This window comes from Herbaspirillum sp. C7C8 (assembly GCF_022627875.1).
Classification (GTDB): Bacteria; Pseudomonadota; Gammaproteobacteria; order Burkholderiales; family Burkholderiaceae_D; genus Herbaspirillum.
On the sequence record NZ_JABXGG010000005.1, the window covers coordinates 171,095 to 285,608 of the forward strand.

At 62.5% G+C, this 114,514-nt stretch carries 94 protein-coding genes and 1 tRNA gene (1 of these 95 only partly in view); 53 read left to right on the forward strand and 42 right to left on the reverse strand.

Features of this window, described 5'->3' with window-relative positions:
* Together HWE01_RS08705 and sodC are read left to right on the forward strand one after the other, a co-directional pair.
* On the forward strand, positions 1–1,241 hold the 3' portion of the coding sequence (locus tag HWE01_RS08705; RefSeq protein WP_034350580.1) for a putative bifunctional diguanylate cyclase/phosphodiesterase. 832 nt of this gene lie to the left of the window's left edge; the window shows 1,241 of its 2,073 coding nt (coding positions 833–2,073); its start codon lies beyond the left edge, outside the window; the stop codon is at positions 1,239–1,241.
* A 250-nt stretch (positions 1,242–1,491) separates the two neighbouring features.
* Positions 1,492–2,028, forward strand: coding sequence for a superoxide dismutase family protein (gene sodC / locus HWE01_RS08710; protein WP_008328317.1), 537 nt, complete (start codon positions 1,492–1,494; stop codon positions 2,026–2,028).
* 337 nt (positions 2,029–2,365) lie between these two features.
* On the opposite strand, the gene HWE01_RS08715 is transcribed toward sodC, so the two are convergent.
* The 3 genes from HWE01_RS08715 to HWE01_RS08725 all read right to left on the reverse strand — a co-directional run bounded on the left by HWE01_RS08715 (position 2,366) and on the right by HWE01_RS08725 (position 4,662).
* Positions 2,366–2,459 (reverse strand) — tRNA-Ser (locus HWE01_RS08715).
* A gap of 143 nt (positions 2,460–2,602) precedes the next feature.
* Positions 2,603–3,856, reverse strand: a complete 1,254-nt coding sequence (locus HWE01_RS08720; protein ID WP_034350259.1) for an aspartate kinase — start codon at positions 3,854–3,856, stop codon at positions 2,603–2,605.
* Between the two features lie 527 nt (positions 3,857–4,383).
* On the reverse strand, positions 4,384–4,662 hold the full coding sequence (locus HWE01_RS08725; RefSeq protein WP_008328319.1) for a DUF4148 domain-containing protein: 279 nt from the start codon (positions 4,660–4,662) through the stop codon (positions 4,384–4,386).
* A gap of 251 nt (positions 4,663–4,913) precedes the next feature.
* Between HWE01_RS08725 and HWE01_RS08730 the strand changes: the two genes are divergently transcribed.
* Positions 4,914–5,825: a LysR family transcriptional regulator gene (locus tag HWE01_RS08730; protein WP_034350261.1), complete on the forward strand. Its 912-nt coding sequence runs from the start codon at positions 4,914–4,916 to the stop codon at positions 5,823–5,825.
* 36 nt (positions 5,826–5,861) lie between these two features.
* Here HWE01_RS08730 and HWE01_RS08735 read toward each other — a convergent pair whose 3' ends face one another.
* Positions 5,862–6,290: a thioredoxin family protein gene (locus tag HWE01_RS08735; protein WP_008328321.1), complete on the reverse strand. Its 429-nt coding sequence runs from the start codon at positions 6,288–6,290 to the stop codon at positions 5,862–5,864.
* Between the two features lie 111 nt (positions 6,291–6,401).
* On the opposite strand from HWE01_RS08735, the gene tsaB reads away from it, so the two are divergent.
* Genes tsaB through HWE01_RS08755 form a run of 4 tightly spaced genes read left to right on the forward strand, consistent with a single transcriptional unit; the run spans position 6,402 to position 9,634 of the window.
* Complete coding sequence (gene tsaB / locus HWE01_RS08740; protein WP_241821552.1) at positions 6,402–7,121, forward strand: tRNA (adenosine(37)-N6)-threonylcarbamoyltransferase complex dimerization subunit type 1 TsaB; 720 nt, start codon at positions 6,402–6,404, stop codon at positions 7,119–7,121.
* Entirely contained in the window at positions 7,118–7,618 is a 501-nt protein-coding gene (rimI, locus tag HWE01_RS08745; protein WP_299539719.1) for a ribosomal protein S18-alanine N-acetyltransferase, read from the forward strand. Before tsaB ends, rimI begins: the two co-directional genes overlap by 4 nt.
* Positions 7,615–8,610 carry a uracil-DNA glycosylase gene (locus HWE01_RS08750; protein WP_241821553.1) on the forward strand — a complete coding sequence of 332 codons (996 nt, stop codon included), beginning with the start codon at positions 7,615–7,617 and terminating at the stop codon, positions 8,608–8,610. The genes rimI and HWE01_RS08750 overlap by 4 nt, the downstream gene beginning before the upstream one ends.
* 13 nt (positions 8,611–8,623) lie before the next feature.
* Positions 8,624–9,634: a DUF1853 family protein gene (locus HWE01_RS08755; RefSeq protein ID WP_241821554.1), complete on the forward strand. Its 1,011-nt coding sequence runs from the start codon at positions 8,624–8,626 to the stop codon at positions 9,632–9,634.
* Positions 9,635–9,668: 34 nt separating this feature from the next.
* Here the strand turns inward: HWE01_RS08755 and lplT are convergent, their stop codons facing one another.
* Positions 9,669–10,940, reverse strand: coding sequence for a lysophospholipid transporter LplT (lplT, locus tag HWE01_RS08760; RefSeq protein WP_241821555.1), 1,272 nt, complete (start codon positions 10,938–10,940; stop codon positions 9,669–9,671).
* Between the two features lie 249 nt (positions 10,941–11,189).
* Between lplT and alr the strand changes: the two genes are divergently transcribed.
* Positions 11,190–12,269, forward strand: a complete 1,080-nt coding sequence (gene alr, locus HWE01_RS08765; RefSeq protein WP_008328349.1) for an alanine racemase — start codon at positions 11,190–11,192, stop codon at positions 12,267–12,269.
* 83 nt (positions 12,270–12,352) lie between these two features.
* Positions 12,353–13,735: a DNA repair protein RadA gene (radA, locus tag HWE01_RS08770; protein WP_175342492.1), complete on the forward strand. Its 1,383-nt coding sequence runs from the start codon at positions 12,353–12,355 to the stop codon at positions 13,733–13,735.
* Positions 13,736–13,758: 23 nt separating this feature from the next.
* On the opposite strand, the gene HWE01_RS08775 is transcribed toward radA, so the two are convergent.
* Genes HWE01_RS08775 through ompR form a run of 3 tightly spaced genes read right to left on the reverse strand, consistent with a single transcriptional unit; the run spans position 13,759 to position 16,481 of the window.
* Entirely contained in the window at positions 13,759–14,328 is a 570-nt protein-coding gene (locus HWE01_RS08775; protein ID WP_008328351.1) for a flagellar protein FlhE, read from the reverse strand.
* The gene (locus tag HWE01_RS08780) at positions 14,321–15,682 is read right to left on the reverse strand and encodes a sensor histidine kinase family protein (protein ID WP_008328353.1); all 1,362 of its coding nucleotides are present in this window, start codon (positions 15,680–15,682) and stop codon (positions 14,321–14,323) included. The genes HWE01_RS08775 and HWE01_RS08780 overlap by 8 nt, the downstream gene beginning before the upstream one ends.
* A 37-nt stretch (positions 15,683–15,719) precedes the next feature.
* Complete coding sequence (gene ompR / locus HWE01_RS08785) at positions 15,720–16,481, reverse strand: osmolarity response regulator transcription factor OmpR (RefSeq protein ID WP_008328356.1); 762 nt, start codon at positions 16,479–16,481, stop codon at positions 15,720–15,722.
* A 187-nt stretch (positions 16,482–16,668) separates the two neighbouring features.
* On the opposite strand from ompR, the gene HWE01_RS08790 reads away from it, so the two are divergent.
* Complete coding sequence (locus HWE01_RS08790) at positions 16,669–16,950, forward strand: hypothetical protein (RefSeq protein ID WP_008328358.1); 282 nt, start codon at positions 16,669–16,671, stop codon at positions 16,948–16,950.
* An 87-nt stretch (positions 16,951–17,037) separates the two neighbouring features.
* Here the strand turns inward: HWE01_RS08790 and HWE01_RS08795 are convergent, their stop codons facing one another.
* The 8 genes from HWE01_RS08795 to dapC form a co-directional block, all read right to left on the reverse strand.
* A complete protein-coding gene (locus tag HWE01_RS08795) occupies positions 17,038–17,697 on the reverse strand; it encodes an amino acid ABC transporter permease (protein WP_008328360.1) in 660 nt (219 codons plus the stop codon).
* 95 nt (positions 17,698–17,792) lie between these two features.
* Entirely contained in the window at positions 17,793–18,596 is an 804-nt protein-coding gene (locus HWE01_RS08800; protein WP_241821556.1) for a cystine ABC transporter substrate-binding protein, read from the reverse strand.
* A gap of 135 nt (positions 18,597–18,731) precedes the next feature.
* Entirely contained in the window at positions 18,732–20,714 is a 1,983-nt protein-coding gene (locus HWE01_RS08805) for an ATP-binding cassette domain-containing protein (RefSeq protein ID WP_241821557.1), read from the reverse strand.
* Between the two features lie 31 nt (positions 20,715–20,745).
* On the reverse strand, positions 20,746–21,636 hold the full coding sequence (prmB, locus tag HWE01_RS08810; RefSeq protein ID WP_175342496.1) for a 50S ribosomal protein L3 N(5)-glutamine methyltransferase: 891 nt from the start codon (positions 21,634–21,636) through the stop codon (positions 20,746–20,748).
* A gap of 25 nt (positions 21,637–21,661) precedes the next feature.
* Positions 21,662–22,789, reverse strand: coding sequence for a succinyl-diaminopimelate desuccinylase (gene dapE / locus HWE01_RS08815; protein WP_241821558.1), 1,128 nt, complete (start codon positions 22,787–22,789; stop codon positions 21,662–21,664).
* A 2-nt stretch (positions 22,790–22,791) separates the two neighbouring features.
* Complete coding sequence (locus tag HWE01_RS08820; protein WP_241821559.1) at positions 22,792–23,151, reverse strand: ArsC family reductase; 360 nt, start codon at positions 23,149–23,151, stop codon at positions 22,792–22,794.
* A 105-nt stretch (positions 23,152–23,256) separates the two neighbouring features.
* The gene (gene dapD / locus HWE01_RS08825) at positions 23,257–24,090 is read right to left on the reverse strand and encodes a 2,3,4,5-tetrahydropyridine-2,6-dicarboxylate N-succinyltransferase (protein WP_006462557.1); all 834 of its coding nucleotides are present in this window, start codon (positions 24,088–24,090) and stop codon (positions 23,257–23,259) included.
* Positions 24,091–24,147: 57 nt separating this feature from the next.
* Entirely contained in the window at positions 24,148–25,359 is a 1,212-nt protein-coding gene (gene dapC / locus HWE01_RS08830; protein WP_008328375.1) for a succinyldiaminopimelate transaminase, read from the reverse strand.
* A 245-nt stretch (positions 25,360–25,604) separates the two neighbouring features.
* Here dapC and HWE01_RS08835 point away from each other — a divergent pair, with 245 nt between their 5' ends.
* The 6 genes from HWE01_RS08835 to def all read left to right on the forward strand — a co-directional run bounded on the left by HWE01_RS08835 (position 25,605) and on the right by def (position 34,838).
* A complete protein-coding gene (locus HWE01_RS08835) occupies positions 25,605–25,817 on the forward strand; it encodes a hypothetical protein (RefSeq protein ID WP_157174205.1) in 213 nt (70 codons plus the stop codon).
* A 17-nt stretch (positions 25,818–25,834) separates the two neighbouring features.
* On the forward strand, positions 25,835–29,365 hold the full coding sequence (smc, locus tag HWE01_RS08840; RefSeq protein WP_241821560.1) for a chromosome segregation protein SMC: 3,531 nt from the start codon (positions 25,835–25,837) through the stop codon (positions 29,363–29,365).
* Between the two features lie 407 nt (positions 29,366–29,772).
* Complete coding sequence (locus HWE01_RS08845) at positions 29,773–31,104, forward strand: cell division protein ZipA C-terminal FtsZ-binding domain-containing protein (protein ID WP_241821561.1); 1,332 nt, start codon at positions 29,773–29,775, stop codon at positions 31,102–31,104.
* A 24-nt stretch (positions 31,105–31,128) separates the two neighbouring features.
* Positions 31,129–33,201 (forward strand): NAD-dependent DNA ligase LigA, encoded by a 2,073-nt coding sequence (gene ligA, locus HWE01_RS08850; RefSeq protein WP_034350266.1) that lies wholly within the window; start codon positions 31,129–31,131, stop codon positions 33,199–33,201.
* 127 nt (positions 33,202–33,328) lie between these two features.
* Positions 33,329–34,219: a UTP--glucose-1-phosphate uridylyltransferase GalU gene (gene galU / locus HWE01_RS08855; RefSeq protein WP_008328393.1), complete on the forward strand. Its 891-nt coding sequence runs from the start codon at positions 33,329–33,331 to the stop codon at positions 34,217–34,219.
* A gap of 82 nt (positions 34,220–34,301) precedes the next feature.
* Positions 34,302–34,838, forward strand: coding sequence for a peptide deformylase (def, locus tag HWE01_RS08860; RefSeq protein WP_008328395.1), 537 nt, complete (start codon positions 34,302–34,304; stop codon positions 34,836–34,838).
* A 95-nt stretch (positions 34,839–34,933) separates the two neighbouring features.
* On the opposite strand, the gene cphA is transcribed toward def, so the two are convergent.
* Together cphA and HWE01_RS08870 are read right to left on the reverse strand one after the other, a co-directional pair.
* Positions 34,934–37,507: a cyanophycin synthetase gene (gene cphA, locus HWE01_RS08865; RefSeq protein ID WP_008328397.1), complete on the reverse strand. Its 2,574-nt coding sequence runs from the start codon at positions 37,505–37,507 to the stop codon at positions 34,934–34,936.
* Between the two features lie 53 nt (positions 37,508–37,560).
* Positions 37,561–39,759, reverse strand: coding sequence for a cyanophycin synthetase (locus HWE01_RS08870; RefSeq protein ID WP_241821562.1), 2,199 nt, complete (start codon positions 39,757–39,759; stop codon positions 37,561–37,563).
* A gap of 674 nt (positions 39,760–40,433) precedes the next feature.
* Here HWE01_RS08870 and HWE01_RS08875 point away from each other — a divergent pair.
* Complete coding sequence (locus tag HWE01_RS08875) at positions 40,434–42,710, forward strand: cyanophycin metabolism-associated ABC transporter (RefSeq protein ID WP_008328410.1); 2,277 nt, start codon at positions 40,434–40,436, stop codon at positions 42,708–42,710.
* Between the two features lie 4 nt (positions 42,711–42,714).
* The gene (locus HWE01_RS08880) at positions 42,715–43,200 is read left to right on the forward strand and encodes a cyanophycin metabolism-associated DUF1854 family protein (RefSeq protein WP_175342507.1); all 486 of its coding nucleotides are present in this window, start codon (positions 42,715–42,717) and stop codon (positions 43,198–43,200) included.
* Between the two features lie 74 nt (positions 43,201–43,274).
* On the opposite strand, the gene HWE01_RS08885 is transcribed toward HWE01_RS08880, so the two are convergent.
* The 3 genes from HWE01_RS08885 to map all read right to left on the reverse strand — a co-directional run bounded on the left by HWE01_RS08885 (position 43,275) and on the right by map (position 47,663).
* A complete protein-coding gene (locus HWE01_RS08885) occupies positions 43,275–44,021 on the reverse strand; it encodes a pseudouridine synthase (protein ID WP_175342508.1) in 747 nt (248 codons plus the stop codon).
* A 110-nt stretch (positions 44,022–44,131) separates the two neighbouring features.
* The gene (locus HWE01_RS08890) at positions 44,132–46,684 is read right to left on the reverse strand and encodes a [protein-PII] uridylyltransferase (RefSeq protein WP_241821563.1); all 2,553 of its coding nucleotides are present in this window, start codon (positions 46,682–46,684) and stop codon (positions 44,132–44,134) included.
* A gap of 154 nt (positions 46,685–46,838) precedes the next feature.
* Positions 46,839–47,663, reverse strand: a complete 825-nt coding sequence (gene map / locus HWE01_RS08895) for a type I methionyl aminopeptidase (protein ID WP_241821564.1) — start codon at positions 47,661–47,663, stop codon at positions 46,839–46,841.
* A 322-nt stretch (positions 47,664–47,985) separates the two neighbouring features.
* On the opposite strand from map, the gene rpsB reads away from it, so the two are divergent.
* The 17 genes from rpsB to HWE01_RS08980 all read left to right on the forward strand — a co-directional run bounded on the left by rpsB (position 47,986) and on the right by HWE01_RS08980 (position 64,724).
* Positions 47,986–48,726 (forward strand): 30S ribosomal protein S2, encoded by a 741-nt coding sequence (gene rpsB / locus HWE01_RS08900; RefSeq protein ID WP_034350269.1) that lies wholly within the window; start codon positions 47,986–47,988, stop codon positions 48,724–48,726.
* A 136-nt stretch (positions 48,727–48,862) separates the two neighbouring features.
* Entirely contained in the window at positions 48,863–49,750 is an 888-nt protein-coding gene (tsf, locus tag HWE01_RS08905) for a translation elongation factor Ts (protein WP_008328423.1), read from the forward strand.
* Positions 49,751–50,065: 315 nt separating this feature from the next.
* Positions 50,066–50,782 carry a UMP kinase gene (gene pyrH, locus HWE01_RS08910; RefSeq protein ID WP_008328425.1) on the forward strand — a complete coding sequence of 239 codons (717 nt, stop codon included), beginning with the start codon at positions 50,066–50,068 and terminating at the stop codon, positions 50,780–50,782.
* A gap of 126 nt (positions 50,783–50,908) precedes the next feature.
* Positions 50,909–51,469 (forward strand): ribosome recycling factor, encoded by a 561-nt coding sequence (gene frr / locus HWE01_RS08915; RefSeq protein WP_008328427.1) that lies wholly within the window; start codon positions 50,909–50,911, stop codon positions 51,467–51,469.
* Between the two features lie 189 nt (positions 51,470–51,658).
* Complete coding sequence (gene uppS, locus HWE01_RS08920; protein ID WP_008328429.1) at positions 51,659–52,417, forward strand: polyprenyl diphosphate synthase; 759 nt, start codon at positions 51,659–51,661, stop codon at positions 52,415–52,417.
* Positions 52,417–53,244 carry a phosphatidate cytidylyltransferase gene (locus tag HWE01_RS08925; protein ID WP_008328431.1) on the forward strand — a complete coding sequence of 276 codons (828 nt, stop codon included), beginning with the start codon at positions 52,417–52,419 and terminating at the stop codon, positions 53,242–53,244. Before uppS ends, HWE01_RS08925 begins: the two co-directional genes overlap by 1 nt.
* Before the next feature lie 26 nt (positions 53,245–53,270).
* Entirely contained in the window at positions 53,271–54,443 is a 1,173-nt protein-coding gene (gene ispC, locus HWE01_RS08930; protein ID WP_008328433.1) for a 1-deoxy-D-xylulose-5-phosphate reductoisomerase, read from the forward strand.
* The gene (gene rseP, locus HWE01_RS08935) at positions 54,440–55,813 is read left to right on the forward strand and encodes an RIP metalloprotease RseP (RefSeq protein WP_241821565.1); all 1,374 of its coding nucleotides are present in this window, start codon (positions 54,440–54,442) and stop codon (positions 55,811–55,813) included. The genes ispC and rseP overlap by 4 nt, the downstream gene beginning before the upstream one ends.
* A gap of 202 nt (positions 55,814–56,015) precedes the next feature.
* A complete protein-coding gene (gene bamA, locus HWE01_RS08940; protein ID WP_008328437.1) occupies positions 56,016–58,397 on the forward strand; it encodes an outer membrane protein assembly factor BamA in 2,382 nt (793 codons plus the stop codon).
* A 45-nt stretch (positions 58,398–58,442) separates the two neighbouring features.
* Positions 58,443–58,952, forward strand: coding sequence for an OmpH/Skp family outer membrane protein (locus HWE01_RS08945; protein ID WP_237713536.1), 510 nt, complete (start codon positions 58,443–58,445; stop codon positions 58,950–58,952).
* 129 nt (positions 58,953–59,081) lie between these two features.
* Positions 59,082–60,170 carry a UDP-3-O-(3-hydroxymyristoyl)glucosamine N-acyltransferase gene (gene lpxD / locus HWE01_RS08950; RefSeq protein WP_241821566.1) on the forward strand — a complete coding sequence of 363 codons (1,089 nt, stop codon included), beginning with the start codon at positions 59,082–59,084 and terminating at the stop codon, positions 60,168–60,170.
* Positions 60,163–60,627, forward strand: coding sequence for a 3-hydroxyacyl-ACP dehydratase FabZ (gene fabZ / locus HWE01_RS08955; RefSeq protein ID WP_006462531.1), 465 nt, complete (start codon positions 60,163–60,165; stop codon positions 60,625–60,627). The genes lpxD and fabZ overlap by 8 nt, the downstream gene beginning before the upstream one ends.
* A gap of 136 nt (positions 60,628–60,763) precedes the next feature.
* Positions 60,764–61,552, forward strand: a complete 789-nt coding sequence (gene lpxA, locus HWE01_RS08960) for an acyl-ACP--UDP-N-acetylglucosamine O-acyltransferase (RefSeq protein ID WP_034350272.1) — start codon at positions 60,764–60,766, stop codon at positions 61,550–61,552.
* On the forward strand, positions 61,536–62,711 hold the full coding sequence (gene lpxB / locus HWE01_RS08965; RefSeq protein ID WP_175342519.1) for a lipid-A-disaccharide synthase: 1,176 nt from the start codon (positions 61,536–61,538) through the stop codon (positions 62,709–62,711). Before lpxA ends, lpxB begins: the two co-directional genes overlap by 17 nt.
* Positions 62,712–62,779: 68 nt before the next feature.
* Complete coding sequence (gene rnhB, locus HWE01_RS08970; RefSeq protein WP_008328460.1) at positions 62,780–63,412, forward strand: ribonuclease HII; 633 nt, start codon at positions 62,780–62,782, stop codon at positions 63,410–63,412.
* A 5-nt stretch (positions 63,413–63,417) separates the two neighbouring features.
* Positions 63,418–64,215, forward strand: coding sequence for a TrmH family RNA methyltransferase (locus tag HWE01_RS08975; protein WP_241821567.1), 798 nt, complete (start codon positions 63,418–63,420; stop codon positions 64,213–64,215).
* A 14-nt stretch (positions 64,216–64,229) separates the two neighbouring features.
* On the forward strand, positions 64,230–64,724 hold the full coding sequence (locus HWE01_RS08980; RefSeq protein WP_008328462.1) for a DUF6314 family protein: 495 nt from the start codon (positions 64,230–64,232) through the stop codon (positions 64,722–64,724).
* Here HWE01_RS08980 and ppsR read toward each other — a convergent pair.
* Positions 64,705–65,559 carry a posphoenolpyruvate synthetase regulatory kinase/phosphorylase PpsR gene (gene ppsR, locus HWE01_RS08985; RefSeq protein ID WP_034350275.1) on the reverse strand — a complete coding sequence of 285 codons (855 nt, stop codon included), beginning with the start codon at positions 65,557–65,559 and terminating at the stop codon, positions 64,705–64,707. The two genes, HWE01_RS08980 and ppsR, sit on opposite strands and share 20 nt — an antisense overlap.
* A gap of 100 nt (positions 65,560–65,659) precedes the next feature.
* On the opposite strand from ppsR, the gene HWE01_RS08990 reads away from it, so the two are divergent.
* The 5 genes from HWE01_RS08990 to HWE01_RS09010 all read left to right on the forward strand — a co-directional run bounded on the left by HWE01_RS08990 (position 65,660) and on the right by HWE01_RS09010 (position 71,235).
* Positions 65,660–65,914 carry a hypothetical protein gene (locus HWE01_RS08990; RefSeq protein ID WP_241821592.1) on the forward strand — a complete coding sequence of 85 codons (255 nt, stop codon included), beginning with the start codon at positions 65,660–65,662 and terminating at the stop codon, positions 65,912–65,914.
* Between the two features lie 10 nt (positions 65,915–65,924).
* A complete protein-coding gene (gene ppsA / locus HWE01_RS08995; RefSeq protein ID WP_008328473.1) occupies positions 65,925–68,279 on the forward strand; it encodes a phosphoenolpyruvate synthase in 2,355 nt (784 codons plus the stop codon).
* Between the two features lie 300 nt (positions 68,280–68,579).
* Positions 68,580–69,014, forward strand: coding sequence for an NfeD family protein (locus HWE01_RS09000; protein WP_008328497.1), 435 nt, complete (start codon positions 68,580–68,582; stop codon positions 69,012–69,014).
* A gap of 49 nt (positions 69,015–69,063) precedes the next feature.
* Positions 69,064–69,975 (forward strand): SPFH domain-containing protein, encoded by a 912-nt coding sequence (locus tag HWE01_RS09005; protein ID WP_175342525.1) that lies wholly within the window; start codon positions 69,064–69,066, stop codon positions 69,973–69,975.
* A 3-nt stretch (positions 69,976–69,978) separates the two neighbouring features.
* Positions 69,979–71,235: a serine hydrolase domain-containing protein gene (locus HWE01_RS09010; protein WP_241821568.1), complete on the forward strand. Its 1,257-nt coding sequence runs from the start codon at positions 69,979–69,981 to the stop codon at positions 71,233–71,235.
* Positions 71,236–71,318: 83 nt separating this feature from the next.
* On the opposite strand, the gene HWE01_RS09015 is transcribed toward HWE01_RS09010, so the two are convergent.
* Complete coding sequence (locus HWE01_RS09015) at positions 71,319–72,740, reverse strand: ATP-binding protein (protein ID WP_008328500.1); 1,422 nt, start codon at positions 72,738–72,740, stop codon at positions 71,319–71,321.
* Between the two features lies 1 nt (position 72,741).
* Positions 72,742–73,431, reverse strand: coding sequence for a response regulator transcription factor (locus tag HWE01_RS09020; RefSeq protein WP_008328501.1), 690 nt, complete (start codon positions 73,429–73,431; stop codon positions 72,742–72,744).
* Between the two features lie 371 nt (positions 73,432–73,802).
* Here HWE01_RS09020 and HWE01_RS09025 point away from each other — a divergent pair, with 371 nt between their 5' ends.
* Together HWE01_RS09025 and HWE01_RS09030 are read left to right on the forward strand one after the other, a co-directional pair.
* Complete coding sequence (locus HWE01_RS09025) at positions 73,803–74,549, forward strand: hypothetical protein (protein ID WP_241821569.1); 747 nt, start codon at positions 73,803–73,805, stop codon at positions 74,547–74,549.
* A gap of 46 nt (positions 74,550–74,595) precedes the next feature.
* Complete coding sequence (locus HWE01_RS09030; protein ID WP_241821570.1) at positions 74,596–76,182, forward strand: tetratricopeptide repeat-containing glycosyltransferase family protein; 1,587 nt, start codon at positions 74,596–74,598, stop codon at positions 76,180–76,182.
* A 76-nt stretch (positions 76,183–76,258) separates the two neighbouring features.
* On the opposite strand, the gene smpB is transcribed toward HWE01_RS09030, so the two are convergent.
* Positions 76,259–76,708: an SsrA-binding protein SmpB gene (gene smpB, locus HWE01_RS09035; RefSeq protein ID WP_008328521.1), complete on the reverse strand. Its 450-nt coding sequence runs from the start codon at positions 76,706–76,708 to the stop codon at positions 76,259–76,261.
* Positions 76,709–76,775: 67 nt separating this feature from the next.
* On the opposite strand from smpB, the gene HWE01_RS09040 reads away from it, so the two are divergent.
* The 6 genes from HWE01_RS09040 (at position 76,776) to HWE01_RS09065 (ending at position 83,078) form a co-directional block, all read left to right on the forward strand.
* Positions 76,776–77,207, forward strand: coding sequence for a type II toxin-antitoxin system RatA family toxin (locus HWE01_RS09040; RefSeq protein WP_008328522.1), 432 nt, complete (start codon positions 76,776–76,778; stop codon positions 77,205–77,207).
* Positions 77,200–77,505 (forward strand): RnfH family protein, encoded by a 306-nt coding sequence (locus tag HWE01_RS09045; RefSeq protein ID WP_175342529.1) that lies wholly within the window; start codon positions 77,200–77,202, stop codon positions 77,503–77,505. Before HWE01_RS09040 ends, HWE01_RS09045 begins: the two co-directional genes overlap by 8 nt.
* Positions 77,506–77,637: 132 nt before the next feature.
* Positions 77,638–79,107 carry an IMP dehydrogenase gene (gene guaB, locus HWE01_RS09050; RefSeq protein WP_008328526.1) on the forward strand — a complete coding sequence of 490 codons (1,470 nt, stop codon included), beginning with the start codon at positions 77,638–77,640 and terminating at the stop codon, positions 79,105–79,107.
* A 105-nt stretch (positions 79,108–79,212) separates the two neighbouring features.
* The gene (gene guaA, locus HWE01_RS09055) at positions 79,213–80,805 is read left to right on the forward strand and encodes a glutamine-hydrolyzing GMP synthase (RefSeq protein WP_008328528.1); all 1,593 of its coding nucleotides are present in this window, start codon (positions 79,213–79,215) and stop codon (positions 80,803–80,805) included.
* A 73-nt stretch (positions 80,806–80,878) separates the two neighbouring features.
* Complete coding sequence (gene yhdJ, locus HWE01_RS09060; protein ID WP_241821571.1) at positions 80,879–81,892, forward strand: adenine-specific DNA-methyltransferase; 1,014 nt, start codon at positions 80,879–80,881, stop codon at positions 81,890–81,892.
* Entirely contained in the window at positions 81,879–83,078 is a 1,200-nt protein-coding gene (locus tag HWE01_RS09065) for a restriction endonuclease (RefSeq protein WP_241821572.1), read from the forward strand. The genes yhdJ and HWE01_RS09065 overlap by 14 nt, the downstream gene beginning before the upstream one ends.
* Before the next feature lie 155 nt (positions 83,079–83,233).
* Here the strand turns inward: HWE01_RS09065 and HWE01_RS09070 are convergent, their stop codons facing one another.
* From HWE01_RS09070 to HWE01_RS09090, 5 genes are all read right to left on the reverse strand, one after another.
* Positions 83,234–84,895: an MFS transporter gene (locus HWE01_RS09070; RefSeq protein WP_008328541.1), complete on the reverse strand. Its 1,662-nt coding sequence runs from the start codon at positions 84,893–84,895 to the stop codon at positions 83,234–83,236.
* A gap of 559 nt (positions 84,896–85,454) precedes the next feature.
* A complete protein-coding gene (locus HWE01_RS09075) occupies positions 85,455–86,657 on the reverse strand; it encodes a TIGR03364 family FAD-dependent oxidoreductase (protein ID WP_241821573.1) in 1,203 nt (400 codons plus the stop codon).
* A gap of 153 nt (positions 86,658–86,810) precedes the next feature.
* A complete protein-coding gene (locus HWE01_RS09080) occupies positions 86,811–87,842 on the reverse strand; it encodes a putative 2-aminoethylphosphonate ABC transporter substrate-binding protein (protein WP_241821574.1) in 1,032 nt (343 codons plus the stop codon).
* 81 nt (positions 87,843–87,923) lie between these two features.
* Positions 87,924–89,681 (reverse strand): putative 2-aminoethylphosphonate ABC transporter permease subunit, encoded by a 1,758-nt coding sequence (locus HWE01_RS09085; protein WP_241821575.1) that lies wholly within the window; start codon positions 89,679–89,681, stop codon positions 87,924–87,926.
* A gap of 12 nt (positions 89,682–89,693) precedes the next feature.
* Positions 89,694–90,782 carry a putative 2-aminoethylphosphonate ABC transporter ATP-binding protein gene (locus HWE01_RS09090; protein WP_008328548.1) on the reverse strand — a complete coding sequence of 363 codons (1,089 nt, stop codon included), beginning with the start codon at positions 90,780–90,782 and terminating at the stop codon, positions 89,694–89,696.
* 373 nt (positions 90,783–91,155) lie between these two features.
* Here HWE01_RS09090 and HWE01_RS09095 point away from each other — a divergent pair, with 373 nt between their 5' ends.
* The 3 genes from HWE01_RS09095 to HWE01_RS09105 all read left to right on the forward strand — a co-directional run bounded on the left by HWE01_RS09095 (position 91,156) and on the right by HWE01_RS09105 (position 94,968).
* Positions 91,156–91,644: a hypothetical protein gene (locus tag HWE01_RS09095; protein WP_008328549.1), complete on the forward strand. Its 489-nt coding sequence runs from the start codon at positions 91,156–91,158 to the stop codon at positions 91,642–91,644.
* 210 nt (positions 91,645–91,854) lie between these two features.
* Positions 91,855–93,774, forward strand: coding sequence for a SurA N-terminal domain-containing protein (locus HWE01_RS09100; protein ID WP_241821576.1), 1,920 nt, complete (start codon positions 91,855–91,857; stop codon positions 93,772–93,774).
* 474 nt (positions 93,775–94,248) lie between these two features.
* Positions 94,249–94,968 (forward strand): glutamine amidotransferase, encoded by a 720-nt coding sequence (locus HWE01_RS09105; RefSeq protein WP_008328552.1) that lies wholly within the window; start codon positions 94,249–94,251, stop codon positions 94,966–94,968.
* A gap of 26 nt (positions 94,969–94,994) precedes the next feature.
* Here HWE01_RS09105 and HWE01_RS09110 read toward each other — a convergent pair whose 3' ends face one another.
* The 3 genes from HWE01_RS09110 to HWE01_RS09120 form a co-directional block, all read right to left on the reverse strand.
* A complete protein-coding gene (locus HWE01_RS09110) occupies positions 94,995–95,642 on the reverse strand; it encodes a DUF4276 family protein (protein WP_241821577.1) in 648 nt (215 codons plus the stop codon).
* Positions 95,639–96,766 (reverse strand): AAA family ATPase, encoded by a 1,128-nt coding sequence (locus HWE01_RS09115; protein WP_241821578.1) that lies wholly within the window; start codon positions 96,764–96,766, stop codon positions 95,639–95,641. The genes HWE01_RS09110 and HWE01_RS09115 overlap by 4 nt, the downstream gene beginning before the upstream one ends.
* Before the next feature lie 93 nt (positions 96,767–96,859).
* On the reverse strand, positions 96,860–97,444 hold the full coding sequence (locus HWE01_RS09120) for an arylesterase (RefSeq protein WP_283817511.1): 585 nt from the start codon (positions 97,442–97,444) through the stop codon (positions 96,860–96,862).
* A gap of 91 nt (positions 97,445–97,535) precedes the next feature.
* Between HWE01_RS09120 and HWE01_RS09125 the strand changes: the two genes are divergently transcribed.
* On the forward strand, positions 97,536–98,246 hold the full coding sequence (locus tag HWE01_RS09125) for an ABC transporter ATP-binding protein (protein ID WP_034350281.1): 711 nt from the start codon (positions 97,536–97,538) through the stop codon (positions 98,244–98,246).
* Here the strand turns inward: HWE01_RS09125 and HWE01_RS09130 are convergent, their stop codons facing one another.
* From HWE01_RS09130 to HWE01_RS09140, 3 genes are all read right to left on the reverse strand, one after another.
* Entirely contained in the window at positions 98,247–99,191 is a 945-nt protein-coding gene (locus tag HWE01_RS09130; protein WP_008328555.1) for a DMT family transporter, read from the reverse strand.
* Positions 99,145–100,713, reverse strand: coding sequence for an NAD(P)H-hydrate dehydratase (locus tag HWE01_RS09135; protein WP_241821579.1), 1,569 nt, complete (start codon positions 100,711–100,713; stop codon positions 99,145–99,147). The genes HWE01_RS09130 and HWE01_RS09135 overlap by 47 nt, the downstream gene beginning before the upstream one ends.
* Positions 100,714–100,951: 238 nt before the next feature.
* Positions 100,952–102,223: an FAD-dependent oxidoreductase gene (locus tag HWE01_RS09140; RefSeq protein ID WP_241821580.1), complete on the reverse strand. Its 1,272-nt coding sequence runs from the start codon at positions 102,221–102,223 to the stop codon at positions 100,952–100,954.
* A 527-nt stretch (positions 102,224–102,750) separates the two neighbouring features.
* Here HWE01_RS09140 and purL point away from each other — a divergent pair.
* Positions 102,751–106,773 (forward strand): phosphoribosylformylglycinamidine synthase, encoded by a 4,023-nt coding sequence (purL, locus tag HWE01_RS09145; RefSeq protein WP_241821581.1) that lies wholly within the window; start codon positions 102,751–102,753, stop codon positions 106,771–106,773.
* Between the two features lie 492 nt (positions 106,774–107,265).
* Here purL and HWE01_RS09150 read toward each other — a convergent pair whose 3' ends face one another.
* From HWE01_RS09150 to HWE01_RS09175, 6 genes are all read right to left on the reverse strand, one after another.
* Positions 107,266–107,604: a copper-binding protein gene (locus HWE01_RS09150; RefSeq protein WP_241821582.1), complete on the reverse strand. Its 339-nt coding sequence runs from the start codon at positions 107,602–107,604 to the stop codon at positions 107,266–107,268.
* The gene (locus HWE01_RS09155; protein WP_241821583.1) at positions 107,601–110,774 is read right to left on the reverse strand and encodes an efflux RND transporter permease subunit; all 3,174 of its coding nucleotides are present in this window, start codon (positions 110,772–110,774) and stop codon (positions 107,601–107,603) included. Before HWE01_RS09155 ends, HWE01_RS09150 begins: the two co-directional genes overlap by 4 nt.
* Positions 110,771–112,255, reverse strand: coding sequence for an efflux RND transporter periplasmic adaptor subunit (locus tag HWE01_RS09160; protein WP_241821584.1), 1,485 nt, complete (start codon positions 112,253–112,255; stop codon positions 110,771–110,773). The genes HWE01_RS09155 and HWE01_RS09160 overlap by 4 nt, the downstream gene beginning before the upstream one ends.
* Positions 112,252–113,496 (reverse strand): TolC family protein, encoded by a 1,245-nt coding sequence (locus tag HWE01_RS09165; RefSeq protein ID WP_241821585.1) that lies wholly within the window; start codon positions 113,494–113,496, stop codon positions 112,252–112,254. The genes HWE01_RS09160 and HWE01_RS09165 overlap by 4 nt, the downstream gene beginning before the upstream one ends.
* A gap of 88 nt (positions 113,497–113,584) precedes the next feature.
* On the reverse strand, positions 113,585–113,953 hold the full coding sequence (locus HWE01_RS09170; RefSeq protein WP_241821586.1) for a hypothetical protein: 369 nt from the start codon (positions 113,951–113,953) through the stop codon (positions 113,585–113,587).
* Between the two features lie 254 nt (positions 113,954–114,207).
* The coding region (locus tag HWE01_RS09175; RefSeq protein ID WP_241821587.1) for a transposase at positions 114,208–114,514 on the reverse strand (307 nt) is incomplete at its 5' end.

Below are 114,514 nucleotides of genomic sequence, written 5' to 3' on the forward strand. Positions count from 1 at the left end.
TGATGTTCATCGACCTGAACCGTTTCAAGCCCATCAACGACACCTTGGGTCACGTCGCCGGCGACATGCTGCTGGTGGAAGTGGCCATTCGCCTGCGTCGTGCCTTGCGCGAGCAGGACGTGGTGGCGCGCCTGGGGGCTGATGAATTCGCGGTGGCGCTGTTCGACATCGACAAGGACTATCACCCCGGCTTCGTCGCCCAGAAACTGCTGGCCGTATTTGATGATCCCTTCTTCATCGACGGCCATGAGCTGCGCGTGGGCGCCAGCATTGGCGTGAGCATGTATCCGGAAGACGCCACCGATACCGAAACCCTGTTGCGACTGGCCGACATCGCCATGTATCGTGCCAAGCAGGGCGGCGATAACAATGAAGGCGGCTACGTCTACTACAGCGAAGAGATGAACCGCAACACGCTGGACCTGTTGCGCATCGAAACCGGCCTGCTGCATGCCTTCGAATACAACGAACTGCTGCTGTATTACCAGCCCAAGGTGGATATGAACACCCTGGCCATCACCGGTGGCGAAGCCCTGGTGCGCTGGCAGCATCCGGAGCGCGGACTGCTGCTGCCGGGCGAATTCATCCCGATTGCTGAAGAAACGGGTCTGATCGTCCAGCTCAGTGACTGGGTACTGGATGCCGTGTGCCGACAGGCGCGTTCATGGCGGGATGCCGGCCTGGCGCCGATCCGCATCGCCCTGAACGTGACGGCGCGTGAATTCACCCGCTCGCTGCCGGATCGCGTGCGTGCCGCCCTGAACCGCCATTCGCTCAGCGGCGACTGGCTGGAGCTGGAAATCACCGAAAGCATGCTGATGCACAGCACCGATCGCGTCATTTCCATCATGGAAAAGATCTGCAGCCTGGGTATCACGATTTCGCTGGATGATTTCGGCACCGGCTATTCCAGCCTGTCCTATCTGAAGCGTTTCCCCATCAATACGCTCAAGATTGACCGTTCCTTCACCATGGGCATTCCGGACGATACCAATGACTGCGCCATTGCCAGCGCCATCATCGGCATCGCCAAGCAATTGCGCCACAAGGTCATTGCTGAAGGCGTGGAGACTGAAAAACAGTTCAACTTCCTGCGCGAGGCCGGTTGCAATGAATTGCAGGGCTTCCTGTTCTCGCGCCCGATTCCTGCTGCGGACTTCCATGCCATGCTGCTGGAGGGGCGCAAGCTCAACGTCGCACCGGATACGATCCCGCCTGCCACCGGTCTTCCTGACCAATGATGCCAGTGAGCGGGCAGCGCCTTCTCGCTGGTCGGCTTCCTGCTGTCTTCCTCAACTGACGTTTTGTCCTCTGCCTGGGCCTGGTCCGGGAGCGTGTTGCCGGAAACTTGATACCTTCGGGCATTCTCTAGAACTTTTTCGGTCTGAGGGGAGAATGTTGTCCAGATTTCATCGCGGATTTCGCCGGTTTTCCGTGTGCTGCCGTGTCAGTGCTTATTCTTCACCTTTCAACCAACGAAGGAGAATGACCATGAAACAACGTATAGCATTGCTGGCCCTGTTGGCCGGCGCATCTGCGGCTTCGGCCGCCATGGCTGCCGGTGAGTCTGTCAAGGTGGCGCTGAACCTGGTCAATGGCCAGGGGGTGGTCTCCCCGGCGGGGGAGGTGACCATCAGCCAGACGCCTTATGGATTGGTATTCCAGCCGGCGTTGTCGGGCTTGCCTGCCGGTGTGCACGGCTTCCATCTGCATCAGAACGCTTCCTGCGCGCCGCAGGAAAAGGATGGAAAGATGGAGGCGGCACTGGCTGCGGGTGGTCACTGGGATCCGCAGCAGACCGGTCAGCATGAAGGTCCGTACGGCCAGGGGCATCTGGGCGATTTGCCGGCGCTTTACGTTACGGCTGACGGCAAGGCCAACTATCCGGTGCTGGCACCGCGCCTGAAGACCCTGGATCAGGTCCGTGGGCATGCGCTGATGGTGCATGTGGGCGGGGATAATCACGCGGATCATCCGGCGGCGTTGGGTGGTGGGGGTGCGCGACTGGCGTGTGGTGTGATCCAGTAGGGATGTGGCCTTCCGGGCCTGAGTATGGGGCCGGGATCAGGTCGAGCGTCGCCATCAATCTTCAAGATAACTAGAACCCATTTCTGTAGTTTCCGATGACTGGCTATGCGGCAATTGCTTTGGGCGGCTTGATCAAGCTTTCTGCAGGAATGCCGAGTCCTTGGTTTGGCTTCCAGATCAAGCGATGGCGAAAATAATAGACACCGTGGCGAGATTGATGGATTCCGCTGGGGATTCGCATGGGCCTTTTACTGAAAAAGGGAGGGGGCCTGCGGACGACTCCACATCCGAAAACCAAATAAAAAAGCCCCTGTAAAAACAGGGGCTTAGTAATGCTTGGCGGAGACGGAGGGATTCGAACCCTCGATACAGGTTTAAGCCCGTATGCTTCCTTAGCAGGGAAGTGCCTTCGACCACTCGGCCACGTCTCCACACTGAAGGCAGTTATCGCATTGCTGCGTTGCCTCAGCGAAGACCGAGATAATATCTTCTCATTTGCATCCGGTCAACAGTGGTCTTGCAAATAATCACCGTTTTTTCACCGCTACGGTCTTCGCCTTGAACGGCGCTTGATTTACTTGGCGCTGTCCAGGTCGAAAGCCTTGTGCAGAGCGCGCACGGCCAGCTCCATGTACTTCTCGTCGATCAGTACCGAGATCTTGATTTCCGAGGTGGAGATCATCTGGATGTTCACGCCTTCTTCGGACAGGGTGCGGAACATCTGCGAAGCGATACCCACATGGCTGCGCATGCCCACGCCCACCACCGAGACCTTGGAGACCTTGGTGTCGCCATTGATGGCTGCCGCACCGATGTGCGCCTTGACGCTGCTGTTCAACACTTCCACGGCCTTGGCGTATTCGGCGCGCGGGACCGTGAAGGTGAAGTCGGTCTTGCCTTCCACCGACTGGTTCTGGATGATCATGTCCACTTCGATGTTGGCATCGGCCACCGGGCCCAGGATCTGGTAGGCGATGCCCGGACGGTCGGGCACGCCCAGCACGGTGATCTTGGCTTCGTCGCGGCTGAAGGCGATGCCGGTGATGGTTGCTTGTTCCATGTTCTTGTCTTCCTCAAACGAAATCAGGGTGCCGGAGGCGGCTTCTTCGGCCAGCGGCGTGAGCGGGTCGGTCAGCGACGACAGCACCCGGGTCGGCATCTTGTAGTTGCCGGCAAATTCCACGGAGCGGATCTGCAGGACCTTGGAACCCAGGGAGGCCATTTCCAGCATCTCCTCGAAGGTCACGGTCTTCAGACGACGGGCGTCGCTCACCACGCGCGGGTCGGTGGTGTAGACACCATCCACGTCGGTGTAGATCAGGCATTCGGCAGCCTTCATGGCTGCGGCCACGGCAACGGCCGAGGTGTCCGAGCCGCCACGGCCCAGGGTGGTGATGTTGCCGTCGGCGTCCACCCCCTGGAAGCCAGTGATGATGACGACCTTGCCGGCATTCAGATCCTTGCGCACCTTGGCGTCATCAATGGAGCGGATACGCGCCTTGGTGAAGGCCGAGTCCGTCTTGATGGGCACTTGCCAGCCGGCATAGGAGACAGCCTGCTTGCCCAGCGCCTGCAGGGCAATGGCCAGGAGCGCCACCGAGACCTGTTCGCCGGTCGAGGCCAGCATGTCCAGCTCGCGGCCGTCGGGCTGGGCCATGATTTCCTTGGCCATGCCCAGGAGGCGGTTGGTTTCACCAGACATCGCCGAAGGCACGACAACGATCTGATGGCCGGCGTCGTGCCATTTGGCAACGCGCTTTGCGACATTCTGGATGCGCTCGATCGAGCCCATCGAGGTGCCGCCGTATTTGTGAACGTATAAAGCCATAGGGGGATAAAAAAAGGTGGCCCGACTTTGACAAGAAAACCCTGAGCTAGGCCGGAAGGAACAAACCCTTGACTTTACATGCGGTGCGCCAAAATCTCAAGGAAAAGCGCGATTGCACACGGTTTTGCAGGGATTTTTGCATGACGCGTTGCAGCAAGAAAAGTGCATCGACACACTGCGGCGCGCATGATTGCGCTTGCGCATACGGCAGCAATGCACGTCAGGTGCGTCAAGGGCGTGTCAGGTGAAGAAAAGCGGGAGGGGCAGGATGAAGGAGGAGGTCTGGTGCACCAGCTGTCATGCGCCCGTTCAAGGCTGGCGGCATGGCAGATGGTGCTGCGGTACGGAGACTGCGGTACTGCTGGTGATGCTTTGCTGGGCTGTCACGTCATCCTGGCACGGCGGTTCGGACGCAGGCGGCTGGCACTCGTTCGCGTTCATTCAGGTACAACGCGGGGGATGCGCCGGTGCGGAACACTGCCCTGACGGAATCGGTTCATCCGGATAGCGGATGCGGATCGCTTCGATCAGGCGCCGTTGTACAGATTTTGGGCTGCGCTGCTGGCCTGTTGCACCTGGCTTGCGACATCCTGGCGGCTCAGTTGCGAGGGAGCCTGGCGGATGACAGGGTATTCATTGCGCAGGGCAATCTCGTGATTGGCTTGGGCACGTTGCAGCTCGGCCTTGACGTCGGCGCGGGTCCGGGTCGAGTGGAACGGGGTTTCCGGCGGATACGGGGCTTCAGCCATGGCGGCGCCGGCGGCGGCGAGCAGGGAGGCGGCAACGACGATGTTCTTGATGTTCATGATAATGTCCTCTGTCTGGATAAGTGGTGGTTGTTCTTCTCCAAAGGCCGACGAGTCGTGGGAACGAGCCATGCTCTCCTTGTGGGAAAGCCCACTCGTGGGCGATCTGGTGAAGTCGGCTGGCGCCGGGCTTGTTGCTTTGCTGCGTTGCGCCAACCGATGACTGAAGTGTAAATATTGCGAAGACGAAGAAAAATAGGTTTAATCGGAATTGACTATTTCTCTTTGTGGAACAATCGGGGACTTGAAAAATGGATCGGTTGCAATCAATGCGGGTGTTTGCGAAGGTGGTCGAGCAGGGTAGTTTCGTGCGGGCGGCCGAGTTGCTGGACATCTCCAATGCCGTGGCGACCCGCTTCATTGCTGATCTTGAGGCGCACCTGGGTACGCGCCTGCTCAACCGCTCCACGCGCCGGCTGTCCCTGACCGAGGCCGGACAAGCGTATCTGGAGCGGGTCCGCATGATCCTGTCCGAGGTCGATGATGCCGAGGCCCTGGTATCGATGGAAACCAAGCGCCCGGCCGGCACCTTGGCGATCTACTCCAATGCCGGTTTCGGGCAATCGCAATTGGGCGAGATGCTGGCTGCCTACAGCGGCAGCTATCCCGATGTGGGGCTGGACATCTATCTGTCGGACCGCTCCATCGACCTGGTGGAGGAGGGCATCGACATCGGATTCTTCAGCAGCTTGCAAAAGTTCGACGCCAGCATGATCGTGCGACAACTGGGTGTGGCCAAGGTGATCCTTTGTGCTTCACCTGCTTACCTGGCCCGCGCCGGTGCGCCCGAACAGCCCGAAGATCTGTCGCGTCACAGCTGCCTGAACTTCTCGCATGAATATTTGCGCCATCACTGGCATGTCAATACCGAGGCCGGGGTGATGGATGTGCCCATCGTCAGCAAGGTGGTCTCCAACAGCGGCGTGTTGCTGCGCGACCTGGCGCTGGCGGGCATGGGCATCGTGATGCGCCCCTCCTACTCGCTGGGTGATGATCTGCGTTGCGGCAAGCTGGTGCAGGTGCTGCCGGACTTCGACATGGGGCAGGTGGTCATTTCGATGGTGTATCCGAGCCGCCGGCTGCTCTCGGCCAAGGTGCGCAGTTTTGCCGATTTCATCAGCGCCCGTTTCCCGCATCCCGAAACCGATCCCTGGCTGACCTGACGCCCCGATGCCGAGCGTTCCGGGCAACACAAGTGCTTAGCCGATCACATCGGCCAGCTTGCCCAGCAGGCTGCAGTCTTGCTGCCAGCTGCGTCGTTCGGCGGAGCTGGCGGCTTCGCGCTGCAGATCGGCGTCGCTCTTGTCGACCTGGGCCAGCAGGATACGCTCGGCCAGCCGGGTATCTGGCTCCATGGGGCCGAAGAAGGCCACCGTGGCGCCTCGTTCGATGAGCAGGGTGGGGAAGTTGTCGATGTCGAGATCACCGACCAGGTCGGCCTGGTCCTCGATATCGATCCAGACGAAATGATGTTGCGGATAGCGCGCCGCCCAGGCCTGGAAAGCAGCTTCATATTCACGGCAGCTGCCACACCAGTTCGCACACAGGCAAGCCACGACCCAGGTGTCGTTGCGAAGCGCCTCGGCGAGGTGGCGGCGGTTGGTTTGGTCTAATTTCTGGTAGGACATGGCGCGCCTATTTTACCCCCTTCGCGGCGCAGGGTTTTGCGCTGCCGCACAAAGGCTCACGATGGATGCGAACGAACCGAACAATTGCGCGCCGCACGGTAAAATAGCGGGATGTCCACGATTCTTGCCATTGAAACCTCCACCGAGCTGGCCTCGGCGGCCTTGCTCTACCGGGGCGAACTGATTGCGCGTCAATCCTCCGGCGCCCAGACCCATTCCGATGCCATTCTCCCCATGATCCAGCAATTGCTGGCCGATGCCGGCCTGGCGCTGTCGCAATGCGATGCGCTGGCCTTTGGCGTCGGCCCGGGCTCCTTCACCGGCGTGCGCACCGCGTGCGGTGTGGTGCAGGGCTTGTCCTTTGGTTGCGACCGTCCGGTGGTGCCGGTGCTCACCCTGGAAGCGGCGGCCCAGGCCTGCCGCGATGAAACACCGGAGGCCGCCGATGTGCTGGCCATCCTCGATGCCCGCATGGGGGAGGTCTATTGGGCCCGCTACCGGGCCCGCGCCGATGGCGGCTGGGATGTCCTGGCCGCGCCGGCCTTGTCATCGGCCGCCCAGGTGCCGGTGGAGGGTCGGCCCCATGCCTGCGGCAACGGCTTGTCGGTGCATGCCACGCATTTCAGTACCGGTTTCTGCGAGGCCGCCTTTGCCAGCGTGCATCCGCTGGCCATGCCGCATGCGCGCCAGGTGGCGACCCTGGGCCAGGTCCATTTCAGCGCGGGCGTCGCCTTGCCGGCGCAGCAGGCGCAGCCGCTCTACCTGCGCAACAAGGTCGCCCTGACCACGACCGAACGCGAGGTGCGCGATGCCGCCAAGGGGGCGGCATGATGCCGGAGGACCCGGCGTTGCCCCGGTCCGTATCGCATCCGCGCTATGGACGCCTGCAATTTGCGGCCATGGGCGCCAGCGACCTGGATGCGGTGGTGCGTATCGAAGAGGCCGTCTATTCGCACCCCTGGACGCGTGGCAACTTTCAGGATTCGCTCTACAGTGGCTACCAGGCGCAGACCTTGCGAGACGTACACGGCGAATTGCTGGGTTATTTTCTGGTCATGCTGGCCGTCGATGAGGCCCACCTGCTCAACATCAGCGTGGCGGCCCTGCATCAGCATCAGGGCCTGGGCCGCCTGCTGCTGGACCAGGCCAGCGCCACGGCACGCCAGCGCCACATGCGCACCATGCTGCTGGAAGTGCGCGAGTCCAACCAGCATGCCGCCAAGGTCTATCGCCAGTACGGCTTTACTGAAATCGGCCGACGCAAGAACTACTATCCCGCTGCCAACCAGACCCGAGAAGGGGCTATCGTCATGAGCCTGCCCTTATGAGTGAAGAATTGAAACAAGAGCCCGGTTTCGGCTCCTCCCTGGCCCTGCTGGATGCGCTGGGTATCGGCCCGGTCTGGGTGCGGCGTGAACTGGCGGTGGAAGAAGTGCAGGGCGCAGCCGCCACGCAAGAAACCCTTGCCCCGACCCCTGCCGCTCCGGTCGAATCGCCCAACGTCAGCGCACCGCAGCCGGTCGCAGCAGAAGCCAAGGCAGCCGTCGTGACGCATGCGCGACCATCTCCACCTTTGCCCGTCGCGCCTGCTCCTGCGCATGCGCCGGTAGAGCAAGAGGGCGGCCCACCCTCCTGGCTGGACGATATGGACTTCGGCACCGCACTGGAGCCCGTGCTCATTCCGGACGGCGACGAGGAGCAAGACGCGCCGTCCGTCGATCCCCTGATCGCCCGCCTCAAGACCATGGACTGGCCGCAGTTGAAGCAGCAGGTCGCCGGGTGCCGCCGTTGCGGCCTGTGTCAGGGGCGCAAGAATACGGTCTTTGGCGTAGGCGATGAAAAGGCCCGGTGGCTCTTCATCGGCGAAGGTCCGGGCCGCAATGAGGACCAGCAGGGCGAACCCTTCGTCGGCCCCGCCGGCAAGCTGCTGGACAACATGCTGCTGTCCATGGGCGTCAAGCGCGGCGAGAATGCCTACATCGCCAATATCGTCAAATGCCGTCCCACCGACGACAACGGGCGCGACCGTCCGCCTTCCCCCCAGGAAGTGGCCGCTTGCCTGCCTTATCTGCAGCGCCAGATCGAGCTGATCCAGCCCACGGTGCTGGTGGCGCTTGGCAAGACGGCGGCCATTTCGCTGCTCGGCATGGATCCGGCGACGCCGGTCTCGCGCCTGCGTGGCACGGTGCATCGCTACCAGGACCGTCCGCTGGTGGTGACCTACCACCCGGCCTATCTGTTGCGCACGCTCACCGATAAAAGCAAGGCCTGGGCCGACCTGTGCCTGGCCATGAGTACCTACCAGGCGCAGTCGCGCTGAGGCGATGCCGGGCATGGACCTGACCACGCACCAGGCGCGCTTTCACCAGCGTTGGCCGGAGTTGCGCGATCCCCACGTACGCGCGCTGGCCTGGCTGCTGTATGCCCCCGATCTGCTGGCACCGCATGCGGCCTGCTGGGAGGGCCGCATTGCCACGCTGGGCCAGCTTTCGTCCGAGGTGGCTGACTGGCTGCACGAGTTGCAATTCGATCCCGCTGGCAACGCGGCGCTGCACGCGCACATGGCGCAGCAGCCCTCGGGCCGCCTGGGCCGCTACGCCGAAAAGCTGCTCGGCTTCTATCTGCGTCATCAGGACTGTCTGGTCGCGGCCAATCTGCAGGTGCGCAATCAGGAGGGCGCGCGGGAAACCCTGGGCGAGTTCGATTTCCTGATCCGCTCCCCCGAGGCCGAGACCGATGGCGGACTCGTCCACTGGGAGTTCGCCACCAAGTTCTACTTGCTGCAGGCGCGGCAGCTTTCCGGTTCGGCCGGGGCGGAGGCCTTCGTCGGTCCCAATCTGGCCGATTCGCTCGGGCGCAAGATGCGCAAGATCCTGCAGCAGCAGTTGCGGCTGTCCGCGCATCCCTCTGCCCAGGCTGTCTTGCCTGCGCCGGTGGTGGCAGCGCGCGCCCTGGTCAAGGGATGGTTGTTCTATCCGCTGGGCGCAGCGCTGGCGTTGCCAGTTTCCATGGGCATTGCCGACGATCATTGCCGGGGATTCTGGTGCGATGCGGCCTGCCTGCCGGCCATCGACGAGCAGCCGATGCGCTACGCCTTGTTGCCGCGCCTGTCCTGGCTGGCGCCAGCCCGTCTGCCTGCCGCGCAGGGGCTGTCGCTGGGGCAATTGATGGACAGGCTGGAGGAGATGTTCTGCGCTGACGACAGCCCGATGATGGTGGCGCAGTGTCGTCCGCAGGAGGGCACAGAGCCGGAACTGCTGGAAGTGATGCGGGGTTTCGTGGTGCCGCCACAGTGGGAAGCGCGCGCCGCCACGACCGTGCAGCACGCCATCGTCCAGGTCTGAACCGGCGGTCCGGACCTTTCAATGCAGCGGGGAATCAGTGGTGGGGATGCTTGTCCTCGCCGATCAGCGCCAGCGAGTCGTGCTCGCGCTGGTTGGCGGCATGGCGGCGCATGATCAGATACATGATGCCGGCCACGAAGGAACCGAAGATGATGATGACGGTATTGACATCCAGGTTCATGCGCACCATGAAGGCATACAGCACCAGCATGGTCAGCACCGAGAGGTTTTCGTTGAAGTTCTGCACGGCAATCGAGTGGCCGGCGCTCATGAGCACGTGACCACGGTGTTGCAGCAGGGCATTCATCGGTACCACGAAGTACCCCGACAGGGCGCCCACGATCACCAGCAGCGGATAGGCCACCCACACCGAGGTGGTGGTGGTCATCAGCATCACCACGATGCCCATGATGATGCCCAGCGGCATGACGGTCAGCGATTTCTTCAGCGGCACGAAGCGCGCTGCGGCCACCGCGCCCAGCGCCACGCCCAGGGCGACGATGCCCTGCAGGATGGCGGCCTTGTCCAGCGGCATGTGCAGTGACTTCTCGGCCCACTTCAGGACGATGAACTGCAGCGTCGCCCCGGCGCCCCAGAAGAGCGTGGTCACGGCCAGCGAGATCTGGCCCAGCTTGTCCTTCCACAGGGTGGTGAAGCAGCCGGCGAAATCGACGATGAGACGGATGGGATTGCGTTCCTGGTGCTCGTAGCGGGCACCGGTATCAGGGATGTAGAAGTTGAACAGCGCGGCGATGACGTAGATGCAGGAGATGATGCACAGGGCCGCTTCGGTAGGGGTGTTGATGGGCAGGTCGATCATCGGGAAATCGAAGCTGAGGATCACGGCCGACACCTTGGGATTGACCAGCGCCCCGCCCAGGACCGTGCCCATGATGATGGAACCCACCGTCAGCCCCTCGATCCAGCCGTTGGCGGCGACCAGTTTTTCCGGCAGCAGCAGTTCGGTGAGGATCCCGTACTTGGCCGGCGAATAGGCCGCCGCGCCGAAGCCGACCACCGCATAGGCCAGCAGCGGGTGCACGGTGAAGAACATGAGGGAACAGCCGCCGATCTTGATCATGTTGGTGATCAACATGACCTTGCCCTTGGGAAAGGCGTCGGCGAAGGCGCCCACGAAGGCCGCCAGCAGCACATAGGAAAGCACGAAGAACAGCTTCAGCAGCGGGGTCATCCACGCTGGCGAGTGCATTTCGGCAAGTAGGGCGATGGCGGCGATCAGCAGCGCGTTATCGGCGAGCGACGAAAAGAACTGCGCCGCCATGATGGTATAGAAACCGCGATTCATCCCTGTCCAAGATGTATAACAAATGATGTCCGGGTAGCTTTATACCATGAAACCATGCACGCTCCGTCATAAGTCCAACCAGAAAGATGTTCGTCCGGTAAAATGCCCGCTTGTTCCCCGCAGGGCAAAAACTGCCGGGCGAACCGCGACAGGCAGGTCCGTGGCGACCTTCTCATTGGCCGTGCACATTGCCGGTTCCCGCCGATCTCTGTCTGTCAGCCATCCGCTCCGTTACCGCTACTGGATATCATGCCAAGACCCATCGTCGCTTCCATCAGCATTTCTGCTCTTCAACACAACCTCTCGGTGGCCCGCGCCCATGCACCCAATGCCCGCCTCTGGGGCGTGCTCAAGGCCAACGGCTACGGTCACGGACTGGAGCGCGCCATGCGCGGCCTGGCCGACGCCGACGGCCTGGCGCTGGTCGAGCCGGACTATGCGGTGCGCCTGCGGGAGTTGGGCTGGACCAAGCCGATCCTGCTGCTGGAAGGTTTCTTCGATGCCGATGACCTGCCGGTGCTGGCCCGTCACGATATCCAGTTCGCCGTGCATTGCGACGAGCAGATTGCGCTGCTGGAACAATTCGTCACTGATGCCGCCTTCCATGTGCATCTGAAGATGAACAGCGGCATGAACCGCCTGGGTTTCAAGCCCGAGGACTTCCACGCCGCCCATGCGCGGGTGAGCAAGATCGCCAGCGTGCGCAGCATCACCATGATGACCCACTTCGCCAACGCCGATGATGCCGGCAACCCGGCCCTGCCGCTGGCCGAGCAGGTGCGCCGTTTCGAGGCCGGCACGCAAGGGCTGACCGGCCCGAAGAGCCTGTGCAATTCAGCCGCCGACCTCATGCACGGCCAACTGGCCCATGACTGGGTACGTCCGGGCATCATGCTCTATGGTGGGACGCCCGGCGGCGGCACTGCGGCTGATTTCGGCCTGCGGGCGGCCATGACATTGGAAAGCCAGATCATCGGCGTACAAGAGATCGGACCGGGCGAAGCCATCGGCTATGGCAGCCGTTTCGTGGCCGACAAGCCCATGCGCGTGGGCGTGGTGGCCTGCGGCTATGCCGACGGCTATCCGCGCCACGCACCGACCGGCACGCCGGTACTGGTCGATGGCGCCAGAACCGGCACCGTCGGCCGGGTCTCGATGGATATGTTGTGCGTGGACCTGACCGCGATCCCCGGCGCTGCTGTGGGCAGCCGCGTCCAGTTGTGGGGCCAGCAGTTGCCCATCGATGAGGTCGCTTCTGCGGCGGGTACGATCGGATATGAATTGATGTGCGCGCTGGCCCCACGGGTGGCGGTGCGTGAAGTGGCCTGATCTGAAGAAGATGAACTTCCTGGCAGATTTCCGGGACGTTTCAGCAGGCATACCAGCATAGAGCAGAGAGCGGCAAGGCGACGATGGCGAAGGTCAAGACCAATTACACCTGTACCGAATGCGGCGGGGTCAGCAACAAATGGGCCGGCCAGTGTCCGGCCTGCGGCCAGTGGAATACCCTGGTCGAGACGCTGGTGGAGAGCGGCGGCAATCGCTACTCGTCCACTCCGCAAAGCCTGGCGCAGACCGCACCGGTGTTGAGCCTGGCCGATATCGAAGCAATCGATGTGCCGCGCTTTGGCACCGGCATCGAGGAATTCGACCGGGTGCTGGGCGGTGGCCTGGTGCCGGGTGGGGTGGCGCTCATCGGTGGCGACCCCGGCATCGGCAAGTCGACGTTGTTGTTGCAGGCGCTGGCCAATATTTCCAGGCTCAAGAAGGTGCTCTACGTGAGCGGTGAAGAATCCGGTTCGCAGATCGCCCTGCGCGCCAAGCGTCTGGCGGTGGATGCGCGCGCGCTGCAATTGCAGGCCGAGATCCAGCTGGAAAAGATCCTCGCCACCCTGGCCGAGCACAAGCCCGAAGTGGCCGTGATCGACTCCATCCAGACCATTTATTCCGATGCCCTGAGCTCGGCGCCCGGTTCGGTGGCGCAGGTGCGCGAATGCGCGGCGCAACTGACGCGGGTGGCCAAGACTTCCGGCATCACCATCATCATGGTCGGCCACGTGACCAAGGAAGGCGCGCTGGCCGGCCCGCGCGTACTGGAGCACATCGTCGATACGGTGCTTTACTTCGAGGGCGATACCCATTCCAGCTTCCGCCTGGTGCGCGCTTTCAAGAACCGTTTCGGCGCCGTCAACGAGCTGGGCGTGTTTGCCATGACCGAGAAGGGCTTGAAGGGGGTATCCAATCCCTCGGCCCTGTTCCTCTCGCAGCACGAAAACCAGGTGCCCGGCTCCTGCGTCATGGTGACCCAGGAGGGGACGCGGCCCCTGCTGGTGGAAATCCAGGCGCTGGTGGACAGTTCGCACGTACCCAATGCGCGCCGTCTCTCGGTCGGTCTGGAGCAGAACCGCCTGGCCATGCTGCTGGCCGTGCTGCACCGGCATGCGGGCGTGGCGGCTTTCGATCAGGATGTGTTCATCAATGCGGTAGGCGGGGTGAAGATTACCGAGCCCGCCGCCGACCTGGCGGTGCTGCTGGCGATCAATTCCTCCATGCGCAACAAACCCTTGCCACGTGGACTGGTGGTGTTCGGGGAAGTGGGGCTGGCCGGCGAGATCCGTCCGGCACCGCGTGGTCAGGAACGCTTGCGGGAGGCAGCCAAGCTCGGTTTCTCCATCGCGGTGATCCCCAAGGCCAATGCGCCCAAGCAGCCCATCGAGGGGCTGCGAGTCATTGCCGTGGAGCGCATCGATGATGCCTTGCAGAAAGCGCGCGAGATCGACGATTACGCTGCCTGAATCCCCGTCGGCAGTGGAGCCCTTCAGCCGGGCGTGTCGAAGGTGACGATGACCTGGTTGATCTCGCCCTTGATGGGGGGCTCGCCCGTGCGTGCCGTGCCGCGCAGGCTGTAATGCAGCTGGAACGGCTGGCGGGCATCGCGCCCGTTGAAGAAATCGGTACTGCCGGCACTGGTCTGACTCACGTCCCAGCACACGCCCGCATCCTTCCAGCACAGCCTGGCCTCGAAGCCGGGGGGCTTGCTGGCCAGGGTATAGCGCCAGCTGACCTTGCGAATGGTTGCGCCCGGCGGTACCTGTCCCACCACCGTGAATTGCGTGATGTAGTCGGCGTTGCGGGCGCGGATATCCGGACCGGGTACGTCAGAGGCATAGGCACCGGACGGTCCGCCATGGGCCGGCGTGATATTGAGCGGCGAGGGACCGCTTGGCGTTACCGGCGAGAGGATCACGATGGGGCGCTTGCTGCCGTCGCTGCCGGCGGCGGGAATGCTCAGGTTGCGGTCTGCATAGGTCTGCGCCCACGCCAGGGCGGGCAGGGCAGCCGCCAGAAGCCAGGGCAGCAGGCGCCGGATGAATGCCCGCTCAGGCATGACGCCGATGCCCCTTCAAGGGCAGCGAAATCTGCACCAGCAGGCCGCCGTGGCTTTCTTCATGGCCCTTCAGGACCAGCTTGCCATTGTGCTTGAGCACGATGCGGTTGACGATGGCCAGCCCCAGGCCGGAGCCATTGGCCTGACCGCGCGCGCTGTCGAGGCGGGTGAAGGGGCGCAGCAGACGTTCACACTCGTTCTCGGGCACCCCCGGGCCATGGTCGAACACTTCCACCAGGACATGATGCCCTTCGATGCGGCTGCGCAGATGAATCTCGGCGCAGTCGGTACCGGGCGTCTTGCCGTAGCGGCGCGCATTTTCCACCAGGTTGCTGAACACCCGCGCCAGTTCGGTCGCATTGCCCGCAACCTCGGTGGCGGGCGTGATCTCGGTAGTGAGCTTGACGTCGGACAGGCGCGCCGACTTGGCGGCCACATCGTCGAGCACGTCGGCCAGGTTGATGCTTTCCAGGCTGTTGGTATCGAAGGGCTTGGCGTAGTCGAGGAACTGGCCGATGATGCTGTCCATCTGCGCCAGGTCCGAGTGCATGCCGTCGCGCGATTCGTCCGACAGGTTGGCCATCTCCACTTCCAGCTGCATGCGCGCCAGCGGCGTGCGCAGGTCGTGCGAGATGCCGGCCAGAATCAGGGCGCGGTCTGATTCGATGCGATTGAGGTCGGCCACCATCTGGTTGAAGCTGCGATTGGCTTCCTCGATCTCGGTCGGGCCGGATTCGGGCAGCGGTTCCGGCTGGCGTCCCTTGGCGATGGCGCGGGCCGCTGCCGTCAGCCGGGCCAGCGGCTGGTTGATGAGGGTGGAGATGAAGACTGCCCCGATCAGTGACAGGAACAGCGCAATCGAACCCCATCCCAGCCATTGCAGACCCGAGGTGCGGTCCAGGCGGCCGCGGTCGAGCATGAGCCAGTACTGGTCATCGTCGATGTTGAAACTGATCCAGAAACCTTCCACCTCGTTGACGCTGGAGGCGAAGATGGTGTTCTCGTCCAGCGACTGGCGCACGTAGTACTCCAGCTCAGGCACGATGGGGGAGTCCTCGGGCGGTACGATGCGGTCGCTCTTTTCCAGCGGATAGATGCGGATGCCTTCATTGCTGGCCAGATCGAACAGCAGTTCGCGCCGCATCTCGGGCGCCGAGTGCGTCAGCGCAGCGCGCGTGATGGTGACCACCGAGACGATCTGTGCGGCCAGCTGCTCGGCTCGCGGGCCGCGTTCGACCATGCGAAAGCTGGCTACCCAGGCCACCATGCTGGCGGTGATCAGGAAGGTCAGGAGGAAGAAGGTACGCCAGAACAGGCCGTTGCTGAACCATCCGGTTTGAGGGCGGGTTTTCATCGGCAAGCGGCCTGCGGGTGAGGGGTGAAACGGGCGATCAGCGCGGTTTCCCTTCCGGGATGAAGACATAACCCAGGCCCCACACGGTCTGGATGTAGAGCGGATTGGCCGGGTCCGGTTCGATCAGCTTGCGCAGGCGCGAAATCTGCACGTCGAGACTGCGGTCGAATACTTCATATTCGCGGCCACGGGCCATTTCCATCAGCTTTTCGCGCGACAGCGGCTGGCGCGCATTGCGTGCAAAGACCTTCAGTACCGAGAATTCACCGGTGGTCAAGGAAATGGTTTCGCCGCTCTTTTTCAGAGTGCGGGTGCCCAGGTCCAGGATGAAATCGCCGAATTCGAAGGTTTCCGGGGTTTCGGACGGTGCACCCGGCAGCTCATCGGGGCCCTTACGGCGCAGCACCGCGTTGATGCGGGCGACCAGTTCGCGCGGATTGAATGGCTTGGGCAGGTAATCGTCGGCGCCCATTTCCAGGCCGATGATGCGGTCCACGTCCTCACCCTTGGCAGTGAGCATGATGATGGGCGTCTGGTCACCGGCACCGCGCAGGCGGCGGCAGATGGCCAGGCCGTCCTCACCGGGAAGCATCAGGTCCAGCACCAGCAGATCGTAGCGCTCGCGGATCCACAGCTTGTTCATGGCCTGGGCGTTTTCGGCCGTGACCACATTGAAACCTTGCTCGGTCAGGTAGCGGCGCAGCAGGTCGCGCAGACGGATGTCGTCATCCACCACCAACACTTTGAATTGATTGGCGGATGTTGTCGTATTAGTATTGTTGCCGTTGGTTGTATTCATGGTGCCTATGGTAGCGTCTTGGCGATTTTGAGCAAGTCGGGGCTGTTGATCCATTACAAACTGTTACATACCTTACCTTAATCATCTTATACCATCGCGGCCTGCGCCCTAAACTGGAATCACGTCGGGAAAGCACGGTGGTCAGCGCTTTCTCTTCCTGATTCTCTGTCTCCGGAAAAATCGCATTATGAAGATTGCAGTCATCAACAAGCTATGTCTGGCAGCGATGCTGGCGCTCGGTGTGGGAGCGGCCGCGCTGGCTGGCCCACCCCAGGGCGGCCGGCCGATGCCGGGTCAGCCGGGTGACTTCAGGCAACGCGGTGGTGATTTTGCCCCGCAGGATCATCGCAGCCAGATCGCCAGTGATCAGGAGCAGCGCCGTGGCGGCAGACTCAGTGCCGATGAGCGGCGTGAGCTGCGTCGCCAGATCAATGAAGTCGGCCAGGATATCTACCGCGTCAAGCGTTGAGTTCGGCCACCGGGAAAGATTCCCCTTTCTCCCAATAAAAAGCCCGGGTGCATCGCATCCGGGCTTTTTCCTTGTGGCTGGCAGGCATCAGTTCTCATGTGCCTTGCCCAGCCGCTTTTCCAATCGGTGCTGGACGGCTTCGAAACACAGGCTCAGGAGCCAGTAGATGCCGGCAGCGGCCAGGTAAAGCGGGAGCGGACGGAAGGTCACCGCAATGACTTCCTTGGTCGCCAGCATCAATTCCGTCACGGTGATGACCGAGACCAGCGAGGTATCCTTGATGAGGCTGATCAGGGTATTGCTCATCGAGGGCACGGCGATGCGCACCGCCTGCGGCACGATGATGTAGCGCAAGGTCTGGAAATAGGTCAGCCCGACGCTGTAGGAAGCATTCCACTGGCCACGCGTTACCCCCAGGATGGCACCGCGCAGGCTTTCCGACAGGTAGGCCCCGGCATTGAGACTGAGCGTGAGCACGCCCGCCGTCAGCGGCGAGAATTCGATACCGATGCCGGGCAAGCCGTAATAGACCACGAAGATCTGCACCAGCAGCGGTGTGCCGCGCATCATGCTGACGTAGATCGCCGCTGGCCAGTGAATCGGACGCCAGGGCAGGATGCGCGCCACCGCCAGCACGAAACCCAGCACCAGTCCGCCGACCATCGAGGCCAGTGCGAAGAGCAGGGTATAGCCCACGCCCTTGATCAGGGTAGGGGCGGCTTGCTGCAGCAGTTCGAGGATTTCCATAAGCATTCGAATAAAAAAATTATCCCCGCAATGCGGGGATAAGTCGTTCCGCCCGGACCAAGCCGGGCGGCGGGGAGCCCAGGATCAGGTGCGCCTTATTGTGCTTTCGGCGGCTGGCTCACGTCAATGCCGAACCACTTCTCGGAGGCGGCCTTGAAGCTGCCATCGGCCTTGATGTCAGCCAGGGCCTTGTTCAGCGCAGCCTTGAATTCCGGATTGCCCTTGCGGAAGGGAATGCCGATCTTGTCGACGGTGCCGATGGGGCTGCCGGCCTTCAAGGGCAGGTTGGTCGACTTCAGGATGTAGCCCACCAGCAAGCTGTCGTTGAGCGCAGCGTCGATGCGGCCAGCCGCCAGGTCAGCCAGATACTCGGGCGAGCCCGGATAGGTGCGCACGTCGATGCCCGGCACGGCCTTGGCCTTCTGCTCGAAGTTGGTGCCCTGGCCCAGGCCGAGCTTCTTGCCCTTCAGATCGTCCAGGCTCTTGAATTCGCGCTTCTCATCCTTGCGCACGATCAGCTGGGCGCTGGAGAGGGTGTAGGGATCGGAGAAATCGAAGGCCTTCTGACGCTCATCGGTGATGCCGACCTGGTTGATGATGACGTCATACTTGCCCGCACCCAGACCGGCCAGGATGCCGCTCCACTCGGTGGTGGTGAACACTGGCTTGACGCCCAGCTTGGCCGCCAGCAGCTTGGCCACGTCAACTTCGAAACCGGTCAGCTCGCCCGTCTTGGCATCCTTGAAGTTGAACGGCGGATAGTTGCCTTCCAGCGCCACCTTCAGCGTGCCGCTGCTCTTGACCGATTGCAGCAGGTCCGCTGCCGAGACGCTCATGGAGGAAGCCAGCAGCGCCGCGCCGACGCCGGCCAGCAGCCATTGCTTGATGTTCTTGTTCATATGTCGATGTCCTTATAAAAACTTTCGCCACAAAAACTGCGGCCAGGGCGCAATGATGCCCTCGTTTTGCCCAACTGCAAGGGCTGGCTTAAGACATTGATGTAGAAAGCTTATGCCAGCCGCGGTTCCGCCGGCTCAAGCCTGCAATTGCTCCAGCGCTTCCTGCTGTTCCAGCCATTCGTTTTCCAGCTGGTCCAGTTCCTTGCTGCAATAGGCCTGATCGGTGATGAGGGTCTTCAGTTCTTCCTTGTTGGCGGCATCATAGATGTCGGGGCTGGCCAAACGCGCATCGATCTCGGCCTTGCGGACGTTGAGCTTGGCGATCTGCTCGTCGAGGCGCTTGATGCGGGCCTCGATGGGCTTTTTCAGGGCCGACATCTTCTGGCGCTGCTCGGCTTCCAGGCGCTTCTGTTCCTTGCGGTCCACCAGAGACGCGGGCGCGGCTTCTACCGACTGGCTGGCTGCCGGCAGCGGCGCGGCGGCTGCGGCGTCATTGCGGGCGGCCAGCTTGGTCTTGAAGAGCCAGTCCTTGTAGTCGTCGAGGTCGCCATCGAAAGCTTGCAGCTTGCCTTCGGCCACGATCAGGAACTGGTCGGTCGTGGCGCGCAATAGGTGGCGATCGTGGGAGACCAGCACGAGGGTGCCCTCGAACTGCGCCAGCGCCATGGTCAGCGCTTCGCGGGTTTCCAGGTCGAGGTGGTTGGTCGGTTCATCGAGCAGCAGCAGGTTGGGGCGCTGCCAGACGATCAGGGCCAGCGCCAGGCGCGCCTTTTCGCCACCCGAGAAGGGCGCGATGGACGACGTGGCCATGGTGCCGTTGAAGTTGAAGCTGCCCAGGAAATTGCGCAACTCCTGCTCGCGCACATCGGGCGCGAGGCGAGTCAGATGCCACAGCGGCGATTCGTCATGGCGCAGCATCTCCACCTGGTGCTGGGCGAAGTAACCGATCACCAGGCCCTTGCCCAGCCGCGCCGTGCCGGACAGCGGATCGATCTCGCCGGCCACGGTCTTGATGAGCGTCGATTTACCTGCACCGTTGACACCCAGCAGGCCAATACGCTGGCCATTCTGCAGCGAGAAATCGATGCCATGCACGATGATCTTGTCTTCATCCGGCGCACCGTTCTTGCCCTCGATGTGATAGCCGGCGTTGACCTTTTCCATCACCAGCAGCGGATTGGGCGCGGACAAGGGCTCGCGGAATTCAAACGAGAATTCAGCTGCCGCCCGCAGCGGAGCCAGTTCTTCCATCTTGGACAAAGCCTTCATGCGGCTCTGCGCCTGACGCGCCTTGGTCGCCTTGGCCTTGAAGCGGTCGATGAAGGATTGCAGGTGCGCGCGCTGGCGCTGCTGCTTCTCGATCATCCCCGCCATCAGTTCCAGCTGGGCCGAGCGCTGGCGCTCGAAGCTGCTGTAGTTGCCGGAATATCGCTTCAGTTTGCGATCGTCGATATGAACGATCACGTTCACCACGCCATCCAGGAAATCGCGGTCGTGGGAAATGATGAGCAGGGTGCCCTCGTAGCGCTTCAACCAGTCTTCCAGCCAGATGATGGCATCCAGGTCCAGGTGGTTGGTCGGTTCGTCCAGCAGCAGCAGGTCGGACGGGCACATCAGCGCCTGCGCCAGGTTCAGGCGCATGCGCCAGCCACCGGAGAAGCTGGCCACCGGCCGCGCCATCTGTTCCAGCGAAAATCCCAGGCCCAGCAGCAATTGCTCGGCGCGGGAGCGCACGGTATAGGCATCCGCATCGGCCAGGGCGGTATGCAGTTCGGCGATGTGATTGCCGTCGTGCTTGTCGTCCGGCTGGGCTTCGGCACGCGCCAGTTCGGCTTCCAGCTGGCGCAGATGGGCATCGCCATCGATGGCGTACTCGATGGCCGGACGGTCCAGCGCCGGGGTTTCCTGCGCCACGTAGGCCATGCGCCAGCGCGCCGGGTAGTCGATATTGCCTAAGTCGGCGTGCAGCTCGCCACGCAGCATGGCGAACAGGCTGGACTTGCCGGCGCCGTTGGCGCCGATCAGGCCGATCTTGTCGCCCGGGTTGAGCGTCAGGTCGACATTCTCCAGCAGCGGCTTGACGCCACGCTGGAGGGAAACTTGCTGGAAACGGATCATCGGTGATTCAGACTCAAAGGGGCGCTCAGGCTCAGGCCAGTTGCAGTTGTTCGGCCGTCACCAGGAACACCATGTCGTCCCCGGCGCTGGTGGTCAGCCAGGTCAGCTCCAGTTCCGGGAAGGCCGCTTCGGCGAAGGCGCGTTCGTTGCCGATCTCGACCACCAGTACGCCCTCGGGCGTGAGGCGCTCGGCGGCACCGGCGACGATCTTGCGCACCAGGTCCATGCCATCCTCGCCCCCGGCCAGCGCCAGTTGCGGCTCGCGCAGGTATTCCTGGGGCAGCTTGGCCATGGAACCGGAATTCACATAGGGCGGATTGCTGATGATCAGATCGTACTTGCGCAGCGGCAGTTGCGTGTACAGGTCGGATTCGACCAGCTTGATGCGGTCTTGCAGCTGGTAGTCATCCACGTTCTTGCGCGCCACGGCCAGCGCATCGGCGGAGATGTCGACCGCATCGATCTGCGCATTCGGGAAGGCATCGGCCAGGAGAACAGGCAGGCAGCCGGAACCGGTGCACAGGTCCAGCGCGTTTTCGATGGCTTCCGGGTCCTGGATCCAGGGCGAGAAATGCTGCGGAATCAGTTCGGCGATGAAGGAACGCGGCACGATCACGCGCTCATCGACGTAGAAGCGGTAAGCGCCCAGCCAGGCTTCATTGGTGATGTAGGCGGCCGGCACGCGGTCCTTGCTGCGGCGTTCGATCACGCGCATGAGCGAGGCGATTTCTTCGGGCAAGAGGCGCGCATCGAGGAAGGGATCGAGCTGGTCCAGCGGCAGTTTGAGCGTATGCAGGATCAGGTAGGCCGCTTCATCGAGCGCATTGCTGCTGCCGTGGCCGAAGAACAGTTGTTCGGTGTTGAAGCGGGTCACGGCGTAGCGCAGCAGGTCGCGCACGGTGGAGAAATTGTTGGGGGTCATGAGCTTCTCTTCAATGCGGCGGCGTTCAGGCCAGCAGGTTTTCCAGCGTCTTGCGGTAGATGTTCTTGAGGGGATCGATGTAGCGCACTTCGATGTGCTCATCGATCTTGTGGATGCTGTCATTGGGCGGGCCGAACTCGATCACCTGCGGGCAGATCTGGGCGATGAAGCGTCCATCGGAGGTGCCGCCGGTGGTCGACAGCTCGGTGTCCAGCCCGGTCTCGTCCTTGATCGCCTTGGACAGCGCATCCGAGAGGTCGCCGCGCGGGGTCAGGAAGGGCAGGCCGCCGACGGTCCACTTCAGGTCGTATTCCAGGCCATGCTTGTCGAGGATGGCGTGTACGCGCTGCTGCAAACCTTCCACGGTACTGGCGGTGGAGAATCGGAAGTTGAAGTCGATCACCACTTCACCCGGGATCACGTTGGAGGCACCCGTGCCGCCGTGGATATTGGAAATCTGCCAGGAGGTCGGCAGGTAGTATTCATTGCCCGTATCCCACTGTTCGGCCACCAGTTCGGCCAGTGCCGGCGCAGCCTGGTGGATGGGATTGCGCGCCAGTTGCGGGTAGGCGATATGGCCCTGGATGCCCTTGACGGTCAGCTTGCCCGACATGGTGCCGCGGCGGCCGTTCTTGATCATGTCGCCCAGGGTCTTGGCCGAGGTCGGTTCGCCCACGATGCAGTAGTCCAGTTGTTCGCCGCGCGCCTTCAGGGCATTGCAGACGACGACCGTCCCATCGATGGCCGGGCCTTCTTCATCGCTGGTGATGAGAAAACCGATCGAGCCCTTGTGCTCCGGATGGGCCGCCGTGAACTCTTCGCAGGCCACCACCATGGCGGCAATCGAAGTCTTCATGTCGGAGGCGCCGCGTCCGTACAGGCGGCCATCACGCAGGGTCGGCTGGAAGGGATGCGACTGCCATTTTTCCAGCGGACCGGTCGGTACCACGTCGGTGTGGCCGGCAAAGACCACCAGCGGCTGCGCCGTTCCCTTGCGCGCCCACAGGTTGGTGACCTCGCCGGACTGGATGGTTTCGCAGACAAAGCCCAGCGGTGTAAGCAATTCCGCCAGCCTGGCCTGGCAGCCTTTGTCTTCGGGGGTGACGGAAGAAAGGGACATCAATTCCTGGGTCAGGGCCAGCGTCTTGCTCATGATCATTTCTCGAAAATGTGTTGATACTGATCGGCCTTGAAGCCGACGTGATACTGCTTGCCATCGAAGAGCACCGGGCGCTTCACCACCGAGGGGTTTTCCACCATCAGGGCGACGGCTGCGGCGTCATCGGTGATGGCGGCCTTGCGTTCGTCCGGCAGGGCGCGCCAGGTGGTCCCCTTGCGGTTGACCAGCACGTCGCGCTCCACGTCCTTCAGCCAGGCTTGCGCCTGTTCGGCGGTGAGGCCGGCCTTCTTGAAATCGTGGAAGTGATAGGCGATCCCTTGCTCGTCCAGCCACACGCGGGCTTTCTTGACGGTATCGCAGTTGGGGATGCCATAGAGGGTGATCTTGTCGCTCATGCGGGTTCTCACAAAACGGGCCACTAGAACACGACGCCGCGCCGGACAGGACGACCGGCGCGGCGCGTGGGTGCTTCAGGACTTCAGGCAAGCCGCAGGACGGGATTACTCGCCGCGCAGCAGTTCGTTGATGGACGTCTTGGAGCGGGTCTGGGCATCGACCTTCTTGACGATGATCGCAGCATACAGGCTGTACTTGCCATCCTTGGAGGGCAGGTTGCCCGGCACCACCACCGAGCCCGCCGGCACGCGGCCGTAGTGCACTTCGCCGGTTTCGCGGTCATAGATCTTGGTCGACTGGCCGATATAGACGCCCATGGACAGCACCGAGTTTTCTTCGATGATGACGCCTTCGACCACTTCCGAACGGGCACCGATGAAGCAGTTGTCTTCGATGATGACGGGGCCGGCCTGCACCGGCTCCAGCACGCCGCCGATGCCGACACCGCCAGACAAGTGAACATTCTTGCCGATCTGGGCAGCCGAACCGACGGTGGCCCAGGTGTCGACCATCGTGCCTTCATCGACATAGGCGCCGATGTTGACGTAGGAGGGCATCAGCACCACGTTGCGTCCTATGAAGGAACCATGGCGGGCCACGGCAGGCGGCACCACGCGGAAGCCACCCTTGGCGAAATCTTCAGCGGTGTAGTTGGCGAACTTGGTGGGCACCTTGTCGTAGAACTGCGGGTAGCCGGTGCCAGCCGACATCGGCACGTTGTCTTCCAGGCGGAAGGACAGCAGGATGGCTTTCTTCACCCATTGGTTGACTTCCCACTGGCCGACGCCTTGACGGTTGGCGACGCGCAGGGTGCCATCGTTCAGGCCTGCGATCACTTCGGCCACCGCATTGCGGATGTCGGCCGGAGCGCTCTTGGGGGACAGGCTGGCGCGGTCTTCCCACGCCTGATCGATGATTTGCTGAATGGACTGTGTCATGTTGGTATCTATGAACGGTTGGGTGAAAGGGGGGGAATCTGGCTGCGCTGACAGGGCTTATGCCTGGCCGGCCAGTTTCTTGGTGAAGGCGACGATGCGTTGCGCCGCCTCCAGGCATTCTTCGACTTCGGCCACCAGCGCCATGCGGATGCGACCGGCGCCCGGATTGACGCCATGCGCCTCGCGCGCCAGGTAGCTGCCGGGCAGTACCGTGACATTATATTCGGCGTACAGACGTTGGGCGAATTCGGTGTCGCTGATATTGACCAGCTTGTCGACCTTGGCCCACAGGTAGAAGGCGGCATCGGGCAAGGCGACGTCCATCACTTCTTGCAGCAAAGGGGTGACCTGGGAGAACTTGGTGACGTACTTGGCGATGTTGTCCTGAACGTGGGTCTCGTCCTGCCAGGCCAGCACGGAAGCGGCCTGGATCACCGGGCTCATGGCCGCGCCGTGATAGGTGCGGTAGAGCAGGAATTTCTTGAGGATGGCGGCGTCGCCGGCCACGAAGCCCGAGCGCATGCCCGGCACGTTGGAGCGCTTGGACAGGCTGGAGAAGGAAATCAGGTTGCGATAGTCGCGGCCCAGGAGGCGCGCAGCCTGCATGCCGCCCAGCGGCGGATCCTGCTTGAAGTAGATCTCGGAATAGCATTCGTCGGAGGCGATCACGAAGCCATAGCGATCCGACAGGGCGAACAGTTCCTTCCAGTCTTCCAGCGTCAGCACGGCACCGGTGGGGTTGCCGGGCGAGCAGACGAACAGCAGCTGTACGCGTTCCCACACCTCCTGAGGCACCTGGCTGAAATCGGGCGCAAAGTTGCGCGCCGGGTCCGAATTGACGAAGTAGGGCTCGGCACCGGCCAGGTAGGCCGAGCCTTCATAGATCTGGTAGAACGGGTTGGGGCACATCACCAGCGCGCCCGGACGGGTCGGATCGACCACGGTCTGGGTCAGTGAGAACAGCGCCTCGCGCGAGCCGATCACCGGCAGGATCTCGGTGGCCGGGTCCGGGCGCGGGATGTCGTAACGCTTTTGCAGCCAGTCGGCGATCGCGCCGCGCAGGGCGTCGCTGCCCAGGGTGGCCGGATACGAGGCCAGACCGGACAGGTTGTCCGTCAGCGCCTGCTGGATGAAGGCGGGCGTGGGGTGCTTGGGCTCGCCGATGCCCAGGCTGATCGGGCGATAGGCCGGGTCGGGCGTGATGCCGGCGAAGAGCTTCTTGAGCTTTTCGAAGGGATAGGGCTGCAGTTTGTCGAGTAGGGGATTCACGTCGCTGGACTGGAGTAAAGCTTTCCGGGCCAGCGTCTCGCGAGGGCGTCAGCGAGATCGGGCGGCCACGGCAAAGGGCTGGGAAAGCTTGCGATTATACCGCCATTTGACGGCATTGCCGTGCTCTGGCAGCGCGAGCCGGCCTGTTCAAGGTGTTCAAGGTGGTGGGCCCGCTAGCGCCACCGGCAAGCCTGCCGCCCCCGCCAGGCTTGCCTGTGCGGGCAGGTCATCGCCCGCACAGGCTGATGCTGAGCGTGAAGTTTCTGATTCCATCACATCGAAATGAAGAAATGGACTTTCCACCGGGGGTGCCCGGCATGGCCTTTTCACGGGCGGTGAGTGCATCGACCAAAGGGGCGGGAACAGGCAATCTGGCGCGGTTTTTGGTCTTGCCGGGGCCGCGCGATGTTATGATACCGCCCGTTCCGGAAGCAAAAATCCTGCTTCCTCCTAACTGATTCAATTTGTCGATAACGTGCGTCTAACTTCCATCAAATTATCCGGATTCAAGTCTTTCGTCGAGCCTACGCATTTTCAGGTTCCGGGGCAGCTGGTCGGGGTGGTCGGGCCCAATGGCTGCGGCAAATCCAACATCATCGATGCCGTGCGCTGGGTCCTGGGCGAATCCAAGGCCTCCGAGCTGCGCGGCGAGTCGATGCAGGACGTCATCTTCAACGGCTCCACCCACCGCAAGCCGGCCGGGCGCGCCTCGGTCGAACTGGTATTCGACAATTCCGCCGGCAAGGCCGCCGGACAGTGGGGCCAGTACGCCGAAATCGCCGTCAAGCGCACGCTGACCCGCGATGGCACGTCCTCCTACTACATCAACAACCAGTCGGTACGTCGTCGCGATATCCAGGACATCTTCCTCGGCACCGGCCTGGGCCCGCGCGCCTACGCCATCATCGGGCAGGGCATGATCTCGCGCATCATCGAGGCGCGTCCTGAAGAGCTGCGCATCTTCCTGGAAGAAGCGGCGGGTGTCTCGAAGTACAAGGAGCGCCGCCGCGAGACCGAGAACCGCCTGCACGACACCACCGAAAACCTGACGCGCCTGGAAGACATCCTGCGCGAACTGAACGCCAACCTGGAAAAGCTGGAAGCCCAGGCCGCCGTGGCCAAGAAATTCCACGAGTTGCAGAACGACCAGGAAGAAAAGCAGAAACTGCTCTGGCTGCTGCGCAAGAATGAGGCCAAAGCCGAGCAGGAGCGCTTCTTCAAGGAAATCGAGCGCGCCCAGATCGACCTGGAAGAGCAGACCGCCAAGCTGCGCCACGTCGAAACCGAACTGGAACACATGCGCCAGGCGCACTACGCCGCCGGCGACCGCCTGCACCAGGCGCAAGGCCACCTGTACCAGACCAATTCCGAGATCGGCAGCCTGGAAGCGCAGATCAAGTTCGTCATCGAATCGCGCAATCGCCTGCAAGCGCAGCTGAACTCGCTGGGCGCGCAGCGCGACCAGTGGCAGCGCCAGGGCACGCAGCAGCAGGAAGAACTGGCTGAAGCGGAAATCCAGCTGGAAGAATTCGGCATGCGCGTGGAGCAGGCCCAGCACGCCGTGCAGGATACCAGCGACCGCCTGCCTTCGCTGGAGGCGGCCTGGCGCGAGTCGCAGCTCAAGACCACCGAATCGCGCGGCAAGATCATGCAGGTGCAGCAGCAGATCGAACTGCAATCGACGCACCAGCGCAATGCTTCCAACATCCTCTCCGGCCTGGCCGCGCGCCGTGAACGCCTGATGCAGGAAAAGAACGGCATGGCCCTGCCCGACGAGACGCACCTGTCCAACCTGCGCATGCAGCTGGAAGAAAAACAGGCTTCGCTGGAAGAGGCCAGCATGTACCTGGAAGAGGCGCAGGAGCAGTTGCCGCGCCTGGAAGAAGAGCGCCGCACCGCTCAGGAACTGGTCAGCAAGGAAACCTCGGCCAATGCCCAGCTGGAAGCCCGTCTGACGGCCCTGAAGCAATTGCAGGAAAGCGTGCAGGCCCAGGGCAAGGTGCAGCCCTGGCTGGAAAAGCACGGCCTGGCTGAACTGCCGCGCCTGTGGCAGAAGCTGCACATCGAATCCGGCTGGGAAACCGCGCTGGAAGCGGTGCTGCGCGAGCGCATGTCGGCCCTGGAAATGTCCAACCTGGACTGGGCCAAGGCTTTCTTCAGCGATGCCCCCCCGGCCAAGCTGGCGCTGTACGCGCCCAACGCCGGCCTGGCCCAGCCTGAAGCCCAGCCGGTGGCCGGCCTGAAGCCCTTCGTGACGCTGCTGCAGCTGAACGATCCGGGCCTGCGTGCCCTGATGAACGACTGGCTCAACCACATCTACATCGCCGACGATACGGCCAGCGCCTTTGCCGAGCGTGCCAAGCTGCCGCTGGGTGGGCTCTTCGTGACGCGCCAGGGCCATGTGGTCAGCAATTCCAGCGTGCGTTTCTATGCCTCCGACTCGGAGCAGGATGGCATGCTGGCGCGCCAGCAGGAAATCGAGAACATCACCAAGCAGCAACGCGCACAAGCGATGCTGGCCGAGGAAGCCAAGGGCCGCGCCGTGCGCGCCGAGGCAGCCTTGTCGGGCGCATCGCAGCGCCTGCAGGAACTGCGCCAGCGCGTCAATTCGCTCACGCAATCGGCCCACAGCCTGCAGATCGAGGTCATGAAGCTGGCCGAGGTGCAGGAGCGCTTCAACCAGCGCAGTACCCAGATCGCCACCGATCTGGAAGAAATCGGCATGCAGGAAGCCGAGCAGCAGCAGGTGCAGGCCGAATCCGAGGCCCGCTTTGAAGAACTGGACATCGAACTGGCCGAACTGCAGGAGCAGCACGAGAATGGCCAGACCGATTACCTCAACAAGGAACAGCAGCTCAACGACGCCCGCACCCGCCTGCGCGAGCTGGAGCGTGCCGCCCAGGAAACCGAGTTCGCCGAGAAGTCGCATCGCAACAAGATCGAGGAATTGAAGCGCGGTATCGCCACTGCACTGGAACAGGCGGCGCAACTGTTTGCCAGCATGCAGCAAGGCTCGCTGGAACTGGAAAGCCTGGATGACCAGGCGGCCCAGGCCGGTCTGCAGGAACTGCTGGATCGCCGCACCGAACAGGAACGTGCCCTGGCCGATGCCCGTCACGAGCTCGATCAACTGTCGCAGCAACTTCGTTCACATGAAGAATCGCGCATGCAGGCGGAGCGCAGCCTGCAGCCCCAGCGTGACCGCATCACCGAACTGCAACTGAAGGAACAGGCCGCGCGCCTGAACCAGGAACAATTCTCGGAAGCCCTGGCCCAGACGCAGGCCGACGAGGCTGCCCTGTCGGAAAAACTGACCAGCGACATGCGCCCGTCCTACCTGCAAGGCGAAGTGACCCGCCTGACCAACGCCATCGCGGCGCTGGGCGCGGTCAACCTGGCTGCGCTGGACGAACTGGCGACCGCATCCGAGCGCAAGCACTTCCTCGATGCCCAGCACGCCGACCTGAACGAAGCCATCACCACGCTGCAGGATGCGATCCACAAGATCGACATGGAAACCCGGGATCTGCTGCAGGACACCTTCGACAAGGTGAACCACCACTTCTCGGAACTGTTCCCGGTGCTCTTCGGCGGTGGCCAGGCCAAGCTCATCATGACCGGCGACGAGATCCTGGACTCTGGCGTGCAGGTCATGGCGCAGCCGCCGGGCAAGAAGAACGCCACCATTCACCTGCTCTCCGGTGGCGAAAAGGCGCTCACTGCAACGGCGCTGGTGTTCTCCATGTTCCAGTTGAACCCGGCACCCTTCTGCTTGCTCGACGAAGTGGACGCGCCGCTGGACGACGCCAACACCGAGCGCTTCGCCAACATGGTCAAGCGCATGTCGGATCACACCCAGTTCCTCTTCATCTCCCACAACAAGATCGCCATGGAAATGGCGCAGCAGTTGATCGGGGTGACCATGCAGGAACAGGGCGTCTCCCGCATCGTGGCGGTGGACATGGAGTCGGCCGCCAACTTCTCCAGCGCCGAGCAGGCCGCGTGATGACTTGTGCGGCAGTGGCCCGGGGCTTTGTCGGCTTGACAAGCAGGGGGTGTGACCGTACCCTGAAAACCTTGCCGGCCAGCCCGGAGCGGGCGCAGGCCACAGCTGGAACCGTACTGATTCGGCCCCCACGGGCCATGGAAAAATAACAATATCTTGACCGCGCACTTGCCGTACCCGATCCGTTCGATTCACCTGCATGGCTCCCCTGGAGCCGGGGCCGGTGCAGGTGCCTGCCAGCGCTGCGGCAGCACCGACGGATGGCCGCCAGAGCGGCCCGCGCGGTTCAGGCTTTCTTGGATTGATAGGAATCGGATTTCTTCGATGAGCAGCTCTTCCCAGCCGACCATGCCACGCGGCGCCCATGATGGCGCCCTCCAGCCCGCCAGCCTGAAAGGTCGTGCAGCATGATGATGGATCTCCAGACCAGCCTGATCATTCTTGGCGGCGTCTTCGTCGCCGGGGTCATCACCTACAACAAGTGGCAGGAGCACAAGGCGCGCAAGACCGTGGAGCGCGCCTTTTCTTCGTCGCACGATGACGTGCTGATGTCGCCGGATGAACCCGCTACCGCTGAGCCAGTCTTCGTAGCGCCGGTGGGCGAGCGCACCGCACCTGCTGCGCGCATGGCCGAGCCAAGCCTCGAACCCGATGCCGAGCGTGCCGAACCTTCGCTGTATGAGCTGCCCGAGCGCAAACCGGTCCCCGCGCCCGTGAAGGCCTACCAGGAACAGGCCGGGTTCGAGCCGCGTGAACCCTTCCTGGGAGATCCGCCGGCGCCTACCCCGGCCGGCGCCGCCGCCGATGACGCTGTGCTCGGCGACGCCCTGGCGCAGGCACCGCAATCGACGGTGGCCCAGATCATCGCCGGGGCCGAAGAGCAGGGCGAGGCCGTTCCGGCCTTCACGCCGCCGCCCGAAATGCAGGCGCGCCTGGCGCCCAAGCGCGAGCTGCCGGTGGACGAACTGATCGACTGCAACATCCCCATCGGCCTGGACAACCCGCTGCGCGGCGATAAGCTGCTGCCGATGCTGCAGGGCCTGCGCCATGTCGGCAACAAGCCGGTGCACTTCATCGGCCGCACCACCGAGGGGGAATGGGAAGCCATCACCCATGGCAGCATCTACAACGCCTTGCTGGCCGGTGCGCAACTGGCCAATCGCAGCAATGCCATCAACGAACTCGAATATTCGGAACTGGTCATGCGCCTGCGCGACCTGACCGATTCGCTGTCGGGCGAGCCGGAATTGCCGGACATGCCCGACGTCATCCGTACCGCCCAGGCGCTGCACCAGTTCATCATCGACCATGATGCGCAGCTGTCGGTGAACGTGCGCTCGCAAGGGGCCCCGTGGAGCCTGGCGACCCTGCTGGCGGCATTGACCCGTCAGGGCTTCGATCGCCGCACCGAAGGCTATCTGGTGATGCAGGATGGCGAAGGTGAAGTGCTCTTCGCGCTCTCCACCAATGCCACTCCGACCGACGAAACCACCGACCGCCTCACGCTGTTGCTGGACGTGCCCCGCGTGGCGCCGTCGCGCGATGGCTACGGTGCCTTGGTGGCCTGCGCCAGGTCGCTATCGGCGCGTCTGGGCGGCGTCATCGTCGATGACAGCGATCAGCCGCTGACCGATGAAGCGCTTTCTGATATCGCCGAACAGGTGGCCGCGTTCTACAGCGCCATGGAATCGGCCGAGATTCCGGCCGGCTCCACCCGCGCCTTGCGCCTGTTCAGCTAAGGCCCCGTTTTTACACTCCCTACGATGCAAGACGACTTGTTTTCCGCCGGACGGCCCCCGCAAGGGGAGCCGGACTGGCGCGCGCGCGCCCGCACGCTGCGCGACGAATTGAACCGCCACAACCACAGTTACTACGTGCTGGACCAGCCCAGCATTCCGGATGCCGAGTACGACCGCTTGTTCCAGGAGTTGCAGGCGCTGGAAACCGCCCATCCCGAACTGCTCACGCCGGATTCGCCGACGCAACGCGTGGGTGCCGGCCCGCTGCCGCAATTCGAGCCGGTGCGCCATGACATCCCCATGCTCTCGTTGGGCAACGGCTTTGCCGACGAAGACATTGAAGCCTTCGACAAGCGCGTGCGCGACGGCCTGGAAACCCTGCAGGAAGTGCGCTACGCCACCGAGCTGAAATTCGACGGCCTGGCCATCAGCCTGCGCTACGAGAACGGCGTACTGGTGCAGGCCGCTACGCGCGGCGATGGCACCACGGGCGAGAACGTCACGGCCAACATCCGCACGGTGCGCGCCATTCCCTTGCGTCTGCATGGTGACAACCTGCCGCAGGTAATCGATGTGCGCGGCGAAGTGCTGATGTACAAGGAGGATTTTGCGCGCCTGAACCAGCGCCAGCGCGATGCCGGCCAGAAGGAGTTTGCCAATCCCCGCAATGCCGCCGCCGGCAGCCTGCGCCAGCTCGATTCGCGCATCACCGCGCAACGTACGCTGCGTTTCTTCGCCTATGGCATTGGTGTGCTGGAAGGGGCCGAGATGCCGCCTTCGCACTCGGCCCTGCTGGACTGGTACCAGGAACTGGGTCTGCCGGTCTGCAAGGAGCGCGCCGTGGTCAGCGGTGCGGCCGGCTTGCTGGACTTCTTCCGCAGTATCGGCGCCAAGCGAGAGAGCCTGCCCTACGAGATCGATGGCGTGGTCTACAAGGTCGACCGGCTGGACCAGCAGAAGCACCTCGGTTTCGTCTCGCGCGCCCCGCGCTTTGCGCTGGCCCACAAGTTCCCGGCCCAGGAAGCCCTGACCGTGGTGCAGGACATCGAAGTGCAGGTCGGCCGCACCGGGGCCATTACGCCGGTGGCGCGCCTCAATCCCGTCTTCGTCGGCGGCGTCACGGTGACCAATGCCACCCTGCACAACGAAGATGAAGTCCGCCGCAAGGATATCCGGATCGGCGATACCGTCATCGTCCGCCGCGCCGGTGACGTGATCCCGGAAGTGGTCGCCTTCGTCCCCGAGAAGCGCCCTGAGGATGCGCGCGCCTTCGTCATGCCGGTGGCCTGTCCGGTGTGCGGCTCGCCCATCGTGCGGGCCGAGGAGGAAGCGGTGGCGCGCTGCTCGGGTGGCTGGCTGAAATGTTCAGCGCAGCGCAAGGGGGGACTGCAGCATTTTGCTTCACGTCGCGCCATGGATATTGAAGGCCTGGGCGAACAGCTGGTAGAGCAGCTGGTGGATCGCCAGGTGGTCAACACGCCGGCTGACCTGTATCGCCTCGGTTTGTCGGCCCTGGCCGAGCTGGATCGCATGGCCGAGAAATCGGCGCAGAACGTACTGGACGCCCTGCAAAAGTCCAAGACCACCACGCTGGCGCGCTTCATCTATGCGCTGGGCATCCGCCACGTCGGCGAGGCTACGGCCAAGGAGTTGGCGCGCCATTTCGGCGGTATCGACAAGCTGCTCGCCGCCAGTGAAGAACAACTGCTGGAAGTGGCCGATATCGGTCCGGTAGTCGCATCCTCGATCCGCGCCTTCTTCAATGATCCGATCAATGTCGAGCTGGTGGAGCAATTGCGCGCGGTCGGCGTGCACTGGCCCGAGAGCGAAGGTGTCGATGCGGGTGCCAAGCACCTGGCCGGCAAGACCTTCGTGTTGACCGGCACCTTGCCCAACCTGTCCCGCGATGACGCCTCGCAAATGATCGAGGCCGCCGGTGGCAAGGTCTCCGGTTCAGTCTCAAAGAAAACCAGTTACGTGGTCGCCGGCGCCGAAGCCGGCAGCAAGCTGGCCAAGGCCGAGGAACTGGGCGTGGCCATCCTCGACGAGGACGCACTGAAGGCGCTTTGCGCGGGTCAGGATGTGTCAGGAACGTAATTGCCTTGTCTTTTTATTCATATACAATGCCGCCCGTATGCAGTCCCGCACGCGGGGACTGCGCTGCGGGTTAGTCAGCATAACAACATAACAACACAACAAGACCCATCTTTACCTCGGAGTCATGATGATCAAGAAGATCAAGAAAGCCGTTTTCCCCGTCGCCGGTCTCGGTAGCCGCTTCCTGCCTGCCACCAAGGCCCAGCCCAAGGAAATGCTGCCTATCGTCGACAAACCGCTGATCCATTACGCAGTGGAAGAGGCGGTTGCTGCCGGCATCACCGAGATGGTCTTCATCACCGGTCGCAACAAGCGCGCCATCGAAGATCACTTCGACAAGGCCTACGAGCTGGAGTCCGAACTGGAAGCCGCGGGCAAGAAGAAGCTGCTGGAGATCGTGCAGAACGTGGTGCCCAAGAGTGTCAACTGCATCTTCATCCGCCAGTCCGAACCGCTGGGCCTGGGTCATGCCGTGCTGTGCGCCCGTCCGGTGGTGGGGGAAGAGCCCTTCGCCATCCTGCTGGCCGACGATTTCATGGATACCGATCCTGGCGTCAAGCCGGTGCTGGCGCAGATGACTGACATCTACGCCCGTGAAGGCATGAGCATGCTGGCCGTGCAGGAAGTGCCCAAGAGCGATACCCGCCAGTACGGTATCGTCAGCGCCACGCCTTACCAGCCGGACCTGGAACGCATCAATGCCATCGTCGAAAAGCCGGCGCCGGAAGAAGCCCCGTCCACGCTGGCCGTGGTGGGCCGCTATGTGCTCAACAGCCGCATCTTCCACTATCTGGAAAACATCCCGCGCGGAGCCGGTGGCGAGATCCAGCTCACCGATGGCATCGCCAAGCTGATGCAGGCCGAGTCGGTGCTGGCATACCGTTACCAGGGCCAGCGTTATGATTGCGGTTCCAAGCTGGGCTACTTGAAGGCCATGGTGGCCATGGGTCTGAAACATCATGAAACCGGCCCGGCGTTCTCGGAATATCTGCAGGAAGTGGCCAACAAGGCGCGCTGAGCAGGGATACCCGGCGCCATCAGGGCGCACTGCTGCACAATGACGCCCGGTTCCTGCCGGGCGTGTTTCATGGAGAGAGGCAATGGCCATACGCGAGATACTCAAGATGGGCGACCCGCGCCTGCTGCGCCAGGCGCAAGCGGTGACGCAGTTCGGTACGCCCGAACTGGAACAACTGGTCGAGGACATGTTCGAGACCATGCGCGCCGTCAATGGCGCCGGTCTGGCCGCACCCCAGATCGGGGTGGATCTGCAACTGGTGATCTTCGGCTTTGGCCACAACCAGCGCTATCCGGATGCGCCGGCCGTGCCGGAGACGGTGCTCATCAATCCCGTGCTGACACCCTTGTCCGAGCAGGAAGAAGACGGCTGGGAAGGCTGCCTGTCCGTGCCCGGCATGCGCGGCGTAGTGCCGCGCTGGACACGGTTGCGCTACCAGGGCGTGGACCAGTATGGCAAGGTGATTGACCGTACCGTCGATGGCTTCCATGCGCGCGTGGTGCAGCATGAGTGCGATCACCTGCAGGGCATCCTCTATCCGATGCGCATCCGGGATTTCCGTCAGTTCGGCTTTACGGAAGTGCTGTTCCCCGAGCTCGACCCCAACCAGGACGACTGAGAAAAACTCTCCAGACCGTTGGCGAAGCCCAAAAAAACATCCCGGCGCAAGGCCGGGATGTTCGTTTCAAGGCGCGGTGAAGCGTACACCTGAAATCAGGCGCTTTCCTTCACACGCTGGTCGATATGGGCCAGCGCCTCTTCCACCTGGTCGATCAGGATCAGGCACAGGTCGCCCGGCTGCAGGCTGGCGAGGGCGGTATCGATGGCCAGGAATTCGCCGTTGATTTCCTTCACATCGCTGGTACGCGAGGCCTTTTCCAGTCCCTGACGCAACAGAGCAATCACTTCCCCGTCTTCTCGGCCACGCTGGCACTGGTCCTGATACAGCACGACTTCATCGAAGGCATCGCCCAGCAGTTCGGTCTGGCGGGTGATGTCGACATCGCGGCGGTCACCGGCGCCGCTGATGACCACCGAGCGGCGCTTGGCGGGCATGCTGTCGACGGCCTTGATCAGCGCCTGGATCGCATCCGGGTTGTGGCCGTAGTCGGCGATCAGGGTGGCACCCTTGTAGTCGAACAGGTTGAAGCGGCCTGGTGCAGTGCCGCTGTCGCTGATGAAGCTGGCCAGGGCGCCGGTGATCTGTTCCCAGTCCAGGTTCAGCGCCCAGGCCGCACCCACGGAAGCCATCACGTTCTCGACCTGGAAGCCGATGGCGCCGCTGCGGGTCAGCGGAATGCCGGACAGCTTCAGGCGTTTTTCGAACGTACCCTGCGCGGCCACGATGGCGTCGCCGTCTTGATAGACGATGCGGTGGCCCTGTGCGCGGTGGGTGGCCATGATGGGGTGGGTCGGATCCAGCGCGAAGAAGGTCACCGAGCCGGGGCAGGAAGAAGCCATCTTCGAAACCATGGGGTCGGCCGCATTGAGCACCGCAGTGCCGGTTGGCGCCACGTTCTCGACGATGACACGCTTGACCACGGCCAGGTCTTCCACGGTGCTGATGTAGGACAGACCCAGGTGGTCGCCCATGCCGATGTTGGTGACCACCGCCACGGCGCAGCGATCAAAGCCCAGACCTTCGCGCAGCACGCCGCCACGGGCGGTTTCCAGCACGGCCGCATCCACGTCGGGATGGAACAGCACGTTGCGGGCGCTGCGCGGGCCGCTGCAGTCGCCCGTGTCGGTGCGCTGGCCGTCGATGTAGACGCCATCGGTATTGGTCATGCCCACGCGCAGGCCGGTCTTGGCCAGCAGATGGGTGATCAGGCGCACGGTAGTGGTCTTGCCGTTGGTGCCGGCCACGGCCACCACGGGGATACGGCCATCGTCGCCATCCTCGTACATGGTCGAGATGATGGCTTCGCCGACGTCACGCGCCTTGCCGTAAGAGGGCGAGAGGTGCATGCGCAGGCCGGGCGCAGCGTTGACTTCGACGATGCCGCCGCCTTGTTCTTCCAGCGACATGTGGACCGAATTGCAGACCACGTCCACGCCGCAGATGTCCAGCCCGACCATTTGTGCGGCTGCGATGGCGCGCGCGGCCACGTCCGGATGCACGTCATCGGTGACATCGGTGGCGGTGCCGCCGGTGGAAAGGTTGGCATTGTTGCGCAGGACCACGCGTACGCCCTGGGCGGGGATGGATTCCGGGTCCAGGTTCTGGCCGGACAGCACCGACAGGGCGATGTCGTCCAGGCGTACCTTGGTCAGCGAGGTGGCGTGACCGTCACCGCGCAGCGGGTCGGCGTTGACCTGGTCGATCAGCTGACGGATGGTGTGCACGCCATCGCCGATGACTTGCGGCGGATCGCGGCGGGCGGCAGCCACCAGGGTCTTGCCGATCACCAGCAGGCGGAAGTCGTGGCCGGGCAGGTAGCGCTCGACAATGACTTCGTCGCTGATCAGGGCCGCATTGTTGAAGGCGCGGGTGATCTGTTCGGGGGTGCTGATGTTGACGGCCACCCCCTTGCCCTGGTTGCCGTCCAGCGGCTTGATGACCACGGCGGAGCCGATTTCCTCGGCGGCCTTGAGGGCGTCTTCCACGGTCTCGACCACGCGACCGTTGGGCACCGGCACACCGGCGGCGTGCAGCAGCATCTTGGTCAGGTCCTTGTCCTGGGCGATGGATTCGGCAATGGCGCTGGTGTTGCTGGTTTCTGCAGCCTGGATGCGCTTCTGGCGGCTGCCCCAGCCGAATTGCACCATGCTGCCCTGGGTCAGGCGGCGATACGGGATGCCGCGCTTGATGGCTGCATTGACGATGGAGCCGGTCGAGGGGCCCAGGCGCACGTCCTCATCCAGTTCGCGGATGCGGGCCAGCGCGCCGGTGAGGTCGAAGGGCGCATCGGCCTGGGCGGCGCGCACCAGTTCCAGCGCCAGATCGAAGGCCAGGCGGCCGACTTCTTCTTCGCTGTATTCCACCACCACTTGATAGATGCCGGTCTCGACGGTGGAGACGGTGCGGCTGAAGGTCACCGGGCAGCCGGCCTGGCTTTGCAGCGCCAGGGCCGCGGCGGCCAGGGCATGGGCCATGGAGACGACCTGCTTGCCGCCATCGGGCTCGAGGAAGCCGATCTGCGGGAAGCGGGCGCGCAGGCGCAGTTCGAAGCCGGGCATGTCATCGATGACGCGCTCGTTTTCCGGGCAGGAAACGATGGCTTCGACGGCAGTGTGTCTGCTCCAGAGATTGGGGCCGCGCAGGGCGCGAATGCGGGATACGTCCATGGACAATTTTTCCTAGGTGTCTCTTGATCTTGAATCGGTCGGTCTTGCCGGGCTCAGGCGGCCTGGCTCTTGAACTTCAGCCCTTGTTCCTCGGCGCGTTCGGTGCCGAAGAGCTCGATGCCGGCACGGATCACCTCGGGGCCGATGCCCAGCGCCCAGGCGGCACCGACGGCGGCCAGGACGTTCTCGACCTGGTAGGCGACGGCACCGTTTTCGGTCAGCGGGATGGCATCGACCGAGCTGACCTTGCACTGGCGCTCGCCGTCGGCCTGGATCAGGTCGCCATCGCGCAGGAACACGGCGCGGCCGCCTTCCTTGAGATGGCTGGCCAGCAGTTCGGACGCGGGATCGGTGCTGAAGAAGATCACTTCACCATCGCACAGTTGGGCCATGTCGGCCACCAGCGGGTCGTCGGCATTGAGCACGGCGGCGCCATCCGGCAGTACCAGGTCGACCTGGGTGCGTTTGACCTTGGTGGCGATCTGCTCGGCGTTTTCGATGTAGAACTCGGGCAGGCTGTCGGTGGGGTCGATGTTGGCGACCACGCCGACCAGGCAGCGGTCATAGGCCAGACCTTCAGCGAGGATGGCGGCGCTGCCGTTCTCGAAGACGGCGGCTTCGACCGCGCGGTTCAACAGCACGCGATGGGCGGCATCCCAGGTGGCGCGGTTGCCGCGCTCGATCTGGCGTTCGCCGAAGTAGAGGCCCTCGCCGCAGGCCAGGCCCACATGCTTGCCTGACAGATGCACGATGCGCGCGATCAGGCGCGAAATGGTGGTCTTGCCGTGGGTGCCGGTGACGCCGACGATGGGGATGCGGCCGTTTTCTTCCGGGCCGAACAGGTTGTCGACGATGGCTTCGCCAACCGGACGCGGCTTGCCATCGGACGGTTTCAGGTGCATCAGCAGGCCGGGGCCGGCGTTGACCTCGACGATGGCACCGCCCTGGTCTTGCAGCGGACGCGAGATGTCTTCGGCCACGATGTCCACGCCGGCGATATCGAGGCCGACGATGCGCGCGGCCAGCGAGGCAGCGGCGGCGACACTGGGGTGGACCAGGTCGGTGATGTCGGAGGAGACGTTGCCATTGCGCAGCAGCAGGATGCGGCGGCCGGCGGCGGGGACCGATTCGGTGGTCAGATTCTGGCGCTGCAGTTCCAGCACGGCGGCCGGTTCGCGGTCCAGCAGCACCGGGTCCAGCAGGTGTTCTTCCAGCAGGCCGCGGCGCGGATCGCGGTTCAGTTCGTCCAGCAGCTCCTGCACGGTGGACTTGCCATCGCCGACGATGAAGATGGGTTCGCCGCGGGCGGCGGCGGCCAGCTTGCCGCCGACGATCAGCAGGCGATGTTCCAGGCCCGGCACGAAGCGTTCGACCAGCACGCCGCTGCCTTCTTCCAGCGCGACCTTGTAGGCGGTCTCGATTTCTTCCCGGGTATTCAGGTCGATGAAGACGCCACGACCGTGGTTGGCGTCGCAAGGCTTGACCACTACCGGCAGGCCGATGTCCTGGGCGGCATCCCAGGCGTCTTCGGGGCTTTCCACCAGGCGGCCTTCGGGGACCGGCACGCCGCAGGTTTGCAGCAGCGACTTGGTGAGATCCTTGTCGCGGGAGATGCCTTCGGCAATCGCGCCGGTCTGGTCGGATTCGGCGGTCCAGATGCGGCGCGACTTGCAGCCGTGGCCCAACTGCACCAGGTTGCCTTCGGAGAGACGGATGGTCGGGATGCGGCGCTCGTCGGCGGCATCGACGATACAGGCAGTGCTGGGGCCCAGGCACAGGCGGTCGACCATGCGGCGCAGCTTGCGCAGGGTGGTATCGAGGTCGTACGGCTGGTTTTCGATGGCGGCCATCACCAGGTCGCGGGCGGCGAAGAGCGCGGCACGGGTGACCGTTTCATGGCGGGCGCGCACCACCACCTTGTAGACGCCGCGCACATTGGTCTCGCGCGCCTTGCCGAAGCCGCCGGGCAGGCCGGCCAGGTTCTGCAGTTCCAGGGTCACGTGTTCGAGGATGTGGCCGGGCCAGGTGCCTTCGTGCAGGCGGCGCACGAAGCCGCCGCGCTCTTCATAGCTGCAGCGGTGTTCGATCAGGGTCGGCAGCCAGGTGGTCAGGCGCTCGGGAAAGCCGGGGATGGTATTGGAGGGAAAATCTTCCAGTTCGCCGATATCGATCCACACTTCGAGGGCAGAGCGGTAGGTCCAGATGTTGGGGCCCTTGAGATTCAGGAAACGGAGGAATTCGATGTTTTTCATGTGTGGTGGATGGTCCGCGGTAGTTGCCCAAGCCAAGTTCGCCCAAGTTGCCCGACAGGGCTGCCCGATGTTGGCCGCATCGGACATGCTGCAGCGCCACCCGGCAGGCCGGTCAGCGCTCTGTCAGAATAACGCATGGTTCACTAACGCGCAGGGCGGCTTTTGGTTTACTGCATTTGCCAGAGGGAATAACTGAATGAAAACGAAAGTTGCCTTGATGGTATCAAGGTCGGCCCCTGCGTGGGGACATGCGGGCAGGGCAAACCAGGCGAGCTGCGACGTTCATGCGGGAAGGCTGGAGGTGGATGTGAACGATATTGTCGCAGACTGTCCCGCTGCCGTGGCAACACGGGCGGAAAAAACAGGCGATGCCTGTACTGACTGAAGGCTTGTGTCGATCAGCCGTTCGCATCTTGCGAGAAAGATCATCCCGGCATCTCTTCCAGTGAACATGCCGGTGCACCGTTTGACGGCTTCTCGCGTTATCGAAGGGCTGCTGCGGAATGGACGGGCAGCGGGTGCAGATTGCGCATGGGCAGTCGGGCCGCTGCGCTATAATCCCGCGCTGCCCGCTGGCACATCACTGCAGGCATCAAGACAACAGGTCCGGCGAGACCTGCACCTCCTAAAACAATAGCCACACTGCTCACTTCGGGCCTCAACGCTGCCGTTACATGACTACTGACTCAATTCCTTCCGCGACCGCCAGCCTGCCCGAGCGCTGGCAGACGGAGACCGCTGCCCGCCTGGCCCCGGGTGAATCCGTACTGGCCTGGCTGGAACTGGACCTGGACGCCCAACTGCACTTCAAGTCGTCGCTGGTGCTGGCGACCGACCGTCGCCTGTTGGCCGCGGCTCCGGACGGCCAGCCGTGGCAGGACTGGGCCTATCGCGCCGATCTGCAACTCAAGCATGTCGACCACGCCGGCGTGGGGACGCTGGAGCTGTGCGACGACGCCGGTCGCCAGGGAGCCTGGCGCTATACGCTGGCCCAGAATCCGCAGGCACTGCGCCTGATCAAGCTGTTCGAGCAACAACGCGATCTGCTGGCCTCGGGCGTACAGGTCGAGGAAGAGGGCGACGTCTGCCCGACCTGCAAGGCCGTGCTGCCGGAAGGCCAGGAAACCTGCGCCATCTGCCCCGAGACCAAGGAAGCGCCGCCATCCACCTGGGCGCTGTTCCGGCTGTCGCGCTTTGCCAAGCCCTACAAGGGCTCGCTGCTGCTGGGCTTTCTGCTGACGCTGGCCTCCACCGCTGCCACGCTGGTGCCGCCCTACATGACCATGCCGCTGATGGACAATGTGCTGATCCCGTTCCAGAACGGCACCCCCATCAACACCCACCTGGCCACGCTCTACCTGTCGGGCCTCCTGGGCGCGGCATTGCTGGCCTGGGGCCTGGGCTGGGCGCGCACTTACATCCTGGCGCTGGTGTCCGAGCGCATCGGCGCGGACCTGCGCACCACCACCTATGCCCACCTGTTGCGACTGTCGCAGGAGTATTTTGGCGGTAAGCGTACCGGTGACCTGATGGCGCGCATCGGCTCGGAAACTGACCGCATCTGCGTGTTCCTGTCGCTGCATCTGCTGGATTTCGCCATCGATGTGCTGATGATCATCATGACGGCGGCCATCCTGATCTCCATCAATCCCTGGCTGGCGCTGGTGACGCTGCTGCCGCTGCCGTTCATCGCCTGGATGATTCACGTGGTGCGCGACCGCCTGCGACACGGCTTCGAAAAGATCGACCGCATCTGGTCGGAAGTGACCAACGTGCTGGCCGATACGATTCCCGGCATCCGCGTGGTGAAGGCTTTTGCGCAGGAAAAGCGTGAGGTGGCGCGTTTCCGCGAGGCCAACCGGCACAACCTGATGGTCAATGACCGCGTCAACAAGATCTGGTCACTCTTTACGCCCACGGTCACTTTCCTGACCGAAGTGGGCTTGCTGGTGGTGTGGGTGTTCGGGATCTGGCAGGTCTCCAGCAACCAGATCACGGTCGGTGTGCTGACCGCCTTCCTGGCCTACATCAGCCGTTTCTATACCCGCCTGGACTCGATGAGCCGCATCGTCTCGGTCACGCAGAAGGCCGCGGCCGGCGCCAAGCGCATCTTCGACATCCTGGACCACGTCTCCAGCGTGCCGGAGCCGGCCAATCCGGTGCATCTGGAAAAAGTGCAGGGCGCCATCGAAGTGCGCAACATTGGCTTCCGCTATGGCAACCGCGCGGTGATTCGCAACATGAGCCTGTCCATTGCGCCGGGCGAGATGATCGGCCTGGTCGGCCACAGCGGTTCCGGCAAGTCCACCATGGTGAACCTGATCTGCCGCTTCTACGATGTCTCGGAAGGCGCGATTCGCATCGACGGCGTGGACATTCGTTCGCTGCCGATTTCCGAATATCGCCGCAACATCGGTCTGGTGCTGCAGGAACCCTTCCTGTTCTTTGGCACGATTGCCGAGAACATCGCCTACGGCAAGCCGGAAGCCACGCGTGAAGAAATCATCGCCGCCGCCCGTGCCGCCCATGCGCATGAATTCATCCTGCGCCTGCCGCAAGGCTACGATTCGCTGGTCGGCGAGCGCGGACAGGCACTGTCGGGCGGCGAACGCCAGCGCATCTCGATTGCGCGCGCGCTGCTGATCGATCCGCGCATCCTGATCCTGGACGAAGCCACTTCCTCGGTCGATACCACCACCGAAAAGGAAATCCAGAAGGCGCTGGACAACCTGGTGCAAGGCCGTACCACGATTGCCATCGCGCACCGCCTGTCGACGCTGCGCAAGGCTGATCGCCTGGTGGTGCTGGATCGCGGCCAGGTGGTCGAGGTCGGCAACCACGAAGAACTGATGGCCCGTGAAGGGCATTACTACAAGCTCTACCAGGCCCAGGCGCGCAATCCTGATGGCGAGGCCGAGGTCTCGGTGAGCGAAGAAGAGAAGGGCGAATAAGGCCATGAGCACCACGATGAATTTTGCCCAAACCTTCACATTGGCACGCAATCCTTTCGGGCGCCTGGTGCTCACCGACGCCCAGGGCGGCGTGCACGAGCACGTGATTCCGGTGCGTGCATTTCCGATCACATCGCCTGAAAGCGGGCTATCTCTGGTCAGCAGCGATGGTCATGAGCTGGCCTGGATCGACACGCTGGATCAAGTGGATGCCGCGACGCGCCGCCTGATCGAGGAAGAACTCGCCAGCCGCGAATTCATGCCGGAGATCCAGCGCATCGTCAGTGTCTCCACCTTCGCCACGCCCAGCGACTGGACCGTGCAGACCACGCGTGGCACCACCACCTTCACGCTCAAGGGCGAGGAAGACATCCGCCGCCTGGCGGCGCCGGCACTGCTGATTGCGGACAGTCACGGCATCCAGTTCCTGATCCGCGACCAGAAGGCGCTGGACAAGCACAGCCGCAAGATTCTGGATCGCTTCCTCTGACCCCTTTTGCCTGCTGCAAAAGAGAACGGCCCTGATGGTGAGTCAGGGCCGTTTTTTCATCCAGGGGATCGCGTTCAGAACTTCTCGTCCGGTCGCAGATAGCGCCACTGGCCGGTCGGCAGTTCACCCAGCTTCACCCCGCCGATACGCACGCGCTTCAAGCCGATCACCTTCAGTCCGACCATGTCGCACATGCGGCGGATCTGGCGCTTCTTGCCTTCGCGCAGGATGAAGCGCAGCTGATCTTCGTTCTGCCACATCACCTTGGCCGGACGCAGCGGCTTGCCGTCCATGATGAGACCGTGGTTCAGGCGCTTGAGATCGGATTCGGGCAGCTTGCCGGGGCGGGTGTATTGCACGCGCACCAGGTATTCCTTGTCGACCGCCGAATCCTCGCCGATCAACTGCTTGGCGATGCGGCCATCCTGGGTCAGTACCAGGAGGCCCACCGAATCGATGTCCAGCCGTCCGGCCGGTACCAGGCTCTTCAACTGGCGCGGGTGGAAGCGCATCTCGGTCTGGTCTTCGGCCCAGCGCGACTGTTCATTGACCAGCACCACGGCCGGCTTGTAGCCATCCTCGGCCTGGCCGCTGACGTAGCCCATGGGCTTGTTGATGAGGATGGTCACACGCTGCGCCTGTTCGGCGCTGGCCTGACGTTCCACGGTGACCTTCTGGTGCGGCAGCACCTTGCTGCCCAGCACCGACACCACCTGGCCATCCACGCGCACCCAGCCTTTCTCGATCCACTCGTCGGCTTCGCGGCGCGAGCACAGGCCGAGTTCGGACATGCGTTTGGAAAGTCGTACAGGTTCAGTCATGGGGATTGCCTTGCGAAAAACGGAGGGCCGGCCAGCGGCGAGGGTGAGATTGTACGGCCAGCCGCGCCGCCGCGCCAGACCGGGCGGCAGCGCGGACAGGGTGAGGCGGGTCAGATGCGCAGGGTCTGGAGCAGCTCGGTTTCCAGCATGATCTGGTTGCGCGGCTGGGACAGGCCCGGGCCGTCGATGAGGAACACGTCTTCCACGCGCTCGCCCAGCGTCATGACCTTGGCCGTGTGCAGGTTGATCCGATACTTGGCCAGCACGTTGGAGATCGAATACAGCAGTCCGGCGCGGTCATTGGCCGAGACCGACAGCAGGTAATACTGGCCGCGTTCATCCGGGCGCAGGTCCACCGAGGGATTGACCGGGAAGGTGCGCGACAGGCGCGACAGGCGCGCCTTGGACGGTGCCGGCAGCGGCTCCTCCGACAGCAGCAGGGCGCCGAGCTCGTGCTCGATCAGGTTGATGATGTCGCGGTAGTTCTTGGCGAATACCGGCGCATTGATGAGGAAGGCATCCAGCGCGTAGTTGTTGCGGGTGGTGTGGATCTTGGCGTCGAAGATGCTGAAGCTTTTTTCATCGAAATAGCTGCAGATGCGCGCAAACAGGTCGGGGCGGTCGGGTGTGTAGACCGCCACCTGCACCCCTTCGCCAATGGGCGCCAGGCGGCAGCGCACCAGCGGTACGCCGGTCTCCACCTTGTCGTAGAAGCAGCGCGTCTGCCAGGCGATGTCGGAGGCGTCGTGGCGCAGGAAGTAGGCCACGTCCAGCTGCTTCCACAGCTTTTCGTGGGCATCGGCCGGCAGTCCGTAGAGGCGCAGGGTCTTGATGGCTTCCTGCTGGGTGTTCTTCAGTTCGCGGTCGGCCGAGGGGGCTTCTCCGCCCAGCACGCGCAGGGTCATGCGGTAGAGGTCTTCGAGCAGCTTGCCCTTCCAGGCGTTCCAGACCTTGGGGCTGGTACCGCGGATGTCGGCCACCGTCAGCAGGTAGAGTGCGGTCAGATGGCGCTCATCCTTGACCAGCTGGGCGAAGGCGGTGATGACGTCGGGGTCCGACATGTCCTGTTTCTGCGCCACGTGTGACATGGCCAGATGCTGCTCGACCAGAAACACGATCAGCTCGGTATTGTCCGGCGAGATGCCGTGCTGCTCGCAGAAGGCGCGGGCGTCGGCCATGCCCAGCTTGGAGTGGTCGCCACCCCGGCCCTTGGCGATGTCGTGGAACAGTGCTGCAACATACAGCACCCAGGGCTGGCCGAAGTTGGCCATCAACTGGCTGCAGAAGGGGTATTCATGCGCGTGTTCGCTCATGGTGAAGCGGCGTACGTTGCGCACCACCATCAGGATGTGCTGGTCCACCGTGTAGACGTGGAACAGGTCATGCTGCATCTGCCCGACGATCTGGCGGAAGTTCGGCAGATAGCGGCCCAGCACGCTGGTGGAGTTCATCCCGCGCAGGGCATGGGTGATGCCGCGCTTGCTCTGGATGATCTGCATGAACAGGCGGTGATTGTCCGGATTGGCGCGGAAGGCGTTGTCGATCTTGAAGCGCGCGTGCCACAGCGCACGCAGGGTGCGCGCGGACATGTCCTTGAGTTCCGGATGCTCGGACAGCACCAGAAACACTTCCAGCATGGCCGAAGGCGTCTCCTCGAAGACCTTGTCATGGGCGATGTCGACGAATCCGTTGACTTCATTGAAGCGCTCGTTGAGCGGGCGCGGCACGGCCTGCTGCGGGAACAGGTGCGCTTCGATGTTCTGCAGCAGGATGGTGTTCAACTGGGTGACCGCCTTGGCGGCCCAGTAGTAGCGCTGCATCAGGTATTCGCTGGCGCGCCGGGTGTCGGTGGTCTTGAAGCCGAAGGTCTCGGCAATCGGGGTCTGGATGTCGAATACCAGGCGGTCTTCACGGCGATCCGTGACGATGTGCAGGCGGATGCGGATGTCCTTGAAGGCGCGTTCCTTCTGACGCAACTGGCGCGCCTCGGTGGAGGTCAGCATGCCGTGCTCGGCCAGTTCGCCCCAGGAATTGCCCAGGCCCGCTGCCTTGGCTACCCACAGGATCACCTGCAGGTCACGCAGGCCGCCGGGACTTTCCTTGCAGTTGGGTTCCAGACTGTAGGGGGTATCTTCATATTTGATGTGGCGCTGGCGCATTTCCAGGGTCTTGGCCTGGAAGAAGGCCAGCGAGTCCAGTGCGGCCAGGTAGCGTTCCTGCAATTGCTTGAAAAGAGCGCGGTTGCCGGTCACCAGGCGGGCTTCCAGCAGACTGGTCTGTACCGTGATGTCGGCGGCGGATTCATCCAGGCACTCGTCGATGGTGCGGATGCTGTGGCCAATTTCCAGACCGATGTCCCAGAACAACTGTACCAGGGACTCCAGTTTTTCCTTCTTGGCGGCATCCGGGGTCTGGTCCAGCAGGATCAGCACGTCCACATCCGAATGCGGGAACAGCTCGCCCCGACCATAGCCGCCCACGGCCACCAGGGCGGCGTTGCCGGACATGCCCAGTTCCTCCCAGGCGGTGGTGAGGGCCTCATCCACGTTGCGGCGCAACTGCGCCAGCAACTGCTCGGTCTTGTGGTTGGACTGGAACACCTCGATGGCTTGCTGGCGTGCGGCCTTGAGCTGTTTCTTGAGCGTGATGGCGAGTGTGGGCATCGTGGTAGGCAATCAGACAATCAGTGCTGGCAAGGCGGCGGGGCGGCGCCAAACGTGAACGAAGCCGCATCCCCATGCGGCTTCGGGCCCCAAGCAGGTTTCGTGCCGGAAACTGTGCGCAGCGTGGATGGGCACATGGTTCCGGCGGCCAGGATCACGCCGGGGTGGCGACCTGGTTCCGGATGAAGGCGGGCGGCGCCGGCATGCCGGGCGACACCGTCAGCACCTCGAAACCGGTCTCGGTGACCAGCACGGTGTGTTCCCACTGGGCCGACAGGCTGCGATCCTTGGTCTTGATGGTCCAGCCATCGCCCATTTCGCGGATTTCACGGCGGCCGGCGTTGATCATCGGTTCGACCGTGAAGATCATGCCGGCTTCCAGCTTTTCCAGCGTGCCGGGGCGACCGTAGTGCAGCACCTGCGGCTCTTCATGGAAGACCTTGCCGATACCGTGGCCGCAGAATTCGCGCACCACGCTGTAGCCGGCCTTTTCGGCATGCTGCTGGATGACATGGCCGATGTCGCCCAGGTGGGCGCCGGGCTTGATCTTGGAGATACCCAGCCACATGCACTCATACGTGATTTCGGTCAGGCGGCGCGCCAGGATGGAGGGTTCGCCCAGGAAGAACATGCGGCTGGTGTCGCCGTGGTAACCATCCTTGATGATGGTGACGTCGATGTTGAGCACGTCACCGTTCTTCATCACCTTGTCGCCCGGGATGCCATGGCAGATCACGTCGTTGAGGGACGTGCAGATCGCCTTGGGGTAGGGCGTGTAGCCCGGCGGACAGTAGTTCAGCGGGGCCGGGATGCTGCCTTGCACGTTGGTCATGTACTCGTGGCAGAGGCGGTCGATCTCGCCGGTGGTCACGCCCGGTTTCACGAAGGGGGTGATGTAGTCCAGCACCTCGGCGGCCAGCCGGCCGGCCACGCGCATGCCTTCGATGTCTTCGGCGGTCTTGATGGTGATGTTGCCCATGATGAATCGCAATTCGCTAGAAAATCGTCAAATCAGGATTATAGACGACGGGGGTGGTTTCTGTTTTGTGCGCTCGGGGCGACCTGGCTTCATGTGCTACTTGAACAAAAGGGCAGGGTCGAGTAGAATGCCGGGCTGATCTGAAACCACGGATTGGTTGTCGAATGTGATGTGCGGAATGATTCTTCATGTGGCTTTGACAATAAATGTTGTAAAAACTGTCGTAAAAATCTTTTGAAACGCGAATCCGTTCGCTAAAAGGGTGTCCGGCTGCATGAGCCGGATGACCGAGCGGATTCCAGACCTAACCCTGGAGAAATTCATGTCCGTTACCATGCGCGAAATGCTGGAAGCCGGTGTCCACTTCGGTCACCAAACCCGCTTCTGGAACCCCAAGATGGCCCCCTTCATTTTCGGCCATCGCAACAAGATTCACATCGTCAACCTGGAAAAGACCCTGGGCATGTACCAGGAAGCCGTCAAGTACGTGCGCCAGCTGTCGGCCAATCGCGGCACCATCCTGTTCGTCGGCACCAAGCGTCAAGCTCGCGACATTCTGGCCGCTGAAGCGCAACGCGCTGGCGTGCCCTACGTTGACCAGCGCTGGCTGGGCGGCATGCTGACCAACTTCAAGACCATCAAGACCTCCATCAAGCGTCTGAAGGACATGGAAGCTGCCATGGAAGACGGTTCGGTCGAGAAGCTGTCCAAGAAGGAAGCCCTGCTGTTCAGCCGCGAGCAAGAAAAGCTGCAGAAGGCCATCGGCGGCATCAAGGACATGGGCGGCATTCCTGACGCCATCTTCGTCATCGACGTCGGCTACCACAAGGGCGCCATCACCGAAGCCGCCAAGCTGGGCATTCCGGTCATCGGCGTGGTCGATACCAACCACTCGCCCGAAGGCGTCACCTACGTGATCCCGGGCAACGACGACTCCGCCAAGGCGATCGCTCTGTACGCTCGCGGCATGGCTGACGCCGTGCTGGAAGGCCGCGCCAACGCCGTCAACGACGTTGTCGAAGCAGTCAAGGGCGATGAATTCGTCGAGGTCGAGCAGGCTTGATTCTGCTCTTCCGGTAGTACGGTAGTCCAAAAAGGGGTGACAGCGGGTAGTGACGCAGTGGCCCCTTTTTTTTGATTCAATTTTCGAGTTTCAGGCATGCCGCAAATGCGGGATGCCTCCAAGTCAGGAGAAAAGTATGGCGGCAATTACCGCAGCAATGGTGGGCGATCTGCGTGCGAAGACCGACGCGCCGATGATGGAATGCAAGAAGGCGCTGACCGAAGCCGATGGCGACATGGCCAAGGCCGAAGAGATTCTGCGCGTCAAGCTGGGCAGCAAGGCTTCCAAGGCATCTTCCCGCATCACCGCAGAAGGCGTGATCTCGACCTACATCGCTGGCAAGGTCGGCGCGCTGGTCGAAGTGAACTGCGAAACCGACTTCGTGACCAAGAACGACGAGTTCATCGGTCTGGTCGAAGCCGCTGCCAAGCTGGTGGTCGAGCAGAACCCGGCTGACGTGGCTGCCCTGGGCGCCTGCAAGCTGGCCGACGGCAAGACCCTGGAAGAACTGCGCACCGAACTGATCGGCCGCATCGGCGAGAACATGTCGTTCCGTCGCTTCCAGCGTTTCGAAACCACCGGCAAGCTGGCTTCCTACCTGCACGGCACCCGCATCGGCGTGATCGTCGAGTTCGACGGCGCCGAAGAGCAGGTCGGCAAGGACGTGGCCATGCACATCGCCGCCATGAAGCCGGTCGCTCTGTCGGCCGAGCAAGTGCCGGCTGACCTGATCGAGAAGGAACGCTCGGTCGCGGCCCTGAAGGCTGCCGAATCCGGCAAGCCCGCTGATATCGTCGCCAAGATGGTGGACGGTTCGGTGCAGAAGTACCTGAAGGAAGTGTCGCTGTTCAACCAGGCTTTCGTGAAGAACGACAAGCAAAGCGTCGAACAGATGTTGAAGGCGGCCAATACCACCGTCAAGTCGTTCGCCATGTACGTGGTCGGCGAAGGCATCGAGAAGAAGCAGGACGACTTCGCAGCTGAAGTCGCAGCGCAAGTGGCTGCAGCGAAACAAGCTCAGTAAGCGTCGCAGGAAAAACGGGCCGAGAGGCCCGTTTTTTTAAGCCGGCCACCGGGAACTTTCGCGGCCGCCTGCATCTACAGTCAGGGTCAGCAATTGGCTGGCGTTGATGAGGGCAGGGCAAGGCAGGCGGAAGCTGCAGTACCAGCAGCAAGCAGCAATAAAGGCAATACAGGCAGTACATCAAGGCGCAGCAGCACAATCCCCTCATGCGTTCGGACGATCCCTGATGACGAAAATGCGCCATTTCGTCGGGCTACAGCGAGTGCCGGCGCGTCAATACGTAATTCAACCTCGGAAAGAACACGGAGCCCTGCAATGACAACACCAGCTTACAAGCGCGTACTCCTCAAACTCTCCGGCGAAGCACTCATGGGCGACGACGCCTACGGTATCAATCGCGCGACCATCGAACGCATGGTCGCGGATGTAGCAGAAATCAGCAAACTGGGCGTGGAACTGGCCATCGTGATCGGTGGCGGCAACATCTTCCGCGGCGTGGCGCCGGGCGCCCAGGGCATGGATCGTGCGACCGCCGACTACATGGGCATGCTGGCCACCGTCATGAACTCGCTGGCCCTGGCCGATGCTATGCGCCAGGCCGGCCTGACGGCCCGCGTGATGTCGGCCATCGGCATCGAGCAGGTGGTCGAGCCCTACGTGCGCCCCAAGGCGCTGCAATACCTGGAAGAAGGCAAGATCGTGGTCTTCGCCGCCGGTACCGGCAACCCCTTCTTCACCACCGACACCGCGGCCGCCCTGCGTGGTTCGGAAATCGGTGCCCAGATCGTGCTGAAGGCCACCAAGGTCGATGGCGTCTACACCGCCGACCCCAAGAAGGACCCGACAGCAACCCGCTACCAGTCGATTTCCTTCGACGAAGCCATCGCCAAGCACCTGCAGGTGATGGATGCGACCGCCTTTGCGCTGTGCCGTGACCAGAAGCTGCCGATCAAGGTGTTTTCCATCGTCAAGCCGGGTGCGTTGAAGAGCGTGGTCATGGGTGACGACGAAGGGACCCTGGTCCACGTCTGATCATATCTGAACGATATTGCAGTGCAGAAACCGGCCGCAGGCCGGGATTCCCGTTTACAATGCCCGTCTTTCAGGCATTTGCCATCAAGACAAGCCAAGTTATTGCACCAAAGTTAGGAGAGCAGCATGAGTGTCGCTGACGTCAAGAAAAATACCGAGCAGAAGATGGCCAAGTCCATCGAAACCCTGAAGGCCAACCTGGCCAAGGTCCGTACCGGCCGTGCCCACACCGGCCTGCTGGACCAGGTCATGGTCGAATACTATGGTTCGCCGACCGGCCTGTCGCAGGTCGCCAACCTGACCCTGATCGATGCCCGCACCATCGGTGTGCAGCCCTTCGAGAAGAAGATGGCCGCCGTCATCGAAAAGGCCATCCGCGAAGCCGACCTGGGCCTCAATCCGGCCACCCACGGCGACCTGATCCGCGTGCCGATGCCCGCGCTGACCGAAGAACGCCGCAAGGAAATGGTCAAGCTGGTCAAGAGCGAAGCCGAAGATGCCAAGATCGCCGTGCGCAACATCCGCCGCGAAGGCAACGAAGGTCTGAAGAAGCTGGTCAAGGACAAGATCGCCTCGGAAGACGAAGAGCGTCGCGGCCAGGACGAGATCCAGAAGCTGACCGACAAGTTCGTCGCCGACATCGACAAGATGGTCTCCGAGAAGGAAAAGGAAGTCATGACGGTGTAAGCCGTCCTTGCAGGGCCTACGCGCGGCTGCTCTGGCGACCGCGCTGCACGACCAGTCGAAGACAGAAAAAGTGCAGGCGGGGAGCGGGGAAGGCGGTAGGGGCAGAACTGGCCGGTTTGTCAAAGCGGCCCCGCCCCATTACCATGAGTCGCTTCCCTCCCTTGCACGGAAAAGCAATAAATCATTTACATGAAGCATCAAAGCTCAACTCTGGCGGTTCCGGAGACCTCCGCGGTACCGCGCCATGTTGCCATCATCATGGACGGCAATGGTCGTTGGGCGACCAAACGTTTCCTGCCGCGTGTGGCGGGCCATGCCAAGGGGGTGGACGCGGTGCGCTCCATCGTCGAGGCCGCCGCCGAGCGCGGTATCGAATTTCTCACCCTGTTTGCCTTCAGCTCCGAGAACTGGCGCCGTCCTGCCGACGAAGTGTCGGTCCTGATGCGTCTGTTCATGACGGTGCTGGAGCGCGAAGTGGGCAAGATGGCCAACAATGGCATCCGCCTGCGCATCGTCGGCGATATGAGCCGTTTCGATCCCAAACTGCAGGAAATGGCGGCCAAGGCCGAAGCCCAGACCGCCGCCAACAGCCGCCTGACGCTGACCGTGTGTGCCAACTATGGCGGCCGCTGGGATGTGATGCAGGCTGTCTCCAGGATGGTCAAGGACAAGCCGGGCGCGACTGACTACACCGAAGAAGAGCTGGCCCCTTACCTGGCCATGGCCTACGCTCCCGAGCCTGACCTGTTCATCCGCACCGGCGGCGAGCAGCGTATCTCCAATTTCCTGTTGTGGCAGCTGGCCTATAGCGAGCTGTATTTCACCGAGACTTTCTGGCCTGATTTCGATGCCAAGGCGCTGGACCAGGCGATCGGTTCCTATCAACAACGCGAGCGCCGCTTCGGGCGCACCAGCGCCCAGGTGCTGGACCAGAAAAAGGTTTCCTGATGCTCAAGACGCGTGTCATCACGGCGTTGATCCTGCTGGCAATCCTGTTGCCGATCCTGTATTTCGCTTATTTCCCGGCCTTTGCCATGGCGGTGCTGGTATTTTTTGCCGCCGGTTCGTGGGAATGCTTCCGACTCTTCAAGAGCCCGCGGCCGACCCTGTGGGCGGCCGTATGGACGCTGGTCTTCAGCGTGATCCTGTTCTTCTCGGGCCTGCCCAGCGTGCGCGCCCTGTACGTGTTGTGCGTCCTGTTGTGGGTCTTGCGCTTCGTACCGGCATTGGGGCTGGGGCTGCCCGGGATCGAGGCCTTCAGCAATCGTCTGCTCAACGCTACCTACATGCTGTCCATCCTCGGTTGCTTCGTGGCCATCGTGGACCTGTTCCAGCATTCGCCGCTGTATCTGCTCTCGGTGATGGCGGTGGTGTGGGTGGCCGATATCGGCGCCTATTTCTCGGGCAAGGGGTTCGGCCGCCACAAGCTGGCGCCCACCATTTCCCCGGGCAAGTCCTGGGAAGGTGCCATCGGCGGCTGGCTGGCCGTGCTGGTGATCTCGGCGGCGGTGGCCATGTCCATGGGCGGGGGCGAGACCTTCCAGTATCAGCTCTTCAATCGCTGGGGCTGGGGCGGCTTTGTCGGTGTGTTGAGCCTCATGGTGGCCGCCAGCGTGGTCGGCGACCTGTTCGAGTCGCAGCTCAAGCGCCGCGCCGGCATGAAGGACAGCAGCAACCTGCTGCCCGGCCATGGCGGTGTGCTCGACCGTATCGATGCGCTCATCCCGGTGCTGCCGCTGGCAGCGTTGGTCGATCTGTGGCTGGCGGCTGCCTGAGCCGCCACTTTCCTCCTGGAAATTCCATGCAGTCCATCAGCATTCTCGGCGCTACCGGCTCCATCGGCGTATCCACGCTGGACGTGGTGGCCCGTCATCCCGACCGATATCGCGTCTTTGCGTTGAGCGCCCACTCCCGGGTGGCCGAGCTGGCAGAGCAGTGCCGGCGTTTCCGTCCGCAAGTGGCGGTGGTCGGCTCGGCCGATGCGGCAGCCCAATTGCAGGCCCTGCTGCGTGCCGCCGACCTGTCCACCGAGGTGCTGCACGGCCCACAGGCACTGTGCGATATCGCCGCGGCCGACGGCTGCGACATGGTCATGGCGGCCATCGTCGGTGCCGCCGGGCTGGCCTCTACCCTGGCTGCGGCGCGTGCCGGCAAGAAGATCCTGCTGGCCAACAAGGAGGCGCTGGTCATCTCCGGCCAGCTGCTCATGGATGCGGTACAGGCCCATGGCGCCAGCCTGCTGCCTATCGACAGCGAGCACAACGCCATCTTCCAGTGCCTGCCTGCGGGCTATACCCGCTCGATGGCGGCGCACGGGGTCGAGAAGATCCTGTTGACGGCTTCCGGCGGCCCGTTCCTGCAGCGCGACGTGAATACGCTGGACCAGGTCACGGTAGAGGAGGCGGTGGCCCATCCCAAGTGGGTGATGGGGCGCAAGATCTCGGTGGATTCGGCCACCATGATGAACAAGGGCCTGGAAGTCATCGAGGCGCACTGGCTCTTCGGGGCGCCGGCCGAGAAGATCGAGGTGGTCATTCACCCGCAGAGCGTCATCCATTCCATGGTCTCCTATGCCGATGGCTCGGTGTTGGCGCAACTGGGCAATCCCGACATGCGCACGCCCATCGCCAATGCGCTGGCCTATCCGGAGCGTATCGCCTCGGGCGTGGCGCCGCTGGAACTGGCGCAGATTGCCCAATTGTCCTTCCTTGCGCCGGACTATCAGCGCTTCCCCTGCCTGAAACTGGCGTATGATGCCCTGCGAGCCGGTGGTACGCTGGCGGCCATCCTCAACGCCGCCAACGAAGTCGCCGTGCAAGCCTTCCTCGATCGCCGCATCGGCTTCGGGAAGATCGCCCCCCTGATCCAAGAGGTCATGTCCGCCATTCCCAACCGGCAAGCCGACGACATCACGGCCCTGCTGGATCAGGACCGGCAGGCGCGTGACCTTGCCTGCGCCCTGATTTCACGATGACCCTGCTGCATACCCTGATCGCTTTCTTCGTGGCCCTGGGCACCCTGGTGGTGGTCCATGAGCTGGGGCATTACCTGGTGGCGCGATGGTGTGGTGTGAAGGTGTTGCGCTTTTCGGTCGGCATGGGCCGGGTGATCTGGTCCCGCCGCCTCGGTCGCGACCAGACCGAGTGGGCCATCTCCATCCTGCCGCTGGGCGGCTATGTGAAGATGCTGGATGCTCGCGAGCAGCCGCTGGAAGACATCCCGGAAGCCGATCTCAAGCGCGAATTCACCCGCCAATCCGTCTGGCGTCGCATCGCCATCGTGGCCGCCGGTCCGATCGCCAATTTCCTGCTGGCCATTGTCCTGTTTGCAGGTCTTTACATGCACGGCGTGCCGGAGCCGGTGCCCGTACTGCGCGCGGCGGCCGAACAGACGGCAGCCTACCAGGCCGGCCTGCGGGCAGGTGACCGCATCACCGCCATCAATGGTGCGCCGGTGCAGGTATGGTCAGAGGTGCGCTGGAAACTGATGCAGCTGGTGCTGGAAAAGGCCGACGCCCGCATCGACGTCGAGCGCCCCAATCGCGACGGCAGCGGCAAGCTGCTCGACACCGTCACCCTGCGCCTGGGCGGCATCGACAGCAATGACCTGGAAGGCGACTTCCTGGCCAAGCTGGGCCTGGCACTGGCACGTCCACCCGCCGTGCTGGGCAAGATCATGGAGGGCCCGGCCAAGGCGGCGGGTCTGCAAAGCGGCGACCGCATCACGGCCATCGATGGCATGCCGGTACAGGATGGTCTGGCCTTCGTGGAAAAGATCCGCGAGTCCGCCGGCAAGCCATTGCTGTTGCAGGGACTGCGCGGTAGCGCAGCGCTTGAGGTGCGGGTCACCCCGGACACGGTGGAAGAGGCCCAGAGCGGCAAGCGCATCGGTCGCATCAAGGTTGAAATACCGCTGGCACCCGAGATGGCGACCATCAGTGACGGGCCGCTGACGGCGGTGGCCAAGGGCGCCCGGCGTACCTGGGATACCAGCGTGATGACCATCAAGATGATCGGCAAGATGGTCATCGGCCAGGTCTCGCTGAAGAACATCACCGGCCCCATCACCATTGCCGACTATGCCGGACAGACCGCCCGCGTGGGTCTGGTGAGCTACCTGAGTTTCCTGGCCTTCATCAGTATCAGCCTGGGGGTGATGAATCTGTTGCCAATCCCGGTTTTAGACGGCGGTCATTTGCTGTATTATGCGCTGGAGATTTTGACAGGGCGGCCCGTTTCCGAGCGGTTTGGGGAAATCGCGCAGCGCGCCGGCCTGGGATTACTGATGGCGCTGATGCTCGTTGCCGCATTCAACGATATCGTGCGACTGATGTTCCAAGGATGAATCCGGCCTGATGCCGCCCCCGCCGTGCAGTCGAGCAATCGAATGACGGCAGGGCAGCGAGAAAGACCGGATTTTTTACATTTGCCGGCCAACCCCGATGGCAGTTGTTAAGCAATTGGCAATGGATCAGGAATCCGTTTTCAATTGCTTACCAGCATCATGTCAGGCAGTGCCGCGGCGAAAAACTGTAGATGAACGATAGATGAAATTACACCCTGCGCAACATCCCATTCCGACTCTCTCCCGTCGCCTGATTGCCGCTGCCGCCTTTGCCCTGTGCTCCAGCCAGGCCATGGCCATCACGCCGTTCGTGGTCAAGGATATCCGCGTCGAAGGCATTCAGCGTACCGAGGCCGGCACCGTCTTCAGCTACCTGCCGGTGCGCGTGGGCGATACCTTCAATGATGAAAAGGCCACGGCCGCCATCAAGGCGCTGTATGCCACCGGTTTCTTCCGCGACGTGCGCATCGAGGCCGAAGGCGACGTGCTGGTGGTGCAGGTGGTCGAGCGTCCGGCCATCGCCAGCGTTGACTTCTCCGGCATCAAGGAATTCGACAAGGAGCAGCTGACCAAGGCCCTGAAGGAAATCGGCGTGGCCGAGTCGCGCATCTTTGACCGTTCGCAGGTCGATCGCGCCGAACAGGAACTCAAGCGTCAGTACCTCTCGCGCGGCCTGTATGGCGCCAAGGTCACCACCACCGTCACTCCGGTGGAGCGCAATCGCGTGGCCATCACCTTCTCGGTGGACGAGGGTGAAGTCTCCCGCATCAAGCAGATCAACTTCGTCGGCAACAAGGTCTTCTCCGACAGCACCCTGCGTGACCAGATCAAGCTGACCACGCCGGGCTGGTTCACCTGGTACACCAAGGCCGACCAGTACTCCAAGGAAAAGCTGCAGGGCGACATCGAAACCCTGCGCTCCTACTACCTGGACCGTGGCTATCTGGAAATGCAGGTCGAATCGACCCAGGTGTCGATCACGCCCGACAAGAAAGACATCTACATCACGGTCAACATCAAGGAAGGCGAGAAGTACACCGTCTCCGACATCAAGCTGGAAGGCGAGATGTTCGGCATGGAGCCGGAACTGGCCAAGCTGGTGCAGCTGAAGAAGGGCGACGTCTATTCCGGCGCCAAGCTCACCGAGAGCACCAAGAAGATCGGCGAACGTCTGGGCAACTTCGGTTACGCCTTCGCCAACGTCAACGCCAATCCCAATGTGGACCGCGAGAAGAAGCAAGTCGCCTTCACCATCATGGTCGATCCGGGCAAGCGCGTCTACGTGCGTCACGTCAACATTGCCGGCAACACCAAGACCCGCGATGAAGTGATCCGCCGCGAATTCCGCCAGTTCGAGGATTCCTGGTATGACGGCGAGAAGATCAAGCTCTCGCGCGACCGTGTGGACCGTCTGGGCTACTTCAAGGAAGTCACCATCGATACGCCGGAAGTGCCGGGCACCAGCGACCAGGTCGATGTGAACATGAAGGTCGAGGAAAAGCCGACCGGCAACATCATGGTCGGTGCCGGCTTCTCGCAATCGGACAAGCTCAGCCTGACCGGCTCGATCTCGCAGGAAAACGCCTTCGGCAGCGGCAATACCGTCGGGATCGACATCAACACCAGCTCGCGCTATCGCACGATCTCGGTGTCGACCACCAATCCCTACTTCACCGATGACGGCATCAGCCGCACCTACGAAGTCTACCTGCGCACGATTCGTCCCTCGGTCTACGCGACCGGTGACTACCGCGTCAAGACGCTGGGTGGCAGCATCAAGTTCGGCGTGCCGTTCTCCGAACTGGACCGCGTGTTCTTTGGTATCGGCCTGGAAAATACCCAGGTCAGCACCGACAGCACCAGCCCCTCGCTGTATCGCCAGTATGTGCGTGACTTCGGCGGTGCCGGCGGTGCCGGTTGCGACGTGACCGACGTTTCCTCGACGGCTACCTGCGGCATCGGCAGCGCCCGTACCACCAGCATCCCGCTGACCGTCGCCTGGCAGCGTGACGGTCGTGACTCGGCCCTGGTGCCGACCACGGGTCGCTACCAGCGAGCCAACCTGGAAGTTTCCTATCTGGGTTCGCTGAAGTACTACCGCGCCAGCTACCAGCACCAGTACTTCCAGCCGTTCTTCAGCAAGGCCGTCACGCTGGCCTTGAACGGCGAGGTCGACTATGGTCGTGGCATCGGCGGTAAACCCTATCCGGTGTTCAAGAACTACTATGCCGGCGGTATCGGCACCGTCCGCGGCTATGAAGCTTCGTCCCTGGGTAGCCTGAAAGACCAGTACGGCGACTCCATGGGTGGCGCCTCGCGTCTGTACGGCAACGCCGAATTGCAGTTCCCGTTCCCGGGCTCGGGCCAGGACCGCACGCTGCGCTGGTTCACCTTCTTTGACGGCGGCAACGTCTTCGCCGACGGCCAGAACATCAAGTTCAACGACCTGCGCTATTCGGCCGGTGTCGGTATCAGCTGGGTATCGCCGATCGGCCCGCTGAAGCTCAGCTTCGGCAAGCCATTGAACCTGAAGACGGGTGACAAGTCTCAAACCTTCCAGTTCCAACTGGGTACCGGCTTCTAAAGCGGTCATCATTGATTCGTAATACGGAGAGTAATCTTGAAGTTCATGACCAAATCGTTCCTGTCCCTGCAGACCATCGTGATGGCTGCCTGCCTGTTGAGCTTTGCCCCCGCCCATGCGCAGGAAGGCTCCAAAATCGCTTTCGTGAGCACCGAGCGCATCTTCCGCGAGGCAGCCCCTGCCAAGGCAGCGCAGGCCAAGCTGGAAGCCGAGTTCGCCAAGCGTGACCGCGACCTGCAAGACATGGCTGCGCGCCTGAAGGCCCAGTCCGACAAGCTGGACAAGGATGCCGCCGTGCTGTCGGACTCCGACCGCGCCAAGCGCCAGCGTGACCTGTCCGACCTGGACAAGGAATTCCAGCGCAAGCAACGTGAATTCCGCGAAGACCTGAACCAGCGTCGCAACGAGGAACTGGCCGTGGTCCTGGAGCGCACCAACAAGGTGATCCGCCAGATCGCCGATGCCGAGAAGTACGACATCGTCTTCCAGGAAGCCGTCTACGCTTCCAAGCGCATCGACATCACCGACAAGGTCCTGAAGGAACTGGCCAAGTAATCGCTGTGATACCGTGCGGGCGCGGGGTGGCGACACCCTGGCGCCCGCACGTCGCTTCAGGGGCTGCCATGATGGCGGCCTTTGTTCTACCGTAACGCCAAGCAAGACCTATCATTCGGAAAAGCCAAGATGAGTATTCGACTGCAGCAACTGGTCGAGCGCCTGGGCGGCCAGTTGAAGGGGGATGCGACCATCGCCGTCCAGGGCATCGCGCCGCTGGATGCCGCAGGTGCCAGCCACATCACCTTCCTTTCCAATCCCAAGTTCCGCGCGCAGGCCGACCAGACCCAGGCGGCGGCGCTGATCCTGTCCGAGGCTGACGACGCCCAGGTGCAGGGCTACGCCGGTGCCCGTATCGTCACCCGCAACCCCTACGCCTATTTCGCCCGCGCCGCCCAGCTGTTCCAGGCCGAGGCCGAAGTGCGCGCACCGGCGGGGATCCACCCCAGTGCCGTGGTCGATCCATCGGCGCAGGTGGCTGCGGATGCCGTGATCGGCCCGCTGGTGGTGATCGAGGCCGGTGCCGTCATCGGCGCCCGCGCCCGCATCGACGCCGGCAGCTTCATCGGCCACCATGCCCGGGTGGGCGAGGACACCCATTTCCACGCCCGTGCCACGCTGCATCACGCCTGCGAGATTGGTGCCCGCGGCATCGTCCATTCGGGTGCCGTCATCGGGGCCGATGGCTTCGGCTTTGCCAATGAAGCCGGACAATGGATCAAGATTCCCCAGGTAGGTCGTGTGATGATCGGTGACGACGTCGAAGTCGGCGCCAATACCACCATCGACCGTGGCGCCCTGGCCGATACCGTGATCGAGGAGGGTGTCAAGCTCGACAACCAGATCCAGATCGCCCATAACTGCCACATCGGTGCTCACACCGCCATTGCCGCCTGCGCCGGTATCGCAGGCAGCGCGAAAATCGGCAAATACTGCTCCATCGGCGGCGCGGCCATGATCCACGGCCACATCACCATCGTCGACAAGGTGCACGTCTCGGCCGGTACGCTGGCCTTGCGTTCCATCCTGGAGCCGGGGCAGTACACCGGCTTCTATCCCATCACCGAACACCGCGACTGGGAAAAATCCGCTGCATTGGTGCGCAATCTGGGCACGATGCGTGAGAAAATCCGGGCGTTGGAAAAATCGCTTAAGACGTTGACACAAGAACAAGCAGGCCAAGCCCTGCTTTCAGAGAATCAAGAAGAGAATGAATAGCCTCGACATCAATCAAATCAAACAGTACCTGCCGCACCGCTATCCGCTGCTGCTGGTCGATCGCGTGCTGAACTGGGAGAGCGGCAAGACGATCACCGCGATCAAGAACGTGACCGTGAATGAAGAATTCTTCAACGGCCACTTCCCGCACAAGCCGGTGATGCCGGGCGTGCTGATGATCGAGGCACTGGCCCAGACGGCTGCGCTGCTGTCCTTCCTGACCGAAGGCCGCAAGCCCGATGAAAATACCGTGGTCTACTTCGTCGGCATCGACAATGCCCGCTTCAAGCGTCCGGTGGAGCCGGGCGACCAGTTGAAGATGGAAGTGGAAATCACCCGCCGTGCCCGTGGCATCTGGAAATATCGCGCCGTGGCCACCGTGGACGGCCAGGTGGCCGTGGAAGGCGACCTGATGTGCACCATGCGCAGCGCCGCCGACGCCAGCCAGAGCGCCTGACCACAGGCCACCCTGCAAGGCTTGACGCATCAAGCCAGGCCCGGCGGTGATCGGCAAGATCGCGCCGGGCCTGATTCATTGTACAGATTGCTTCATTGCAAGATGTGCAACTCGTGAACCCATCGAAGCACAGGACATGTCCAAGATCCATCCCAGCGCAGTGATCGCTCCCGGAGCGCAGATCGACGAATCGGTCGAGATCGGCGCCTACGCCGTCATCGGCCCTGACGTGCGCATCGGTGCCGGCACGCGCATCGGTCCTCACGTGGTCATCGAAGGCCACACCACGATTGGCCGCGACAATGAGATTTTCCAGTTCGCCTCCATCGGCGCGGCCCCGCAGGACAAGAAGTACGCAGGCGAGCCGACCACCATGGAGATCGGCGACCGCAACACCATCCGCGAATTCGTCACCTTCAACCGGGGCACCGTCCAGGATGCCGGTGCCACCCGCATCGGCAACGACAACTGGATCATGGCCTACGTCCACCTGGCGCATGATTGCCAGCTGGGCAGCCATATCATCCTGGCCAACAATGCCACCCTGGCCGGCCACGTGCATCTGGGTGACCACGTGTTCCTGGGCGGTTTCACCACCGTGCACCAGTTCTGCCATATCGGTGCCCACGCCATGACCGCCTTTACGGCGGCCGTGAGCCAGGACGTGCCGCCCTTCGTGACGGCCGCCGGTAACCGTGCGGTGCCGGCCGGCATCAACAGCGAGGGCCTGAAGCGGCGTGGCTTCAGCAGCGAGCAGATCATGGAGATCAAGCGCGCCTACAAGGTGATCTACCGCGCCGGCCTGCCGCTGGAAGAAGCCAAGCAGCAACTGGCGGACATGGAAGCCAAATCCACCCACAGCGCCGAACACATCCGCCTGCTGCGCGAGTTCATCGAGGCTTCGGCCCGTGGCATCATCCGCTGACATCACGCGCCGCCAGTCGATCGCACTGGTGGCCGGCGAAAGCTCGGGCGACCTGCTGGGCAGCCGCCTGCTGGCCGGGGTGCGCGAGCGCCTGCCGGAAGTGCGCCTGCATGGCATTGGCGGCGAGCACATGATGGCCCAGGGTTTTGCCAGCGACTGGCCGATGGACAAGCTGACCGTGCGTGGCCTGTTCGAGGTGATTCCGCGTTACCGCGAGATCAAGGGCATCCAGGAGTCGCTGCGCGACAAGCTGCTGGCGGACCGGCCTGACGTCTTCGTGGGTGTCGATTACCCCGGTTTCAACCTGGGCCTGGAAGAGCAACTCAAGAAGGCCGGTATCCCGACCATCCACTTCATCGGCCCGCAGATCTGGGCCTGGCGCGGCTGGCGCATCAAAAAGATCCAGCGCGCCGTGTCGCACATGCTGGTGATCTTTCCCTTCGAGGAAAACCTGTATCGCCAGGCGGGCGTCCCGGTCACCTATGTGGGCCACCCGCTGGCCGAGGTGATCCCGCTGCAACCCGATACCGAGGGCGCACGCCAGCGTCTGGGCCTGACCGGGCCGGGCAGGGTGGTGGCCATCCTGCCGGGTAGCCGCATGAGCGAACTGAAGCAGAATGGCGAAGGTTTCCTCGCCGCAGCACGGTTGTTGCGGCAGCGTGATGCACAATTGCAGTTCGTCACGCCCATGGCGGGCGAGCGCCAGATGGCCTTTTTTGAAGAACAGATTCGCCAGGGCGGATATGAAGATCTTGGCATCAGCGTGATCCGTGGCCAGTCGCACAGCGCCATGGAGGCTTCGGACGCCGTGCTGGTGGCCTCCGGTACGGCCTCGCTGGAAGTGGCGCTGTACAAGAAACCGATGGTGATCTCCTACAAGGTCAACTGGGCCTCGTACCAGATCATGCGGCACATGGCCTACCAGCCCTGGGTGGGCCTGCCCAACATCCTGGCGCGCGATTTCCTGGTGCCGGAACTGTTGCAGCACCAGGCCACGCCCCAGGCGCTGGCCGATGCCATGTGGCACCAGCTGGAAGACCATGCACACCAGCAGCGCCTGGTGCGGCGTTTTGCCGATATACATCAGTCCCTGTTGCGCGATACCAGCCGGGAAGCCGCCAATGCGGTCTGTGAAGTCATGGGTGCGCGGCGCCGCTGATCGGCGGATCTACCGGGAAGAAGGATCGCTGCGGCGATCCGTTTGAGAGTTTGATGAAGGAATTTGCTATGCCCAAGGCGGCCCCCCAGACCCTGGCTTTGTTTGACGACCATACCGGCGAGATCCTCTGCGGGGTCGATGAGGCCGGCCGCGGTCCGCTGGCCGGGCCGGTGTTTGCGGCGGCCGTGATCCTTGATCCGGCACGTCCGATCAAGGGCCTGCGCGACTCCAAGAAGCTCTCCGAAGCCGCGCGCGACAGCCTGGCGCTGGAAATCAAGGAATCGGCCCTGGCCTGGGCCATTGCCTCCTGCAACGAGCAGGAGATCGACGAACTCAACATCCTGCACGCCAGCATGCTGGCCATGCGGCGCGCGGTGGAAGCGCTCTCCACGCCGCCCACGCTGGCCCTGATCGACGGCAACCGCTGCCCGGTCATGAGCATTCGCTGCGAAGCCATCGTCAAGGGCGACGACAAGGTGCCTGCCATCTCGGCCGCCTCCATCCTGGCCAAGACGGCGCGCGATGCGGCGCTGATGGTCTTGCATGACACTTATCCGCATTACGGTTTTGATCGCCACAAGGGCTATCCCACCCCGCTGCACCTGGAGATGCTGCGCCTGCATGGCGTCTCGCCGGTGCATCGTCGTTCCTACGCGCCGGTCAGGGCCTTGCTGTCGAGCCAGGCCGCAAGGATGGCGTGAACGTGATGAGCACGAAACTGATCACCTCCAAGGACAATCCGGTCTTCAAGGACTTGAAGCAACTGGCCACCAGCAGCCAGGCCCGCCGCCGTGCCGGCCAGAGCCTGCTGGATGGCGTGCATCTGGCGCAAGCCTGGTTGCAGCATCGCGGCGCGCCACAGGTCTGTGTGGTGGCCGAGAGTGCCCGGTATCACCCTGAAGTGGCACCCATTCTGACGCAATGTGAAGCATTGCGCGCGCAATGCCTGGTGCTGGCCGACAAGCTCTATGACGCCATCAGTACGGTGGAAAACGGCGTGGGCTTGCTGCTGTTGGTGACGACGCCGGAGCCTGCTGCCCCCACGTCCTTGAAGGAGTCGGCCATCTTGCTGGACGGCCTGCAGGATCCGGGCAATCTCGGCTCCATCCTGCGCAGTGCGGCCGCTGCGGGCGTGAAACAGGTGTTTTGTTCGCCGGGTACGGCGGCCGCCTGGTCGCCCAAGGTCTTGCGGGCCGGCATGGGCGCGCACTTCGTGCTGGATATCTTCGAGAATGCCGATCTGGTGGCCCTGTGCGCCGCCAGCCGCATCCCCTTGCTGGCCACCAGTTCGCATGCGGCCCAGACCATCTATGACTGTGACCTGTCCGGTCCGGTCGCCTGGCTGCTGGGGCATGAAGGGCAGGGCGTGTCGCCGGCCTTGCAGGATGCGGCCACGCATGAAGTGGTGATTCCGCACCTGGGCCAGATGGAGTCGCTCAACGTGGCTGCTGCCGCCGCCGTCTGCCTGTTCGAACAACTGCGTCAGCGCACCGTCGGGCGTTGACGGCGGTGCCGACCATGGCTGTCTTTCCGCCCAAGGACATGGCCGCCATGGCCGACTATTTCCGCGGCGAGTGGCTCTTCACCCGGACCATCTGGGAGGGCAGCGCGTCCCCCCAGGCGACGGCCACGGGTGAATTGAGCTTCACCACGGGCGCGCTGCCCGGCCAGCTGATCTATCGCGAGCAGGGGCAGTTGCGCATGGTAGCCGCGCCGGCTCGCCTGATCCCCTTTACCCGCGTCTTTGACTATCGCTTCAGCGCTGATCGCCTGGCAGTGCTGTTTGCCGACGGCGAGCGCATCGGCCAGCCTTACCAGGACTACCTGCTGCAAGGACAGGCGCTCATGCCGGCCGCCGATCACCTGTGCGGCCCGGATTGCTATACGGCGGCGTATACAGCCCATAGTGAAAATTCCTTCACCATGGACACGTCCATCCAGGGCCCCAGGAAGCGCACCCGCGTGCTTACTGAATTTTCACGCCGATTTTCGCTCAGCGCGTCTCCAGCTTGATCTCCTGCAGGATGGTGGCGGCGATTTCCTCGATGGACTTGGTGGTGGAGGACATCCAGCGGATGCCTTCGCGCCGCATCATCTTCTCGGCCTCATTGATCTCATAGCGGCAATTCTCCAGCGAGGCGTACTTGCTGCCGGGGCGGCGCTCATTGCGCACTTCCGACAGGCGTTCAGCCGCAATGGTCAGCCCGAAAATCTTCTTCTTGTGCAGCACCAGGCCGCTGGGCAGCTTCTCGCGCTCGAAGTCTTCCGGAATGAGCGGATAGTTGGCGCATTTGATGCCGAACTGCATGGCCAGGTACAGGCTGGTCGGGGTCTTGCCCGAGCGCGACACGCCCACCAGGATCACGTCGGCTTCCGACAGGTTCTTGTTGGATTGCCCGTCATCGTGCGCCAGCGAGAAATTGATGGCCTCGATGCGGTTGCGGTATTCCTCCGAATCGGTGGTGTTGTGGCTGCGGCCGATGGTGTGGGTGGACTTCATCTCCAGTTCCTGCTCCAGCGGCTCCACGAAGGTCTGGAACAGGTCCATGTGCATGGCCTTGGCGCGGCGGATCACCGAGGACAGTTCCGACTTCACCAGCGTAGAAAAGACGATGGGCAGCTTGCCATCCACCGCGTAGGCTTCATTGATCTTGCGGGTGGCGTCGTGGGCCTTTTCCAGGGTATCGATGAAGGGCAGGCGGATCTGCTTGAAACGCAGCTCGAACTGGCTCAGCACCGAATGCCCGAAGGTCTCCGCCGTGATGCCGGTGCCGTCGGAGACGAAGAACACGGTACGGTTGGCGGCCAGAACGGGGGAAGGGTGCGGGATCGGCATGGGGTCGAGCATTTAGTTGTCTTTTGGAAAATAGAAAAAGTATTAGGTGCTACGAACAAAAATGATTTCACGCGGTACAATGCTTGGCAACACTTTCGAGAAGCCCATCTTGATGACCGTCATGCACCTGCGCAATTGGCCCGAGTTCCTGATGATGTTTGCACTGGCAAACGTCCTCGGTGCGGCTGCGCGCCTGATGCTGTCCATGGGCTGGTCCTCGATGCCGCACCTGCTGCCGCAACCGTCGCAGAATAACAAAAATAAACCGACCCATGCCGCGCCCGCGAAGATTTCTTATCATCAAGCTAGGGGTAGTCATGTCCAACGCAGCAAACACCCAGGGGGCGGTATACGTAGCCTCCTTTGAAAATCTTCGCATGACGGACGTCGAGTCCGTCGGTGGCAAAAACGCATCGCTGGGTGAAATGATCTCCCAACTGGCCGGCGCGGGCGTTCGCGTGCCGGGCGGTTTTGCCACGACTGCGCAAGCTTTCCGTGATTTCCTGGAGCACAGCGCCGATGGCGGCCCGACCCTGGCCGCCCGTATCGCCAAACGTCTCGAAGGTCTGGATATCGATGACGTGCGCTCGCTGGCGCAAGCCGGTGCCGAGATCCGTCAATGGATCGTCGAAACCCCGTTCCAGCCGCGCCTGGATCAGGAAATCCGTGCCTTCTACGACAAGCTGGTGGCCGATTCGACCGCCGAGATGTCCTTCGCCGTGCGTTCTTCGGCCACTGCAGAAGACCTGCCTGACGCGTCCTTCGCCGGCCAGCAGGAAACCTTCCTGAACGTGGTCGGCATCGACAACGTGCTCGAAGCCATGAAGCACGTCTTCGCCTCGCTCTACAACGATCGCGCGATCTCCTATCGCGTCCACAAGGGCTTCACCCACGCGGAAGTGGCCCTGTCGGCCGGCGTGCAGCGCATGGTCCGTTCGGACGTGGGCGCGGCGGGCGTGATGTTCACCATCGACACCGAGTCCGGCTTCAAGGATGTGGTCTTCATCACCTCCAGCTATGGCCTGGGTGAAACCGTGGTGCAGGGTGCCGTCAACCCGGACGAATACTACGTCCACAAGCCCATGCTGGAACTGGGCAAGCAGCCGGTGATCCGCCGCAACCTGGGTTCAAAGCTGATCAAGATGGAATTCACCGGCGAAGCCAAGGCCGGCCGTTCGGTCAAGACCGTGGATGTGCCGGTGGAACTGCGCAACCGCTATTCCCTGACCGACGCCGAAGTGGTGGAACTGGCCAAGTACGCCACCATCATCGAGAAGCACTACCAGCGTCCGATGGACATCGAATGGGGCAAGGACGGCCGCGACGGCAAGCTCTACATCCTGCAGGCTCGTCCGGAAACGGTGAAGTCGCAGCAGAAGGCCACCGATGCGCAACAGCGCTTCAAGCTCAAGAGTTCGGGCACCGTGCTGGCCACCGGCCGTGCGATCGGCCAGAAGATCGGCGCCGGTCCGGTGCGCGTCATCAGCGATCCGGCTGAAATGGAACGTGTGCAGCCTGGCGACGTGCTGGTGGCCGACATGACCGACCCCAACTGGGAACCGGTCATGAAGCGTGCCTCGGCCATCGTCACCAACCGTGGCGGCCGTACCTGCCACGCCGCCATCATCGCGCGTGAACTGGGCGTGCCGGCGGTCGTGGGTTGTGGTGATGCCACCGAAGTGCTCAAGGATGGCACCCTGGTGACGGTCTCCTGCGCCGAAGGCGACGAAGGCAAGATCTACGACGGCCTGCTGGAAACCGAAGTGACCGAAGTGGCCCGTGGCGAACTGCCGCCGATCCCGCTGAAGGTGATGATGAATGTGGGCAATCCGCAGCTGGCCTTCGACTTCCAGTCGATTCCCAACGGCGGTGTCGGCCTGGCGCGTCTGGAATTCATCATCAACAACAACATCGGTGTGCACCCCAAGGCCATCCTGGAATACCCGAACATCGACGCCGACCTGAAGAAGGCCGTCGAATCGGTGGCCCGTGGCCATGCCTCGCCCAAGGCCTTCTACGTCGACAAGCTGGCCGAAGGCATCGCCACCATCGCCGCCGCCTTCTGGCCCAAGCCGGTGATCGTGCGTCTGTCGGACTTCAAGTCCAACGAGTACAAGAAGCTCATCGGCGGTTCGCGCTACGAGCCGGACGAAGAAAACCCGATGTTGGGCTTCCGTGGCGCCGCGCGCTACCTGGCCGACGACTTCGCCGAAGCCTTCCAGATGGAATGCCTGGCCATGAAGCGCGTGCGTGAAGACATGGGCCTGACCAACGTCGAGGTGATGGTGCCCTTCGTGCGTACCCTGGGCCAGGCCGAGAAGGTCATTGGTCTGTTGGGCAAGTATGGTCTCAAGCGTGGCGAGAACGGCCTGCGCGTCATCATGATGTGCGAAGTGCCGTCCAACGCGATTCTGGCCGAGCAGTTCCTGGAGCACTTCGATGGCTTCTCCATCGGTTCCAACGACCTGACCCAGCTGACCCTGGGCCTGGACCGCGATTCCGGCATGGAACTGCTGGCCGCTGACTTCGACGAGCGTGATCCGGCCGTGCAGGCCTTGCTGACCAAGGTCATTGCTACCTGCCGCGAAAAGGGCAAGTACGTCGGCATCTGTGGTCAGGGTCCGTCGGATCATCCGGACTTCGCCGAATGGCTGATGGAGCAGGGCATCGAGTCCATCTCGCTGAACCCGGATACCGTCATCGACACCTGGCAGCAACTGGCAAAGAAGTGATGAAGCTCTAAGCGTCACTCACGACGGACTTCGAAAGAAGTAAAAGGCGCGGGCAGAAATGTCCGCGCCTTTGTTTTAAGAACTCATTTCACCAATAGGCGTGAGCGCAAGCGGCCCGTTTGGGCGAATTGCTGCGTTACGAATTAGGGTCAAGACGCCCAGTCTTGACCCTAATTCGCGCCTTGCACTTCATCCCAAAACGGACTCGCTCACACTCACGCCTATTGGTGAAATGAGTTCTATTTTCCCAAGCTGCGGTAGACTTGCCGTGTTTGCAGTTTTCTTCATGGGGGTTCAACGATGACCGACTGGGCTATCTGGCTGGTGCTGGCTGGCGGGCTGCTGGGTGCAGAACTCTTCACAGGCACCTTTTACCTGCTCATGATCGCGCTGGGCATGGCGGCCGGTGCCATCGCCGCGTGGTGCGGGCTGGTGCTGGAGTGGCAGTTGCTGATGGCCGCCGTGGTGGGTGTGGCTGCCGTGCTGGGCTTGCGCCGCAGTCCTTATGGCCGCCTGCGCCGCAGCAGCGCCAACGATGATCCCAATCTGCTGCTGGATATCGGCCAGAGTGTCGAGGTTGCGGCCTGGCAGTCGCACGGCAACCAGTTCATGGCGCGCGTGCCTTATCGCGGCGCGCAGTGGGATGTGGAGCTGCTGCCCGGCCATCATGCCAGTCCCGGCAGCTTCGTCATCCGCGAAATCCGTGGCAGCCGCTTGCTGGTTGCGCCGCGTTGATCGGTATCTTCATTTCTTTCTTCCCCCCTCTCGTTTTCAGGAGAATTCCATGCTGGGTAGCGTTACTCTGGTCATTTTCTTCCTTGCCATCGTCTTCGTCGTGCAGACGGTCAAGGTGGTCCCGCAGCAGCACGCCTGGGTGGTCGAACGCCTGGGCAAATACCACGCCACGCTGGCCCCGGGTCTGAACATCGTGGTGCCCTTCATCGACCGCGTGGCCTACAAGCACATCCTCAAGGAAATCCCGCTGGATGTGCCGCCGCAGGTCTGCATCACCAAGGACAACACCCAATTGCAGGTCGACGGCATCCTGTATTTCCAGATCACCGATCCGATGCGCGCCTCTTATGGCTCCTCCAACTACATCGCCGCCATCACGCAGCTGGCCCAGACCACGCTGCGCTCGGTGATCGGCAAGATGGAACTGGATAAAACCTTTGAAGAACGCGACCACATCAACACCGCCATCGTCAGCGCCATCGATGAATCGGCCGAGAACTGGGGCGTGAAGGTGCTGCGCTACGAGATCAAGGACCTGACCCCGCCCAAGGAAATCCTGCATGCCATGCAGGCCCAGATTACCGCTGAACGCGAAAAGCGCGCCCTGATCGCCGCCTCCGAAGGCCGCAAGCAGGAGCAGATCAACATTGCCACCGGCGAGCGTGAAGCCGCCATTGCCCGCTCCGAAGGCGAGAAGCAGGCTTCCATCAACCGCGCCCAAGGTCAGGCCGCCGCCATCCTTGCGATTGCCGAAGCCAGTGCCGAGGCCATCCGCAAGACCGCCGCCGCCATCGAGCAGCCGGGCGGCTCGGACGCCGTCAACCTGAAGGTGGCCGAGCAGTACGTGGAAGCCTTCGGCAAGCTGGCCAAGACCAACAATTCCATCATCGTGCCGGCCAACCTGTCGGACATGAGCGGGCTGATCGCTTCGGCCCTGCAAGTGGTGAAACAACAGAAATAAGTCATGCGTCCACGTTTTACGTCCGTTCTCATGGTCAGGCTGCTGGCGGCTGGCCTGGTGTGCATTTCCGTTGGCGCCGCCGCGCAGGAGGTCGACCAGGCCGCCCTGGCCGAACGCGTCGACCAGCAGATGACGCAATTGCTGGCGCAATACCCGGTGCCGGGGGCCAGCATCGCGATTGCCTATCAGGGCAAGCCGGTCTACCAGCGCGGCTATGGCATGGCGGTGACCGAAACCAACACGCCGGTCACGCCCATCACACGTTTTCGTATCGGCAGCATCTCCAAGGCGGTGACGGCTGTGGCGGTGCTCAAGCTGTTCGAGAAGGAATTGCCGCAGGCGCTGGATCGCCCCGTGTTCGGCCCGGAGGGCTTGTTGCCGGACTCGGCCTATCCCGATTTCGCCCAGCCGCTGGATCAGCGGGTGTTGCAGATCACCCTGCGCGAACTCCTGCAGCACACCAGCGGCTGGGGTGGCAGCGACTATGATCCGCAATACGATCTGGTCAACATCGCCAGGGCGCGTCAGGTGCCGGCCCCGGCCTCGGCGTACGATGTGATGGCCTACGTGCTCAAGCAGCGCTTGCTGGATGCAGCGCCCGGAAGTGAATATTTCTACAGCAATTTCGCCTACAACGTCCTGGGCCGCATCATCGAGCAGAAGTCCGGTATGTCCTACGAGCAGGCGGTACAGTCGCTGGTGTTCAAGCCTTCCAGGGTGGAGGACGCCGCCATCGCCGGCGACCGCCGCATCGAGCGCGCGGCCAATGAGACTGTCTACTACGATGACCCGCGCTGGCCCGCGGTCGCCGATCGCGACGGCAGCGGCGCCACCGGTCCGGAGTCCTACTCGGGGCTGCACTTCCGGAGCATGGATGCCACCGCTGGCTGGATCGCCACGGCCACCGATCTGGTGCGCTTTGCCGATGCCACGCAAGGACGCGGCATGCCGGCCTTGCTGCAGCCGCAGACGCTGGCGCTGATGCAGCAGCGCAATCCCGCCCAGGCCGAGAACAACTACGGGCTGGGCTGGGTCGTCACCCGCAGCCATGGCGTGGAGATCCTCTCCCACAGCGGCGCACTGACTACCGGCACCTATGCCTACCTGCAATGGCGTGCCGATGGCTGGACTTGGGCCGTGCTGATGAACCGCTTGCCGATTCCCTATCCGCCCGAGCAAGGCGTGACCGAGCTGCAGGCTTTCCAGGTGGCGGTGCAGCGCGGGCTGATGAATGCCATCATCAATCCGGCTGCGCCCTGACCCAGGGATCAGCCGCACATTGAAAAGCCCCGTCCGGCGTGAAGCGGGACGGGGCTTGATGTGATGGATGCTGACCGCGGCGTTCAGCTCTCCAGCGTTTCTCCGCGTGCCGGCTCGTCGGCCATGAAGGGCAGGGTAATGTCCACCCGCAGCCCGCCATCACGCCGGTTGGCGGCACGGATGAAGCCCTGGTGCGCCTCCACGATGCGGCGGGCAATCGATAGTCCCAGTCCATGTCCGGCACTGTTGCTCTTGGTACGGCTGCTGCGGAAGAACAGTTCGAAGATGCTGTCCATTTCTTCCTCCGGCACGCCCGGCCCGCGATCCAGGATGGACAGGTGCAGCAGCTTGTTGTCTTCGTCGATCTCGGTCACGACCTGTACCGCCGTCTCGGGCGCGGTGTGCTTGATGGCGTTGCGCAGCACGTTTTCGATGGCGCGGTAGAGCAGTTCAGGATTGCCCTTGACCTGCACCCTGCAATCGATGCTGCTTTCCACCTCCTTGCCCAACGCCTCGGCCTCGAAACTGGCGTCATTGGTCATGTCGGCCAGCAAGGGCTGGATGGCGATGGCTTCTTCCATGGAGCCGGGCACATTGGCTTCCAGGCGCGAGAGGGTCAGCAATTCACCCACCAGCTTGTCCATGCGCACGCTCTCGCGTTCGATGCGTTCCAGGGTTAGTTCCAGCTTGTCCTTGTCTTGCACGCGCGCCAGGCCGATGGCCATCTGCAGGCGCGCAATGGGTGAGCGCAGCTCGTGCGAGACGTCGTGCAACAGGCGGCGCTGGCTTTCCATCAGGGTGCGCAGCTTGCTCGTCATGACGTCGAAGTCGCGGCCCAGGTCGGCCAGTTCATCGTTGCGGGCGCTCATGACCGGCTCCAGCTCAAGATCCAGATTGCCATTGGCGGCCTGGTTGAGGGCGTTCTTGAGATGCCGGATCGGATGCGAGAAGTACCAGGCCAGCAGCAGCGCAAACACCAGACTGGCCAGCAGCGCCACGACGATGGGCATGGTCGGGAAGAACAGCGGCTTGGGACCGTGCTCCTTCATGAAGCGCGGCTCGGGACCCGGCATGCCCCCCGGCGGCGGACCGAACTCGTCGTTGGGCGTGGGAATGAACATCAGGTAGCTGTGGCCGTTGGCGGCCTTGACCAGCTCCACCACCCGGCGATCACGCTCGGTGGTCAGCACCCGGCGTGCCTGTGCTACCAGATGCGCAGACACCTCGCGGCCCATCAGGTCCTGGTTGTTTTCGTCGACCGCATACAGTTGCAGGCGATGTGGCCGACCTTCGTTGATCAGGCTGCGCAGGGCTTCCGGGCCTCCGAACTGCAGGGTGGCGGCGGCCGAGCGGATCATGAAGGAAGCCGGCGGACTGAGGTCGATCTCCGAATTGCGGTTGCTGCGTTCCAGATTCTCGATCCAGAACAGCACGCCCACGCCGAAGGTGGCAGTGATCTGGGCGATCGCGATGAAGAAGAAGAACTTCCAGAAAAGCCGGCCCACTTTATTCCTTGATGAACTGATAGCCCAGGCGGTAGACGGTCTGAATGCAGCTCTTGTCGCTGCCCAGCGCGGCGATCTTCTGACGGATGCTGGAGAGGTGCACGTCGATGTTGCGGTCGAAGCGCGCCAGCGGACGGCCCAGGCCCTGTTCGGACAGGGTCTGCTTGCTGACCGGCTTGCCGGCGTTGCGGGCCAGGACTTCGAGCAGGTTGAATTCGCTGCTGGTCAGTTCCAGCGGACGGCCGTTCCAGGTGGCGCGACGCTGTTCCGGCCACATCGACAGGGCACCCACGGCCAGCGGGGAATAGGGCGCCTGCTCACTGTTCTCGGCCGAGGCGCGGCGCAGGATGGCACGGATGCGTGCGGCAATCTCGCGCGGGGTGCAGGGCTTGGGGACGTAGTCGTCGGCACCCAGTTCCAGGCCGATGATGCGGTCGGTGTCGTCGCCCTTGGCGGTGAGCATCACCACCGGCATGTTGCTCTTGGCGCGGATGCGGCGCAGGGTGTCGACGCCGTTCAGGCGCGGCATCATCACATCCAGCACGGCGATGGCGTACTGTCCGGTAAGCGCCTCGGCGGCACCGGCTTCACCGTCATGGGCGACGTTGACTTCGAATTTTTCCTGCTCCAGGTATTCCTTGAGCATCTCGACGAGTTCCACGTCATCGTCGATCAAAAGCACTTTAGACATTGCTGCATTCCATTCTCGAATTGCCCTGCCTCCAGGCCGCAGGGCGTCGGCAGCCCGTAATATGCCGTAAAAGGTTTTGCAGAAGTGTTTCAGTCCTTCTTTACAATTGCATCTTTACATTCATTTACCGCGCTTGGCGACCTGCCCGAAGAGCAGGTGAACTCGCATTTCGCTTCCCGGATATTCACCAGTGCCAGGCGGCAACCCGCATCGCGCCTGGCCTGGAGCGGGATGGCGGGGAACCGGGCTTAACAAGACTTTACTCGGCTTTACGCAGCAGGCGTGAACTTAACACGTCTTGATGACCGATACTTTTGGCATGTACAAGGGAGCGATGCACGGGGCATCGCGCACAATAAAAGGAGTCCGTCATGGCCATGAGCAGCGTGTCGTCCAGCAATTTCAGTCTCGCCAATCTGTCGGCGTTATCCGGTAGCAGCGGCTTTTCCACCAGCGCCACCGCGCGCACCGATGTGCCGCCACCGCCGCCGCCACCGCGCGCAGAGAAGGGCGGCGGCCTGATCGGTGCGCTCAAGGATATCCTGTCCTCGCTGGGCGTGGAGCTCGACAGCACCGCCACCAGTGCCACTTCGGCCAGTTCGGCGACCTCGACTTCCTCTTCCAGCAGCATTTCGTCCTCCAATGTCGATTCCAAGCTCGATGCCTTCCTGCAGGAGCTGATGGCGGCGTTGCAGGGCCAGAACAATCCGCCCCCGGGGCCGCCGCCGTCCGGCGCGACCTCTTCCACGGACAGCGCCAGCAGCACCGACAGCGTGGCGGCGACCAGCGATACCAGCAGCACTGCCAGCACCAGTAGCACGGCCAGCACCGACACTACCGTGCGTTCCTACACGCCTGGCGGCCGCCCGCCGCCGCCCGGGGGTGGTCTGGAGACCGATCTCCAGAGCCTCATTTCCAGTCTTTCCGGCAGCAGCAGCGGGACCGATGCCGGTTCCAGCGATGGCACCGTGTCTTCGCTGGAGAGCGCCTTCAGCAATCTGCTCAGTTCGCTGGGTGCGTCCTCGAGCACGACGTCTCTCTCCAGCTTCCTGCAGAACCTGCAAAGCAAGCTGGCCGCAGGCAAGACCACCGGCAACCTGATCGACACGACCGCGTGAGGGGACGGGTGCTTCGGTCGACGGCGGCCGTGCTAAGCTGCCGGCCATGAATGCTCCCGACCCCGCCACCCTGGCCGGCATCATGGGCCTGATGTGCGAGGCCATCGCCCTGCGCGGTGCCGGCCAGCCTGGCGCGGCCCTGGCCGCACTGGATCAGGCCCTGCTGCTCGATGCCGGCTTTCTGCCCGTGCACATGCAGCGCGCTGCCCTGCTGCTGGAGCGCGCCGATCTGGCCGGCGCAGCCGCCGCCTACGAAGCTTGTCTCGATCTGGTTCCTGACTACGACGAAGCCCGGGTGGCGCATCGCGCCGTCCTGCTGCAATGGATCGATGCCCTGGAAGCCCGGCGCGTCCAGCAAGACCTGTCGCGCACCGACAGGCTGGTTTTGCTGGCGCGCCTGCATTACCGGCTCGACCAGCCGCAGCAGGCGCTGGCGGCCATCGAAGCCGCCTGCCCGCTGCCCAGGCTCGACCAGCAGACCCTGTACGCCGACATCCTGCTGCGGCTCAATCGACATGAGCAAGCGCTGGATTGCTATTCCCCCGACGCAGAGGAGGGCGAGACGCGCGCCCTGATCGCCTTCAACCGTGCCGACATCCTGCGCCGCATGGGCCGGATCGAGGCGGCGCTGGCCGGATATGAAGAAGCCTTGCGTTGCTACCCCGACTTCCCGCAAGCCCAGGTGGGGCGCGCCCATATGCTGCTCACGCGCGGGGACTATGTCCAGGGATGGCGCGCACATGAAGTTCGCTTCCAGATTCCGGAGCTGGCGCGGCGTGCCATTGTCAGCCCCAGTCCGCGCTGGCAGCCGGGCGAGGCGCTCGGCGGCAAGCACGTACTGTTGTGGTCCGAGCAGGGGCAGGGCGATTGTCTGCAATTTGTCCGCTATCTGCCTTTGGTGGCGCAGCAGGCGGACCGGGTCACGCTGTGTGCACCGGCGGGCTTGCTGGCCGTTGTGGCCCGGTCCTTTCCGCAGGTGCGCTGCGTGGCGCATGTCGACGAGGCCGGAGCGCACGATTGCCATGCTTCCCTGCTCAGCCTGCCCCTGCTGCTGGAGCGGCCGCATCCGTGCCAGGCGCCGTCCCCTCCCTATCTGCTGGCGGACCCGGCACGCGTGCAGGACTGGCAACGGCGTCTCTGCGAGGGAGCCGGTGCCGCAAGCCCGGTCCGCCTTCCCCGTATCGGGCTGGCCTGGGCCGGACGCCAGTACGCCACCCCGCATCCCAGCCGTGATGTGCCGCTGGCCGATCTGCTGCCGCTGTTTGATCTGCCGGTGGAAGTGGTCAGCCTGCAGAGGGAGATCCCGCTGACCGATCAGGCGCTCCATCAGACCCTGGCCGCCAGGCTCACGACTCTGCCTCTTGCAGACTGGGGTGATACCGCTGCGCTGGCCTGTGCGCTGGACCTGATCATCAGCGTCGATACCGCCGTGGTGCATCTGGCCGGTGCGCTGGGCTTACCCTGTTTTCTGCCGCAGCGGCTGGAGGGGGAGTGGCGCTGGGGCAGGGAGGGGGAGCAGAGTGTCTGGTATCCCTCGGTGAAGCTGTTCCGGCAGCAAGAGCGCGGGCAGTGGGGCAGTGTCGTCGACGAGATCATTGCCGCTTGTCGTGCGCGTTTTGCCGATTGGGCATGAGCAGGCCAACCGTGCCGACATGAAAACGGCTGCCCAAGGCAGCCGTGGTCGCAGTGACGGGGAATGCAGGTCGGGATCAGCGGCGGTGCTGCTTCATCGCCGTCTGGATTTCACGCTGGCTGTCGCGTTGCTTTTCGGTCTCGCGCTTGTCGTGCTGCTTCTTGCCCTTGGCCAGGCCGATGTCGCATTTGACGCGCCCTTTGCTGTAGTGCAGGTTCAGCGGCACCAGCGTGTAGCCGGAACGCTCCACCTTGCCGATCAGCTTGCTGATTTCGGCGGCATTCAAGAGTAGCTTGCGGGTGCGCGTGGTTTCCGGATGCACGTGCGTGGAGGTGCTGGTCAGCGCACTGATGTGGCAGCCGAACAGATAGACCTCGCCATTGCGCACGATCACGTAGGCTTCCTTGAGTTGCACGCGGCCGGCGCGGATCGATTTGACTTCCCAACCTTGCAAGACGAGGCCTGCTTCGAATCGCTCTTCGATGAAGTAATCGAAAAAGGCCTTTTTGTTATCAATAATGCTCATCTAAATAAAAATTCGTCTCGTCGGTTAAAATTGTGCCTTTGCGATTTTATCAAACGGATCACCCTCGATGGCAGTCGTACACAAAACCGTTCTGATCAACTATAGCGCGCAGCAGATGTTCAACCTGGTCGACAAGGTTGAGGACTACCCTGAATTCCTGCCCTGGTGTGGCGGTGTCGAGGTGTCTGAACGCAGTGACCAGAGTCTCACGGCCAAGATCAAGATCAATTATCACGGCTTGAAGCAATCCTTCAGCACCCAGAATACCAACGTGCCCCCCACCAGCATGACCATGCGCCTGGTGGAAGGCCCGTTCAAGCATTTCGAAGGCCGCTGGACCTTCAAACCGCTGCGCGAGGATGCCTGCAAGATCGAATTCGACATGGAATATGAATTTTCCAGCCGCATCCTGGAGGGAGTGATCGGGCCGGTCTTCAGCATGATCGCCAACAGCTTCGTCGATTCCTTCTGCAAACGCGCCGAACAGATATATGGCTGACGATGCCTTTTTGCAAGTCCAGCTCTGCTACGCCGCGCCCGGACTGCAGATTCTGAAAGACTTGCGGGTGGCGCCGGGTTGCACGATCCAGCAGGCCATCCTGGAGAGCGGCCTGCTGCGCGAGCAGCCGGCCATCGACCTGGCAGTATGCAAGGTCGGTATCTTCGGCAAGCTCAAGACCATGGATACGCCCCTGCGCGCGCGTGACCGCATCGAGATCTACCGGCCGCTGATTGCGGACCCCAAGCAGTCGCGCCGCCGCCGTGCCGCGCACCGGGAGCAAGCCGACCGCCCTTGAGCGGCGCTGCTGCCCGGCCCAGAGCCCCAGCCTTCCGGCATTTTTACGACGCCCGGAGGGCAAAACGCAAGTAGAGCAAGACGCGCGATCAGCTTTTCTGTATAATTCGCTTTTGCGCCTATAGGAAACACTATGCGTCTTCTCCAAAAAGCACTCACGTTCGATGATGTGCTGCTCGTTCCGGCCTTCTCGGACATCCTCCCCAAAGACACTTCCCTGACCACGCGCCTGACGCGCAACATTTCGCTGAACATTCCGCTGGTCTCGGCGGCGATGGACACCGTCACTGAAGCTCGCCTGGCCATTGCCATGGCGCAAGAGGGCGGCATCGGCATCATCCACAAGAACCTGACGCCCAAGGAACAGGCGCGCGAGGTTTCCAAGGTCAAGCGTTTCGAATCCGGCGTGGTCCGCGATCCGATCACCATCCCCCCCACCATGAAGATCCGTGATGTCATCGCGCTGTCCAAGCAGCATGGCATCTCCGGTTTCCCGGTGGTGGAAGGCAAGGCGCTGGTGGGCATCATCACCAACCGCGACCTGCGTTTCGAAGAAGAACTGGACGCGGAAGTCCGCGCCAAGATGACCCCGCGCGAGAAGCTGGTTTACGTCAAGGAAAACGGCTCCAGCGCCGATCCCGAAGAAGCCAAGCGCCTGATGAACAAGCACCGCCTGGAGCGCGTGATGGTGGTCAACGATGCGTTTGAGCTGCGCGGCCTGATCACCGTCAAGGACATCGAGAAATCCACCGAACACCCCTTCGCCTGCAAGGACGAACACGGCAAGCTGCGCGTGGGCGCTGCCGTCGGCGTGGGCCCGGACAATGACGAGCGCATCGAGCTGCTGGTCGCCGCCGGCGTGGACGTGATTGTGGTCGATACTGCCCACGGCCACTCGGCTGGCGTGCTCAACCGCGTCAAGTGGGTCAAGACCAAGTTCCCGCACGTGGAAGTCATCGGCGGCAACATCGCTACCGCCGCCGCTGCCAAGGCCCTGGTCGAGCATGGTGCCGATGCCGTCAAGGTCGGTATCGGCCCCGGCTCCATCTGCACCACCCGTATCGTCGCCGGTGTCGGCGTGCCGCAGATCTCGGCCATCGCCAACGTCGCCGAAGCCCTGAAGGGCACTGGCGTGCCGGTGATCGCTGACGGCGGCATCCGCTTCTCGGGCGACGTCGCCAAGGCGCTGGCCGCCGGCGCTTCGGCCGTGATGATGGGCAGCATGTTCGCCGGTACCGAAGAAGCCCCGGGCGAAGTGATCCTGTACCAGGGTCGCAGCTACAAGTCGTATCGCGGCATGGGTTCGCTGGGAGCGATGGCCGACGGTTCGGCCGATCGCTACTTCCAGGACGGCGACAACACCGCCGACAAGTTCGTGCCGGAAGGCATCGAAGGCCGCGTCGCCTACAAGGGCTCGGTGGTCGCGATCCTGTATCAACTGGTGGGCGGTGTGCGCTCCTCCATGGGTTACTGCGGTTGTGGCTCCATCGACGACTTCCGCGAGCGCGCCGAGTTCGTCGAGATCACCGCAGCCGGCATGCGTGAATCGCATGTTCACGACGTGCAGATCACCAAGGAAGCCCCGAACTACCGCGCCGAGTAATTTTCGATGCGGCCACAGCCCGACAGTCCACCGGCCTCGTGCCAGGCTGTCGGGCTGTTGATCTTTTCAGAAGTCCATTTTTAACGTAGCCAGACCTCACTGCCCATGTCCACGCATTCGCATTCGAAAATCCTGATCCTCGACTTCGGTTCCCAGGTGACCCAGCTCATCGCTCGCCGCGTGCGCGAAGCCGGTGTGTTTTCCGAGGTATTCCCGCATGACGTGACCGACGAGTTCGTGCGCAACTACGGCGCGGCCGGCGTCATCCTTTCCGGCGGCCCCAACAGCGTCACCGAAGGCGACACCCCGCGCGCCCCGCAAGCGGTCTTCGAACTGGGCGTGCCGGTGCTGGGCATCTGCTACGGCATGCAGACCATGGCCGAGCAGTTGGGCGGCAAGGTCGAGAACGGCCACCTGCGCGAATTCGGCTACGCCGAGGTACGTGCCCACGGCCACACCAAGCTGCTGGACAACATCAGCGACTTCACCAATGCCCAAGGTCACGGCATGCTGAAGGTCTGGATGAGCCATGGCGACAAGGTCAATGACATGCCGGCCGGCTTCAAGCTGATGGCTTCCACCGGCAACTGTCCGATCGCCGGCATGGCCGACGAGGAGCGTCGTTTCTACGGTGTGCAGTTCCACCCGGAAGTGACCCACACCGTGCAGGGCAAGGCCATGCTGGCCCGCTTCGTGCACGAGATCTGCGGCTGCCAGTCGGACTGGAACATGCCGGACTACATCGCCGAAGCCGTCGAGATGATCCGCCAGCAGGTGGGCAGCGATGAAGTCATCCTGGGCCTGTCTGGCGGTGTGGACAGCAGCGTGGCGGCAGCGCTGATCCATCGCGCCATCGGTGACCAACTGACCTGTGTGTTCGTCGACCACGGCCTGCTGCGCCTGGACGAAGGCAAGATGGTCATGGAGATGTTTGCAAAGAACCTGGGCGTGAAGGTGATCCATGTGGACGCCACCGCACAGTTCATGGGCCATCTGGCGGGCGTGACCGATCCGGAAGCCAAGCGCAAGATCATCGGCCGCGAGTTCGTGGAAGTGTTCCAGGCCGAATCGGCCAAGCTGACCAGCGCCAAGTGGCTGGCCCAGGGCACCATCTATCCGGACGTGATCGAAAGCGCCGGCAAGGGCAAGAAGACCGCCCACACCATCAAGAGCCACCACAATGTCGGCGGCCTGCCGGAAACGCTGAACCTGAAGCTGCTGGAACCGCTGCGCGAACTGTTCAAGGACGAAGTACGCGAACTGGGCGTGGCGCTGGGTCTGCCGCCGGAGATGGTGTATCGCCATCCGTTCCCCGGCCCTGGCCTGGGCGTGCGTATCCTGGGTGAAGTGAAGAAGGAATACGCCGACCTGCTGCGTCGTGCCGATGCGATCTTCATCGAAGAACTGCGCAATACGAAGGATGAGGATGGCCAGACCTGGTACGAGAAGACCAGCCAGGCCTTTGCCGTGTTCCTGCCGGTGAAGTCGGTTGGGGTCATGGGTGATGGTCGTACCTACGAATACGTGGTGGCCTTGCGTGCCGTACAGACCCAGGACTTCATGACGGCGCATTGGGCGCACCTGCCGCATGAGTTGCTGGGCCGCGTGTCCAACCGCATCATCAATGAGGTGCGGGGCTTGAACCGGGTGGTCTATGACATTTCGGGGAAGCCGCCGGCGACCATTGAGTGGGAGTGACCTGATGTCTGGAAACTGCCGGCATTGATCGGCAGAAAACAACACCCAAGCCTGTGATTTCACGGGCTTTTTCTTGTTCGGTCTGGCATTCAATGAGATGGGCTGGCTGGCGCTGGCAGCGGCAAGCAAGACTTTTCACGGCAGGTCAGCATGCGCGTCAATGCAGACCGTGCGGGCGAATCTTACAAGGAGTACGGGGTTGGTAAACAAATACGAAGGCGAGGTCACCACCGTCTTTCATGGCGACTGCCTTGAGGCTCTGGACAGCATTCCAGATGCGTCGGTCGACCTCATTTTTGCTGATCCGCCCTACAACATCGGCAAGAAGTTCGGTGAGTTCAGGGACGCCTGGCCTTCTGACCTCGCCTATGCCGAGTGGTGCTATCGGTGGCTTGAAGCCTGCATCCGCAAGCTCAAGCCCAGCGGGAGCCTGTATGTCATGAGCAGCACACAGGCGATGCCCTATCTTGACCTGTGGCTGCGTCAACGGATGAGCATACTGTCTCGCATCGTCTGGCATTACGACAGCTCAGGAGTGCAGGCGAAGAAATTTTTCGGCTCGCTCTATGAGCCGATTCTTTATTGCGTCAAGGATGCGAAATCCTACACGTTCAATGCGGCCGACATTGAAGTCGAAGCGAGGACAGGGGCAGTGCGAAAGCTCATGGACTATCGCAAAGAGGTCCCAAGCCCCTACAAGACGACGAAAGTGCCAGGCAATACATGGTACCTGCCGCGTGTGCGGTACCGTATGCCGGAATACGAAGAGCACCCGAGCCAGAAGCCGGAGGCGCTCCTTGAACGCATCATCAAGGCCAGCTCCAACCCTGGCGACATGGTTCTCGACCCGTTCGGCGGGACGTTTACAACATGCGCCGTCGCGCAACGTCTGGGCCGGCGTTCCATTGGTATCGAGCTGCAGACCGATTACGTGAAGATCGGCCTGCGCAGGCTTGGCATAGCGACCCAGCTCAATGGAGAAACCTTGGAGGCTCCGGACAAGACCTACGTTCGCAAGAACGGCAACGGGGCAAGAGGCGGGGCAGATGCGCAGGAGCAGGGAGGGCTATTCGATGCCAAGCTTTGACAGTGCCCATCACGCTTTCACCCCGACCCTCCTCGCCGTGCTGAAGAAGCACTTTGGAGACTATGCCCTCGATGTTTTCACGAGCAGCCCAATTCTGGGCTATCTGAACAACAAGACCAGGGCAGCCAACCGCGGATCGAAGGCCAGAGGCGCGTTCGCCAATCACTATGCGCTCTACGTCGTCGTTGAAGATTACATCCAGAAGGGCTACGCCAAGGAAAATGCTGGCCTGTCCTACGCGAAGTACGAGGGAGCTCGCTTTTCTGATTTGTTCCGGCGCCAGCGCGAGTTGCCTTTCGGCGCCAAGCTGCAGAATCATGCACTCAATTCGCGCCTGAATGACGAGTTCAAGAAATTCTACCCTTCTGTCGGCAAGCCTCCTATCGTTCGTGACGTGGCGACCCAGCGCTACTGGATCCAGGAAGATTTGCTGCAAGTCGCTGTCCGCCATAAAGATGGCAAGGACCACATCTACAACATTGCCCCAGCGGTGATCGAGATCATCAATGCCTACGTGGAGGCCAAGCGTGCCGCCTTTGAAGGGTTCCTGGAAACCTGCCGGCAAATCGCGGAGCTGGGCAAGCAGGCCCCGGAGAAGGCCATCGCATTCGTTGTGCAGCAGCTTGCGTCGAACGTTGATGCGCGCGTCTTTGAGATAGTCAGCTACGCAATTCTCAAAGCCAAGTACGGGCAGGAAACCATTTGGATTGGTGAGACAGAGGAGACGGTTGCCAAGACCGCTCTCGTGCTCTACAAGACGGGTCGCACCAATGCCAATGACGGCGGAATTGACTTCGTCATGAAGCCCCTGGGACGATTCTTTCAGGTGACGGAAACCATCGATGTCAACAAATACTTCCTCGATATCGACAAGGTGCAGCGCTTCCCGATCAGCTTCGTCGTGAAGTCGGTCGAGAGCGCCGAGCAGATTCGAACAGCTATTCGCCAGCAGGCCTTGGCCAAATACAGGATCGAGGCGATCGTGGAGACCTACATGAAGGCCGTGGAAGAGATCATCAACGTCAAAGACCTGATGACAGCTTTTGATGCCGTGGTGGAGTCGGGCGGGCTTCAGAGTGTCATGGATGAAATCGTCGTGCAGAGCAAGGTCGAGTTCAATTACAACGACGATGACGAGGAACAAGACGACGAGGGCGGTGCTACGCTGTCTCTTCTGGAAGGCTAATTTTTTACATGCGCATGCGCTGAGCCCCGCACAGCGCCCCACCCGTCAGCAATAAAAAACCGGACGCAATCTTCATTGCGTCCGGTCGTCTTGCCTATCCTGCGACGTCCCTCAGCCAGGTCGGCCAAAGGGACGCGCATCAGATCATCATTGCATCATTGGTGAATGTTGTTGTGCACGGTTTCCTTCACGAACAGCAGGCCGATCACCACGGTGATGACCGAGATCACGATCGGATACCACAGACCGTAGTAGATGTCGCCCTTGAAGGCCACCAGCGCGAAGGAGGTGGTGGGCAGCAGGCCGCCGAACCAGCCGTTGCCGATGTGGTAGGGCATGGACATGGAGGTGTAGCGGATGCGGGTCGGGAACATCTCCACCAGGCAAGCCGCGATCGGGCCGTACACCATGGTCACGTAGAGCACCAGGATGAACAGCAGCAGCAGGACCATGGGCTTGTTCATCTGCTCCGGATCGGCCTTGGCCGGGTAGCCGGCGGCCTTGATGTCATCGGCCAGTTCCTTGGACAGTTGCTTGTCCTTGGCAGCCGCTTCTTCCTTGGACAGGCCAGCCGCATCATATGAAGTGATGATGCGCTCGCCGATCTTGACGGTGGCCACCGAACCCGGTGCACCGGCCACGTTCTGGTAGTTCACCGAAGCCGCCGACAGCTTGGCCTTGACGATGTCGCAGGAGGAGGTGAACTTCTTGGTGCCGGTCGGGTTGAACTGGAACTGGCAGCTGGCCGGGTCAGCGGTGACGATCACCGGCGACTTCTTCAGGGCCGATTCCAGTGCCGGGTTGGCGAAGTGGGTCAGGCCGTTGAAGATCGGGAAGTAGGTCACGGCGGCGATCAGGCAGCCACCCAGGATGATGGGCTTGCGGCCGATCTTGTCCGACAGCGAACCGAAGAACAGGAAGAAGGGCGTGGCCAGCAGCAGAGCCACGGCAATCAGGATATTGGCCGTCGGGCCATCCACCTTCAGGGTCTGGGTCAGGAAGAACAGGGCATAGAACTGGCCGGTGTACCACACCACGGCTTGACCGGCGGTCAGGCCGACCAGTGCCAGGATGACCAGCTTCAGGTTCTTCCACTGGCCGAAGGCTTCGGTCAGCGGTGCCTTGGAGGTCTTGCCCTCGGCCTTCATCTTCAGGAAGGCCGGCGACTCGTTCATGGACATGCGGATCCACACCGAGATGGCCAACAGCAGGATGGAAACCAGGAAGGGAATGCGCCAGCCCCAGTCGGCGAAGGCAGCTTCACCCACCGCGGTACGCACGCCCAGGATCACCAGCAGCGACAGGAACAGGCCCATCGTGGCGGTGGTCTGGATCCACGCGGTAAAGGCGCCGCGGCGGCCTTCCGGTGCGTGCTCGGCCACGTAGGTGGCCGCACCGCCATATTCACCGCCCAGCGCCAGGCCCTGCAGGATGCGCAGGGCGATCAGGATGATCGGGGCGGTGATGCCAATGGAGTTGTAGTTGGGCAGCACGCCGACGATGAAGGTCGAGGCACCCATGATCAGGATGGTCACCAGGAAGGTGTACTTGCGGCCGACCAGGTCACCCAGGCGACCGAACACCAGCGCGCCGAACGGACGCACGATGAAACCGGCGGCGAAGGCCAGCAGGGCGAAGATGAAGGCGGTGTTGGGATCGGTGCCGGCGAAGAATTGCTTGGCGATGATGGCCGCCAGCGAACCGTACAGGTAAAAGTCATACCATTCGAAAACGGTGCCTAGCGACGAGGCGAAGATGACTTTCTTTTCCTCCGGGGTGATGCCGCGCGCAGTCGTGTTGACTGATGCTGTGGTCATGTTTGTCTCCTTGGTTTTAATGAGTGTGCTACTACATGGAATGCAGCCAGGTACTCGGGGCAACAATGCAGCAGATGGCCGAATGGGGCGTTATGCAGGAACGCACCGGAGAACAGAGCATGCAGAGCATGAAGAATCGCCTCCCCTCGCTTCCCCGTCTAACACAAACCGCGATATTGACTTCGCATTGCCTGCGTAAGGACCCACTTGTCCATGCGGCGAGTGTGCGACGCCAAACTTACGCAGGACTTGCTCCAAACTTACACAAGCTTACAGCGCAGCAAGCCGGTTTCTAGTTGCGATGCAGCAGCGCAAAGCCCTTCCGGCAAGACCTTGCGGGGTATCAGGGGATATTGCGTCGCAGCGATTGCGGTCGGGGGCTCGCCTTTTGGGGAGGGGTGGTCAAAAAAGATTTTCTGTCAGCAATGAGGAAGAGAAAGTGAAGCATCTTGCCAGGCATGCGGGTCAGCGGCATGCCTGACCGGCCAGAAAGCCGGTCGTGACGGCGGTGACAGGGCGATGCAGATGCAAATCGCCCTGTCAGCCGGGGACAGCGACGTCAGGCCGGTGCGGTGGCCGGCGTGGCTTGCGCGCTCGGCGAGGGCAGGGCCTCACCTTCCAGCAGCGCCTTGACCACACGCTCGCCCAGTCCCAGTCCCACGCTCATGCCGATACCGGTGTGCATCAGCACCACCGAGGTGTGGTCGTCGATGGCCAGCGCCGAGAAGGGGCCAGGCCCCTTGCTGCCATAGACACCCTGCCAGCGCTCGATCACCTTCACGCGGGTGGCCAGGGTGTGCTCCACCAGACCCAGCAGCAGTTCATCGACTTCTTCGCTGTTGAAGGGGGGAGCATCGGTGCCGTAGTGGTGCGAATCGCCGACGATGAGCTCCTGGTAGGGCGTCGGGCTGACCAGCAGGTGGATGCCGTGCTTGTTGAGCAGCGGGGCGTTGGCCTCGATCTCGGCATGCACCGCGCGCGCGCTCGGCAGGTCCGAGAAGGCGCCATAGTGCGTGCAGGACAGGCCGGTCAGCACCGCATGGGTCAGCGGCAGCGGCTCCTCGGTCTTCAGACGCAGCATCTGCAGACGGCACTGCTTCAGGTTCATCGGCTGCAGGCGGTCGGCGAAGAGGGTCTGGTAATCGTGGCCCGAGCACACCACCACGCGCTCGGCGTGAAACTCCCCGACGGTGGTCGACAGACGTCCGTCGGCGGTGCCATGGACCAGCGTATTGAAGCGGAAATGCACGCCCTGCGAGTGCAGGTAGGCCACCAGCGCCGGCATGGCTTCACGCGAATAGAGTTGCAGGTCTTCGGTGCCATGCAGGGCCGAGCGGTGATGGCGGAAGCGCCCGTTGTAGAGGGTGTTGAGTTTGTCGCCTTCGAGCAGGCTGGCGCGGTAATCGTACTGGCGCGCTCGCACGGTCATGAATTCCAGCAGCACGTCGTGCTCGGCCTGGCTGCGGGCAAACAGCAGGGTGCCGGCTTCACGGGCGCTGAAATGGGCGCGGGTGGACAGGTGCAGCCACAGGGCGCGGCTTTCGCGGGCCAGGTCCAGCATGATGCCCGGCGGCTGGCCGGTCACCAGGCCCATGCCGAAATTGCGCACGGAAGCGCCCAGGGGCGTACCGGTGCGTTCGAAGACGGCCACCTTGAGGCCGCGCTTGACGGCGGCGTAGGCGTGGGCCAGGCCGAGGATGCCCGAGCCGACCACGGCCAGGTCGAAGTGCTGCGGATCGTGTTCTGAGAGGGAATTGGTCATGGGAGATTGCTCCATCGGAGTCAGTTGCGAGATGTCGTCTTGCCTGTTGTGCGGGGACACTCTGGCGGCGTCCTGCGATCCTCTCCTGGCACCGTCACGGTGACGCACGAACGCGCCACCGTGACGGTGAGGTGTTGCCGACTGGCTCTGGTCTTACTGCTTCTTCTCGGACTTGCTTTCGTAACGCTTGCTCCACTCGGTCAGGATGCGGTCGCGGTTGGTGCTGGCCCAGGTGAAGTCGTTCTTGATCAGGCGCTTCTCATAGTCGGCCGGCAGCAGTGCATCCGGCTTGGCCACGCCGGGAACGGCGACCACGGCGAAGTTCTTTTCATACAGGGCCATGGCATCCTTGCTGGCCGAGAAGTCGGCCAGCTTCTTGGCGGCTTCCAGGTTCTTGGTACCCTTGACGATGGCGGTGGCTTCGATATCCCAGCCCAGACCTTCGGAGGGCAGGATCACGTCGATCGGGGCGCCTTCCTTCTTGGTCTTGACGGCGCGGTACTCGAAGGCGATACCGATGGGGAATTCACCTGTCGCGGCCTGCTTGCAGGGCTTGGAGCCGGAGTGGGTGTACTGGCCGATGTTCTTGTGCAGGGCGTCCATGTAGGCCCAGCCTTTTTCTTCACCCATCATCTGCAGCCAGGCCGAGACATCCAGGTAGCCGGTCCCCGAAGAAGCCGGATTGGGCATCACGATCTTGCCGGCATAGACCGGCTTGGTCAGGTCAGCCCAGGAGGTCGGCTTGGGCAGGCCCTGCTTTTGTGCTTCCACGGTATTGAAGCAGATCGCCGAAGCCCACACGTCCATGCCGACCCAGGCCGGCGGATTGGCGGCGCTGCGGTACTTGGCATCGATGGCCGAGAGGCCGTGCGGGGCGTAGGGCGTCAACATGCCTTCCTTGTCCAGCAGGGCCAGGCTGGTGGCAGCCAGGCCCCAGATCACGTCGGCCTGCGGGTTGGCCTTCTCGGCCAGCAGCTTGGCCGTGACGATGCCGGTGGAGTCGCGCACCCACTTGATCTCGATGTCCGGATTGGCCTTCTGGAACGCGGCCTGGTAAGCCTTGATCTGGTCGGCTTCGAGGGCGGTGTAGACGGTCAGCGTGGTGGCGGCGTGGGCCTGGGCCGAGAACAGCATGCCGGCGCCGATCAGCGATGCGAGCAGGGAAAACAGCTTGGTTTTTTTCATGATGGCCTTCGTCTGTGAATGGCTGGGTTGAAAACGCGTCGAGGACGCTAGGTGGGGAAATCGTGGCGTAGTCAGTCCGGTTCAGTGGGCGCGGCCCCGGCGCCAGGCCTGGGCCCGCGCCAGCCAGCCGCTGCCGGCCAGGTGCATGAGCAGCGAGGCCAGCGCCGAGCTCAGCAGGATGAGCGTGGACATGGCCGCCGCCGGACCGACGTCGCCGGCATCATCCATGTTGAGTACCGCCACCGAGGCCAGCACCGTATCGGGGCGATACAGGAAGATCACCGCCGATACCGTGGTCATCGAGGACACGAACAGGTAGCGGAAGATCTCCAGCATCTGCGGCAGGCACAGCGGTACGGTCACGCGCAGGAAGGTCTGCAGCAGTGGCACCTTCAGCGACAGCGAGGCGGCCTCGAATTCCGGATCGAGCTGTTTGAGGGCGGTGACGGCGCTCAGGTGCGCCGTGGTGTAAAAGTGCACGATGCAGCACAGCACCAGCAGTGTCATCGTCCCGTAGAGGAAGTTGAACGGATTGGCCGGATGGTTGAAGAAGAGCAGGCTGCCCAGGCCCAGCACCAGGCCGGGCACGGCCATGGGCAGGAAGCACAGCATGCGCAGCAGGGGCGAGAGCCAGCGCTGGCCGCGCGTCTTTTCCATCAGCCAGGCACCGGTGAAGATGACCACGGTGCCAGCCACGCTGGTGCCGCAGGCCAGTCTCAGACTGTTCCAGTAGGCCAGCCAGCCGCCGCCATCCATGTTGTCGAAGTCGTAGTGCTGCCAGGTCAGCTGCAGGTTGTAGGGCCACAGCTTGACCACCGACGCTCCCATGGCGACCACGATCATCATCAGGATGGCCGCAGCGATGAGCGCCACCGCCAGCAGGTTCAGGCCATCGCGGCGCCAGTCGGGACGCGGTATGTAGGCTTCCGAACGGCTGCTCATGGTGGCGCGCTGGCGGCGCTGCAGCCAGGCGTCCAGGGCGAAGGTCAACAGGGCCGGCACCAGCAGCAGCAAGCCGATCAGCGCACCGCGCCCGAACTGCTGCTGACCGACCACGGCCTTGTAGGCTTCCACGGCCAGCACGCTGTAGGCGCCACCGGTGATCTTGGGCACGCCGAAGTCGGTGATGGTGAGCGTGAAGACCAGACACAGCGCACCAAAGATGCCATAGCGCGTGGTCGGCAGGGTGACCGTGGTGAAGACGCGCCAGCGCGAGGCGCCCATGGCATGGGCCGCATCGTAGAGGCGACCGTCGGCCTGCGACAGCGCCGACAGCAGGATCATCATGGCATGCGGGAAGGTGTAGAACACTTCACCCAGCAGGATGCCCCAGAAGCCGTAGATGCTGCCATCCATCCATTCCTTGAACAGTCCCTGATTCCCGAACAGGTAGATCAGCGCGATGCCCGGCAACAGCGACGGGGCCAGCAGCGGCAACAGGCCGATGCCGCGCCACAGGCCCTTGCAGGGAATGCAGCTGCGCTGCAGGGCGTAGGCGAACACATAGGCCAGCGGCACCGTGACCACGGCGGTGACTGCCGAGACCCACAGGCTGCGTCCCAGCAGCGGCAGGAAATTGATATTGGCAAACAGGGCCACGAAGGGCTGGATACCGGCCCAGTTACCTTCGGGCGTGAGAACCGCCTGCGCCAGGATGAACAACAGGGGGCCGCCCAGACCAAGCGAAAGCAGCACCAGCAAGAGCCATTTCAATGCGCCCGGCAGCCACTGGCTGCGGTCGGTGCCGGCGCGGCCGGCCTGTGCCGTGGCGGGCAGGGTCTGGTCGAGTGCCATGGCAGTCAGTGAGCGGGCAGGGGGCAGGGAAGATTGCATCGTCATGAATGTTGCGGCTCAGGCAAAGACCCGCAGTGCCTGGCGCGGCAAGGCCACCCACAGATCGTCGTGTGCCGACAGGGCGGTCAGGCGCTCGTGCGAATCGCCGCTGACGTCGGCCAGCAGGGTCTGGCCCGGCAGCGCATCCGCTGACAAGGCCAGGCGGTAGCGGTGCCCGAGATAGATGCGATCGACCACACGCGCCCGGAAGCGGTTGGCACAGTCTTCGGTGGCGAACAGTTCCACGGCCTCGGGGCGGCAGAACAGGCGGCCGCTTTGCAGCTCCGCTTCTTCGGGACGCACTTCGAGGCGCAAGGCCCCCACGGTGACCTGCGACCCCGAGATGCGCGAAAACGGCAACCAGTTGGCATGACCGATGAAGTCCGCCACGAAAGGTGTGGCCGGACGGCGGTAGATCTCGGCGGGCGTGCCGAACTGCTCGATGCGCCCGTGCTGCATGACGGCGATGCGGTCGGCCATGACCATCGCTTCTTCCTGGTCATGCGTGACCATGAGGGTGGTGATGCGGAACTGCTTTTGCAGGCGGCGGATTTCCAGTTGCAGGTGTTCGCGTACCTGCGCATCCAGTGCCGAAAGCGGTTCATCGAGCAACAGCAGTGAAGGCGACGGCGCCAGCGCACGCGCCAGAGCCACGCGCTGCTGCTGGCCGCCGGACAGCTGGCCGGGATACTTGGACTGACTGCCGTCCAGGCCGACCATGGCCAGCATCTCCGTGACGCGCGCCTGGCGTGCCTGGCGCTTCATATTGCGCAGGCCATAGGCGACGTTGTCGGCCACGGTCAGATTCGGAAACAGGGCATAGGACTGGAACAGAATGCCGTAATCGCGCGATTGCGGCGGCAGACCGGAAATGTCCCGACCGGCGGCCACGAGCTGGCCGGCGTCCTGGCGCTCCAGCCCGGCGATGGTGCGCAGCAGGGTGGTCTTGCCGCAGCCCGACGGGCCCAGCAGGCAGACCATCTCTCCCCGGTGCACTTCCAGCGACACCCCGTCCAGCGCGGTAAAGGCCCCGAAGCGTTTTTCGATACCGCGTACCGACAGGAAACGCTCGCCGGCATCGGCATCATCAGGCGGACAAACCGGCATCGCGAGGGCGGCGGCGCAAGAGGGTGTGGGCATCATCTCGGAAGGTGTCTGGCTGGCTCGTGGTTTTGCCCAAACGCAGCGCCCATGCGGGCTTGCGCCTGACGGGCCGACCCGTTCAAAGGCAAGCGGATGGTACGGGCCTAATATGACTGCTGGATGACACCCCCTGCTGTGATAGCGGACTGGAATCCTTGCTATAGATTGAAGCTATGGATCGGCCTTCGGGCTCTCGCGGCGGGGGAATCCGCGGCGGAAATGACTGTCCAAATTTGGTCAGATCCTTCATTGACGCCGTACGGCGGGTGAAGCAAGATCATTCAGTCCTTTGGAGGAGCAAATGAACAAAAACGGCAAGCCCGGGCGGCGACCCGGGATGCGGCTGGCGATGTCAGGCGTGGGCGTGGCCGCCATGCTGGCGGCCTGCTCGGCGCCGGAGAGCACCCAGCAGGAGCGTGACGCACTGGCACGCGCCCTGATCGAGCAGAAGAAGACCACCGAAGACGCCACCTCCACCGCCACCACCGTGGAGGGCTACAAGGTCGACCTGGCCAGGCGCATTTCCCAGGTCAATTTCACCAGTGTCTACATAGAGCGCCCGCAAGCCTTGCTGCGCTCGGTGATCGTCATCAAGTACGTGGTGGATGGTGAGGGAAACCTGGTCAGGAGCGAGATCCTGCGCAGCAACCGCGACAAGCACGCCGAGGCCAGCGCCCTGGGCAGCCTGAAAACCGCGGCGCCCTTTCCCAAGCCGCCACCGGCGCTGCTCAAGCAGGGCCGTATCGAACTCTCGGAGAGCTGGCTGTTCAACAACGATGGCCGTTTCCAGTTGCGCAGCGTGGCGCTGGCCCAGATGGACCGATAGCGGTTCCCGGCAAAGATGCCTGCCGGCATTGGCATGTGTATAATGTCGCGCGAGCATGACGGTGTGCGTTGTGTCTCCCGGGCCTGACGGGCCTGCGCCGGATCAGGGCGAACGCGAGTTCGCCTTTTTTCTTATCGGCGCGCGCCAGCGGCAGTCTTCGCTGATCCCCGCTGTCCTTCATTGACCAGATCGTTTATTGATTGGCTATACATGTTTGATTTCATTCGTACTCACCAGCGCCTGATGCAGTTCCTGCTGCTGCTGTTCATCTTCCCGTCGTTCGCCTTCTTCGGCCTGGAGGGTTACAGCCGCCTGACCGACGACAGCGGCGTGGCCAAGGTGGCCGGCCAGACCATCACCAAGGAAGAGTGGGATGCCGCGCATCGCCAGCAGCTCGAACGCATGCGCCAGGTGTATGGCAATCAGTTCGACAGCAAGATCTTCGATAGCCCGCAGGCGCGCCGCGCCATCCTCGACAACCTGATCGCCCAGCGCGCCCTGGGCGCCGAGGTGGTGGCCAGCAAGCTGGTGGTGCCGGACCAGGTACTGCAGCAAAGCATCCTGCAGATTCCCGGCCTGACCAAACCGGACGGGACCTTCGACAATGAGCATTACCGCGTGCTGCTGGCCGCGCAGGGCATGACCCAGAAGTCCTACGAAGCCGGCCTGCGCCGCGAAATGGCCGTGCAGCAGTTGAATGCTGCCATCCAGAGCACCGCTTTCGCGCCCAGGACCGTGGCCGAGAACCTGTCCAACCTGAACGATCAGGAACGTACCGTCCAGATGCTCAACTTCAAGCCGGACAGCTACGCCAGCCAGGTCAAGGTGACCGACGACATGCTCAAGGCCTACTACGACAAGAACACCGCCCGTTTCGAGACCCCGGAACAGGCCGACATCGAGTACGTGGTCCTGGATGCGGCGGCCGTGGCTGCCCAGGCCACTGTCACCGATGACGATATCAAGTCCTACTACGAGCAGAACCAGAAGCAGTACGCCACCGAAGAACAGCGTCGCGCCAGCCACATCCTGATCACCGTCAAGAAGGATGCCTCGGCGGCCGACAAGGCTGCAGCCAAGAGCAAGGCCGATGCTCTGGTGGCGCAGCTGCGCAAGAATCCGGGTGACTTTGCCAAGCTGGCCAAAGCCAATTCGCAGGACCCCGGCTCGGCCGCCAACGGTGGCGACCTCGGTTACTTCAGCCGCGACGCCATGGTCAAACCCTTCGCCGATGCCGCCTTCAGCCTGAAGCAGGGCGAGATCAGCGATCCGGTGGAGTCCGACTTCGGCTATCACGTCATCGAGGTGACCGGCATCAAGCCGGCGTCGGTCAAGCCGCTGGAATCGGTCAAGGCCGAGATCGGTGCCGACATCAAGAAGCAGATCGCCGCCAAGAAGTATTCGGACATGGCCGACCAGTTCAACAACCTGGTCTATGAAAACGCCGACAGCCTCAAAGCCGTCTCCGACAAGCTCAAGCTGAAGATCCAGACCGCCTCCGGCGTGACCCGCCTGCCCAACCCGGCAGCCGGTGCGGCACCCTACAACAATGCCAAGTTCCTGAGCGCACTGTTCACCGACGACGTGATCAAGGGCAAGCACAACACTGAAGCCGTGCAGACCGCTCCCAACACCCTGGTGGCCGCGCGCATGACCAGCTACAAGCCGGTGTCCAAGCGCCCGTTCGAGGAAGTCAAGGCGGAGGTGCAGAAGGACGTGGTGGCAGCCGAAGAGCAATCCCTGGCAGTGAAGGCGGGCCAGGAACGCCTGGCCCAGCTGCAGGCCAAGGATGATGCCAGCGGCTTCAGCGAGCCCAAGGTGGTGTCCCGCGTGAAGTCCGACGGCTGGACCCAGGAAGCCTTCAACGCCGTCATGAAGGCCGATACCGCCAAGCTGCCGGTCTACGTGGGCGCCGAGACGCGCGGCCTGGGCTACCAGATCTACCGTATCACCAAGGTGGAACAGCCCAAGACCGTCGACACCGCACGTCGCAAGGCCGAACAGGAGCAGATCACCGCCGCCTTGTCGCAGCAGGATGCCCTGGGCTACCTGGACTACCTGCGCGAGAAGGCCAAGACCAAGCTGCTCAAGGGGGCTGCTGCGGTGAGCGCGGATGATGCTGCCAAGTGAGCGCCAAGTGAGCTAATCGCACGGCCCGCCGTGGGGCAGCCAGTGCAAGGAGCGCACCGGGATCGTGAATCGGTGCGCTGTGCTGCCCCAGCACGGGGAGTTGTCGGCATGACCGCCACAATTTGCTAAAAAATTTACACAGGCCGCTTTTCCAGCGGCCTTTTTTGTTTCATCATGGACACCGGCGCTGCATTCGAGCGGGATGCAACAGGGAGCCGGCACCGGGGAATCCGCTTCAATTCTTCCATCGTCTGTTGGCGTTTCGTCAGCTTTCCACCGTGTGGGAACATGCAGCTTTTGTGCTGTCGAGATGAAATTCCTGTCATCCGCACGTCATGTTGCGCCGTTTCGGAAACAAACGGCTGCCGTACAAGTTGTCGCTTTCTCCAGTCGACATTCGAAAAGCATCGCAGGGGGTATTTCCACGAGGAGTGCTTCCGATGCGAGACTTGCCCTGAATACGACCCAGTTTTTATGCCTGCCCCAGTCCTGATCATTCGCACCGGAGATGCCAATCCTTCCCTCAAGACCAACTATGGTGGCTATGTCGACCAGATAGGCTGCGCTGCCGGTCTGTGCCGTACCGAGATCGAAGTGGTGACCGTCTATGAAGGCGAGCGCCCGTCCTGCCCGCGCAGTTACCGCGCGGTTTTCATTACCGGTTCACCGGCCATGGTGACTGACAAGGAAGACTGGAGCGAGCGCACTGCCGAATGGATTCGCGACGCTGCCGAACTGGACACGCCCATGTTCGGCATCTGTTATGGCCACCAGTTGCTGACCCATGCCTTTGGCGGCGAAGTCGGCTACAACCCGGCCGGCCGCGCCGCCGGCACCATGCACGTGAGGACGCTGGAATGCTGTCGCCAGGATGAGTTGCTGGGCGTGCTGCCGGACGAATTCCCGGCCCACATGCTGCACATGCAGTCGGTGCTGCGTCCGCCCAAGGACGCCATCGTCATGGCCCGCTCGCCGATGGACCCGCACCACGTCATCAAGCACAAGCACAACGTCTATTCGACGCAGTTCCATCCCGAGTTCTCGCCCGAGTTCGTGCGCGCCCATCTGCATTACTACGCCGATATCTACCGTGGCTGCGGCATCGATGCACAGGCGCTGTGCGAGAAGGTCAGCGAGACGCCGCAATCGGCCGGGCTGCTGCGACGCTTCCTGGCGTTGTACGCGCGGCATTGAACAGGCGCTGATGATCCTTGACGCTGTCAGGCCGGGCGCCCCCAAGCCTGAAGCTGTCCTACCCACTCGCTGAATGCGGGACATTTGACGCGAATGGTGTCTATCCCGATGGATTCTGCGATCAGCGGCCCATGTTCCGTCTTGGAATAGCTGCCCTCAGGGAAGATGCGCAGGATGCGCTTGGAGGGGGCAGTTTCGCTGCTGTTGTTGATGTCTTCCGGGCTGGCAAATGCTGCGCTCACGGCGGTCAACTGTTGCTTGACCTGCTCATTCCAGCCATCCTCCACCCAGGCAAACTGTTCAGGATCGCTGAACAACAAGCCCTCGAACTCGTACATCTGCACGTACGGCAACACGAAGCGTGGATCGTAGCCTGAGGTAGTGGCAACCCCAGCGCGGATAGCAGCCTCCAGCTGAGCGCGACTAAGCCCGTCGCGATCCTGGAACCCGTAGAAGTCGACCAGTGTCGTGATGCGGTCGGTCTGGTGATATTGGTGCGACATGAACCTGGCCAGGCGTTCCACCGTGACGCGCCCACCCCGGTGATTTCCGGAGGGCGATTGCAGCAAGGATGGGAACGCCTGTACCTGGCTGGCCAGCAGATAGGGGGCCAGGCAGGACTTGACGAACTGCACCTCGGTCTGCCCCTCGCACACAATGCAGACACGGATCATCCCATGCCTCCGACGGCCTGTTTGAGCCAGATGTCAGAGAGCTGATATTCATCGTCCAGCCACTCCTGGTATTGCTCGCGCGGCAAATTGCACAACTTCGTTTCGCCCTCATTGGCGCTGGCGACGATGATGTTTTCGAGCTCGAAGCAATCGACCAGGTAAGGGGATTGGGTGGCAATGAAGATTTGCCGTGTCTTGGCCAGGCGCTTGAACATTTCCGCCACCAGTGTGACGGCGTGCGGGTGCAGGCCCAACTCGGGCTCATCGAAGAGCATGATGTCCGGCAGGCGATTGGGCGGCAGATTGAGCAAGGTCAACAGGCAAAACAGCCGCAACGATCCGTCCGAGGTCAGGTGAGACCCGAAGATCTTGTCACTATGACGTCCGATCCAGCGCAACAGGACTTTGCCGGCTTCCGCCTCCAGCACGAAGTCCTTGAAGGCGGGCAACACGCGGCTGATTTGCCGGGTGATCAATTCGTAGCGCTTGCTGTCCGTATTGCACAGGTCCAGCAAGACGGCCGCGAGATTGCCGCCATCCGGGCGCAGGCGGAATGAATCGGTCACATCCCAGCGATTGTGGATCGCCGCATTGATGGAGGTGTCATGAAACTGATAAGTGGCGCACTGGCGAAGCAGATCGACAATGGTAGTGGCCGCTTCGTCCTTCTGCTCCAATAAATTGGATTGCTTGCCTACCGTTCCGATGTCAGTCCACTTCGCCTTGGTCGGGGCGCCGTGGGCGGCGTAACGATAGGCTTCGTTCATGACCATGACCGAATCGCCGGCCGAGAGATGGGCCAGTTCAAATCGATAGTCGATCTGTCCCATGTCCGTTTCCAGGCACAGTTCGGCATGGATACGTGGCGTCTTGCGCGCACCCATGAAAAACTGGTCGTCGCCGCCGCCCTGGCGCAACACGAACTCCTGCAAGCTTCTGGACTTGACCATCCAGCTCAACATCTCGAAGAAGCGAATCAGCGTGGACTTGCCCGCGCCATTGGCACCGATCAACACGGTCAGCGGCGGCAGCTCCAGATGCTCAATGTTGTTGAGGCTGCGAAAGCCTTCGATGGTAATCGAACGGATCCGGCTGGTCTTTCGTGGTGGGTGGGGCACGGTCATTCAAACATCCTCCGTCCGGGCGTCGAAAAAGAGCGATAGGATAGTGCAAAAGTCCGATACGGGGCGAGTGCTTTCGGCGCAGAGCGCCGAAAGCTACTTCAGTCCCAGCAGCGGCTTGAGATGCGGCCAGACATTGTCCAGCAGCCTGGGCTGCGCCTGTTCATTGGGATGAATGCGATCAGCCTGGAACTGTGAGAGATCGGCCGCGATCCCCTCGAAGAAGAACGGCACCAGCGCCACCTTGTTGCTCTTGGCCAGCTCCTGGTACATCGCCGCGAAACGGTGCGTGTAGTCGGGGCCGTAATTGGGTGGAATCTGCATCCCCACCAGCAGTACCTTGGCCTTTTGCTGGTGCGCCAGATCGATCATGGCTTGCAGGTTGTCCTGGCTGGTCTTGAGCGGCAGGCCGCGCAGGGCGTCGTTGGCGCCCAGTTCGATCACCACGACGGCTGGCTTGTGCTGCGCCATCAGCGGCGGCAGGCGGTTGCGCCCGCCGATGGTGGTGTCGCCGCTGATGCTGGCATTGACCACCTGGTAATCCAGCTTGTTCTGCTGCAGCCGCTTCTGCAGCAGGCCGGTCCAGCCGGTGCCGCGCTGCAGGCCATATTCGGCGGACAGGCTGTCACCGAGCACGAGCAGGTTTTTTGGGGCAGAATAAGCGCTCGTCGCCGCTACCATCAGCACGACGCCCGCCAGCAGACGCAACACCGCGCCCACCAGCCCGTTGCGCCGCGCACCTGTCCCGGACCCACTTGCCCGATTGCCCTGCATGCCCGCTTCCGCTCCCGCCAGTTCTGCCGTCATTGCCGCCATTGAAGTCCTTCAGTTGTCCAAACATGTTGCCGATGTGGCCGCTCCATCCGGTCGCCTGACCATCCTGAGCGACATCGATTTTACCGTGGCCGCCGCAACCACGGTGGCCATCGTCGGCGCTTCCGGTTCCGGCAAGTCGACCCTGCTAGGCCTGCTGGCTGGACTGGATACGCCCAGCGCAGGTTCCGTACGCCTCGATGGCGAAGACATCTACGCCCTCGATGAAGATGGCCGGGCGCTGTTGAGGAAGCGCAAACTGGGCTTCGTGTTTCAGTCCTTCCAGCTGCTAGGACACCTCAATGCCCTGGAAAACGTGATGCTGCCGCTGGAACTGCGCGGTGACAACCAGGCGCGGGCCAAGGCGCAAGAGATGCTGGGTCGCGTGGGCCTGGGCAGCCGCCTGAAGCATTATCCCAAATACCTCTCCGGCGGCGAGCAGCAGCGCGTGGCGCTGGCACGCGCCTTTGTGACCGAACCGCCCCTGCTGTTTGCCGATGAACCGACCGGCAGCCTCGATGCGGCTACCGGCGAATCGGTCATCCAGCTGATGTTTGAACTGAACCGCGAGCGCGGCTCCACGCTGGTGCTGGTGACCCATGACCCCGGCATTGCCGCCCGTTGCGAGCGCACCCTGACCATTGCCGCCGGGCGGCTGGTGCAGGACTGATTAGACGGACTCCATCGGATCGGCCGGCGGCAGCGGGTGCGCGCGCTTGTGTTCGATGTAGGCGATGCCGATCCCGCTGGCGCAGATGATGGCGATGCCCAGGACCGTGATCTGGTCCGGGAATTGCCCGAAGACCAGCCACCCCATGCCGCAGGCCGAGATGATCTGGGCATAGAAGAAGGGCGTCAGCACCGAGGCTTCGGCATGCCGGTAGGCCGAGTTCTGCAGGAAGTGGCCGATGGTGCTGGTGATGCCGGTGGAGACCAGGATCGCCAGTTCCACCATCGTGGGCGCATGACTGGTCCAGAAGAAGGGCACCAGCAGCGTGGAGACGATGCTGCCCACCAGCGCGCCATAAAACAGCGTCACCATCGGGTTATCGGCCTGGCTGGCCTTGCGGTTGAGGATGGACAGCATGGCCTGGGTGAAGGCCGAGACCAGGCCCAGCGCCACGCCATAGGGCGGGATGTCGCCACTGGGGCGAATCACGATGAGCATGCCCGTAAATCCGATCAATACCGCAATCCAGCGCGACAGATAGCTGCGTTCGCCCAGCAGCCACGGCGAGATGGCCAGCACGATCAGCGGTGCGCAAAAATTCATGGCCGTGCCCTCGGCCAATGGCACGATCTTCAGTACCGAAAAGAAAATCAGCGTCGACGCCAGCAGCAGCGCACCCCGTCCCAATTGCAGTCCGAGCCGGTTGGACTGCAGGATGCTGCGCCCGTGACGGCGCCGGTACAAGGGCGCCAGCGTGGCCGCCATGAAGAACAGATTGATGGTGTAGCGCATCCAGGCAATCATCACCACGTGATACCCCGCCAGGGCCAGCAGCTTGCCGGCGGTATCGAGCAGTGACAGTGTCCACAGCCCCGAAATCAGGAACAGGATACCCAGCTTATGGCTGGGGGCGATGCGTGGGTAGGGCAGGACGGCGCTGGACATGGTCTCGGAGAATCTGGTTGAAGACGGCACGGATGGCCGGGATGAATTCACTGGCGGTCAGCCCCACCGGCCCCTGTCCTGCCGCCACCAACTGGTCGGCGGCGGCGCCGTGGATCCAGGTGGCGGCCAGGGCGGCCGACGCGGTCGGCCAGCCCTGCGCCAGCAAGGCCCCGCACAATCCCGAGAGCACGTCGCCGGTACCGGCGGTGGACAGCGCCGGATTGCCGCTGGGGTTGATGGCGATCTCGCCATCGGGGAAGGCGATGACCGTGCCCGCCCCCTTGAGCACGGTGATGGCATTGAACTGCCGGGCCAGCAGCCGCGCCGCCTGCGGGCGGTCCTGCTGGATCTGCTGGGTGGTGCTGTCGAGCAGGCGGGCGGCCTCCAGTGGATGGGGCGTGATGATGCTGCACGGCTGCGTACCGCGCTGGCTGCGGCGGTGCAGCTTGTGCTGCAGCGTGGGTTCGGCCGAGATCAGATTGAGGGCATCGGCATCGACGACGATATTGGCTTCGCTGTCGAGGGCGCGCGCCAGGATGTCATGCGCATGGCGCGAGGTGCCCATGCCGGGGCCGACTACCAGGGCCGCGCTGGCGCCGAATTCCACCCGGTCGGCCAGGCGGAACATCAGTTCGGGGTGCTTGTCGTCATAGGCCGGTCCCTCGTCCACGAAGGCCACATAGACCCGTCCGGCCCCGCCAAAAGCTGCCGTGCGCGCCGCCAGTACCGGCGCACCGGCCATGCCGCGCGCACCGCCCACCACGATCACATCGCCATAGCTGCCTTTGTGGCTGTTGTTGGCGCGCGGCTTGAGCGCGGTGGCAAAACTTTGCGGACCATTGAGGAAGGCGCGCGCCGGGGGGAGCAGCGCCGCGTCGATGTCCAGTGGCTCGACCACGATCTGGCCGCTGTGGTCACTGCCGTCACAGGTATGCAGACCGGGCTTGTCGCCGATGAAGCTCAGGGTATGCGTGGCCTGGACGGCCACACCCTCGCGGCCGCCCACGATGCTGCCGGTGTCGGCATTGAGTCCGCTGGGGACATCGATGGACAGCACCGGGCAGCGCAAGCTGTTGACGTACTCGATGATGGGGCGCAAGGCTGGTCCGGGCGGACGCGCCAGGCCGATGCCGAACAGCCCGTCGATCACCAGGGCCCAGGAGTGCGCCCGCAGCGGCGCATCGCCATGGCCTTCGATGAACTGGATTTCCGCTTCGCGGGCACGCGCCAACGCCCGGCGCGCATCGGCGGGCTGGCGGCTTTCGTCGGCATGCAGCTGCACGCTCACTTCGATGCCGGCTTCTTCCAGCAGGCAGGCCGCTTCCAGCGCATCGCCACCATTGTTGCCGGGGCCGGCCAGGATCAGCACCGCCGGCGAAGAGGCCGTGGCCGAACACAGCAACTGCTGGGCTTGCTCGGCAATGGCGGCGCCGGCGCGCTGCATCAGGGTGTAAGGGGGCAGGGCGGACAGGGCCGCTTGTTCAACCTGGCGGATCTCGGCAACGGTATGGAGCGCGCTCATGATCGGGGTGGCGGGGACGTTGAGTGGATGGGCGTCAGTGCAGCGAGAAGACCGCTGGAACACCGCGCAAGGTCGGCGCTGGAGAGCCAAGTGCAGAAAAATTCACACGCTCAGGCGCTGGTTACGCGGGTGCTTGATTTTAAGTGAATTGTTCTGTCCGTGCAGGCCCTTGCGCGATCTTTATCGATGAAAAGAAGGCACGCGACCAGGGCCGCAGCAGACGGCAGAGACAGCCTGCTCAGGCCAGTACGTCGCGCGGCAGCAAGCCCTCGGCGGCAATCTCGGTCTGGTCGCCGCTGACCAGGTCAGCCAGCAGGCGCGCCGAACCCACGCTGGCGGCCCAGCCGGTGGCACCATGGCCGACGTTGACGAAGACATTGCCATGCCGGGTCGGCCCGACCACGGGCAGGCCGTGCGGCAAGAGCGCCATGGTATTGCTCCAGAAATGCGCCTGGTTGTAGTTGGCCGCATTGGGGTAATAGTCGCCGGCGATCTTGAGCAGGTTGCGCAGGGCCTTGGGCGGCAGGGTCTGACCCGGCGGCACGAAGCCCAGCAGGCCGCTGATGCGGATGCGTCCGCCCAGGCGTGTCATGGCGACCTTGTAGCTGTCGTCATAGAGCGCCATGCTGGGGGCATCATCCGGATTCTTGACCGGCACCAGCGCCGAATAGCTTTGTACCGCCCGCAGCGGCAGGGCGGTATCAAGCGGGCGCAAGAGCTCGGCGCTGGACATGCCGGCGGCCACCACCACGGCATCGACCCGCATCTGCGAGGCCAGATGGGGCGAGTTCACGCTCAGCGCCAGGCGGCCACCGAATTCGGCGTCGATGGCCGTCACGGTGGAGTCGAAATGGAAACTCACCCCCAGCTCCTGGGCCGCATTGCGCATCTGCTTGGCAAAGAGCACGCAGTTGCCGGCCATGTCCTCAGGATAGTAGAGCGCGCCGGAGAGTGTCGCTTCCGAGGAAAAGGCCGGTTCCAGCGCGCGGATGCCGGCGGCGTCCAGCGCCTGGTGCTTGAACTCGCATTCTTGCGCGGCTTGCTGCAAATGCGTCATGCGCGCCGCCTCGGAGGGATGGCGGAAGAGGTGGAAGACGCCCTGGCCGTTTTCATTGTCCAGGTTGTGGTGGGCCTGCAATTGCAGCACCAGGCTCTGGCCGTAGGCCGACAGGCGCGTCAGGCGCAGCTTGTTCTGGGCAAAGTGGTGGTGCAGGGCCTGGCGCGTGGCGCGCATCCAGCGCCGACGACCGAAATCGGCACCGGGGGCCAGCAGCACGCGTGGCTCATCGCGGAAGCGGCAGGCGAAGGTTGCCATGGCACCCGGCAAGGTCAGCGGCATGGCCGCGCCCGGGGCCAGCAGGCCGGCGTCACCGAAGGTGGCTTCCTCGGCCACATGCGCACGGCGTTCGATGACGGCCACTTCATAGCCCTTCGCGGCCAGGAAGTAGGCGCTGCAAATCCCTGAAAGTCCCCCGCCGATGATGGCGATCTGTCGTTGTGTACTGTTCACTCTATTCGTCTTGGAAGCGGTCTGGCCGCTGTGGTCATGGGCATCGGGCAGTGGCTCGGGCGCCTCTTGCACCTGCTCTGGCAGGGGCCGATGCGGGCCGAATGATACCGCGAAATATCGCTGTCGTTTGGATATTGCCGCAGTGCTACATATCGACCTGCCACCGACTGAAGCGAACTGCTCTCCAGAGGGACAACGCTCGGTGCTGCGGCTGCGATGACAACAGGCCCCGGTCAAGTGCGTCAATCCCCACCAAAGGGCAGGCCAGGCCATCCATCTTGCCGCTACAGGCCGCCACAGGCAGGCTTGCGGGCCGGCTCGCTTTGCACGGGACTTGGCGCGGTGTCCACGGTATAATGCCGGCTTTGCCAGCAAACGCGCGCACGATCCATCATCTCGCCAGTCTCCGACCTGCACGATTTTTCCTTGTGCAATGCGTCATTCGGGGCGGCCGGTGTCGGTGGACCGGTCCCTGCCGCGATGCTGCGACGGTTTTCCCGATTCAAGCTAACTGCCTCGACCTCGCCATGCTGATCCTGCCGGGCTCCAATGCCCTTTCCGCTTTCCGTACCCAACGCCTTCTGAGCCAATTGCAAGCCGTGGATGCCGCCATCACCGGCGTGTGCGGCCGCTACCTGCATTTCGTCGACGCCAAGGCCCTGACGCAAGAGGATGAGGCCCGCCTCAACGGCCTGCTGACCTATGGCGACCCCTTCAACGGCAGCGACGAGGGCGATGCCTTCGTGGTGATTCCGCGTTTCGGCACCATCTCGCCCTGGGCCAGCAAGGCCACCGACATCGTGCGCAATTGCGGTATGGGTCACATCCACCGCGTGGAGCGCGGCATCATCTTCCGCGTGCAGGTCAAGACGGGCCTGTTGGGCGGAGCCAAGAAGCTCAATGAAGCCAGCATTGCGGCCGTGGCCGCGCTGCTGCATGACCGCATGACCGAGACCGTGCTGCGTGATCCGCAGGACGCTGCCGGCTTGTTCACGGAGCTGCAAGCCAGGCCGCTGGAGTCGGTCGACGTGATCGGCGGCGGCCGTGCCGCGCTGGAACGCGCCAACACCGAACTGGGCCTGGCCCTGTCGGATGACGAGATCGATTACCTGGTGGACGCCTTCACCAAGGCCCAGCGCAACCCCACCGACGTCGAACTGATGATGTTCGCCCAGGCCAACAGCGAACACTGCCGCCACAAGATCTTCAACGCCGACTGGACCATCGATGGTGAGAAGCAGGACAAGTCGCTCTTCGGCATGATCAAGAACACCCACCAGCTGGCGCCCAAGGGCACCGTGGTGGCCTATTCGGACAACTCCTCCATCATCGAGGGAGCCACCGTCTCGCGCTTCTACCAGCGCGGCGCTACCAAGGGCAACGTCTATGAAGCCTCCGACGAGCTGACCCACATCCTGATGAAGGTGGAAACCCACAATCACCCGACCGCGATTTCCCCCTTCCCGGGCGCTTCCACCGGCGCTGGCGGCGAGATCCGCGATGAAGGCGCGACCGGCCGTGGCTCCAAGCCCAAGGCCGGCCTGACTGGCTTCACCGTCTCCAACCTGATGGTCACCCACGCCGTGCAACCCTGGGAAAACGCCCGTGACGTGGCCCAGCCGGTGGACCAGCGCGATGAACACGCCCAGGGCGGCATCTACGGCAAGCCCGAGCGCATCGCTTCGCCCCTGCAGATCATGATCGACGGCCCGCTCGGTGGCGCGGCCTTCAACAACGAATTCGGCCGTCCCAACCTGGGCGGTTACTTCCGCACCTACGAGCAGAACGTGGGCGGCCAGGTCATGGGCTATCACAAGCCCATCATGATCGCCGGCGGCATGGGCAACATCTCGGCCAAGCACACCAAAAAGAACGACCTGCCGGTCGGTAGCCTGCTGATCCAGCTGGGCGGTCCCGGCATGCGCATCGGCATGGGCGGTGGCGCTGCCTCCTCGATGGCCACTGGCGTGAACACCGCCGACCTGGATTTCGACTCGGTCCAGCGCGGCAACCCGGAAATGGAGCGCCGCGCCCAGGAAGTCATCAACGCCTGCTGGGCGCTGGGTGACGACAACCCCATCCAGTCCATCCACGATGTGGGGGCGGGCGGCCTGTCCAATGCCTTCCCGGAAATCACCAACGACGCCAAGCGCGGTGCAATTTTTGACCTGCGCAAGGTGCCGCTGGAAGAAAGCGGCCTGGCCCCGCGCGAGATCTGGAGCAATGAATCCCAGGAGCGTTACGTGCTGGCCATCCTGCCGGAACACCTGGAACTGTTCCAGTACCTGTGCGAACGCGAGCGCGCACCCTTCGCCGTGGTCGGTACCGCCACCGAAGAACGCCAGCTGAAGGTGATCGACCCCGAGCACAACAACAACCCGGTCGACATGCCCATGGACGTGCTGCTGGGCAAGCCGCCCAAGATGCACCGTGACGTGCAGCACGTGCAAAAGCAGTTGCCGCCGGTGGACCTGACCGGCATGGACCTGGTGGAGGTGGCCCAGCGCGTGCTGCGCCTGCCGGCCGTGGCCGACAAGTCTTTCCTGATTACCATCGGTGACCGCAGCGTCGGCGCCATGACCGTGCGCGACCAGATGGTCGGCCCCTGGCAGGTGCCGGTGGCCGACGTGGCCGTGACCGCCATGGGCCTGGAAGGCTATCGCGGCGAAGCCATGGCCATGGGCGAGCGCACCCCGCTGGCCGTGATCGACGCCCCGGCCTCGGGCCGCATGGCCGTCGGTGAAGCCATCACCAACATTGCTGCCGCACCGATTGCCGAAATCGGCGACATCAAGCTCTCGGCCAACTGGATGGCGGCCTGCGGCCAGCCTGGCCAGGATGCCGCGCTGTTCGATACCGTCAAGGCCGTGGGCATGGAACTGTGCCCGGCGCTGGGCATGTCGATCCCCGTCGGCAAGGATTCCCTGTCCATGCGCAGCACCTGGAGCGATGAAGAGGGTGCCAAGTCGGTGACTTCGCCGGTCTCGCTGATCGTTTCCGGTTTCGCACCGGTGACCGACGTGCGCCGCGTGCTGACCCCGCAACTGCGCAAGGACAAGGGCGACACCGTCCTCATCCTGATCGACCTGGGCCGTGGCAAGAACCGCATGGGTGCCTCGGCGCTCACGCAAGTCATGCAGCAGATCGGCAACGAGACCCCCGATGTGGATAGCGCCGAAGACCTGAAGGCCTTCTTCAACGCCATTCAGCAACTCAACACCGAAGACCGCCTTCTGGCCTACCATGACCGCTCCGATGGTGGCCTGTATGCGACCCTGGCCGAAATGGCCTTTGCAGGTCATACCGGCATCTCGGTCAACCTCGACATCCTGACCATGGAAGCCGAGCACGCCGCCGACTGGGGCGATTCCAAGAACTGGACCACGCAAGTAGCCGAGCGCCGCAATGAACTGACCCTGCGCGCGCTGTTCAGCGAAGAGCTGGGCGCCGTGATCCAGGTCCCGGCCGAGCAGAAGTCGGAGGTCATGAACGTGCTGCGCAGCTACAACCTGGGCGCGTGCAGCCACATCATCGGCAAGCCCAATGACCGCGACGTGATCGAATTCATGCGCGATGCCAAGAACATCTACAGCCAGCCGCGCGCCGAGCTGCATCGCGTCTGGAGCGAGACCAGCTGGCGCATCGCCCGTCTGCGCGACAACCCGGCCTGCGCCGATGCCGAATACGATCGCCTGCTGGATGCAGCCGATCCCGGCATGACGCCCAAGCTGACGTTCGATCCGCAGGAAGACATCGCCGCACCCTACCTGTCGCTGGGCGCAGCCGCCCGTCCCAAGGTCGCCATCCTGCGCGAGCAGGGCGTGAACTCGCACATCGAGACCGCCTATGCCATGCACAAGGCCGGCTTCACCGCCGTGGACGTGCACATGAGCGACCTCATCGCCAATCGCGCCAAGCTGGATGACTTCAAGGGCTTCATCGCCGTGGGCGGTTTCTCCTACGGTGACGTGCTGGGCGCTGGCGAAGGCTGGGCCAAGACCATCCTGTTCAACGCGCAGCTGGCCGAACAGTTCTCGCGCTTCTTCCAGCGCCAGGACACCTTCTCGCTGGGTATCTGCAACGGTTGCCAGATGATGAGCAATCTGAAGTCCATGATCCCGGGCGCCGAAGCCTGGCCCAAGTTCACCCGCAACAAGTCCGAGCAGTTCGAGGCGCGTTTCGTGATGGTGGAAGTGGCCGATTCGCCGTCCATCTTCATGCAGGGCATGGCCGGTACCCAGGCACCGATTGCCACCGCCCACGGAGAAGGTTTTGCCGACTTCTCCCAGACCGGTGACATCGACCGTGCCATCATCGCCATGCGCTACGTCGACCATCGCGGCGCAGCCACCGAAGCCTATCCGTTCAACCCCAACGGTTCGCCCCAGGGCATCACCTCGGTGACCACTCCGGATGGTCGCTTCACGGTCCTGATGCCGCACGCCGAACGCGTCTTCCGCACCGTGACCCAGTCCTGGCACCCGGAGTCGTGGGGCGAGGATTCGCCATGGATGCGCATGTTCCGCAATGCCCGCAAGTGGGTGGGTTGAGCCTGAAATGGCTTGAGATGAAGTTTCCTGTTTCGATTGCCCGCTACGGCGGGTACTCGGGCAGGGGCTGAAAAAGCCAGGTGAAAAAAAACGCAGTTCCGAAAGGAACTGCGTTTTTTGTTTCTGCAGTCGTTCCGGACTCGTTCCGGACTCGCTCAGCGCCAGCCAAAAAACAACATGCCCGAGGGTCGGCCGGGATTCTGGAAATTTTTGCAGGAATGATGTTAAATCATTGATTTAAAAGGAATAAAATAACTGCCTCAACATCAAAAAATAGTCCGTGCCGCAGCTGCAGAACAGACGCTTTGTTTGCTAATTGGGAGCCAGCCGAGATAAAGCGAATGTTCATACATAAGCGAAAAAGTAATTAAGAAATTATCCATCATTCATATTGCCTAGATGATTGGTTACCATTTCGCACATGTGGATGCCTTGCTCACGCCCAATCGTTCGTGTCGCATGGGAAACTTGCAATCACGAACGGTACCCGGCTTATTTAGCTGGACGAATTCCCGTCACGACGGGCGCGGTTCCACTCCCCTTCAAGTCGAATGTCACCTGGTCTCCGACTTTGAGGCCTTGTAGCATTTTCTCATCTGATACTTTGAAGCCCATTGTCATTGCCGGCCAGTTTAGTTCTTTGATGGGTTGATGTGCCAAGGTAACGGTTTTCTGTTTCGGGTCGAGGCTCTTGATGACCCCGGTCCCATGAGAAATCATTTCGCCAGCATCGGCTTGGCCCATCTTCATGCCCTGCATGTCTGCAGCAAATACGGGCGCAATGCTGCCCAGCGATGCGGTAAAAAGCATGGCGTACATAAGGTTCTTCATGGCAACTTCCTTTCACTTTGAGGATAAACTAAGCCGGGATTGGCTTTGGGTTGACGGCCGCGCATCAAGCGATATGCAGCCGGAATGACGAACATCGAAAGCAATGGCGCGGTGATCATGCCGCCGACCATCGGCGCTGCAATCCGGCTCATGACTTCGGAGCCGGCGCCGCTTCCCCACAGAATCGGAATCAGGCCCGCCAGGATGACCGCCACGGTCATGGCCTTTGGGCGAACCCTGAGCACGGCACCTTCGCGGATGGCATCCTCCAGTACTGGAACTGAGATAGCGCCTATCTGTTGTTCACGTACAGAGACTGCCTGTTTCAGGTACAGCAGCATGACGACGCCGAATTCGGCGGACACGCCTGCAAGAGCGATGAACCCGACACCGGTGGCAACCGAGAGGTTGTAGCCCTGGAGATAGAGAAACCAGATGCCGCCGACCAGGGCAAATGGCAGTGAGGCCATGATCAATGCTGCCTCATCGAAGCGCCGGAACGTCAAATAGAGCAGTACAAAGATAATCATCAGCGTTGCCGGCACCACCAGTTTCAAACGTGCATTTGCCCGTTCCAGGTATTCGAATTGTCCTGAGTAGGCAATGCTCAGCCCGGGCGTCAGCTTTACATTGGAACTGACGGCGGCGCGCAAATCGGCAACCACAGATGAAAGATCCCGGTCCCGGACATCGACATAGATCCAGCCGCTGGGCCGCGCATTTTCACTCTTGAGCATGGGTGGGCCATCGCTGATCTTCAGCTTGGCGACGGTTCCAAGGGTGATCTGCTGGCCGCTGCCGGTCAGGATCGGCAGATCGCGCAGCCGCTCCAGCGAGTCCCGAGTCTCTCTCGGGTAGCGAACGCTGATCGGATAACGTGCCAGTCCCTCAACCGTCTCACCGACATTCTCCCCACCGATGGCCGACGAGACGATGCTTTGCACATCAGCGATATTGAGACCGTAGCTGGCGGCGATCAGGCGGTCGATATCGACATCCACGTAACGTCCGCCACTGAGACGTTCGGCGAGCGCGGAGCTGACGCCCGGCACCGTTTTGGCAACCTGTTCGATTTCTTGCGCCGTCTTGTCGATATCAGCCAGGCTTGTGCCTGACACTTTGATGCCAATCGGGCTTTTAATCCCGGTGGCCAGCATGTCCAGTCTGTTACGGATGGGCGGCACCCATATGTTCGACAGGCCAGGCACTTTGACGACCCGGTCAAGCTCATTCACCAACTTCGCCGGTGTCATGCCGGGGCGCCACTGATCACGCGGCTTGAATTGAATGGTCGTCTCGAACATCTCCAGGGGGGCGGGATCGGTCGCGCTCTCGGCACGGCCAGCTTTGCCGAAGACACTGGCGACTTCCGGAACCGTCTTGATCAGGCGATCGGTCTGTTGCAGCAGTTCGGCAGCTTTGGATGCGGACAAGCCTGGCAAGGCAGACGGCATATAGAGGAGATCCCCCTCATCCATCTGCGGTAAGAACTCACCGCCCAAACGGCTGATCGGCCATAAGGTCGTCAACAGCGCAAGCGCCGCAATTGCCAATGTCGTCCTAGGCCGGCGCAAGACGGCTTCCAGTAACGGCCGATAGTAACGAATCAGCCAGCGATTGAGAGGATTGCTGTTCTCCGAGGGGATCTTCCCGCGGATCATGTAGCCCATCAGGATCGGGATCAGCGTGACGGATAATCCGGCGGCACCGGCCATTGCATAGGTCTTGGTGAATGCCAATGGCCCGAATAAGCGCCCCTCCTGCGCCTCCAAGGTGAATACTGGGATAAACGACAGGGTAATGATCAACAAGCAGAAAAACAGCGTTGGTCCGACCTCTGCGGCCGCCTCACCGATAACTCTCCAATGGGTTTCCCCCTGCAAAGGTTGCCCAGGGTGTCGATGCTTCCACTCTTCGATATGCTTGTGCGCATTCTCGATCATGACAACGGCGGCATCGACCATCGCACCAATCGCAATGGCGATCCCTCCGAGGGACATAATGTTGGCATTGACGCCCTGATACCGCATGACGATGAAGGCAATCATGATGCCCAGCGGTAGAGAGACGATGGCGACCAATGCGGAACGCAGATGCCAGAGAAACAGGCCACAAACGACCGCAACGACGATGAACTCCTCAAGCAGCTTGTGCGACAGGTTGTCGATGGCGCGATCGATCAATTGGCTGCGGTCGTAGACGGGTACGACCTCAACACCGGCGGGTAGGCTTTTTTTGAGCTCATCCAGTCGACTCTTGACGGCCGCAATGGTATCCCGCGCATTCTTGCCTGAGCGCAGGATGATGACGCCGCCCACGGACTCGCCTTCGCCATTGAGTTCCGCAATGCCGCGGCGCATCTCTGGCCCGAATTGGATGGTCGCCACATCGCCCAGTTTGACGGGTACGCCATTTCTCCCCGTCGCCAAGGGAATGTTGCGGAAGTCCGCCAGCGTCTTCAAATAGCCGGAAGCCCGCACCATGTACTCGGTTTCCGCCATCTCCAACACCGAGCCACCGGTTTCTTGGTTGGCCTTCTTGATCGCGTCGACGACCTTGTCTTGCCCGATGTTGTAGGCCGCCAGTTTCACCGGGTCGAGCACCACCTGGTATTGCTTGACCATGCCGCCTACCGTTGCGACTTCGGCGACATTGGGCAGGCTCTTGAGCTCATATTTCAGGAACCAGTCTTGCATGCTACGTAACTGGGCCAGGTCGTGTTGTCCGGTCCTGTCGACCAGCGTGTACTCATAGATCCAGCCGACGCCGGTAGCGTCCGGTCCCAGTGATGCCTTGGCCGAGGCCGGAAGGCGCCCCTGCACCTGGTTGAGATATTCCAGTACGCGAGAACGCGCCCAATACATGTCGGTGCCGTCCTCAAACAAGACATAGACGAAGGAGTCCCCGAAGAACGAGTAGCCCCGCACGGTCTTTGCCCCCGGCACCGACAGCATGGTAGTTGCCAGCGGATACGTTACTTGGTTCTCGACGATTTGCGGTGCCTGGCCAGCATAGGTAGTCCGGATGATGACCTGAACATCCGAAAGATCGGGCAACGCGTCCACAGGGGTGGTCTTGAGTGCCCATAAACCCCAGCCCCCCAGAAAAAGCACGCCAAACAAGACCAGGAAGCGGCTGCGAAGCGACCATTTGATGAGTTTTTCGATCATGGCGTGCTCCGATCCAGCTTCACGATCACATAATCGCCATTTCTCTCTTGGAAACCGAAATGCACGCTATCTCCGGTCTTGAGACCTGCTGCCATCTCAGGCCGCGCCAGCTTGAAGGACATTGTCATGGCTCCCCAACCCAGCGTTGGAACCGGACCATGCGAGAGCGTGATGTCAGGGCCCTGCAGTGATTCGATTTTCCCGGTCGCCTCATTGAGTGGCATCTGGGCGCTCTTAGCGTCGGCGCCTGGTGAAGTGTTCAGCCGCGCGAGCACGCCTTTAAGGCTGGCCTCGGAATCGATGAGGAATTGACCAGACGTGACAACTTGTTGGCCTTCGGTGACGCCATCCAGGATGGCACTCTTGCCATCGGATTCTTGGCCAAGCTTCACTTCGACCGGCTGGTAGCGACCATCGCCTGTTGTGACCAGCAGGATATTGCGCGCGCCGGTGCGAATCACCGCTTCAGACGGTACCAGTAGACTTGGTGCTGCCTTGCCGCCTCCTAAGCCGATTTGCGCATACATGCCCGGCTTCAATTTGCCATCGCGATTGGGCAACTCGGCGCGAACCCGGAGGGTACGGCTGTCGGCGTTGCTCTCCGGCAGAACGGCAAGGATCTTGCCTGTAAATTTTTCGCCTGGGTACGCCGCAAAATCCGCTTCCAGCTTGCCGCCGACGTTGACCTGTGCGGCTTGCGCCTCAGGAATTGCCGCTTCTAGCCACAAGGTATCGAGCCCGTTGATCCTGGCCAAAGACGCTCCGGCCGATACCGTCATTCCACTCCTGACATCCAAGGTCTGAATCAAGCCCGCAATAGGTGCAGCGATGGTCACTACCGTCTGAGGTCGGCCGCTTTTCTCTACACGGCTAATCAGATCACCCGACATCCCGAGCAACTGCAGACGTGTGCGGGCGGCCTGGATCAGCGCCAGGTCCTTCGTACCGAGCACCGCCAAAAATTCCGCTTGGGCGCCAGCCCATTCCGGAATGAGCAAGTCCACCAGGGGCGCGCCGCGTGCAATGACGTCGCCAGAAGCACGTGCGTAGACCCGCTCAACAAAGCCGTTGCTTCGGGCCTGGACAATCGCCACCTGGCGATCATTGAGCTGCACGTTGGCGACAGCGCGCACGGTGCTCGAAAAGCTGCCACGCTCGACCTTGGCGGTGCGCATTCCCAAGTTCTGGCTAATTCCAGAGTCAATCTTGACGCCGGCGCCGTCACCTTGCTCATCCGCATATTTTGCGACCAGTTGCATGTCCATGAACGGCGACTTTCCCGGCTTGTCGAAACGCTGATTCGGCATCATCGGGTCGTACCAATACAGTACCTTGCGTTCAACTTGCGTGGCCGGATTCTCTGTCTTGATAGGCATGGCTTCGGCGCCGGCGGCGCGATGGGCCATCCAATATCCACCCATGCCGCTCACCGCGGCAACCGCCGCGATCAGTACGGCGATCTGGTAAGTGCTTTTTTTCATTGTTGATCTCCCCCATAGGCGAAATAAAGTTGGGCGGCGACTGCGGATCTTTGCGCCTCCAAATCGATGATTTTCAGGCGCTGGTCGACGACTTCCCGGCGTGCCGCCAGGACTGACGTTAAGTCACTTTTTCCTGCGCGATAGCTGGCATATTGGAGGTCGGTTTTTTGCTGTGCCAAAGGCAAGGCCGTCTGGTTGGCACGTTCAAGCTGGCGGGTCAAGGACTGGTAGTCGGCTAAATCGCTTTCGAGCTCGTTGGTGTGATCGCGCAGCATGGCCTCACGATCTGCATCGATGCGATATAGCTCTTGCTGTTTAGCCGCGATGAGTGGATCTTGCCTTGTCGCGGGGGAAACCGGAATCTCGAACGTGAACTGGACCGATACCATATTGCCAAAGCGCGGATCACGTCGCTGATAGGCCAGCTCGACACCCCAATCCGACTTTTTCATCGCCTGCGCTTGGCGCAATTCAGCTTCCGTCTTGTGGCTCTCCGCAGAAAAGGCTTCCAGTTCCGGATGCTTGTGCAAGTGATCGCGTAAATGGTCAGCATCGATGCGCAGCTCAGGCAAAGCATCGACCAGCGGTTCATCGGCGTCACCACCCACATAGCGGCGGAGGCCTGACTTGGCCTTGACGAGGTCGCGGATCAGCTCATCACGACGGTCAGCCAATTGAGCCGCTTCCTGCTTCGGCATCACGCTATCGGCCACCTGGGTACGACCAGACGCGATCTGGGCCCGCACGGCATCTGCCAGAAGCAAATTCTCTTTGTCCAAATCATCGAATAGCGAGATCTTGCGTTCCAAAAAATAGCGGTTGAGCCAAGCCAAGGCCGTGGCTCTGCGCAGCTTGAGGCGCTCCACTTGCCGCTGTGCCTCCGCAGTTTCGATTGAAGCTTCGGCCACGGCCACACGGGCCTGGCGCTTGGCGGCATTGGGGAAATCCTGCATGACGCCGATTTTCTGCATCGTCATCGAATCGGCATTAAGCCTGCCTCGATCCGGGCCAGAAATAGGATAGTTGTCGATACCGGCAAAGATCTTGGGGTCAGGCAAGGAGCCGGCGGGGATTGCCTCCGACTGGGCTGCCGCGATTTGTGCTCTATTAGAGGCTAGATTGGGAGACTGGCGCTCGGCAATCTCGAGCGCAGCGTTAAAAGATAAGGGGGCCGCGTGGGCAAGACCGGACATCCCCGCCAGCAAAGCAAGCAGGGCCCTGGATATCCTGCGAAAGGACATGATTGTGCACTCCATGGCGTGACTGCGCGAAAAATGCGCGAACGACCACTTGGCGATCAGGCCAAGCGTGTCAGGGAATCAGCAACAATCAGAGTGAGCGAGGGGGACGCCACAATCCGGACGGATCGCGGGAAGGAAGAAACGATTCGGGCAACAGGGAGACTGTCGCGACCAGAGGCAGAGCATGAAGATTGATTTCGGCGGAAGGCGTGGTCGACGGAAACACCTGGCAAATCTTACAGGCGTCTCCCATCTTGCAAGGCGCCGTTGTTTTTTTTGAGCGACTTTCATCCGACATGCTCATTACACAAATTTCATCTGAGCTGGTTCCGGAGACTGTCATCTCTGTGGCCGGAATAACACTGCGAACAAAATCCACCATACGTACCGCTGCCAAGCCCTCAAGGGGAATGGCAATGGCCAAAATCATGATCAGAAATGTACGAAGTAACTTCATAGCATAGATTATAGATCATGTTGTTCAACGCGAGATTCAAATAGAGCGCTGATTGTGGCAGGAATTGAGTTTCTGAGCGCTGCTGTGGGGATCAACCGGAAAAGAATAAATATTGGACTCTCATAAAGTTGTCCCGTTGAGCAACATGCACTCAACGGGACGCATAACACTACGAATGTGAATGTGCACCTGTCGTCAAATTCTCTTTGCGGCTATCACAATTCCGTTGCCTGCAAATGAATCTAGAACTCATTTCATAAATAGCGCCGCATGAGGATGACGGAGAAAGCGAGATGAACAAAGCCGGTGTAATGATCGGCGCAACGCTCCCATCGGGTCAGTACACGCTTGAAGGCATTAAGCCAGGCAAAGAGCCGTTCGATCTTCCATCGGCGCCGGTATCGGCGCAGCGCCCGGCCATCTTGAGTGACCGCTCTTTTTCGATTGCTCTTGTGTGGTGCGATCAGTTCAATGCCTTTGGCAGCAAGTCTTTGATCGAGCGGATCACTATCGTAGGCGCGATCCCCAATAATTCGTTCGGGTCGTCCCACGGTGACAATC

Bases quoted from the DNA above. Each gene is read 5' to 3' on its own strand.
- HWE01_RS08980 (WP_008328462.1), top strand. From the start codon at position 64,230: ATGGCTGTCTTTCCGCCCAAGGACATGGCCGCCATGGCCGACTATTTC.
- HWE01_RS09100 (WP_241821576.1), top strand. From the start codon at position 91,855: ATGTTTGATTTCATTCGTACTCACCAGCGCCTGATGCAGTTCCTGCTG.
- HWE01_RS09045 (WP_175342529.1), top strand. From the start codon at position 77,200: ATGGCTGACGATGCCTTTTTGCAAGTCCAGCTCTGCTACGCCGCGCCC.
- HWE01_RS09065 (WP_241821572.1), top strand. From the start codon at position 81,879: ATGCCAAGCTTTGACAGTGCCCATCACGCTTTCACCCCGACCCTCCTC.
- lpxA (WP_034350272.1), top strand. From the start codon at position 60,764: ATGTCCAAGATCCATCCCAGCGCAGTGATCGCTCCCGGAGCGCAGATC.
- HWE01_RS09090 (WP_008328548.1), bottom strand. From the start codon at position 90,782: ATGCCGGTTTGTCCGCCTGATGATGCCGATGCCGGCGAGCGTTTCCTG.
- prmB (WP_175342496.1), bottom strand. From the start codon at position 21,636: ATGACCCCCAACAATTTCTCCACCGTGCGCGACCTGCTGCGCTACGCC.
- rimI (WP_299539719.1), top strand. From the start codon at position 7,118: ATGATGCCGGAGGACCCGGCGTTGCCCCGGTCCGTATCGCATCCGCGC.
- HWE01_RS08795 (WP_008328360.1), bottom strand. From the start codon at position 17,697: ATGGAAATCCTCGAACTGCTGCAGCAAGCCGCCCCTACCCTGATCAAG.
- HWE01_RS09030 (WP_241821570.1), top strand. From the start codon at position 74,596: ATGAATGCTCCCGACCCCGCCACCCTGGCCGGCATCATGGGCCTGATG.
- HWE01_RS09165 (WP_241821585.1), bottom strand. From the start codon at position 113,496: ATGTCCTTTCGCAGGATATCCAGGGCCCTGCTTGCTTTGCTGGCGGGG.
- HWE01_RS08800 (WP_241821556.1), bottom strand. From the start codon at position 18,596: ATGAACAAGAACATCAAGCAATGGCTGCTGGCCGGCGTCGGCGCGGCG.
- HWE01_RS09070 (WP_008328541.1), bottom strand. From the start codon at position 84,895: ATGACCACAGCATCAGTCAACACGACTGCGCGCGGCATCACCCCGGAG.
- ispC (WP_008328433.1), top strand. From the start codon at position 53,271: ATGCAGTCCATCAGCATTCTCGGCGCTACCGGCTCCATCGGCGTATCC.
- alr (WP_008328349.1), top strand. From the start codon at position 11,190: ATGCCAAGACCCATCGTCGCTTCCATCAGCATTTCTGCTCTTCAACAC.
- ppsR (WP_034350275.1), bottom strand. From the start codon at position 65,559: ATGCTCGACCCCATGCCGATCCCGCACCCTTCCCCCGTTCTGGCCGCC.
- dapE (WP_241821558.1), bottom strand. From the start codon at position 22,789: ATGAGCAAGACGCTGGCCCTGACCCAGGAATTGATGTCCCTTTCTTCC.
- HWE01_RS08885 (WP_175342508.1), bottom strand. From the start codon at position 44,021: ATGACTGAACCTGTACGACTTTCCAAACGCATGTCCGAACTCGGCCTG.
- HWE01_RS08720 (WP_034350259.1), bottom strand. From the start codon at position 3,856: ATGGCTTTATACGTTCACAAATACGGCGGCACCTCGATGGGCTCGATC.
- rseP (WP_241821565.1), top strand. From the start codon at position 54,440: ATGACCCTGCTGCATACCCTGATCGCTTTCTTCGTGGCCCTGGGCACC.
- HWE01_RS09040 (WP_008328522.1), top strand. From the start codon at position 76,776: ATGGCAGTCGTACACAAAACCGTTCTGATCAACTATAGCGCGCAGCAG.
- rnhB (WP_008328460.1), top strand. From the start codon at position 62,780: ATGCCCAAGGCGGCCCCCCAGACCCTGGCTTTGTTTGACGACCATACC.
- HWE01_RS08945 (WP_237713536.1), top strand. From the start codon at position 58,443: ATGACCAAATCGTTCCTGTCCCTGCAGACCATCGTGATGGCTGCCTGC.
- HWE01_RS09105 (WP_008328552.1), top strand. From the start codon at position 94,249: ATGCCTGCCCCAGTCCTGATCATTCGCACCGGAGATGCCAATCCTTCC.
- HWE01_RS09075 (WP_241821573.1), bottom strand. From the start codon at position 86,657: ATGACCAATTCCCTCTCAGAACACGATCCGCAGCACTTCGACCTGGCC.
- smpB (WP_008328521.1), bottom strand. From the start codon at position 76,708: ATGAGCATTATTGATAACAAAAAGGCCTTTTTCGATTACTTCATCGAA.
- fabZ (WP_006462531.1), top strand. From the start codon at position 60,163: ATGAATAGCCTCGACATCAATCAAATCAAACAGTACCTGCCGCACCGC.
- HWE01_RS08835 (WP_157174205.1), top strand. From the start codon at position 25,605: ATGCTGAGCGTGAAGTTTCTGATTCCATCACATCGAAATGAAGAAATG.
- sodC (WP_008328317.1), top strand. From the start codon at position 1,492: ATGAAACAACGTATAGCATTGCTGGCCCTGTTGGCCGGCGCATCTGCG.
- HWE01_RS09095 (WP_008328549.1), top strand. From the start codon at position 91,156: ATGCGGCTGGCGATGTCAGGCGTGGGCGTGGCCGCCATGCTGGCGGCC.
- cphA (WP_008328397.1), bottom strand. From the start codon at position 37,507: ATGGACGTATCCCGCATTCGCGCCCTGCGCGGCCCCAATCTCTGGAGC.
- rpsB (WP_034350269.1), top strand. From the start codon at position 47,986: ATGTCCGTTACCATGCGCGAAATGCTGGAAGCCGGTGTCCACTTCGGT.
- uppS (WP_008328429.1), top strand. From the start codon at position 51,659: ATGAAGCATCAAAGCTCAACTCTGGCGGTTCCGGAGACCTCCGCGGTA.
- tsf (WP_008328423.1), top strand. From the start codon at position 48,863: ATGGCGGCAATTACCGCAGCAATGGTGGGCGATCTGCGTGCGAAGACC.
- HWE01_RS08805 (WP_241821557.1), bottom strand. From the start codon at position 20,714: ATGATCCGTTTCCAGCAAGTTTCCCTCCAGCGTGGCGTCAAGCCGCTG.
- tsaB (WP_241821552.1), top strand. From the start codon at position 6,402: ATGTCCACGATTCTTGCCATTGAAACCTCCACCGAGCTGGCCTCGGCG.
- HWE01_RS09120 (WP_283817511.1), bottom strand. From the start codon at position 97,444: ATGGTAGCGGCGACGAGCGCTTATTCTGCCCCAAAAAACCTGCTCGTG.
- HWE01_RS08870 (WP_241821562.1), bottom strand. From the start codon at position 39,759: ATGAAAAACATCGAATTCCTCCGTTTCCTGAATCTCAAGGGCCCCAAC.
- HWE01_RS08730 (WP_034350261.1), top strand. From the start codon at position 4,914: ATGGATCGGTTGCAATCAATGCGGGTGTTTGCGAAGGTGGTCGAGCAG.
- ppsA (WP_008328473.1), top strand. From the start codon at position 65,925: ATGACGGACGTCGAGTCCGTCGGTGGCAAAAACGCATCGCTGGGTGAA.
- HWE01_RS09080 (WP_241821574.1), bottom strand. From the start codon at position 87,842: ATGAAAAAAACCAAGCTGTTTTCCCTGCTCGCATCGCTGATCGGCGCC.
- HWE01_RS09010 (WP_241821568.1), top strand. From the start codon at position 69,979: ATGCGTCCACGTTTTACGTCCGTTCTCATGGTCAGGCTGCTGGCGGCT.
- ligA (WP_034350266.1), top strand. From the start codon at position 31,129: ATGCAAGACGACTTGTTTTCCGCCGGACGGCCCCCGCAAGGGGAGCCG.
- ompR (WP_008328356.1), bottom strand. From the start codon at position 16,481: ATGAATACAACCAACGGCAACAATACTAATACGACAACATCCGCCAAT.
- guaB (WP_008328526.1), top strand. From the start codon at position 77,638: ATGCGTCTTCTCCAAAAAGCACTCACGTTCGATGATGTGCTGCTCGTT.
- HWE01_RS09155 (WP_241821583.1), bottom strand. From the start codon at position 110,774: ATGATCGAAAAACTCATCAAATGGTCGCTTCGCAGCCGCTTCCTGGTC.
- HWE01_RS08755 (WP_241821554.1), top strand. From the start codon at position 8,624: ATGGACCTGACCACGCACCAGGCGCGCTTTCACCAGCGTTGGCCGGAG.
- HWE01_RS08775 (WP_008328351.1), bottom strand. From the start codon at position 14,328: ATGCCTGAGCGGGCATTCATCCGGCGCCTGCTGCCCTGGCTTCTGGCG.
- HWE01_RS09110 (WP_241821577.1), bottom strand. From the start codon at position 95,642: ATGATCCGTGTCTGCATTGTGTGCGAGGGGCAGACCGAGGTGCAGTTC.
- dapD (WP_006462557.1), bottom strand. From the start codon at position 24,090: ATGACACAGTCCATTCAGCAAATCATCGATCAGGCGTGGGAAGACCGC.
- radA (WP_175342492.1), top strand. From the start codon at position 12,353: ATGGCGAAGGTCAAGACCAATTACACCTGTACCGAATGCGGCGGGGTC.
- HWE01_RS08990 (WP_241821592.1), top strand. From the start codon at position 65,660: ATGACCGTCATGCACCTGCGCAATTGGCCCGAGTTCCTGATGATGTTT.
- HWE01_RS08875 (WP_008328410.1), top strand. From the start codon at position 40,434: ATGACTACTGACTCAATTCCTTCCGCGACCGCCAGCCTGCCCGAGCGC.
- HWE01_RS08780 (WP_008328353.1), bottom strand. From the start codon at position 15,682: ATGAAAACCCGCCCTCAAACCGGATGGTTCAGCAACGGCCTGTTCTGG.
- def (WP_008328395.1), top strand. From the start codon at position 34,302: ATGGCCATACGCGAGATACTCAAGATGGGCGACCCGCGCCTGCTGCGC.
- HWE01_RS09085 (WP_241821575.1), bottom strand. From the start codon at position 89,681: ATGACGATGCAATCTTCCCTGCCCCCTGCCCGCTCACTGACTGCCATG.
- HWE01_RS08975 (WP_241821567.1), top strand. From the start codon at position 63,418: ATGAGCACGAAACTGATCACCTCCAAGGACAATCCGGTCTTCAAGGAC.
- pyrH (WP_008328425.1), top strand. From the start codon at position 50,066: ATGACAACACCAGCTTACAAGCGCGTACTCCTCAAACTCTCCGGCGAA.
- HWE01_RS09135 (WP_241821579.1), bottom strand. From the start codon at position 100,713: ATGAGCGCGCTCCATACCGTTGCCGAGATCCGCCAGGTTGAACAAGCG.
- map (WP_241821564.1), bottom strand. From the start codon at position 47,663: ATGGGCAACATCACCATCAAGACCGCCGAAGACATCGAAGGCATGCGC.
- HWE01_RS09005 (WP_175342525.1), top strand. From the start codon at position 69,064: ATGCTGGGTAGCGTTACTCTGGTCATTTTCTTCCTTGCCATCGTCTTC.
- HWE01_RS08925 (WP_008328431.1), top strand. From the start codon at position 52,417: ATGCTCAAGACGCGTGTCATCACGGCGTTGATCCTGCTGGCAATCCTG.
- guaA (WP_008328528.1), top strand. From the start codon at position 79,213: ATGTCCACGCATTCGCATTCGAAAATCCTGATCCTCGACTTCGGTTCC.
- HWE01_RS09115 (WP_241821578.1), bottom strand. From the start codon at position 96,766: ATGACCGTGCCCCACCCACCACGAAAGACCAGCCGGATCCGTTCGATT.
- HWE01_RS08880 (WP_175342507.1), top strand. From the start codon at position 42,715: ATGAGCACCACGATGAATTTTGCCCAAACCTTCACATTGGCACGCAAT.
- HWE01_RS09000 (WP_008328497.1), top strand. From the start codon at position 68,580: ATGACCGACTGGGCTATCTGGCTGGTGCTGGCTGGCGGGCTGCTGGGT.
- HWE01_RS08890 (WP_241821563.1), bottom strand. From the start codon at position 46,684: ATGCCCACACTCGCCATCACGCTCAAGAAACAGCTCAAGGCCGCACGC.
- HWE01_RS08790 (WP_008328358.1), top strand. From the start codon at position 16,669: ATGAAGATTGCAGTCATCAACAAGCTATGTCTGGCAGCGATGCTGGCG.
- HWE01_RS09160 (WP_241821584.1), bottom strand. From the start codon at position 112,255: ATGAAAAAAAGCACTTACCAGATCGCCGTACTGATCGCGGCGGTTGCC.
- HWE01_RS08725 (WP_008328319.1), bottom strand. From the start codon at position 4,662: ATGAACATCAAGAACATCGTCGTTGCCGCCTCCCTGCTCGCCGCCGCC.
- HWE01_RS08845 (WP_241821561.1), top strand. From the start codon at position 29,773: ATGATGATGGATCTCCAGACCAGCCTGATCATTCTTGGCGGCGTCTTC.
- purL (WP_241821581.1), top strand. From the start codon at position 102,751: ATGCTGATCCTGCCGGGCTCCAATGCCCTTTCCGCTTTCCGTACCCAA.
- HWE01_RS09020 (WP_008328501.1), bottom strand. From the start codon at position 73,431: ATGTCTAAAGTGCTTTTGATCGACGATGACGTGGAACTCGTCGAGATG.
- frr (WP_008328427.1), top strand. From the start codon at position 50,909: ATGAGTGTCGCTGACGTCAAGAAAAATACCGAGCAGAAGATGGCCAAG.
- HWE01_RS09150 (WP_241821582.1), bottom strand. From the start codon at position 107,604: ATGAAGAACCTTATGTACGCCATGCTTTTTACCGCATCGCTGGGCAGC.
- galU (WP_008328393.1), top strand. From the start codon at position 33,329: ATGATCAAGAAGATCAAGAAAGCCGTTTTCCCCGTCGCCGGTCTCGGT.
- bamA (WP_008328437.1), top strand. From the start codon at position 56,016: ATGAAATTACACCCTGCGCAACATCCCATTCCGACTCTCTCCCGTCGC.
- HWE01_RS08820 (WP_241821559.1), bottom strand. From the start codon at position 23,151: ATGAGCGACAAGATCACCCTCTATGGCATCCCCAACTGCGATACCGTC.
- HWE01_RS08735 (WP_008328321.1), bottom strand. From the start codon at position 6,290: ATGTCCTACCAGAAATTAGACCAAACCAACCGCCGCCACCTCGCCGAG.
- lpxD (WP_241821566.1), top strand. From the start codon at position 59,082: ATGAGTATTCGACTGCAGCAACTGGTCGAGCGCCTGGGCGGCCAGTTG.
- HWE01_RS08750 (WP_241821553.1), top strand. From the start codon at position 7,615: ATGAGTGAAGAATTGAAACAAGAGCCCGGTTTCGGCTCCTCCCTGGCC.
- HWE01_RS09025 (WP_241821569.1), top strand. From the start codon at position 73,803: ATGGCCATGAGCAGCGTGTCGTCCAGCAATTTCAGTCTCGCCAATCTG.
- HWE01_RS09130 (WP_008328555.1), bottom strand. From the start codon at position 99,191: ATGTCCAGCGCCGTCCTGCCCTACCCACGCATCGCCCCCAGCCATAAG.
- lplT (WP_241821555.1), bottom strand. From the start codon at position 10,940: ATGAATCGCGGTTTCTATACCATCATGGCGGCGCAGTTCTTTTCGTCG.
- HWE01_RS09125 (WP_034350281.1), top strand. From the start codon at position 97,536: ATGCCCGCTTCCGCTCCCGCCAGTTCTGCCGTCATTGCCGCCATTGAA.
- HWE01_RS09170 (WP_241821586.1), bottom strand. From the start codon at position 113,953: ATGAAGTTACTTCGTACATTTCTGATCATGATTTTGGCCATTGCCATT.